Source organism: Mycobacterium paraffinicum, assembly GCF_025822865.1.
Taxonomy (GTDB): domain Bacteria; phylum Actinomycetota; class Actinomycetes; order Mycobacteriales; family Mycobacteriaceae; genus Mycobacterium; species Mycobacterium paraffinicum.
Genome location: NZ_JACKUR010000030.1, coordinates 1 through 96,767 on the forward strand (window position 1 = coordinate 1; position 96,767 = coordinate 96,767).

At 69.0% G+C, this 96,767-nt stretch carries 91 protein-coding genes, 1 tRNA gene, 1 other RNA gene and 1 pseudogene; 44 read left to right on the plus strand and 50 right to left on the minus strand.

The features are described 5' to 3' along the window. Nucleotides 1-120 precede the first annotated feature (120 nt). The 3 genes from H7J89_RS20780 to H7J89_RS20790 are packed head-to-tail and all read right to left on the minus strand — an operon-like array spanning nt 121 to nt 2,980. A complete protein-coding gene (locus H7J89_RS20780) occupies nt 121-1,509 on the minus strand; it encodes a class II 3-deoxy-7-phosphoheptulonate synthase (RefSeq protein WP_264046194.1) in 1,389 nt (462 codons plus the stop codon). A 60-nt stretch (nt 1,510-1,569) separates the two neighbouring features. After that, nucleotides 1,570-2,103: a polyadenylate-specific 3'-exoribonuclease AS gene (locus H7J89_RS20785; protein WP_264046196.1), complete on the minus strand. Its 534-nt coding sequence runs from the start codon at nt 2,101-2,103 to the stop codon at nt 1,570-1,572. A gap of 10 nt (nt 2,104-2,113) precedes the next feature. Next, a complete protein-coding gene (locus H7J89_RS20790) occupies nt 2,114-2,980 on the minus strand; it encodes a hypothetical protein (RefSeq protein WP_264046336.1) in 867 nt (288 codons plus the stop codon). 109 nt (nt 2,981-3,089) lie between these two features. On the opposite strand from H7J89_RS20790, the gene H7J89_RS20795 reads away from it, so the two are divergent. Beyond that, on the plus strand, nt 3,090-4,385 hold the full coding sequence (locus tag H7J89_RS20795; protein ID WP_264046199.1) for a glycosyltransferase 87 family protein: 1,296 nt from the start codon (nt 3,090-3,092) through the stop codon (nt 4,383-4,385). Between the two features lie 13 nt (nt 4,386-4,398). Here the strand turns inward: H7J89_RS20795 and H7J89_RS20800 are convergent, their stop codons facing one another. The 5 genes from H7J89_RS20800 to H7J89_RS20820 all read right to left on the minus strand — a co-directional run bounded on the left by H7J89_RS20800 (nt 4,399) and on the right by H7J89_RS20820 (nt 7,794). Further along, complete coding sequence (locus H7J89_RS20800; protein ID WP_264046337.1) at nt 4,399-5,127, minus strand: lysophospholipid acyltransferase family protein; 729 nt, start codon at nt 5,125-5,127, stop codon at nt 4,399-4,401. An 84-nt stretch (nt 5,128-5,211) separates the two neighbouring features. Beyond that, nucleotides 5,212-5,592 (minus strand): hypothetical protein, encoded by a 381-nt coding sequence (locus H7J89_RS20805; protein WP_264046201.1) that lies wholly within the window; start codon nt 5,590-5,592, stop codon nt 5,212-5,214. Continuing rightward, nucleotides 5,589-6,857 (minus strand): ArsA family ATPase, encoded by a 1,269-nt coding sequence (locus tag H7J89_RS20810; protein ID WP_264046339.1) that lies wholly within the window; start codon nt 6,855-6,857, stop codon nt 5,589-5,591. Before H7J89_RS20810 ends, H7J89_RS20805 begins: the two co-directional genes overlap by 4 nt. Beyond that, the gene (locus H7J89_RS20815) at nt 6,854-7,288 is read right to left on the minus strand and encodes an SRPBCC family protein (protein WP_264046341.1); all 435 of its coding nucleotides are present in this window, start codon (nt 7,286-7,288) and stop codon (nt 6,854-6,856) included. The genes H7J89_RS20810 and H7J89_RS20815 overlap by 4 nt, the downstream gene beginning before the upstream one ends. Nucleotides 7,289-7,404: 116 nt before the next feature. Then, the gene (locus H7J89_RS20820) at nt 7,405-7,794 is read right to left on the minus strand and encodes a polyketide cyclase / dehydrase and lipid transport (RefSeq protein ID WP_264046203.1); all 390 of its coding nucleotides are present in this window, start codon (nt 7,792-7,794) and stop codon (nt 7,405-7,407) included. Between the two features lie 132 nt (nt 7,795-7,926). Here H7J89_RS20820 and H7J89_RS20825 point away from each other — a divergent pair, with 132 nt between their 5' ends. Then, entirely contained in the window at nt 7,927-9,729 is a 1,803-nt protein-coding gene (locus tag H7J89_RS20825) for an AMP-dependent synthetase/ligase (RefSeq protein WP_264046205.1), read from the plus strand. A gap of 98 nt (nt 9,730-9,827) precedes the next feature. Here the strand turns inward: H7J89_RS20825 and pimB are convergent, their stop codons facing one another. The 4 genes from pimB to H7J89_RS20845 form a co-directional block, all read right to left on the minus strand. Then, on the minus strand, nt 9,828-10,979 hold the full coding sequence (pimB, locus tag H7J89_RS20830; RefSeq protein ID WP_264046207.1) for a GDP-mannose-dependent alpha-(1-6)-phosphatidylinositol monomannoside mannosyltransferase: 1,152 nt from the start codon (nt 10,977-10,979) through the stop codon (nt 9,828-9,830). 46 nt (nt 10,980-11,025) lie between these two features. Continuing rightward, nucleotides 11,026-11,865: a hypothetical protein gene (locus H7J89_RS20835; protein ID WP_264046343.1), complete on the minus strand. Its 840-nt coding sequence runs from the start codon at nt 11,863-11,865 to the stop codon at nt 11,026-11,028. 43 nt (nt 11,866-11,908) lie between these two features. Then, a complete protein-coding gene (ripC, locus tag H7J89_RS20840; protein WP_264046209.1) occupies nt 11,909-13,060 on the minus strand; it encodes a peptidoglycan hydrolase RipC in 1,152 nt (383 codons plus the stop codon). A gap of 183 nt (nt 13,061-13,243) precedes the next feature. Continuing rightward, a complete protein-coding gene (locus tag H7J89_RS20845; RefSeq protein WP_082939197.1) occupies nt 13,244-13,498 on the minus strand; it encodes a hypothetical protein in 255 nt (84 codons plus the stop codon). Between the two features lie 166 nt (nt 13,499-13,664). Between H7J89_RS20845 and H7J89_RS20850 the strand changes: the two are divergent. Continuing rightward, nucleotides 13,665-15,506: pseudogene (locus tag H7J89_RS20850) on the plus strand (DEDD exonuclease domain-containing protein); the annotation flags it as partial. Here H7J89_RS20850 and trpD read toward each other — a convergent pair. Next, nucleotides 15,444-16,538: an anthranilate phosphoribosyltransferase gene (gene trpD, locus H7J89_RS20855; RefSeq protein WP_372513816.1), complete on the minus strand. Its 1,095-nt coding sequence runs from the start codon at nt 16,536-16,538 to the stop codon at nt 15,444-15,446. The pseudogene H7J89_RS20850 and the gene trpD sit on opposite strands and share 63 nt — an antisense overlap. A gap of 138 nt (nt 16,539-16,676) precedes the next feature. Here trpD and ctaE point away from each other — a divergent pair, with 138 nt between their 5' ends. The 4 genes from ctaE to qcrB are packed head-to-tail and all read left to right on the plus strand — an operon-like array spanning nt 16,677 to nt 21,103. Then, nucleotides 16,677-17,288 carry an aa3-type cytochrome oxidase subunit III gene (ctaE, locus tag H7J89_RS20860; RefSeq protein ID WP_055401014.1) on the plus strand — a complete coding sequence of 204 codons (612 nt, stop codon included), beginning with the start codon at nt 16,677-16,679 and terminating at the stop codon, nt 17,286-17,288. 40 nt (nt 17,289-17,328) lie between these two features. Continuing rightward, a complete protein-coding gene (gene qcrC, locus H7J89_RS20865) occupies nt 17,329-18,183 on the plus strand; it encodes a cytochrome bc1 complex diheme cytochrome c subunit (RefSeq protein ID WP_372513817.1) in 855 nt (284 codons plus the stop codon). Next, on the plus strand, nt 18,180-19,391 hold the full coding sequence (gene qcrA, locus H7J89_RS20870; RefSeq protein WP_264046217.1) for a cytochrome bc1 complex Rieske iron-sulfur subunit: 1,212 nt from the start codon (nt 18,180-18,182) through the stop codon (nt 19,389-19,391). The genes qcrC and qcrA overlap by 4 nt, the downstream gene beginning before the upstream one ends. Continuing rightward, a complete protein-coding gene (gene qcrB, locus H7J89_RS20875; protein WP_264046219.1) occupies nt 19,388-21,103 on the plus strand; it encodes a cytochrome bc1 complex cytochrome b subunit in 1,716 nt (571 codons plus the stop codon). The genes qcrA and qcrB overlap by 4 nt, the downstream gene beginning before the upstream one ends. Here qcrB and H7J89_RS20880 read toward each other — a convergent pair. Then, nucleotides 21,100-21,561 carry a DUF5994 family protein gene (locus tag H7J89_RS20880; RefSeq protein ID WP_264046221.1) on the minus strand — a complete coding sequence of 154 codons (462 nt, stop codon included), beginning with the start codon at nt 21,559-21,561 and terminating at the stop codon, nt 21,100-21,102. The genes qcrB and H7J89_RS20880 overlap by 4 nt on opposite strands. A 369-nt stretch (nt 21,562-21,930) precedes the next feature. On the opposite strand from H7J89_RS20880, the gene H7J89_RS20885 reads away from it, so the two are divergent. Beyond that, entirely contained in the window at nt 21,931-22,164 is a 234-nt protein-coding gene (locus tag H7J89_RS20885) for a hypothetical protein (RefSeq protein WP_067200893.1), read from the plus strand. Nucleotides 22,165-22,167: 3 nt separating this feature from the next. Here H7J89_RS20885 and H7J89_RS20890 read toward each other — a convergent pair whose 3' ends face one another. From H7J89_RS20890 to ctaC, 4 genes are all read right to left on the minus strand, one after another. Next, the gene (locus H7J89_RS20890) at nt 22,168-22,815 is read right to left on the minus strand and encodes a DUF2561 family protein (RefSeq protein WP_264046224.1); all 648 of its coding nucleotides are present in this window, start codon (nt 22,813-22,815) and stop codon (nt 22,168-22,170) included. Further along, nucleotides 22,815-23,762: an MmpS family transport accessory protein gene (locus tag H7J89_RS20895; protein WP_264046226.1), complete on the minus strand. Its 948-nt coding sequence runs from the start codon at nt 23,760-23,762 to the stop codon at nt 22,815-22,817. The genes H7J89_RS20890 and H7J89_RS20895 overlap by 1 nt, the downstream gene beginning before the upstream one ends. Nucleotides 23,763-23,943: 181 nt before the next feature. Beyond that, nucleotides 23,944-24,363: a cytochrome c oxidase subunit 4 gene (locus H7J89_RS20900; protein ID WP_264046228.1), complete on the minus strand. Its 420-nt coding sequence runs from the start codon at nt 24,361-24,363 to the stop codon at nt 23,944-23,946. Between the two features lie 13 nt (nt 24,364-24,376). Further along, on the minus strand, nt 24,377-25,453 hold the full coding sequence (gene ctaC, locus H7J89_RS20905; protein ID WP_264046230.1) for an aa3-type cytochrome oxidase subunit II: 1,077 nt from the start codon (nt 25,451-25,453) through the stop codon (nt 24,377-24,379). A gap of 156 nt (nt 25,454-25,609) precedes the next feature. Between ctaC and asnB the strand changes: the two genes are divergently transcribed. Next, nucleotides 25,610-27,553, plus strand: coding sequence for an asparagine synthase (glutamine-hydrolyzing) (gene asnB / locus H7J89_RS20910; RefSeq protein ID WP_264046232.1), 1,944 nt, complete (start codon nt 25,610-25,612; stop codon nt 27,551-27,553). 79 nt (nt 27,554-27,632) lie between these two features. Here asnB and H7J89_RS20915 read toward each other — a convergent pair whose 3' ends face one another. After that, a complete protein-coding gene (locus tag H7J89_RS20915; RefSeq protein WP_067745301.1) occupies nt 27,633-28,607 on the minus strand; it encodes a carbohydrate kinase family protein in 975 nt (324 codons plus the stop codon). 185 nt (nt 28,608-28,792) lie between these two features. Between H7J89_RS20915 and H7J89_RS20920 the strand changes: the two genes are divergently transcribed. Continuing rightward, the gene (locus H7J89_RS20920) at nt 28,793-29,452 is read left to right on the plus strand and encodes an Rv0361 family membrane protein (protein WP_264046236.1); all 660 of its coding nucleotides are present in this window, start codon (nt 28,793-28,795) and stop codon (nt 29,450-29,452) included. 16 nt (nt 29,453-29,468) lie between these two features. Here the strand turns inward: H7J89_RS20920 and H7J89_RS20925 are convergent, their stop codons facing one another. After that, entirely contained in the window at nt 29,469-29,825 is a 357-nt protein-coding gene (locus H7J89_RS20925; RefSeq protein WP_066951784.1) for a HesB/IscA family protein, read from the minus strand. Nucleotides 29,826-29,925: 100 nt separating this feature from the next. Next, a complete protein-coding gene (locus tag H7J89_RS20930) occupies nt 29,926-31,002 on the minus strand; it encodes a glycerate kinase family protein (RefSeq protein ID WP_066951824.1) in 1,077 nt (358 codons plus the stop codon). Nucleotides 31,003-31,193: 191 nt separating this feature from the next. On the opposite strand from H7J89_RS20930, the gene H7J89_RS20935 reads away from it, so the two are divergent. The 4 genes from H7J89_RS20935 to H7J89_RS20950 are packed head-to-tail and all read left to right on the plus strand — an operon-like array spanning nt 31,194 to nt 34,236. After that, nucleotides 31,194-31,868: a DUF3043 domain-containing protein gene (locus tag H7J89_RS20935; RefSeq protein ID WP_264046239.1), complete on the plus strand. Its 675-nt coding sequence runs from the start codon at nt 31,194-31,196 to the stop codon at nt 31,866-31,868. A gap of 24 nt (nt 31,869-31,892) precedes the next feature. Then, nucleotides 31,893-32,429, plus strand: coding sequence for a bifunctional adenosylcobinamide kinase/adenosylcobinamide-phosphate guanylyltransferase (locus H7J89_RS20940; protein ID WP_264046241.1), 537 nt, complete (start codon nt 31,893-31,895; stop codon nt 32,427-32,429). Continuing rightward, a complete protein-coding gene (cobT, locus tag H7J89_RS20945; RefSeq protein WP_264046347.1) occupies nt 32,426-33,481 on the plus strand; it encodes a nicotinate-nucleotide--dimethylbenzimidazole phosphoribosyltransferase in 1,056 nt (351 codons plus the stop codon). Before H7J89_RS20940 ends, cobT begins: the two co-directional genes overlap by 4 nt. Further along, nucleotides 33,478-34,236, plus strand: a complete 759-nt coding sequence (locus tag H7J89_RS20950) for an adenosylcobinamide-GDP ribazoletransferase (RefSeq protein ID WP_264046243.1) — start codon at nt 33,478-33,480, stop codon at nt 34,234-34,236. The genes cobT and H7J89_RS20950 overlap by 4 nt, the downstream gene beginning before the upstream one ends. A 120-nt stretch (nt 34,237-34,356) precedes the next feature. Here H7J89_RS20950 and H7J89_RS20955 read toward each other — a convergent pair whose 3' ends face one another. Continuing rightward, complete coding sequence (locus H7J89_RS20955) at nt 34,357-35,463, minus strand: branched-chain amino acid aminotransferase (RefSeq protein WP_264046246.1); 1,107 nt, start codon at nt 35,461-35,463, stop codon at nt 34,357-34,359. Between the two features lie 53 nt (nt 35,464-35,516). Continuing rightward, nucleotides 35,517-36,626 (minus strand): glycine cleavage system aminomethyltransferase GcvT, encoded by a 1,110-nt coding sequence (gcvT, locus tag H7J89_RS20960; RefSeq protein ID WP_264046248.1) that lies wholly within the window; start codon nt 36,624-36,626, stop codon nt 35,517-35,519. 41 nt (nt 36,627-36,667) lie between these two features. Between gcvT and H7J89_RS20965 the strand changes: the two genes are divergently transcribed. Continuing rightward, on the plus strand, nt 36,668-37,792 hold the full coding sequence (locus H7J89_RS20965) for an adenylate/guanylate cyclase domain-containing protein (RefSeq protein ID WP_264046250.1): 1,125 nt from the start codon (nt 36,668-36,670) through the stop codon (nt 37,790-37,792). An 11-nt stretch (nt 37,793-37,803) separates the two neighbouring features. After that, nucleotides 37,804-39,351 (plus strand): leucyl aminopeptidase, encoded by a 1,548-nt coding sequence (locus H7J89_RS20970; protein WP_264046252.1) that lies wholly within the window; start codon nt 37,804-37,806, stop codon nt 39,349-39,351. 45 nt (nt 39,352-39,396) lie between these two features. On the opposite strand, the gene H7J89_RS20975 is transcribed toward H7J89_RS20970, so the two are convergent. Beyond that, nucleotides 39,397-40,998, minus strand: a complete 1,602-nt coding sequence (locus tag H7J89_RS20975; RefSeq protein WP_264046254.1) for a phytoene desaturase family protein — start codon at nt 40,996-40,998, stop codon at nt 39,397-39,399. After that, nucleotides 40,995-41,444, minus strand: a complete 450-nt coding sequence (locus tag H7J89_RS20980; protein WP_264046349.1) for an SRPBCC family protein — start codon at nt 41,442-41,444, stop codon at nt 40,995-40,997. The genes H7J89_RS20975 and H7J89_RS20980 overlap by 4 nt, the downstream gene beginning before the upstream one ends. Before the next feature lie 136 nt (nt 41,445-41,580). On the opposite strand from H7J89_RS20980, the gene H7J89_RS20985 reads away from it, so the two are divergent. Further along, nucleotides 41,581-41,925 (plus strand): aminopeptidase, encoded by a 345-nt coding sequence (locus tag H7J89_RS20985; RefSeq protein ID WP_264046256.1) that lies wholly within the window; start codon nt 41,581-41,583, stop codon nt 41,923-41,925. 7 nt (nt 41,926-41,932) lie between these two features. Here H7J89_RS20985 and H7J89_RS20990 read toward each other — a convergent pair whose 3' ends face one another. Continuing rightward, nucleotides 41,933-43,708 (minus strand): SDR family oxidoreductase, encoded by a 1,776-nt coding sequence (locus H7J89_RS20990; protein ID WP_264046257.1) that lies wholly within the window; start codon nt 43,706-43,708, stop codon nt 41,933-41,935. 194 nt (nt 43,709-43,902) lie between these two features. Between H7J89_RS20990 and sucB the strand changes: the two genes are divergently transcribed. From sucB to H7J89_RS21015, 5 genes are all read left to right on the plus strand, one after another. Further along, a complete protein-coding gene (gene sucB, locus H7J89_RS20995) occupies nt 43,903-45,720 on the plus strand; it encodes a 2-oxoglutarate dehydrogenase, E2 component, dihydrolipoamide succinyltransferase (protein ID WP_264046259.1) in 1,818 nt (605 codons plus the stop codon). A gap of 14 nt (nt 45,721-45,734) precedes the next feature. Further along, nucleotides 45,735-46,646 (plus strand): TIGR01777 family oxidoreductase, encoded by a 912-nt coding sequence (locus H7J89_RS21000; protein ID WP_264046261.1) that lies wholly within the window; start codon nt 45,735-45,737, stop codon nt 46,644-46,646. 218 nt (nt 46,647-46,864) lie between these two features. Beyond that, on the plus strand, nt 46,865-47,563 hold the full coding sequence (gene lipB, locus H7J89_RS21005; RefSeq protein ID WP_264046263.1) for a lipoyl(octanoyl) transferase LipB: 699 nt from the start codon (nt 46,865-46,867) through the stop codon (nt 47,561-47,563). Further along, entirely contained in the window at nt 47,560-48,483 is a 924-nt protein-coding gene (lipA, locus tag H7J89_RS21010) for a lipoyl synthase (RefSeq protein WP_264046265.1), read from the plus strand. The genes lipB and lipA overlap by 4 nt, the downstream gene beginning before the upstream one ends. A gap of 48 nt (nt 48,484-48,531) precedes the next feature. Further along, nucleotides 48,532-49,284 carry a DUF4191 domain-containing protein gene (locus H7J89_RS21015; RefSeq protein WP_067200957.1) on the plus strand — a complete coding sequence of 251 codons (753 nt, stop codon included), beginning with the start codon at nt 48,532-48,534 and terminating at the stop codon, nt 49,282-49,284. On the opposite strand, the gene H7J89_RS21020 is transcribed toward H7J89_RS21015, so the two are convergent. Beyond that, nucleotides 49,285-49,707, minus strand: coding sequence for an RDD family protein (locus H7J89_RS21020; protein ID WP_264046267.1), 423 nt, complete (start codon nt 49,705-49,707; stop codon nt 49,285-49,287). Between the two features lie 245 nt (nt 49,708-49,952). Here H7J89_RS21020 and glnA point away from each other — a divergent pair, with 245 nt between their 5' ends. Next, nucleotides 49,953-51,389 (plus strand): type I glutamate--ammonia ligase, encoded by a 1,437-nt coding sequence (gene glnA, locus H7J89_RS21025; RefSeq protein WP_264046269.1) that lies wholly within the window; start codon nt 49,953-49,955, stop codon nt 51,387-51,389. Nucleotides 51,390-51,538: 149 nt separating this feature from the next. Then, complete coding sequence (locus H7J89_RS21030; RefSeq protein ID WP_264046271.1) at nt 51,539-51,751, plus strand: hypothetical protein; 213 nt, start codon at nt 51,539-51,541, stop codon at nt 51,749-51,751. A gap of 4 nt (nt 51,752-51,755) precedes the next feature. On the opposite strand, the gene H7J89_RS21035 is transcribed toward H7J89_RS21030, so the two are convergent. From H7J89_RS21035 to H7J89_RS21070, 8 genes are all read right to left on the minus strand, one after another. Beyond that, complete coding sequence (locus H7J89_RS21035) at nt 51,756-52,289, minus strand: GNAT family N-acetyltransferase (RefSeq protein ID WP_264046274.1); 534 nt, start codon at nt 52,287-52,289, stop codon at nt 51,756-51,758. 194 nt (nt 52,290-52,483) lie between these two features. Next, entirely contained in the window at nt 52,484-53,344 is an 861-nt protein-coding gene (locus H7J89_RS21040; RefSeq protein ID WP_264046276.1) for a TIGR03619 family F420-dependent LLM class oxidoreductase, read from the minus strand. Continuing rightward, complete coding sequence (locus tag H7J89_RS21045; protein WP_264046278.1) at nt 53,341-53,985, minus strand: PaaI family thioesterase; 645 nt, start codon at nt 53,983-53,985, stop codon at nt 53,341-53,343. Before H7J89_RS21045 ends, H7J89_RS21040 begins: the two co-directional genes overlap by 4 nt. Beyond that, nucleotides 53,982-56,966: a bifunctional [glutamine synthetase] adenylyltransferase/[glutamine synthetase]-adenylyl-L-tyrosine phosphorylase gene (locus H7J89_RS21050; RefSeq protein WP_264046280.1), complete on the minus strand. Its 2,985-nt coding sequence runs from the start codon at nt 56,964-56,966 to the stop codon at nt 53,982-53,984. Before H7J89_RS21050 ends, H7J89_RS21045 begins: the two co-directional genes overlap by 4 nt. Nucleotides 56,967-57,029: 63 nt before the next feature. Beyond that, nucleotides 57,030-58,367 carry a glutamine synthetase family protein gene (locus tag H7J89_RS21055; RefSeq protein WP_066951717.1) on the minus strand — a complete coding sequence of 446 codons (1,338 nt, stop codon included), beginning with the start codon at nt 58,365-58,367 and terminating at the stop codon, nt 57,030-57,032. A gap of 91 nt (nt 58,368-58,458) precedes the next feature. Then, nucleotides 58,459-60,021 carry an alpha/beta hydrolase gene (locus tag H7J89_RS21060; RefSeq protein ID WP_264046283.1) on the minus strand — a complete coding sequence of 521 codons (1,563 nt, stop codon included), beginning with the start codon at nt 60,019-60,021 and terminating at the stop codon, nt 58,459-58,461. A gap of 101 nt (nt 60,022-60,122) precedes the next feature. After that, complete coding sequence (locus H7J89_RS21065) at nt 60,123-61,679, minus strand: alpha/beta hydrolase (protein ID WP_264046285.1); 1,557 nt, start codon at nt 61,677-61,679, stop codon at nt 60,123-60,125. Between the two features lie 56 nt (nt 61,680-61,735). Beyond that, nucleotides 61,736-63,130, minus strand: a complete 1,395-nt coding sequence (locus H7J89_RS21070) for a WS/DGAT/MGAT family O-acyltransferase (RefSeq protein ID WP_264046286.1) — start codon at nt 63,128-63,130, stop codon at nt 61,736-61,738. 131 nt (nt 63,131-63,261) lie between these two features. Here H7J89_RS21070 and panB point away from each other — a divergent pair, with 131 nt between their 5' ends. From panB to H7J89_RS21085, 3 genes are all read left to right on the plus strand, one after another. After that, complete coding sequence (gene panB / locus H7J89_RS21075) at nt 63,262-64,107, plus strand: 3-methyl-2-oxobutanoate hydroxymethyltransferase (protein ID WP_264046288.1); 846 nt, start codon at nt 63,262-63,264, stop codon at nt 64,105-64,107. A 153-nt stretch (nt 64,108-64,260) separates the two neighbouring features. Then, nucleotides 64,261-65,448 carry a glycoside hydrolase 5 family protein gene (locus H7J89_RS21080; protein ID WP_264046290.1) on the plus strand — a complete coding sequence of 396 codons (1,188 nt, stop codon included), beginning with the start codon at nt 64,261-64,263 and terminating at the stop codon, nt 65,446-65,448. Nucleotides 65,449-65,578: 130 nt separating this feature from the next. Continuing rightward, nucleotides 65,579-67,111, plus strand: coding sequence for a CYTH and CHAD domain-containing protein (locus H7J89_RS21085; RefSeq protein ID WP_264046292.1), 1,533 nt, complete (start codon nt 65,579-65,581; stop codon nt 67,109-67,111). Between the two features lie 6 nt (nt 67,112-67,117). Here H7J89_RS21085 and rnpB read toward each other — a convergent pair. Continuing rightward, nucleotides 67,118-67,518: RNase P RNA component class A (rnpB, locus tag H7J89_RS21090), an RNA gene on the minus strand. A 108-nt stretch (nt 67,519-67,626) separates the two neighbouring features. Between rnpB and H7J89_RS21095 the strand changes: the two genes are divergently transcribed. The 4 genes from H7J89_RS21095 to H7J89_RS21110 all read left to right on the plus strand — a co-directional run bounded on the left by H7J89_RS21095 (nt 67,627) and on the right by H7J89_RS21110 (nt 71,338). Next, nucleotides 67,627-68,337: a 2OG-Fe(II) oxygenase gene (locus H7J89_RS21095; RefSeq protein WP_264046294.1), complete on the plus strand. Its 711-nt coding sequence runs from the start codon at nt 67,627-67,629 to the stop codon at nt 68,335-68,337. A gap of 84 nt (nt 68,338-68,421) precedes the next feature. Further along, the gene (locus H7J89_RS21100) at nt 68,422-69,591 is read left to right on the plus strand and encodes a cytochrome P450 (protein ID WP_264046296.1); all 1,170 of its coding nucleotides are present in this window, start codon (nt 68,422-68,424) and stop codon (nt 69,589-69,591) included. Then, the gene (locus H7J89_RS21105; protein WP_264046298.1) at nt 69,588-69,782 is read left to right on the plus strand and encodes a ferredoxin; all 195 of its coding nucleotides are present in this window, start codon (nt 69,588-69,590) and stop codon (nt 69,780-69,782) included. Before H7J89_RS21100 ends, H7J89_RS21105 begins: the two co-directional genes overlap by 4 nt. Nucleotides 69,783-69,826: 44 nt before the next feature. Next, nucleotides 69,827-71,338 (plus strand): molybdopterin-dependent oxidoreductase, encoded by a 1,512-nt coding sequence (locus H7J89_RS21110; RefSeq protein WP_264046350.1) that lies wholly within the window; start codon nt 69,827-69,829, stop codon nt 71,336-71,338. A gap of 4 nt (nt 71,339-71,342) precedes the next feature. Here the strand turns inward: H7J89_RS21110 and H7J89_RS21115 are convergent, their stop codons facing one another. The 6 genes from H7J89_RS21115 to cobC are packed head-to-tail and all read right to left on the minus strand — an operon-like array spanning nt 71,343 to nt 76,176. Next, the gene (locus tag H7J89_RS21115; protein ID WP_264046300.1) at nt 71,343-71,543 is read right to left on the minus strand and encodes a hypothetical protein; all 201 of its coding nucleotides are present in this window, start codon (nt 71,541-71,543) and stop codon (nt 71,343-71,345) included. 21 nt (nt 71,544-71,564) lie between these two features. Continuing rightward, nucleotides 71,565-72,146, minus strand: a complete 582-nt coding sequence (locus H7J89_RS21120) for a TetR-like C-terminal domain-containing protein (protein ID WP_264046302.1) — start codon at nt 72,144-72,146, stop codon at nt 71,565-71,567. A gap of 16 nt (nt 72,147-72,162) precedes the next feature. Beyond that, nucleotides 72,163-73,284: a bifunctional RNase H/acid phosphatase gene (locus H7J89_RS21125; RefSeq protein WP_264046305.1), complete on the minus strand. Its 1,122-nt coding sequence runs from the start codon at nt 73,282-73,284 to the stop codon at nt 72,163-72,165. Then, nucleotides 73,281-74,018, minus strand: coding sequence for a zinc ribbon domain-containing protein (locus tag H7J89_RS21130; protein ID WP_264046307.1), 738 nt, complete (start codon nt 74,016-74,018; stop codon nt 73,281-73,283). Before H7J89_RS21130 ends, H7J89_RS21125 begins: the two co-directional genes overlap by 4 nt. Then, on the minus strand, nt 74,018-75,151 hold the full coding sequence (locus H7J89_RS21135; protein WP_264046309.1) for a Nif3-like dinuclear metal center hexameric protein: 1,134 nt from the start codon (nt 75,149-75,151) through the stop codon (nt 74,018-74,020). Before H7J89_RS21135 ends, H7J89_RS21130 begins: the two co-directional genes overlap by 1 nt. Beyond that, the gene (gene cobC / locus H7J89_RS21140) at nt 75,148-76,176 is read right to left on the minus strand and encodes an Rv2231c family histidinol phosphate aminotransferase CobC (protein WP_264046311.1); all 1,029 of its coding nucleotides are present in this window, start codon (nt 76,174-76,176) and stop codon (nt 75,148-75,150) included. Before cobC ends, H7J89_RS21135 begins: the two co-directional genes overlap by 4 nt. Nucleotides 76,177-76,257: 81 nt before the next feature. On the opposite strand from cobC, the gene H7J89_RS21145 reads away from it, so the two are divergent. The 3 genes from H7J89_RS21145 to H7J89_RS21155 are packed head-to-tail and all read left to right on the plus strand — an operon-like array spanning nt 76,258 to nt 78,270. Beyond that, on the plus strand, nt 76,258-76,941 hold the full coding sequence (locus H7J89_RS21145; protein WP_264046313.1) for an HAD-IA family hydrolase: 684 nt from the start codon (nt 76,258-76,260) through the stop codon (nt 76,939-76,941). Next, on the plus strand, nt 76,934-77,425 hold the full coding sequence (locus H7J89_RS21150; RefSeq protein WP_264046316.1) for a low molecular weight protein-tyrosine-phosphatase: 492 nt from the start codon (nt 76,934-76,936) through the stop codon (nt 77,423-77,425). Before H7J89_RS21145 ends, H7J89_RS21150 begins: the two co-directional genes overlap by 8 nt. An 11-nt stretch (nt 77,426-77,436) precedes the next feature. Further along, the gene (locus tag H7J89_RS21155; RefSeq protein WP_264046351.1) at nt 77,437-78,270 is read left to right on the plus strand and encodes an SURF1 family cytochrome oxidase biogenesis protein; all 834 of its coding nucleotides are present in this window, start codon (nt 77,437-77,439) and stop codon (nt 78,268-78,270) included. Here H7J89_RS21155 and H7J89_RS21160 read toward each other — a convergent pair. Continuing rightward, complete coding sequence (locus H7J89_RS21160) at nt 78,252-79,196, minus strand: cobalamin biosynthesis protein (RefSeq protein WP_264046318.1); 945 nt, start codon at nt 79,194-79,196, stop codon at nt 78,252-78,254. The genes H7J89_RS21155 and H7J89_RS21160 overlap by 19 nt on opposite strands. 46 nt (nt 79,197-79,242) lie before the next feature. Next, nucleotides 79,243-79,395, minus strand: coding sequence for a hypothetical protein (locus tag H7J89_RS21165; protein ID WP_264046321.1), 153 nt, complete (start codon nt 79,393-79,395; stop codon nt 79,243-79,245). Nucleotides 79,396-79,478: 83 nt separating this feature from the next. On the opposite strand from H7J89_RS21165, the gene H7J89_RS21170 reads away from it, so the two are divergent. Then, nucleotides 79,479-80,303 carry an oxygenase MpaB family protein gene (locus tag H7J89_RS21170; protein WP_264046353.1) on the plus strand — a complete coding sequence of 275 codons (825 nt, stop codon included), beginning with the start codon at nt 79,479-79,481 and terminating at the stop codon, nt 80,301-80,303. On the opposite strand, the gene H7J89_RS21175 is transcribed toward H7J89_RS21170, so the two are convergent. After that, complete coding sequence (locus H7J89_RS21175) at nt 80,300-81,421, minus strand: epoxide hydrolase family protein (protein WP_264046355.1); 1,122 nt, start codon at nt 81,419-81,421, stop codon at nt 80,300-80,302. The genes H7J89_RS21170 and H7J89_RS21175 overlap by 4 nt on opposite strands. 86 nt (nt 81,422-81,507) lie before the next feature. Between H7J89_RS21175 and H7J89_RS21180 the strand changes: the two genes are divergently transcribed. Next, on the plus strand, nt 81,508-82,788 hold the full coding sequence (locus H7J89_RS21180; protein WP_264046323.1) for an NRAMP family divalent metal transporter: 1,281 nt from the start codon (nt 81,508-81,510) through the stop codon (nt 82,786-82,788). A 24-nt stretch (nt 82,789-82,812) separates the two neighbouring features. Here the strand turns inward: H7J89_RS21180 and H7J89_RS21185 are convergent. The 4 genes from H7J89_RS21185 to H7J89_RS21200 form a co-directional block, all read right to left on the minus strand. Then, nucleotides 82,813-82,887 (minus strand) — tRNA-Val (locus H7J89_RS21185). A 46-nt stretch (nt 82,888-82,933) separates the two neighbouring features. Next, a complete protein-coding gene (locus H7J89_RS21190) occupies nt 82,934-83,395 on the minus strand; it encodes a peroxiredoxin (protein ID WP_264046326.1) in 462 nt (153 codons plus the stop codon). Then, the gene (locus tag H7J89_RS21195) at nt 83,395-83,817 is read right to left on the minus strand and encodes a DUF3052 domain-containing protein (protein WP_066951594.1); all 423 of its coding nucleotides are present in this window, start codon (nt 83,815-83,817) and stop codon (nt 83,395-83,397) included. The genes H7J89_RS21190 and H7J89_RS21195 overlap by 1 nt, the downstream gene beginning before the upstream one ends. Nucleotides 83,818-83,908: 91 nt before the next feature. Next, nucleotides 83,909-84,490, minus strand: coding sequence for an Rv2240c family protein (locus tag H7J89_RS21200; protein ID WP_264046328.1), 582 nt, complete (start codon nt 84,488-84,490; stop codon nt 83,909-83,911). 185 nt (nt 84,491-84,675) lie between these two features. On the opposite strand from H7J89_RS21200, the gene aceE reads away from it, so the two are divergent. The 7 genes from aceE to H7J89_RS21235 all read left to right on the plus strand — a co-directional run bounded on the left by aceE (nt 84,676) and on the right by H7J89_RS21235 (nt 94,485). Next, nucleotides 84,676-87,465, plus strand: coding sequence for a pyruvate dehydrogenase (acetyl-transferring), homodimeric type (gene aceE, locus H7J89_RS21205; protein WP_264046329.1), 2,790 nt, complete (start codon nt 84,676-84,678; stop codon nt 87,463-87,465). A gap of 171 nt (nt 87,466-87,636) precedes the next feature. Continuing rightward, nucleotides 87,637-88,962, plus strand: a complete 1,326-nt coding sequence (locus H7J89_RS21210; RefSeq protein ID WP_264046330.1) for a PucR family transcriptional regulator — start codon at nt 87,637-87,639, stop codon at nt 88,960-88,962. A 140-nt stretch (nt 88,963-89,102) separates the two neighbouring features. Then, nucleotides 89,103-90,011 carry an ACP S-malonyltransferase gene (locus H7J89_RS21215; protein ID WP_264046331.1) on the plus strand — a complete coding sequence of 303 codons (909 nt, stop codon included), beginning with the start codon at nt 89,103-89,105 and terminating at the stop codon, nt 90,009-90,011. 81 nt (nt 90,012-90,092) lie between these two features. Further along, nucleotides 90,093-90,437: a meromycolate extension acyl carrier protein AcpM gene (gene acpM / locus H7J89_RS21220; RefSeq protein WP_066949723.1), complete on the plus strand. Its 345-nt coding sequence runs from the start codon at nt 90,093-90,095 to the stop codon at nt 90,435-90,437. Continuing rightward, complete coding sequence (kasA, locus tag H7J89_RS21225; RefSeq protein ID WP_264046332.1) at nt 90,434-91,684, plus strand: 3-oxoacyl-ACP synthase KasA; 1,251 nt, start codon at nt 90,434-90,436, stop codon at nt 91,682-91,684. Before acpM ends, kasA begins: the two co-directional genes overlap by 4 nt. Before the next feature lie 81 nt (nt 91,685-91,765). Further along, nucleotides 91,766-93,019, plus strand: coding sequence for a 3-oxoacyl-ACP synthase KasB (gene kasB, locus H7J89_RS21230; RefSeq protein WP_264046333.1), 1,254 nt, complete (start codon nt 91,766-91,768; stop codon nt 93,017-93,019). 44 nt (nt 93,020-93,063) lie between these two features. Then, complete coding sequence (locus H7J89_RS21235; protein WP_264046334.1) at nt 93,064-94,485, plus strand: acyl-CoA carboxylase subunit beta; 1,422 nt, start codon at nt 93,064-93,066, stop codon at nt 94,483-94,485. A gap of 88 nt (nt 94,486-94,573) precedes the next feature. Here the strand turns inward: H7J89_RS21235 and H7J89_RS21240 are convergent, their stop codons facing one another. After that, the gene (locus H7J89_RS21240; protein ID WP_443677613.1) at nt 94,574-96,121 is read right to left on the minus strand and encodes an FAD-dependent monooxygenase; all 1,548 of its coding nucleotides are present in this window, start codon (nt 96,119-96,121) and stop codon (nt 94,574-94,576) included. Between the two features lie 95 nt (nt 96,122-96,216). Here H7J89_RS21240 and H7J89_RS21245 point away from each other — a divergent pair, with 95 nt between their 5' ends. Next, on the plus strand, nt 96,217-96,648 hold the full coding sequence (locus tag H7J89_RS21245; RefSeq protein WP_264046357.1) for a nucleoside deaminase: 432 nt from the start codon (nt 96,217-96,219) through the stop codon (nt 96,646-96,648). Nucleotides 96,649-96,767 lie beyond the last annotated feature (119 nt).

A 96,767-nucleotide genomic window follows, 5' to 3' on the forward strand; every position in this document is an offset into this window, starting at 1 on the left:
CGGCCACCGACTCGGCATCCAACAACTCACGCTGATCATCAGAACGACCCTGCACCCACTGATCATCCCGAAAACCCCAGCACAACCCACCCCGCCACGCGGGATTAATTCAGCAGGCTCCTAGTCGCGCAGCATCTCGGCGACCAGGAAGGCCAACTCCAGCGACTGCTGGGTGTTCAGCCGCGGGTCGCAGGCCGTCTCGTAGCGCCCCGCCAAGTCCAGATCCGAAATGTCTTGCGCCCCACCGAGGCATTCCGTGACGTCCTCGCCGGTGATCTCGACGTGGATGCCACCCGGGTGCGTGCCCAGCGCGCGGTGCACCTCGAAGAAACCCTGCACCTCGTCGACGACGCGGTCGAAATGCCGGGTCTTGTATCCGTTCGACGACTCGTGGGTGTTGCCGTGCATGGGGTCGCACTGCCAGATCACCTGGTGACCGGTCGCCTGGACCTTCTCGACGATGGGCGGCAGCAGATCGCGCACCTTGTTGTTGCCCATCCGGCTCACCAACGTCAACCGGCCCGGCTTGTTGTGCGGGTCAAGCCGTTCCACGTATTCGACGGCCAGTTCCGCGGTCATCGTCGGACCGATCTTCACGCCGATCGGGTTGGCGATCACCTCCGCGAACGCGATGTGCGCGCCGTCGAGCTGGCGCGTCCGCTCGCCGATCCAGACGGTGTGCGCCGACAGGTCGAACAGCTGCGGCTCCCCGTCCTCGCTCTCCGACAACCGCAGCATGGCCCGTTCGTAGTCCAGCACCAAAGCCTCATGGCTGGCGTAGATTTCGGCGGTCTGCAGGTTGCGGTCGGCCACGCCGCAGGCGCTCATGAACCGCAGGCCCCGGTCGATCTCGGTGGCCAGCGCCTCGTAGCGGGCGCCGGCCGGCGACGTCCGGACGAACTCCCGGTTCCAGTCGTGGACCAGGTGCAGCGACGCCAGACCCGACGACGTCAGCGCCCGCACCAGGTTCATCGCCGCGCTGGCGTTGGCGTACGCGCGCACCAGCCGCGACGGGTCGTGCTCGCGCGCGGCCGCATCCGGGGCGAATCCGTTGATCATGTCCCCGCGGTAGGACCTCAACCCCAGGGCGTCGATGTCGGCCGAGCGCGGCTTGGCGTACTGGCCGGCGATGCGGGCCACCTTGACCACCGGCATGCTGGCGCCGTAGGTCAGCACCACGGCCATCTGCAGCAGGGCGCGGATGTTGCCCCGGATGTGGGGCTCGGTGTTGTCGGTGAACGTCTCCGCGCAGTCCCCGCCCTGCAGCAGGAACGCCTCGCCCTTGGCGACCTGGGCCAGCTGCTCCTGCAGCCGGAGGATCTCCGAGGGCACCGTCACCGGCGGCACGCTCTCGAGGACCGTGCGCATCGCCGCCGCCTGTTCGGCCGGCCAGCTGGGTTGCTGGGCGGCCGGCTTGGCCAGTGCGGCGTCCAGCCGCGCCCGCAGGTCGTTCGGCAGCGGGGGCAGCGACGGCAGCTGGTCGATCGGGATGTCGACGGTCCAGTTCATCGGTCCATGGTAACCGGGGCGCGAGGGTGACTGATCAGCGCGAACGTCGTCCGGGCGGGCTCAGGCCGATGCTGCGCCGTTCGGATCGCTCCCGCGGCCGTCCGCCGCCGCCGCGGTGATCAACCGGAATCGCCGCATCTGGTCTCGGGCGTCGACCAGCGCGTCGTGGGCATCGCGCGACCGCGGCGGCATGGGCGGGCAGCCCCGGTCCTCCCACAATTGCCGCAAGTCCCGGGTGAACCGGGGCAGCGCCCGTGGCAGCTCGGGCATCGTGCCCCACAGCTGGCACAGGGCCACGTGGTCATAGGCGCCGATCCAGGCCCACAGTTCGATGGGGTCGGTGGCGTCGACGCTTGAGACGCCGAAGAAATCCTCGAGGTCCGAGCGGATCTGCCTGCGCGAGCGCCACAGCTGCGACGACGGCGGTGGCAGCTTGGGCAGGACGTTGGCGCGCACCCAGCCGCCGGCGCGCTCGGGATCGAACTCCGTGGACACGGCGTAGTACTCGCGGCCGTCCTCGGCGACCACACCGATGGAGATCAACTCGATGGTGCGGCCGTCCTCGATGAATTCGGTGTCGTAGAAGTACCGCACCGGCGAAAGCCTATCTGCTGATCAGGATGGGCCCCGTCGGCGGCGGTGCCGCGTGTACGTCGTGGTCGAGCTGGGCGTCGACCGCGCGTTCGTCGGGCAGGCGCGGCGTGCCCGCGATCGCGCACTGCAGGTACAGCTTGGCCCGCACCACCGGGCGGCGCAGCGTCCGTTCGCGTTGCAGCGCGCGGCGCATCTTCTCGGGTCGGTAGGTGTATCGCCAGCGAGCCCAGGGCGCGTGCGGGCGGGACAGCCGGACCGCGCCGATGACCAGCAGCACGACGATGAACATGCCGAGCAGCCCGGTCCATACCTTGCCCTTGAGCACGACGATCACCGCCAGCGGCAGCGTCAACACCAGTCCGCCGGCCACCGCGGCGCGCAGCGGCCAGGAATCGGTGCCTTCCCAGATCGGCAGGAAAAACATCAGCGGATGCAGGCCCATGATCAACAGCCCGGCCACCCCCACCGCGGCGAACACGGCGTCCACCGAAGTGCGCCCGTCCTCCGACCAGTAGACGTCGGACAGGTGCAGGATCAGCGCGTACTCGTCGAGCACCAGGGCCGCCCCGACGCCGAAAAATATTGCGGACAAGGTGAATTCGGGCTCGTGTCCGTCAATGGACAGGGTGACCAAGGTCAGGCCGGAGAGCAGCACCAGGACGACGCCGAACGTCACGTGGTGGATGTGGACCCCGCTGACATGGACATTGCGCGGGTGCCACCACCTGGCCGGGCGGCCGGTCTCGGCGCGGTGGCGGATGAAGCGCACGAACGTCCGCGTGACGAAAAACGTCAGGATGAACGCCACCAGGCAGCACAGCAGGGGCAACCGGCCGCCCTCGAGGATGTCGTGCGCGAACCAGCGCGTCACCCGCAGCACGAACCAGTGAAGCACTCTTGAAACGTACGCCTGTGGTCGTCGACGCCGCCGGAAGCCGCGCGGAGGGACGTACCACGTTCGCGCACCGATTACGCTGTTGTGCGACATGAGTAGATGGCGGGCGCCCGACGTGGGCCACCCAAGCAAACGTGGCCCCGGGCAGGTCCTGTTGTGGTGCGGTCTTTGGCTGCTGGCGGCGGCGGGGCTGGGCTATGTGGCCTGGCAACTGTTCGGCCACATCCCCTATCGCATCGATATCGACGTGTATCAGATGGGCGCGCAGGCGTGGATGCAGGGCCGTTCGCTGTACCACGGTGATGTGCTTTTCCACACACCGATCGGGCTCAACCTGCCGTTCACCTATCCCCCGCTGGCGGCGATCGTGTTCTGCCCGTTCGCCTGGCTGCACATGCCGGCCGCCAGCGTCGCGATCACGGCGCTGACGTTGGTGCTGCTGGTGGTGTCCACCGTGATCGTGCTGACCCGCCTCGACGTCTGGGCCGCCTCGACGGCGCTGCCCGGCCCGGCCTGGCTGCGCCGCTGGTGGCTGGCCGTCGTCATCACGCTGGCGGCGACGCTCTGGCTGGAACCCATCACCTCGAACTTCGCCTTCGGCCAGATCAACGTCGTGTTGATGACCCTGGTGATCGCCGACTGCCTGCCGCGCCGCACACCGTGGCCACGCGGGCTGCTGCTGGGACTGGGCATAGCGCTCAAACTCACGCCGGCGGTGTTTCTGCTCTACTTCTTGCTTCGTCGCGACAACCGGGCGGCACTGACGGCCGTGGCGTCCTTGGTGGTGACGACGGCGGTGGGTTTCGTTCTGGCATGGCGTGATTCGTGGGAGTACTGGACGCACACCCTGCCGCACACCGATCGGATCGGCGAGGCGGCGCTGAACACCGATCAAAACATCGCCGGGGCCCTGGCCCGGCTCGGGCTCGGCGAGCAACAGCGCTTCCTGCTGTGGGTGGTCGCCTCGCTGCTCGTGCTCGCGCTCACGGTGTGGGCGATGCGCAGGGTGCTGCGGGCCGACGAGCCCGTGCTCGCGGTCATCTGCGTCGCGTTGTTCGGGTTGATGGTCTCCCCGGTCTCGTGGTCACACCACTGGGTGTGGGGGTTGCCGACGGTGGTGGTGCTCGCCGTGCTGGCCTGGCGGCGCCGCAACGTGACGCTGGCCGTGGTCGGTGCCGCGGGGGTGGCGCTGATGAGGTGGTCGCCGATCGACCTGCTGCCCAAGCATCACGAGGCGTCGGCGGTCTGGTGGCGTCAGCTCGCCGGGATGTCCTACGTGTGGTGGGCCCTGGCGGTCATCGTCGCGGCCGGGCTGACGGTGACCACTCGCAAGCCGTCGCCGGATTCGGCGCCGCAAGAATTGACGCCGGTGACAGCAGCCGGCTAGTCGAGCCCGCGGATCAACCGGCGGCGGTTTCCGGGATCCGGTCGGCCTCGCTGGTCGATCCCTCGCCGTTGCGGCTTTCCTTGACGCTGGCGGCGTAGATGTCGACGTACTCCTGGCCGGAGAGCCCCATCAGCTCGTAGATCACCTCGTCGATGACGGCGCGCTCGATGAAGCGGTTGCCGGCCAACCCCTCGAATCGGGAGAAGTCCATCGGCTTGCCGAAGCGAACGGTGACCCGGCCGAAGCGCAGCATGTTCGTCCCCGGCGGGTTGACGACGTTGGTGCCGATCATCGCCACCGGGATCACCGGGACGCCGGTGTGCAGGGCCAGCCGCGCCAGACCGGTCTTGCCCTTGTACAGCCGGCCGTCCGGCGATCGGGTGCCTTCGGGGTACATCCCCAGCAGCTTGCCGGTCGAGAGCAGCCGCTCGGCGGTGGTCAGTGCGGCCTGCGCGCTGTCGGCGTCGGTCCGGTCGATCGGCACCTGGCCCACGGCGGTGAAAAACCAGCGCTGGAACCAGCCCTTCAAGCCGGTCCCCGTGAAGTATTCGGCCTTCGCCAGGAAGGTGATCCGGCGGCGCACCACCAGCGGCAGGTAGAAGCTGTCCATCACGGCCAGGTGATTACTGGCCAGTATCGCCGGGCCGGAACTCGGAATGTGTTCCAGCCCTTCAACTTTTGGCCGACCGAGCAAGGCCAGCAACGGGCCGAGCAGTACGTACTTGAATAGCCAGTACCACATGGCCCTCCCTCTCGCCCGCCCGCCGGTGTTCTGCGCCAACTGTACCCACCGCATGCGCAAGGGACCACCTTCGACGCAGCGGGGTCACTCCTCGACGGTGACGGGGATGGGCTGATACCGGGTCCTGGTCGCGGAGTCTGGAGACTCCGCCTCGGTGGCGCCGTCGCCGGGTGGCCCGTCGGGCGGTGGTTTCGCCGCCCCGTTGATGTCGTCGAGCATGGCCCGGATCACCTCGAGCAGGGCGATGCTGTGGTCGGCGATCACGGTGATCAGCGGGTGCTGCTCACCGGTCGCCAGCGCGGCCAGCGCGCACACCGGGCACCACACCTGTTGGCACTTGCCGGTCCCGGCTCCCCGGCCCGCCGTCAGCGCGGCGGCCGTCCGCACCGCCGGGTCGATCCCGTCCAGGATCGTCTGGGCGAGCCTGCGCAGCTCCGGACCGATATCCGAATGACCCCCACTCACTTAGGCCACACCTCCGGATCTGGACGAAATCGCACCGTCAGCTCGCTACCCCGCAATTGTGCGTCCAGCACCGTGCAGCGGCGGAGCACGGACGCCAACCTAACCCTGCGCCGCAACCCGCCGGCGCTGATGATCAGATCGTCGTCAACGCGCCCCAGCGTGAGCGTCGACGGATCGAGTTGCGGCAACGCTAACCGCATTCGATAAATGGAACCAAGTCCCGTTCCCGATTCCAGGTCCACCGTCGGCCGCAACGGGCCCGGCGGCGGCGCCCCGCCGCGACGGCGCGCGGAGTCGAGCAACTCGCCCAGGGCCTTGGGGCCGATCGGCTCCCCGGACAGGTGCGGAGTCAACACCAGGGCCACCTCACCAATGGTGGCGTCGAGCTCGTCGAGAACACCACGTTGTTCGGAAATGCGTTCGGCGTACCAGTAAAACGCGGGGTGCTCCGGAAGGTTGCGGTATTCGTAAGATGCGTCTTCGGTCAGAACCTGGTTGACAATCAGTTCCTCGACGCGCACCCCCATCAATGCCAGCGAACCCAGCGTCCGGGCCGCCTCCGCAGCGACCACCCGCTCCGGCGTCAATACCAAGTGCGCGCCGACCAATTCGCCGTCGGTCAGCAGGGTACTGAGCGCCTCGACGCTGGCGCTGATGCGCTCCAGCAGCTCCACCACCGCCGCCGAGCGGGAGTCGTCGGCGCCGACGGACAGCCGCCGATGGCGCGGCCACGCGCGCTCGACGTAGAGCCCGAAGGTGGCGGGCAGGGTCAACATCCGCAGCGCGTCGGCGGTCGAGGCGCAGTCGACGACGATGCGATCCCAGCGCCCGGAGACGGCCAGCTCGCCGACGGCGTGCAGCCCGAGCACTTCCTGAACACCCGGAAGCGCCGAAAGTTCTTCGGGGGCAATGGTACTCAGTTCGGTATCGGGGAAACGCAGGTCCAGCGTATCGACCACGTCGCGCCAGCGAACCTCGAGCAGGGCCAAGGTGTCCAACGCGAGCGCGTCGAGAAAGCCACCGCCGGCCTGCTCGTCATCGGCGAGGACCCGAACCAGTTCGCCCTGGCTGGGTGGGACGGGGACACCGAGCACGTCGCCGAGTGAGTGCGCCTGATCGGTGGACACCACCAGCACCCGCTGCCCCGCGCTTGCGGCACCGACCGCCGTCGCACAGGCCAGCGTGGACTTTCCTACCCCGCCCTTGCCAACGAAGAGGCTGATTCGGGCCGGGGTGGACGCCCGCGATTCGCTGGACTCACTCAGCCCTCGACTCGTTTCTTCAGATCCTTCAACGCGGTGTCGGTCAACCGCCGCTCGGCCTTGCGCTTGAGCAGACCGATCATGGGAACGGCGAGGTCAACCGAGAGCTCGTAGGTGACCTCGGTGCCAGATCCCTTGGGCGCCAATCGATATGTGCCCTCCAGCGAACGCAGCAGCGAGCTGGAGACCAGGGTCCAACTGACCGACTGCCGGTCCTTGGGCCACTGGTAGGAAATGACCATCGTGTCCTTGAGCACGGCGGCGTCCAGCACCACCCGCGCGACTTTGGGATAGCCGTCGGCGTCCTTCTCCTGGACCTCGGCTTCCCGGTATTCCGAGATCCACTGCGGGTAGGAATCGATATCCGCGATGACGCCCATCACCGTGCTCGGGTCGGCGTCGATGTAAATGGTCTGCGACGTCTTCTCCGCCACCTGGTGCTGCCCTCTCTCCCGCGAGCGGTCGACGCCGCCGGCGGGGAAACTTTCCTGCGGGTCCAACCCCCGGGCCTTCGGTCCGAAACGGTACTCTCCCCGCAAACCTGACCCGGCTAAACTACCGGAGAAACCCCGACCGGACGCGACCGTTCCAGCGTCGTCTTGACCTCGAAGGCCATTTTCTTTCCCGCCACCCGACGGCGGTGCGTCATTTTCGCCAGATTCAGCTTGGCCAACTGCCAGGCCGCCACCCCGGTGGGTTCGGCGTGCAGGAAGTAATGCAGCACCACCCCGTCCAGCGACGGCTCCAGCCAGATCTCCATGGTTCCGGTCAGCGCGCCGGTGACCGTCCAGCGGATCCCCTTGTCGCCGCGCTCCTCGACCACCTGCAGCCGCAGGTCCGGCCACCACCGGCGCCAGCTGGACGGGTCGGCGACCGCGGCGCCGACCCGCGCACCATCGGCGGCGACGAACGTCTCGTCGGCGATCTGGATGCTGTTCACCACCCCAGCTTCACACACCCGGGCCCGCGCCCGGCAGACTGCCACCGTTCCTGCGCGAACGCGCGGATTAGGCTGGACGGCAACAAGCCGGCCCCCGGAACGTCACCCAAGCCAAAATCGAGGTCAGTAAGAGTGCGTGAGTACAGTGTCCCCGCCCGCTTCTCCGTCGGCGAGCACGACAACATCGCGGCCATGGTCTTCGAGCACGAGCGATCAGACCCCGGCTTCATCATCTTCCGGCGTCAGGTCGACGGCGAATGGACCGACGTCACCTGCGCGCAGGTGGCCAACCAGGTTCGCTCCGCGGCGCTGGGTCTGATCGCGCTCGGGGTCCAGGCCGGCGACCGGGTCTCCATCTTCTCGGCCACCCGCTACGAGTGGGCGATCATCGACCTGGCGATCCTGTCCGTCGGCGCGGTCACCGTGCCGATCTACGAGACGTCGTCGGCCGAGCAGGTGCGCTGGGTGCTGCAGGACTCCGAGGCGGTGGTCGCCTTCGCCGAGACCGACGCGCACGCCGCGATGGTCACCGAACTCACCGCCGACCTGCCCGCCCTGCGCCGCGTGCTGCACATCGACGGCTCCGGACCCAAGGCGCTCGATCAGCTCGCGGAGGCCGGCGCGTCGGTCGAACCCGCCGAGCTCACCGCCCGCCAGGAGGCGCTGCGCGCCGACGACCCGGCGACGCTCATCTACACCTCGGGCACTACCGGACGGCCCAAGGGCTGCCAGCTCACCCATTCCAACCTGCTGTACGAGACCCGCGGCGCCAAGGAGTGCCTGCCGACGCTGCTGGACGAGGGGCAGCGGCTGCTGATCTTCCTGCCGCTGGCCCACGTGCTGGCGCGCTCGCTGACCCTCTCGGCATTCGCCAACAAAGTGACGGTCGGGTTCACCAGCGACATCAAGAACCTGCTGCCGATGTTCGCCGTGTTCAAGCCGACGGTGGTGGTGTCGGTGCCCCGGGTGTTCGAGAAGGTCTACAACACCGCCGAGCAGAACGCGGTCAACGACGGCAAGGGCCGGATCTTCGCGGCCGCAGTGCAAACCGCGGTCGACTGGAGCCAGGCGCAGGACAGCGGGCGGCCGGGGCTGGTGCTGCGCGCCAAGCATGCGTTGTTCGACCGGCTGGTCTATCACAAGCTTCGTGCCGCGCTGGGCGGTGAATGCCACGCGTCCGTCTCGGGTGGCGCCCCGCTGGGCGCGCGGCTAGGCCACTTCTACCGGGGGGTGGGCCTGACCATCCACGAGGGCTACGGCCTGACGGAGACCAGCTCGGCCATCACGGTCAACCAGGTCGGCAACGTCCGGATAGGGACGGTCGGAACGCTGTTGCCGGGCAACAGCATGCGCATCGCCGAAGACGGCGAGCTTCTGGTCCGGGGCGGCGTGGTGTTCAGCGGCTACTGGCGCAACGAGCAGGCCACCAACGACGCGTTCACCGACGGCTGGTTCAAGACCGGCGATCTCGGCGCGCTCGACGAGGACGGCTTCCTGAGGATCACCGGCCGCAAGAAGGAGATCATCGTCACCGCCGGCGGTAAGAACGTCGCCCCGGCCGTGCTGGAGGACCAGCTGCGGGCGCACGCGCTGATCAGCCAGGCCATGGTGGTGGGCGACGCCAAGCCGTTCATCGGCGCGCTGATCACCATCGACCCCGAGGCGTTCGACGCGTGGAAGGAGCGCAACCACAAGGCGGCCGGCGCGTCGGTGGCCGATCTGGCCGGCGACCCGGACCTGGTCGCCGAGGTGGACGCCGCCGTCAAGCACGCCAACCAGGCGGTGTCGCACGCCGAGTCCATTCGCAAGTTCCGCATCCTGCCGGTCGACTTCACCGAGGACACCGGCGAGCTGACACCGACGATGAAGGTCAAGCGCAACGTGGTCGCCGAGAAGTTCGCCTCCGACATCGACTGGATCTACGAAAAGGACTAGCGGCCCGCATTCGCCGAGCCCGGGCCCCGCCGCGTTGCGAGCGTCACGCCGGCGTGACGCGGGGCGTCGATAGTCACGCTGGCGTGACGCTCGAGCCGTCAGGCGCCGTCAGCGCAGAGGATTTCGGCCAGCCGCGCGGCGAGGGTGTCCCAGCGCCAGTGGGCCGTCACCCACTCCCGCCCGGCCGCCCCCATGGCGGCGGCCCGATCCCGGTCGCCGAGCAACTCGGTGACGGCGTCGGCGACGGCGCTCAGCGAGCGCCCATCGACCACCAATCCAGTCTTGTTGTGCTGCACGGCTTCTGGAGCCCCACCGGAGTCGCCGGCGATCACCGGCTTGCCGGTCGCCGAGGCCTCGAGGAAGACGATGCCCAAGCCCTCGACGTCCATGCCGGCGCCGCGGGTGCGGCACGGCATCGCGAAAACGTCGGCCAGCGCGTGGTGTGCGGGCAGCTCGGCGGCCGGTACGCCGCCGGTGAACGTCACATGCTCGCCCACCCCGCAGTCGCGGGCGAGCTTGCGCAGCGATTCCAGGTAGGGACCGCCGCCGACGATGACCAGGGCGGCGCCCTCGACGCGCTGCCGTATCGACGGCAGCGCCTTGATCAGCATGTCCTGACCCTTGCGCGGGACCAGCCGGGACACGCACACGACCGTGGGCCGCTCCCCCAGCCGATACCGGTCGCGCAGCGCGGCGCCGGCCGCCGGGTCGGGCCGGAACCGGTCGGTGTTGACGCCGGGCGGCAGGTATTCCAGCGCGGCGTTGGGCCCGAAGGCCGGGGCGAACCGGGCGCGGGTGTAGCGGCTGACGAACGTGACGACGTCGGTGCTGTCGCCGATGCGCCGCAGCACCGACCGCGCGACGGGGAGCATCGACCAGCCCACTTCGTGCCCGTGCGTGCTGGCCACCACCCGGGTCGCCCCCGCCTGCCGGGCGCGCTGCGCCAGCAGCGCCAGCGGCGCGGCCGCACCGAACCAGACGGTGTCGATGCCGTTGTCGGCGATCAGCCGGCGCATCCGGGCGTCCACCGCCGGGCCGGGCAGCATCAACGTGCCGGGATGACGGACCACCCGGTAACCCGCCGCCTCGGCCGCATGGTCGAAGGCGTCGGCGCCCTTCCATTGCGGCGCGTACACCGTCATCGAATGCAACCCGGCGCCGACCAGCTGCCCGACGAAGTCACTCAGGTAGGACTGGATGCCGCCCGGCCGGGGCGGAAAGTCGTTGGTTACCAGCAGGACCCGACTCACTGCGTCAGGCTAGCCTGACGCGCGCAGGGTCCGTGCGGGGCATCGGTCAGCCGGCGTGGGTCAGCCACTCGTGCCAGCGCGCGAGCAGGCCGGGCGAGTCGGTGGCCAGCACGTCGTGGGCGGCGGAGGCCACGTCGGCGTGCCGGGCACCACAGACGGCCAGATACAGGTCGTGCAGCTTGGCCGTCCCGAAGGTGTCCGCGACGAAACGCGCGAACCACCACGCGCGGTCGTACGCCAGCGAACGCTGCGGCCCCGGCGCGTCGAGGTCGGCATCCGAGGGCAGCGTCAACGGGACCGGGAGCGCGTCGATGGGCACCGGAGCCCGGGGCCGGCCGACGAAATCGGCCACGCCCTCGGTCAGCCACCGGGGCGCATCCGCGGCGGTGTCCGCGCGGGCGGCATAGTGAAAAAGCTCGTGCGTCAACACGATTCGCAGCGCACCCTCGGTCATGTTGGCCGCGGCGGGCGCGAAGACGATCCGCTGACCGATAACCACCCGGTGCGCGGGATCGACACGTTCGGCGACCGTCACGGCAGCGATGTCCGCCCACTGCGCCGCCGGACCGCCGCCGGCGGCGGCGCGGAACTCCTCGTCGGTGTGGGCGGCGACCACCGATATGTCGCGTGACCAGTCGACCCCCCAGAACGCCTCGACCGCGTTGATCGCGGCGCCGATGCCGGACGCCACCCGGGACAGCAGCCGGTCGCCGGCCGGACCGCCGAGGCCGAGCAGCCGAACGTTGCGATCACCGACGACCAGTGACTTCGTACCGGCGCTGACCTGGCTGCGTGCGGGCGTGATCAGTTGCGGGGGTCGTGTGCCGCCGCCGCGTCCCGCATCCAGCGGGACGGCCGCCGCAACGATGAGCTCGACCAGGAACACCCAGGCCAGCAGCAGCGTCAGCCGGCGCCGCCGGCCGGGACCTCTAGTACCGGCGGGCGTCGTGGATCGGGCCTGCCGCATTCATCGGCACCACGCGCACCGGTTGGCCGTAGGTGGAGGAATGGATCACCATGCCGTCACCGACGTAGAGGCCGCTGTGTGACGCGTCGTTATAGAAGGTGATCACGTCGCCGGGCTGCAGGTCCGACAGGGAGACCGGTTGGCCGCCTTGGGCCTGCGCCTGGCTGGAGTGCGGGAGCGAGATGCCGGCCTGCTGGAACGCCCACATCACCAGGCCGGAGCAGTCGAACCCGCCGGGCGCGGCACCGCCCCAGACGTATGGCGAACCGACCTGCGTCAGCGCCGCCTGCACGACGGTCCCGCGGTCACCGCCGCCGACACCGCCACCGAACGGTCCGGGCATTCCGCCGGGAGGCGGAACCTCACCGGGGGCCTGCCCGGGTGCCTGCGGCGCGCCGGGCGGGGCGGCCTCCGGCGCGGGGGCGCCGGGCGCCGGGAGACCCGCCGGGACGGGACCGGGATCGGCGAGCGCGGTGCGCTGCTCGGGCGACAGGGAAACGTACTGCGACTTGACGACCGCGATCTGTACCTGCAGCTGACTCTGCTTGGACTGCAGGCTCGCTCGCACCGCGGCGGCCTGCTCGGCGGCGCTCTTCGCGTCGGCGGCGGACTTGGCGGCCTCCCGCTCGGCCTTGGCGGCCTGCTCGCCGGCGGCCCGGAAACTCGTCATCTGGTCGGCCATCTGCGTCGCCATCAGCCGCTGCATGGCCAGCTTGTCGATCAGCCCTTGCGGCGATCCCGCGGTCAGCATCGCCGTCATGCCGTCGACGCGGCCGCCCATGTAGGTCGCGGCAGCGAGCTTGTTCACGGCACCCTGGAACGACGCCAGGCGAGCCTTGGCCGCATCGACGGCGGCCTGAGCGTCGTCGTGCTTCTTGTCCGCCGCACGCTGGGCCACCAACTTGTTGTTCAGGTCGAGCTGCGCGCTGTGCATCGCCTCGGTGGTCTGCTCGGCCTGGCGGGACAACTCGTTGAGTTTGGCCAGCGCATCTTCGGCCGGGTCGGCCGAGACGTTCGCGGCGAGGGCACCCGCTAAGACTGTGAAGCCCGCTAGCGTCCCGATGGCAAATCGTGTGAGGACACGCGCTATCGGATATCTAGAGTCAAGCCTCAAGATTTTGCTTCCTTAAACGGACCATCGACGACCAGGCGCCGTCGAGCTGGTTTAGGTCTCAAACAGGTTACGAAACGATATCGACGTTTGTCCAAAGCGGGGGGTTAAGAAATTGGAAAGATTTCTGTCATTATCATGTGGACGACGCTGACCCCCTCGTAAACCTTTGGCACACAAAGCATCTTAGGCTACGCCCGAATCCCGTTCGCGGCGGATGGGCACCAACCGTAATCGCGGTGCCAGGCCGACATCGGCCAGCACCGCCAATGCAGCGCATTCGTCCTCCAACAAAGTTCCCGGGACCCCGAGTAACACGCTGACTACGCAATCGCGGCATCCCGGTCCGCGCACCGCGCAGTCGTCGCAGTCGATCACCACCGGCGCCCCCGAGTCCGGCACCGTCGCGCCGTCGCTGTCGGGCCCATTGCTTCGTGCCATCGGGATCGGTCCTCTCGGTCAGGCTTGGCGAACGTCAGGTCGACTCTCCGAACGGTAACCACACCCACCGACAACCCCCGGCGGCGCGTTTCGGCTGGCAAGCGGGCTCGGCTCGCTCGGCGTGGGAACAGCGCGGGTGTCGGTGGACCCGCTTAACGTCGCGGTCATGGGTGCCGGTGGTGCGACTCAGCTCAGTTTCACCGACTTGGGGCCATCCTTCGCCACCGCCGACGTCACGTTGCTCGACACGACCTTCGTGGTGGTGGACCTGGAGACCACGGGCGGACGCACGAAAAGCACCGACGGAAACGCGCCCGACGCCATCACCGAGATCGGGGCGGTCAAGGTGCGCGGCGGCGCCGTGCTTGGCGAGTTCGCCACGCTCGTCGACCCGGAGCGCAGCATCCCGCCCCAGATCGTGCGGCTGACCGGCATCACCACCGCGATGGTGTCCGACGCCCCGACAATCGATGCGGTGTTGCCGATGTTCCTCGAATTCGCGGGTTTGGACCACGGGACGGTGCTGGTGGCCCACAACGCCGGGTTCGACGTCGGATTTCTGCGGGCCGCCGCGGCGCGGTGCGATATCCCCTGGCCCCGGCCGCAGGTGCTCTGCACCGTGCGGCTGGCCCGCCGGGTGCTCAGCCGCGAGGAAGCCCCCACCGTGCGGCTGGCCGCGCTGGCGCGGCTGTTTGCCGTCGCCACCCAGCCCACCCACCGTGCGCTGGACGACGCCCGCGCCACCGTCGACGTGCTGCACGCGCTCATCGAGCGGGTGGGCAATCAGGGGGTGCACACCTACGCCGACCTGCGCTCCTACCTGCCGGACGTGACGCCGGCCCAGCGGCGCAAGCGGGTCCTCGCCGAGGGCCTGCCCCGCCGCCCGGGGGTCTACCTGTTTCGCGGGCCGTCCGGCGAGGTGCTCTACGTCGGCACCGCCGTCGACCTGCGCCGCCGCGTCGGGCAGTACTTCACCGGCGCCGACCCGCGCGGCCGGATGAAGGAGATGGTCAATCTGGCCACCGCGGTCGACCACGTCGAGTGTGCGCACGCGCTGGAGGCCGGCGTCCGCGAGCTGCGCCTGCTCGCGGCGCACGCCCCGCCCTACAACCGCCGTTCCCGGTTCCCGCACCGGTGGTGGTGGGTGGCGCTCACCGACGAGGCGTTCCCGCGGCTCGCGATGGTCCGGGCACCGCGCCACGACCGCGCCGTCGGCCCGTTCCGGTCGCGCGCCGACGCCTCCGACACGGCCGCGCTGCTGGCGCGCTTCACCGGCCTCCGGACCTGCACGGCCCGGCTGGGCCGCTCGGTCCTGCACGGGCCGGCCTGCCCCGAGGCCGAGGTCTCACCGTGTCCCGCGGCGCGCGGCATCACGGCCACGCAATACGCGGCGGCCGTGGCGCGCGCCGCCGCGTTGATCGACGGGACGGAGAACGCCGCGCTGTCGGCAGCCGTCGATCAGGTCACGGCGCTGGCCGAGCGCCGCAATTTCGAAAGCGCCGCGCGCCTGCGCGACCGCACCGCCACCGCCGCCGAAATCCTGTGGCGCGGCCAGCGGTTGCGCGCCCTGGCCACGCTGCCCGAGCTGATCGCCGCCGCGCCCGACGGGGACGGTGGTTACCACCTCGCCGTCGTCCGGCACGGCCAGCTCGCCGCGGCCGGCACCGCCAGGCGCGGGGTGCCCCCGATGCCGGTGGTCGACGCCATTGTGGCTGGGGCACAGGCGATTTTGCCCGTTGCGGCCCCGCTGGGCGGTGCGCTGGTGGAGGAATCCGCGCTCATCGCGCGCTGGCTGGCCGGTCCCGGGGTGCGCATCGTTCGGGTCGACGACTCCCCCGACGCCGCCGGCTGGGCTTCACCACTGCGCTCGGCCGGCGCTTGGGCGTCCTGGGCGGCCTCGGCGCGCTCGGCGCGGCTGGCCTATGAGCAAGCGGCCCAACACGACTCAGACCTGCTGGCTGAACCGCACCCATCGCGCGAGCAGCTGTTCGGCCGCGCCGGAATCGATCGCCGCGACGGCGCGCTGCAGCCCGTCCTCCCACGCCGGCAACCATTCAGCGCGGCTGGATAGGCCGGCGTGGGCGACGATCGCCCCCGCGGCGTTGAGCACGACGGCGTCCCGGACCGGGCCTTTGTCACCGGCCAGCACCGCGCGCACCTCCGCCGCGTTGGCTTGCGCGTCGCCGCCCAGCAGATCGGCGAGATCGGCTCGGGCAAAACCGAATCCGGCCGGGTCGAACGTCAGCTTGTCCACCGTCCCGGCCTGCACCCGCCAAATCGTGCTGGTGGTGGTCGTCGTCAACTCGTCAAGCCCGTCGTCGCCATGGACCACCAGCACGCTGGACCGGCGCGCGGCGAAGACCCCCGCCATCACCTCGGCCAGATCGGCGAACGCGCAGCCGATCAGGCCGGCCCGCGGCCTCGCCGGATTGGTAAGGGGCCCAAGGAGATTGAACACCGTCGGCACGCCGATCTCGCGGCGCACCACCGACGCGTGCCGGTACGAAGGGTGGAACAGCGGCGCAAAGCAGAACCCGATGCCCACCTCGGTCAGGCTCTGTGCCACCTGCTCGGGTTCGAGGTCGATACGCACCCCGAGCGCCTCCAGCGTGTCGGCGCCGCCGGACAACGACGATGCCGCGCGGTTGCCGTGCTTGACCACCGGCACACCGGCGGCCGCGACCACGATCGCCGCCATGGTGGAGAGGTTGACGGTGTTGACGCCGTCACCACCGGTCCCGACGATGTCCACGCTGTCGTCGCGGATGGCGGGCATCGGGCGCGCGTGGCCCAGCATGACGTCGGCCAGCTCGCTGACCTCGGCCGAGGTCGGGACCTTCATCTGCATCGCCACCGCAAACGATGCGACCTGCGCCGGGCTCGCGTCGCCGGCCATGATCTGATCCATGGCCCAGGCGGCCTGGCCGCGCGCGAGATCCTGACCGCCCATCAACCGGGCCAGAACCCCCGGCCACGAGGGTGCCGCCCCGGCCGGTCGCCCGGCGGACCCGCCGGTGGAAGCCCCAGATGACACAGCCACGCGCCGATGGTCCCACGCGGACCCGACCTGCCCCAACCGGCGCGGAAAGCCGCCCGCTCCGGACGGCCTCGCGACGCGAAAACATCAAATGCCGCCCCGGGTGGAGTTAATCAACTACAAAGCGTCATACTTGCGGATGTGACCAGCGCTGTAGGGACCTCAGGTACTGCAATCACGTCGCGCGTTCATTCGTTGAATCGACCGAATATGGTCAGTGTCGGCACCATCGTTTGGCTCTCCAGCGAGCTGATGTTCTTTGCTGGCCTGTTCGCGATGTACTTCACCGCGCGTGCGCAGTCCGGCGGCAAGTGGCCGCCACCGCCGACCGAACTGAACCTCTATCAGGCCGTCCCGGTGACGCTCGTGCTGATCGCGTCGTCGTTCACCTGCCAGATGGGTGTGTTCGCGGCCGAACGCGGCGACGTCTTCGGGTTGCGCCGCTGGTATGTGATCACCTTTCTGATGGGCCTGTTCTTCGTTTGCGGGCAGGGCTACGAGTACTTCCACCTGGCCACGCACGGCACCACGATTCCCGGCAGCGCCTACGGCAGCGTGTTCTACCTGGCGACCGGGTTCCACGGCCTGCACGTCACCGGCGGTCTGATCGCCTTCATCTTCTTGCTGGCCCGCACCGCGATGAGCAAGTTCACTCCGGCGCAGGCCACCGCGAGCATCGTCGTTTCTTACTACTGGCATTTCGTCGACATCGTGTGGATCGCGCTGTTCACCGTGATCTATTTCATCCGATGAGCCGGCGGCTCCGAATACAGGAATGAACAGGAGTTCTCGGTTGAAGAAGCTGGGGTCCATGCGAAACCGAAAGCCGCGTCAAGGGCAGAGCGACCGCTCGAGGCGGCGGCTGCGCCGCCGCTTGTCGGGCGGGCTGTTGCTGCTGATCGCGCTGACCATCGCCGGCGGCCTGGCCGCCGTGCTGACGCCGCGCCCGCAGGTGGCCGTCGCCGACGAGTCGTCCTCGGCGCTGCTGCGGACCGGCAAGCAGCTGTTCGACACGTCGTGCGTGTCCTGTCACGGCGCCAACCTGCAGGGTGTGCCTGACCGCGGGCCCAGCCTGATCGGCGTCGGCGAGGAGGCCGTCTACTTCCAGGTCTCCACCGGCCGGATGCCCGCGATGACCGGCGAGGCGCAGGCGCCGCGCAAGGAGCCGATCTTCGATGAGGCGCAGGTCGACGCGCTTGGCGCTTACGTGCAGGCCAACGGCGGCGGTCCGACGACGGTGCGCAACCCGGACGGCAGCCTGGCGATGAAGTCGCTGCGCGGTGACGATCTGGGCCGCGGCGGCGACCTGTTCCGGCTGAACTGCTCCTCCTGCCACAACTTCACCGGCAAGGGCGGGGCGCTGTCGTCGGGCAAGTACGCGCCGGCCCTCGAGGCGCCCAACGAGCAGCAGATTCTGGCGGCCATGCGGACCGGCCCGCAGAACATGCCGAAGTTCTCCGACCGTCAGCTGTCCTTTGAAGCCAAGAAGGACATCATCGGCTACATCAAGTCGGTCACCGAAGAGCGCCAGCCCGGCGGCTACGGCCTCGGTGGATTCGGGCCCGCGCCCGAGGGCATGGCCGCGTGGATCATCGGGATGGTCGCCGCCATCGCGTTGGCACTGTGGATTGGGGCACGAGCATCATGAGCGAAGAGGACGTTCGCGGCTCCGACACCGGCGGGACCGCCCAGGGTGTCGGCGAGCGGGAACCCGACGACGCGGCGCTGGCCGCGATGTCGCAGCAGGAGCTGGTGGCGCTCGGCGGCAAGCTGGACGGCGTCGAGACGATCGTCAAGGAGCCCCGCTGGCCGGTCGAGGGCACCAAAGCCGAGAAACGCGCCGAGCGCGGAGTCGCCCTGTGGCTCTTGCTCGGCGGTGGTTTCGGGCTGGCGCTGCTGCTGGTCTTCCTGTTCTGGCCGTGGGAGTACAAGCCGAAGGATGCCCCCGGCAGCCTGCTGTACGACCTGGCCACCCCGCTATACGGGCTGACCTTCGGGATGTCGATCCTGTCGATCGCCATCGGCACCATCCTGTACCAGAAACGGTTTATCCCGGAAGAGATCTCGATCCAGGAGCGGCATGACGGGGCCTCCCGGGACGTCGACCGCAAGACGGTCGTGGCGAACCTGACCGACGCCCTCGACGGCTCAACCGTCCGGCGGCGCAAGGTGATCGGGCTTTCACTGGGACTGGGCCTGGGCGCGTTCGGCCTGTCGACGCTGGTGGCGTTTGCCGGCGGTCTGATCAAGAACCCGTGGAAACCGGTGGTGCCCACCGCCAATGGGAAGAAGGCCGTGCTGTGGACGTCCGGTTGGACACCGCGGTATGCGGGCGAGACCATCTTCCTTGCGCGGGCAACCGGCTCCGCCGGCGCGTCACCGTTCGTCAAGATGCGCCCCGAAGACCTCGACGCCGGCGGCATGGAGACCGTCTTCCCGTGGCGCGAATCCGACGGCGACGGCACCACGCCGGAATCACAGGAAAAGCTCCGCGCCATCAACCAGGGCGTGCGCAACCCCGTGATGCTCATCCGGGTCCGGCCGTCGGACATGCCCCGGGTGGTCAAGCGCCAGGGCCAGGAGAGCTTCAACTATGGCGAGTTGTTCGCCTACACCAAGGTCTGCTCGCATCTGGGTTGCCCCGCATCGCTTTTCGAGGAGCAGTCCTACCGAATCCTGTGCCCATGTCACCAGTCGCAGTTCGACGCCCTGCACTTCGCCAAGCCGATCTTCGGTCCGGCCGCCCGCGCGCTGGCGCAACTGCCCATCACGATCGACACCAACGGGTATCTAGTCGCCAACGGTGACTTCGTCGAGCCCGTCGGACCGGCATTCTGGGAGAGGACGACAACATGAGTCCGAAACTGAGTCCCCCGAAACCGCCCAAGATCGGCGACGTCTTGGCCCGTCAGGGTGAAGACATCGACACGCGCTATCACCCCTCGGCGGCGGTACGCCGGCAGCTCAACAAGGTCTTCCCGACGCACTGGTCGTTCCTGCTGGGCGAGATCGCGATGTACAGCTTCATCGTGCTGTTGCTCACCGGCGTGTACCTGACGCTGTTCTTCGACCCGTCCATGGCCGAGATCACCTACAACGGCGCCTACCAGCCGCTGCGTGGCGTCGACATGTCCAAGGCCTTCGCGTCGACTCTTGACATCTCGTTCGAGGTGCGCGGCGGCCTGTTCGTCCGGCAGGTACACCACTGGGCCGCACTGATTTTCGCGGCGTCGATCATGGTGCACCTGGCACGAATCTTCTTCACCGGCGCGTTCCGCCGGCCCCGCGAGGCCAACTGGGTCATCGGTTCGCTGCTGCTGATCCTGGCGATGTTCGAGGGGTATTTCGGCTACTCGCTGCCCGACGACCTGCTGTCGGGTATCGGGCTGCGCGCCGCGCTCTCCTCGATCACGTTGGGGATGCCGGTGATCGGCACCTGGCTGCACTGGGCCCTGTTCGGTGGCGACTTCCCCTGCGGCGGTGTGGGTAACGAGTGCGCGACCGCGGGCTACATCATCCCCCGCATGTACGCCCTGCACATCCTGCTGATTCCGGGGATCATCCTGGCGCTGATCGGGCTGCACCTGGCGATGGTCTGGTTCCAGAAGCACACCCAGTTCCCCGGCCCGGGCCGCACCGAGCAGAACGTCGTCGGTGTGCGCGTCATGCCGATCTTCGCGGTCAAGTCCGGCGCGTTCTTCGCCGCGATCGTCGGCGTGCTCGGCCTGATGGGTGGGCTGCTGCAGATCAACCCGATCTGGAATTTGGGACCCTACAAGCCATCTCACGTCTCGGCCGGCTCGCAGCCCGACTTCTACATGATGTGGACCGAGGGCCTGGCGCGTATCTGGCCGCCGTGGGAGTTCTACTTCTGGCACCACACCGTTCCCGCCGCCGTGTGGGTGGCCCTCCTGATGGGATTGATCTTCGTCCTGCTGATCATCTATCCCTTCTTGGAGAAGCGATTCAGCGGCGACCGCGCCCACCACAACCTGTTGCAACGGCCACGTGACGCCCCGGTACGCACGGCCATCGGTGCCATGGCGATCTCGTTCTACATGTTGCTGACGCTGGCGGCGATGAACGACATCATCGCCTTGAAGTTCCAGATCTCGCTGAACGCGACGACCTGGATCGGCCGCATCGGGATGGTCGTCCTGCCCCCGGTGGTCTACTTCATCGCCTACCGGTGGTGCGTTGCGCTGCAGCGCAGCGACCGGGAGGTGCTCGCACACGGCATCGAGACGGGCATCATCAAGCGGTTGCCGCACGGCGCATACATCGAGCTGCATCAGCCGCTCGGACCGGTCGACGACCACGGCCACCCGCTCCCGCTCGAGTACCAGGGTTCGGCGCTGCCCAAGCGGATGAACAAGCTGGGCTCGGCCGGTTCACCGGGTAGCGGCAGCTTCTTGTTCGCCGACCCCGCGGCGGAGGATGCGGCGCTGCGCGAGGCGGCACACAGCTCCGAGCAACGTGCGCTCACCGCCCTGCGCGAGCACCAGGAAAGCACCGTCGGTTCGAACGGCAAGAACGGTTCAAACGGCAAGAACGGCGAGCACCACTAGCTTCGTGCTGGTTCGGTGCAGGCCGTGGCGCACTGCTGCTGGGCGGCCCGCAGGATGGAGCCGGCGGCCAGGAACGCCGGCTTCGTCTGGTCGTGCGCTTCGACGGGTAGGCCGGCCGCGCAACGCAGCACCATGAGGGCGAGTGCGCTGTAGGTCGCGTAGGGAATGACGAGCAGGTTGACGCGTGCGTCGCCCCCGACGAGGGTCATCACGTGCTGGCGCTTTCGTTCCCATCCCGACCAGTTCAAGTCGGGTGGTCGCTGCAGTGGTGGCCAGTTGACGTTGATGGCGTTGATGCCACCCAGCAACGGGGTCAGGAGGGCGACCAGCTCGGGCAATTCGTTGGTGATGCGGTCCGCGCGCGGCCACCACGCGCCGTCGATGGGGCGTCCGAGTTCACGACAAACCGACAGCCGGACGGGGTTGGCCCGGCGTCGGCGTTCGATCAATCCGGTCATCCACGGACCTGGCCGGCACGGCCAGGAAGTTCTGCGGCATCCACGGGCGGTTCCCTTCACGTCGGCGTCGTTCGCCCCGACGAGCGCGGGACGGACGGAGGAATCGCATTGCCCGTAGGTGGCGCCGCACCGATCGCGGCGCACCACCGTTGACAACGAAACGGCTCGCAGTTGACGCTACGCCCCCAGTGACCCTCGGGAGCGGCCAGGGGTGCCGGACGGCCGTCAGGATGCCGCAGGAACGCGATGTGGCCGGGTGCATCCGCGGCCGGGCGGACGGGCCGGTGCCGTCCGTGCACTAAAGTGGCGAGGGCCTGACCGTGGCGCTGTCCGGGTGAGCGGGGGGCTTAAACGATGAGGATGGGCGCAATGGCGATACAGGACTGGGGCGACGCCCCAGAGATCCATCCTTCGAAGATCAGGGTCGGTGACATCATCGGCACGCTGAGTCCCACGAAGCTGCGTTACACCGTCAAGATGATCAGCGGGCCGCAGACGACGCCCCGGCGCTGGACGTTCTTCGGCCGCGACGACAACGGCACGCAGCACACGAGCACTTTCGGCGAGGACGAACTGGTTCGCAGGTACGCCAAGGCGTCTTAGGGCCTACTGCGCGGCGACGGCGCGGCGCAGCTGACGAACGTGCAGCCACTCGATCGCCGGCATCCCCGCGGTGACGACGCCGGCGACCACGTATGCGACCCAGGAGGGGCCGTCGTGGCCCACGGCCATCAAATAGGTTGCCGTGGCCACCGCGACCAGGGCCGCGCCGATCGCGGCGACCAATAGCACTGTGCCGCGCAACCACACCCGATCGACCGCCTCACCCGACCATTCGGAGTCGGCAGCCTGAACCGGCGCCTGCACCCGGGGCTGCCTCGCCCGTTCGGCCGCGGTGCGCGGCGCCTGGGACATCAGTCGCACCGGGGGCCGGTTGGGCGCGGTCATTCCCCGGGCGGCAGGCTCGGTCTGGGCCATGCGGCGGGCCCGCAACAGCATCGGGATCGCCCCGGCGATGATCAGGGCGGACACGATGATCACGGCGTACAACACCCAGGAGGTGCTGTGCGTGCCGCTGGCCGCTTTGTGAAAGCCCCGCCCGAGGTCCGCCAGCGCGACGGCCGCGGCCACGCTCACGCCGAGCAATACCAGCCAGATGGCGGCGCACGCCCCGATCAGTATGCGGTCGATGACGTCGGGCGAGATGGTGTCGTCCCCCACCCCGCGGCGGTACGCCGAATACCTGCTGACCATCAGCAGCTCGTCTGCGGTGAGTCGTTGGTGTTCGACGAAAGGACCGTTCCGTCGCTTGTCGTGATCGAGCAGTTCAGCCGGCTGACGCGGAAGAGGCTGGACGCCTCGACGGAGCCCACGTCGGACTGCGAGATCGGCGTGACGGTCATCGACCACGGGATGTACACGTTGTGCTGGGTGCGCCGCCGGCCGGACGCATCGACGTAGGTCACGGAGATGATGTCGCCGGGCGCCTTGGTGCCGGTCACCGAATAGGTCACCTGTCGCGGCCCGGCCGGGGTCGTCGGCGGCGGGGGTGGCGCCGCCGCCGTGGAGGTGGCCGGAGGCGGCGCCGGAGCGGGCGCCGGCGGTGGCGGTGGCGGTGCAGGTGTGACCGTCACGGTCTGTGTCTCCGTTGGTGGCGGGGGCGGCGGTTCGGTCGTGGGCGGCGGTGGCGGCGGTGGTGGGGGCGGCGGTTTGGTGGTCGTTATCTCGTCTTGCATCGGCGGCGTCGACGGGACGGTGGTGGTATTGGGGTTGGCCAGCTTGGTGGTGTCGGTGCGCGCGAACAGCAGCGACACCGACACCACGAGCGCGATGGCGGCCACGATGGCGGCGACCCCGACCACCCATGGCCAGCGCGGAGCGCCGTGTTCGTCCTCGGCGTCGGCCGACTCGTCGAAGGTGTCGTAGTCGTAGAGCCGCAGGTCGGCCGGCAGGTACGGGCCGCTCATGAAATGCTCGGACTCCGGCGCCGAATAGGCCCGCGAATAGGCGTCGGTCTGGCCCGTCTGGTCGGCCGCGGGCTCGGCGCCGTCGTCGAAGGGTTGGATCTCTTCGACGTGCCCGGGTTCGGCCCCGGGTTCGGGGACGTCCGCGGGCTCGATGTCGGAATCCGGTTGGTGGGGAGCCTCGTTCACGGAATCGGGTTCCTCAGGATCCCATTCCGGTGGTTTCGGCCCACTCATCTTTGCCTGCCCTGTCCGACTGCCTCACCAGCGCGCGGGGCCCCGGGGCCATATCGTTGCGCGCGCGCTTGAGAAATTGTCATTTGCCTGGGCAAAACACTACCGAACCGAGAGGGGCAAAGAAGTCTTGGCGAACCGGCCACAGATCACGTGATCGGATTGTGACCTTAACGGCTGCGGATCAGTGCTTCTCGGGCCCGATGTAGTACTCGAAGACCAGTCCCCCGACCGACGCAAGGACGAACATAACCCCCGCGGCGATCAGCCACGGCAGCCACAGCGCAATACCCACCGCGCTCACCGACGCCGACAGCGCGATCAGGATCGGCCACCAGCTGTGCGGGCTGAAGAAGCCCAATTCACCTGCTCCGTCGCTGATCTCGGCGCCCTCGTAGTCTTCGGGCCGAGTATCGATGCGGCGCGCCACGAACCGGAAGAAGGTGGCCACGATCAACGCCAGTCCGCCCGTCAGCGCCAGCGCGGTCGTCCCGGCCCACTCCTCACCGCCGGTGGCGAAAAGCGCGGTCAGCACGGCATAAAGCACCGCAACCACAAGGAAGAACCCGGCGATGAATTCGAAAAGCCTGGCTTCGATATGCATTTGGTGTCCTAACCTACTGGCTTCCGGCCAACTGACCGCGCTTGGTGTCGAACGGGTGAGTGGTCACCGCGAGCGGCGTCTGGCCGATCGCCTGCAATGCCTGGGCGTTGCTCTTGCCGTCGATCCGCTGCTGCAGGTAAGCCTTGAAGTCGTTGGGCGGCACCACCCGAACCTCGAAGTTCATCATCGAGTGATACGTGCCACAGAACTCCGCGCAGTGCCCGACGAACGCCCCGGGCTTGCTGATGTCGTCGACCTGGAAGACGTTCACCGAGTTGTTCGCCTCGGCATTGGGGATCACGTCGCGCTTGAACAGGAACTCGGGCACCCAGAACGTGTGGACGACGTCCGCGGACGCCAACCGGAACTGGATGCGCTTGCCGGTGGGCAGCACCAGCACCGGGATTTCGTCGCTGGTGCCCAGGATTTCGACCTTGTCGAAGTTCAGGTAGGTGCGGTCCGCGGTGTTGAGCCCGCGGACCGGCCCGACGAGCTCCTCGCCGTGGGCGTCCTTGCCCTCGGGCCGGGAGACCATGGCTTTCTTGCGCGCCTGGTCGACACCGTCGTAGGTCAGCGTGCCGTCCTTGAAGTCAACGCGCTGGTAGCCGAACTTCCAGTTCCACTGGAAGGCGGTGACGTCGACCACCACCTCGGGGTCCTTGTCGACGTGCAGCATCTTCTCCTGCACCACCACGGTGAAGTAGAACAACACCGAGATGATCAGGAACGGCGTCACGGTGAGCACCAGCTCCAGCGGCATGTTGTAGCCGAACTGGCGCGGCAGCTCGGTGTCGGTGGCCTTCTTGCGGTGGAAGGCCGACGCCCAGAAGATCAGACCCCACACGATGACCCCGACCACCAGCGAGGCGATCGTCGCTCCGACCCACAGCTCGCGGTTGAGCTGGGCCTGCGGGGTGATGCCCTTGGGCCAGCCGAGACCCAGTACGTCCGACCAGCCGCATCCGCTCAGGGTGAGCGCCAACACGCCGAACGTCGCGGCCAGCGCCAGCGGCCGCAGACGACGGGACAGACCCTGCCGAAACCTGCCCTGCGACATACGTTGCGAACGGACCTGCTCGCGAGGTGTCACGTTGGCGCCTCCTGCTCGGATATCGAATACTACGCAGCGTAGACCACGCCGCCGACCCGAGCGACGAAACCCCGGCCCGCTGGGCCGCCCGGCCATTTGCGCGCGTGCCGGGTGGGACCGCAACGGCGTGCCCAACGTGCGGCATACTGGGGCGCCGTGTGTGGTCTGCTGGCGTTCGTCGCTGCCCCGGACAGTGCCGACCCCGCCCGGGCCGACGATGCCATCGCCCGCGCGTCGCACTTGATGCGCCACCGCGGCCCCGACGAGCCCGGCACGTGGACCGACCCGGGTGCCGACGGATCGGTTGTGTTCGGTTTCAACCGGCTGTCGATCATCGACATCGCGCACTCGCATCAGCCGCTGCGGTGGGGGCCGCCGGAGGCTCCCGACCGCTACGTGCTGGTCTTCAACGGGGAGATCTACAACTACCTCGAGCTGCGCGACGAGCTGGCCACCGCGCACGGCGCGGTGTTCGCCACCGACGGCGACGGCGAGGCCATCGTCGCCGGCTACCACTACTGGGGCGCCGACGTGCTCACCCGGCTGCGCGGCATGTTCGCCTTCGCCCTGTGGGACACCGCCACCCTCGAATTGTTCTGCGCCCGCGACCCTTTCGGAATCAAGCCGCTCTTCCTGGCGACCGGCGCCGGCGGCACGGCGGTGGCCAGCGAAAAGAAGTGCCTGCTGGACCTGGCGGAGCTGGGCGGATTCGACACCGGGATCGATGACCGCGCCGTGCAGCACTACACCGTGCTGCAGTACGTGCCCGAGCCCGAGACGCTGCACCGCGGGGTGCGCCGGCTCGAATCGGGCTGCTACGCGCGGATCCGGCCCGGGCGGCAGCCGGAGGTCACCCGCTATTTCGTGCCACGCTTCGCCGCCACACCCATCACCCGCGACACCGAACAGGCCCGCTACGACGAGATCACCGCGGTGCTCGAGGACTCGGTGGCCAAGCACATGCGCGCCGACGTCACCGTCGGGGCGTTTCTGTCCGGGGGCATCGACTCGACCGCGATCGCCGCGCTGGCCATCCGGCACAACCCCAAGCTGATCACGTTCACCACCGGTTTCGAGCGCGAGGGGTTCTCCGAGATCGACGTCGCGGTCGCCTCGGCCGAGGCGATCGGCGCCCGCCACATCGCCAAGGTGGTCCACCCGGACGAGTTCGTCGCCGCCCTGCCCGAAATCGTGTGGTACCTGGACGAACCGGTGGCCGATCCCGCGCTGGTGCCGCTGTTCTTCGTTGCCCGGGAGGCCCGCAAGCACGTCAAGGTGGTGCTGTCCGGGGAAGGCGCCGACGAGCTCTTCGGCGGCTACACGATCTATCGGGAGCCGTTGTCGCTCAAGCCCTTCGACTACCTGCCGCGGCCGCTGCGGCGGTCGATGGGCAAGGTGTCCAAGCCGCTGCCGGAGGGCATGCGGGGCAAGAGCCTGCTGCACCGCGGCTCGCTGACGCTCGAGGAGCGCTACTACGGCAACGCCCGCAGCTTCTCCGACGCGCAACTGCGCGACGTGCTGCCGGGCTTCCGCGAGGATTGGACCCACACCGACGTCACCGCCTCGGTGTACGCCCAGTCGGCGGGCTGGGACCCGGTGGCCCGCATGCAGCACATCGACCTGTTCACCTGGCTGCGCGGCGACATCCTGGTCAAGGCGGACAAGATGACGATGGCCAACTCGCTGGAGCTGCGGGTGCCGTTCCTGGATCCCGAGGTGTTCGCCGTCGCCTCGCGGCTGCCCGTCGAGGCCAAGATCACCCGCACCACCACCAAGTACGCGCTGCGGCGGGCCCTCGAGCCGATCGTGCCGGCGCACGTGCTGCACCGGCCCAAGCTCGGGTTTCCCGTGCCCATCCGGCATTGGTTGCGGGCGGGCGAATTGCTGGACTGGGCCTACGGGCTGGTGGCGGCCTCACAGGCCGGTCACCTCGTCGACCTGGCCGCCGTCCGGCGGATGCTCGACGAGCATCGCAACGGCGCCGGCGATCACAGCCGCCGGCTGTGGACGCTGCTGATCTTCATGCTCTGGCACGCGATCTTCGTCGAGCACACCGTGGTGCCGCAGATCAGCGAGCCGCACTACCCCGTCCAGCTGTAGGCCGGGTCGCGAGCTTCGAGTGTGAACCCTGGGCGGAGATTCCCGGCGTGTCGCCGCCCTCAGCTCACGCTCGACGCCGTCAGGCCAGCACCGCGGCGATCTCGTTGGCCGCGTCGTCGCCGTAGGCGCCGGCCAACCGGCTCACCGCGGTCTCGCGGTCCCACTCCCAGTTCTGGGTCCCGGTCGATTCCAGCACCAGCACGGCCACCAGCGAGCCCAGCTGCGCGGAGCGCTCCAGGTTCAGGCCGGCGCTGCGCCCGGTGAGGAAACCGGCCCGGAACGCGTCGCCGACGCCGGTGGGGTCGGTCTGGCTGGTCTCGGGCACGACGCCCACGTGGGTCGTCGTGCCGTCGGGCTCGACGATGTCCACGCCCTTGGGGCCCAGCGTGGTCACCCGCAGGCCGACCTTGCCCTGCACGTCGGACTCCGACCAGCCGGTCTTGTTGAGCAGCAGCTCCCACTCGTAGTCGTTTGTGAACAAATAGGCGGCGCCGTCGACGAGCTTGTCGATCTCCTCGCCGGACAGGCGGGGCAGCTGTTGGGACGGGTCTGCGGCGAAGGGCAGGCCCAGCTTGCGGCACTCCTCGGTGTGCACCACCATCGCGTCCGGGTCGTTGGCCCCGACGATCACCAGCTCCGGCTCGCCGATGGACGACACCACGTCGGCGAGCTTGATGTTGCGGGCCTCGGACATGGCGCCGGGGTAGAACGACGCGATCTGGGCCATGTCGACGTCGGTGGTGCAGGTGAATCGCGCCGTGTGCGCCGTCTTCGAGATCAGCACGTTGTCGCAGTTGACACCGTGCGACTGCAGCCACTGCCGGTAGTCGTCGAAGTCGTCGCCGGCCGCACCCACCAGCGCGACGTCGCCGCCGAGCACGCCGATCGCGAAGGCGATGTTGCCCGCCACGCCGCCGCGGTGGATCACCAGGTCGTCGACCAGAAAACTGAGCGATACCTTCTGCAAGTGCTCAGCCAGCAGGTGCTCGGAAAACTTGCCCGGGAACCGCATCAGATTGTCGGTCGCAATCGAACCTGTCACCGCGATCGTCACGAATGTCTCCGCCCTTCGTTAGTAAGGTTATCTAGCTTACGCACGCCATCGGACCGTCGCTGTGTCCACGGTCGGCGCGAAGCGGTGCGCTAGCCTCCCTAGGGAACTCGCTCAAGTCGCCGGGACACGATGCTCGGCCGGGGAATCCCGCACGTACTCCCGTCTACCACCGTAGGAGAACCAGGATGGCAGGTCCGCACTCGCCGAACCACACCGTCGGCGGCAGCGGACCCAGCGGACCTGAGCCCCCGGCCGGATCTCAGCCGCTCGAATTCCCCGACGACCCGCGCGCCGGCGGTCCGGCTCCGGCCAATTATGCCGGGCAGCCGCCCCCGCCGATGCCCTACCCGTCGCCGCCCCGATCCAAGCGGCGGCTGGTCGTCGGCGTCCTGTTGGCCTTCGCGCTGGTGGCCGCGCTGACCGTGGCGATCGTCTACGGCGTCCGCACCAACGGGGCCAACACCGGGGCCACGTTCTCGGAGGGCGCCGCCAAGACCGCCATCCAGGGGTACCTGGACGCGCTCGACCACCGCGACACCGAAGAGATCGAACGCAACGCGCTGTGCGGCATGTACGACGGCGTCCGCGACAAGCGGTCGGACCAGGCGCTGGCCAAGCTGAGCAGCGATGCGTTCCGTAAGCAGTTCTCCGAGGTCGAGGTGACCTCGATCGACAAGATCGTCTACCTGTCGCAGTACCAGGCCCAGGCCCTGTTCAGCATGAAGGCGTCACCCGCGGCCGGGGGCCCGATGCGCGGTGAACTGCAGGGCATTGCCCAGCTGCTGTTCCAGCGGGGCCAGATTATGGTCTGCTCGTACGTGCTGCGCACCGGGGGCTCGTACTGAGCCCGGGGCTACCCGGTCAGTTGAACGAGTCGCCGCAGGCGCACGAGCCGGTGGCGTTGGGGTTGTCGATCGTGAAGCCCTGCTTCTCGATGGTGTCGACGAAATCGATGGACGCGCCTTCCACGTAGGGCGCGCTCATCCGGTCCACCGTCAGCGTCACACCGCCGAAGTCCGCGGTCAGGTCGCCGTCCAGCGTCCGGTCGTCGAAGAAAAGGTTGTAGCGCAGGCCCGCGCACCCGCCCGGCTGGACCGCGATACGCAGCGCCAGGTCATCCCGGCCCTCCTGGTCGAGCAGGGACTTTGCCTTGGTGGCGGCGGCCTCGGTCAGGATCACGCCGTGCGTCTTGGCGGTCGACTCGTTTTGCACCGTCATTGCTTCTCCTACATGCCTCATCGTTGGGTGGGTCCGTTCAGGTTCGAGCCCGCTGGCCTCGCGTTAAGCGGCCAGATCCGCCCGGAAAAAGCCCACTGCATCAACGGTACCTTGCGGGACCGCTATTCCCGAGCCGCGCGGCCACCACGGATGCCAGACCCATCAGCTGATTGGCCGCGTCGGCCTGCGCCAGCCGCGCCGATCCGGCGTGCTCGGCGATGGACAGGGCGGACATGATGCCCGCCGAGCGGACGGTGGCGTTGTCCAGGTCGACCTGGCCGGCCAGCACGATCACCGGCACCCCTCGCGGCCGGGCGGCGTCCGCGAGGTAGCCCACCACCTTGCCGTGCAGCGACTGCTCGTCGAAGCGACCTTCACCGGTAACGATGAGCTCCGCCATGTCCAGATCGTCGGCCAGGCGGGTGTGATGGGCGATGATCGCCGCGCCCGACTCGCACCGCCCGCCGAGCGCCAGCAGCCCGGCGCCGATACCTCCGGCGGCGGCCGCCCCCGGTTCGGCGCTGACGTCGCGTCCGGCCACGGCTTCCAGGATCAGCGCCCACGCCTGCAGGCGGACTTCCAGGGCCGCGACGGTGACCGTGTCCGCGCCCTTCTGCGGCCCGAACACCCTGGCCGCTCCCCACGGCCCGAGCAGGGGATATTCGGTGTCGGAGGCGGCGATGAGCTCCACATTGCCCAGCTGGCGGCGGGCGGAGTCCAGGCCGCCGAGCTCGGCGATCATCCCCTGCCCGCCGTCGGTGCACGCGCTGCCGCCGAGGCCCACGACGATCCGCGTCGCCCCGGCCCGCATCGCCTCGGCGATCAGCTGCCCCACTCCCCTGCTGTGGGCCGCCATCGCGGTCTCGGGGGTCGGCGGTCCGCCCAGCAGGGCCAGGCCGCACGCCTGCGCGCACTCCAGGTAAGCGGTCGTCGTGGTGGGGTCGAACACCCATTTGGCCTCGACCATGGTCGACAATGGCCCGGACACCCGCAGGCGCCGCGTCTTGCCCAGCCGGCTGGCGAGCACCTCGACGAAGCCGGGGCCGCCGTCGGACTGCGGGGCGACGATGAACCGGTCGCCGGGGCGGCACCGGGTCCACCCGGTCGCGATGGCCGCGGCCGCCTCCACGGCCGTCATGCTGTCGCCGTAGCAATCCGGAGCCACCAGGACGAGCATGGCGGGCAGTTGCAGACGGCCGGGAGCGAGGCCAGAGGCAGCATCGTCCGAGGCCATCGACCCGTCGTCCATCACAGGCAGCCGTCCATCACTGGTAAGAGTAGGGCCAAGTGAGGGGCTGACGCAGGTCTAATAGCAAGGCATTCCAAGCCAATTCCGGGACGAGCCATTCGCGAAGTAACCTGGCCTCTGTGAAGTTGATGGGCCGTAAGAAAGGCCAGGACGAGGAGCTCGACGAGGGCGCGGCCGCAGCGGATGCCGCCGGCGCCCCCGAGACAACCGCCAGCGGGTCGCGTGGGACCAGCCCCAAGGGCCGGCCGACGCCCAAGCGCAGTCAAGCGCGGCGCAAGGGGCCGGTGGCGCCCGCGCCGATGACCGCGTCGGAGGCGCGCGCCCGGCGCAAAACGCTGGCCGGCCCCAAGCTCAGCCGCGAGGAGCGCAAGGCCGACCGGACCGCCAGCCGCGCCCGGATGACGGATCGCCGGCAGCGCATGATGGCCGGCGAAGAGGCTTACCTGTTGCCGCGTGACCAGGGCCCGATACGGCGCTACGCGCGCGACGTGGTGGACTCCCGGCGCAACCTGCTCGGCCTGTTCATGCCGGCGACGCTGTTTCTGATGTTCGTCATGTTCACCACCCCGCAGCTGCAGCTCTGGGTTTCCCCGGCGATGCTGGTGCTGATGGCCGTGATGGGTGTCGACGGGGTCCTGTTGGGCCGCAGGGTGAGCAAGCTGGTGGACGCCAAGTTCCCCGACAACACCGAAAGCCGCTGGAAGCTGGGCCTGTACGCCGCAGGCCGGGCCTCGCAGATGCGACGGATGCGCACACCGCGGCCTCAGGTCAAGCGCGGCAGCGATGTCGGTTAGACGCGGGAAAGCCGCCTGAGCACGGTGCGCACTCTGGTGCTCGGCGGTATCCGGTCGGGCAAATCCCGGTGGGCGGAAGGCGCCATCGCCCAGGCGGTGCCGGCCGGCCGGCCGGTCTGCTACCTGGCCCCCGGCCCCACCGGTACGGGCGACGCGGACTGGGCGCACCGGGTCGCCGAGCACCGTAACCGTCGGCCGGCGCATTGGTCGACGGTCGAATCCGACGACGTCGCAACGCAATTGCGGAATTCGCCGGACACTCCGACGCTCGTCGACGATCTGGGCAGCTGGCTGACCGGCACGCTGGATCGCCACGACGGATGGGACGGCGGATCGGTGGCGGCTCCAGTCGAGGAGATGCTCGCCGCGGTCAGCGACTTCGGTTCCACGCTGGTACTGGTCAGCCCGGAGGTGGGGTTGGCCGTCGTCCCGGCCACCGCGTCCGGGCGCCGGTTCGCCGACGAACTGGGCAGCCTCAACCAGCGGGTCGCCGAGCTGTGCGACCGGGTGGTGCTGGTGGTGGCCGGACAAGCGGTGCCGATCAAGCCGCCGGAGACCTGATGGAATTCGCCCCGGTATCGCCGCCCGATGCGGGCGTCGCCGCGGCCGCCCGCGCCCGCCAGGACACCCTGACCAAACCGCGGGGCGCCCTGGGCCGCCTCGAGGACCTTTCGGTGTGGGTCGCGTCGTGCCAAGGGCATTGCCCGCCAAGTCAATTCGAGCGCGCCCGGGTGGTGGTGTTCGCCGGCGACCACGGCGTCGCCCGCTCCGGGGTGTCGGCCTATCCGCCGGAGGTGACCGCTCAGATGGTCGCCAACTTCGATGCCGGCGGGGCGGCGATCAATGTGCTGGCCGACATCGCCGGCGCGACGGTCCGGGTCGCCGACCTGGCGGTGGCGGGCGACGCGCTGACCGACCGGATCGGCGCCCACAAGGTGCGGCGCGGCAGCGGCGACATCGCCGTCGAGGACGCGCTGACCGACGACGAGACCGCCGCCGCGATCGCCGCGGGCCGGGCCATCGCCGACGAGGAGGTCGACGCCGGCGCCGACCTGCTGATCGCCGGGGACATGGGGATCGGGAACACTACCCCGGCCGCGGTGTTGGTCGCGGCGCTGACCAACGCCGAACCGGTTGCGGTGGTGGGCTTCGGCACCGGGATCGACGATGCCGGATGGGCGCGCAAGACGGCCGCGGTGCGCGATGCCCTGTTCCGGGCGCGCCGCGTGCTGCCCGACCCGGTGGCGTTGCTGCGCTGCGGCGGCGGCGCGGATTTGGCCGCGATGGCGGGCTTTTGCGCGCAGGCCGCGGTGCGACGCACCCCGCTGCTGCTGGACGGGATGGCGGTGACGGCCGCCGCGCTGGTCGCCGAGCGGCTGGCTCCGGGCGCCCGGCTGTGGTGGCAGGCCGGTCATCGGTCCACCGAAGCCGGTCATGCCCTGGCGCTTACCGAGCTGGGCCTGGAGCCGATTCTGGATCTGCGGATGCGGCTGGGTGAGGGAAGCGGCGCGGCGCTGGCGCTGCCGGTGCTGCGCGCCGCGGTGGCCACGCTGTCCTCGATGGCCACGTTCACGCAGGCCGGTGTGTCCAACCAGGCTCCTCCCCCGCTGTGATGCGCTCGCTGGCAACGGCTTTCGCCTTCGGTACGGTGCTTCCCGTCCCGCGTTCACGGCACGCGCCGATGGGCCGCGGCGCCATGACGGCGCTGCCGGTGGTGGGCGCCGTCCTGGGTGCGCTGGCCGCGGCGGTGACGTGGGGCGGTGTGTGGGCCTTCGGCCCGTCCAGTCCGCTGTCCGGCCTGCTCGCCGTGGCGGCGCTGCTGCTGGCCACCCGCGGCCTGCACCTCGATGGTGTCGCCGACACGGCCGACGGGCTGGGCTGTTACGGGCCACCGCAGCGCGCGCTGGCGGTGATGCGCGACGGGTCGACCGGACCGTTCGGCGTGGCGGTCGTCGTCTTGGTGATCGCGCTGCAAGGGCTGGCCTTCGCGGCGCTGGGGGCCGCGGACAGGCCGGGGATCGTCGGCATCGCCGTGGCGGTCTTCGCGGGCCGGGTCGCCGCGGTGCTGGCGAGCCGGCGGTCGGTGCCGGCGGCCGCGGGCAGCGCGCTGGGCGTGCGGGTCGCCGGCAGTCAGCCGGTGGTCGTGGCGGCGGCCTGGGTCGCGGCGCTGCTCGTCGTTGCCCTGGCGGCGGGACCGCGGCCGTGGCAGGGGCCGGTCGCGGTGCTGGCGGCGCTGTGCTGCGGTGCGGTGTTGGTGCGGCACTGCGTGCGCCGATTCGGGGGCATCACCGGCGACGTGCTGGGTGCCGCCATCGAGCTGACCACCACGGTGAGCGCCGTCGCGCTCGCCGCACTGGTGCGGTTCTAGGGCCGAGCGCCCGGGCGGCCGGGCGCTCGCGTCCCGGGCGCCTATCCGAGCCGCGAGTGTGAAGTTATCTTCACGCTCGCGCCCGAACGTGAAACCAACTTCACGTTCGGGCGTGCGCGGCTAGCCGAGCCGGGCCATCCAGCCGTGGGTGTCGGCGAAGGTGCCGCGCTGGATTCCGGTCAGCGTGTCGCGCAGCGCCATCGTCACCTCGCCGGGCTGGCCGTCGGCGACGGTGAACTGGGTGTCGCCGTACTTCACCTGCGAGACCGGGGTGATGACGGCGGCGGTGCCGCAGGCGAACACCTCGGTGATCTCACCGACGGCGGCCTTCTTCTGCCACTCGTCGATGTCGATCTTGCGCTCCTCGACGGAGAATCCGGCGTCAATTGCTAACTGCAGCAACGAATCCCGGGTGATCCCGGGCAGCAGCGATCCGGACAGCTCCGGGGTGACCAACCGCGCCGAGCCGCCGCTGCCGAACACGAAGAAGATGTTCATGCCGCCCATCTCCTCGACGAAGCGCCGTTCGACGGCGTCCAGCCACACCACCTGGTCGCAGTCGTGGGCGGCGGCCTCGGCCTGGGCCAGCAGGGAGGCTGCGTAGTTGCCGCCGAACTTGGCCGCGCCGGTGCCGCCCGGGCTGGCCCGCACGTAATCCGTCGACACCCACACGGTGACGGGGTTGATGCCGCCCTTGAAGTACGCGCCCGCCGGTGAGGCGATCAGCAGGTAGCGGTACCGCTTGGACGGCCGTACGCCCAATCCCGGCTCGGTGGCGATCATGAACGGGCGCAGATACAACGCATCTTCCCCGCCGGCCGCGGGCACCCAGGGCTTGTCGACCGCGATGAGCTGACACAGCGAGCCCATGAACAGTTCGTCGGGCAGCTCGGGCATCGCGAGCCGCCGCGCCGACGACCGCAACCGCGCGGCGTTGGCCTCGGCGCGAAACGACACGATGGAATCGTCGGCCCAGCGGTACGCCTTGAGCCCTTCGAAGATCTCCTGCGCGTAGTGCAGCACGATCGCCGACGGGTCCAGCTCGATCGGGCCGTACGGAATGACCCGCGCGTTGTGCCAGCCCCGTTCGTCGTCGTAGTCGATCGACACCATGTGGTCGGTGAAGTATTTGCCGAAACCGGGCTCGGCCAGGATGGATCCACGTTCGGCGTCGGTCGCGGGGTTGGCCGAACGCGAAACCGTGAACTCGAGCGAGCCGCTGGTCATGCGGCTGATTGTATATCCGCCTGCGAACGGGCTTTTCACCTGAACCGGCAGCACTAACGGGTTTTCGCTTCGACGAAGGGCGGCCGCACGACCTCGCACTCGGCGGCGCGCCCGCGAATGTCGACGGTGATGCGCTGCCCGTCCTCGACGCCGGCGTCGGCGTCGATCAGCGCCAGCCCGATGCCGACTTGCAGCGTCGGCGAGAACGTCCCCGACGTGGTGACCCCCACCGGCGTCTCACCGGCGAGCACCGTCAGTCCGGGCCGGAGCACACCGCGGCCGACCAACCGCAGGCCGCGCAGCAGCCGCCGCGGCCCCGCCGCCTTCTCCGCCAGCAGCGCGTCGCGGCCGAAGAACGCGTCCTTCTTCCAGCCGATCGCCCAGCCGCATCGGGCCTGCAGCGGCGAAATGTCCAGCGCCAGTTCGTGCCCGTGCAGCGGGTAGCCCATCTCGGTGCGCAGCGTGTCGCGGGCGCCCAGCCCGGCGGGCTCGCCGCCGGCGGCGGCGACCGCCGCGGCCAGCGCGTCGAACACCACGCCCGAGGATTCCCATGGCGGCAGCAGCTCGTAGCCGTGCTCTCCGGTGTATCCGGTCCGGCACACCCGCACCGGCACCCCCGCGTAGGAGGCGTCGGCGTAGCCCATGTAATCCATGCCGGTCGGCAGGCCCAGCTCGCCGAGCACGTCCGCCGAGCGCGGGCCCTGCACCGCCAGCACCGCGTAGGAGCGATGCTCGTTGGTGATCGTCAGGCCGGCCCCCAAACCGGCCTCAGCAGCCGCCCGCAGCGCCTCGACCACCGCGGCGGTGTTGGCCGCGTTGGGCACCAGAAAGATTTCGTCGTCGTCGACGTAGTAGGCGATCAAGTCATCGATGACGCCGCCGGATTCGGTGCAGCACAACGTGTATTGCGCCTTGCCGGGCCCGATGCGGCCCAGGTCGTTGGTGAGCGTCGAGTTGACGAATTCAGCGGCGCCCGGCCCGCGGATCAACGCCTTGCCCAGGTGGCTGACGTCGAACAGACCGACGGCGTTGCGGGTGGCGTTGTGTTCGCTGACGGTGCCGGCGTACGAGACCGGCATCAGCCACCCGCCGAACTCAGCGAAGCTGGCCCCCAGGGCGCGGTGGCGGTCTTCCAGCGGGCCATGCTGTAAGTCATCGGTCACGACGGTTCACCCTAATCGCGGCTGCTGGCACACTTGGGTGGGTGGTCGATTCCCCGGACTTCGAAGCGCTTGAGGCTGCCGGAATCGCTCGCCCGCGCGAACGGGCCGACCTGATCAAATATCTCGACGAACTCGGCTTCAGCCTCGACGAAATGGTGGAGGCCGAGCAGCGCGGGCGGCTGTTCGGGCTCGCCGGCGACGTCCTGCAATGGTCGGGGCGCCCGATCCACACGATGGCGACCGCCGCCGAGCAGCTCGGCTTGTCGCCCGCGGAAGTCACCCACGCGTGGGGCTTGCTCGGCCTGACGGTCGCCGGCCCCGACATTCCGGCGCTGAGCCAGGCCGACGTCGATGCGCTGGCGACCTGGGTCGCCTTGAAGACGGTGGTGGGCGAAGACGGCGCGTTCGGGCTGCTGCGGGTGCTCGGTGCAGCGATGGCCCGGCTTGCGGAGGCCGAGTCGACCGCGATCCGGGCCGGGACGCCGGACATCCAGATGACCTACACCAACGACGAGCTCGCCACGGCGCAGGCGTACCGCGCGGTCGCGGAGTTCATCCCCCGGATTTCGGCGCTGATCGACGTCGTCCATCGCCACCATCTGACCGGCGCGCGGACCCACTTCGAAGGCGTCCTTCGCGACACCTCGGCAAGCGTGGTGTGCGGCATCGGTTTTGCGGACCTGTCCGGTTTCACCGTGCTCACCCGCGCGCTGACCCCTGCGCAGCTTTCGGATCTGCTCAACGAGTTCGCCGGGACCGTCGCGGATGTGGTGCATCGCGATGGCGGCCGGGTGGTGAAGTTCATCGGTGACGAGGTGATGTGGGTGAGCGCGTCGCCCGAACGCCTGGCCAGGGCGGCGGTCGACCTCGTCGACCATCCCCGGGCGCGCGAGGAGGGTTTGCAGGTGCGCGCCGGCCTTGCGTACGGCAGCGTCCTGGCGATCAACGGGGACTACTTCGGCAGTCCGGTCAACCTGGCGGCGCGCCTGGTCGGGGCCGCCGCCCCGTGCCAGATCCTGGCCGATTCGGCCCTGCGCGAGCAACTGCCGGATTGGCCGGCGACGGCCCGCGGCCCCTTTGACCTCAAGGGTTTTGACGCCCCCGTCGTCGCCTTCGAGCTGCGGGGCGCGGGCGCCCCCGACCTCGGCGCGGGCGCCGCCGATTAGGGTAAATGGCCGTGACCACCGAATTGAGCTATGCAAGCCCATCCGTCAACGTCGCCACGTCGCTGCCGAAACGCGGGGCGGGTTCTTCGGTATTGATCGTGCCGGTCGTCTCGACCGGCGACGAGGACCGGCCCGGGGCGGCGGTTGCGGCCGGCGAGTCGCTGCTGGCGGCCGACGCCGTCGCCGAGATCGAATCCGGCCTGCGGGCACTCGACGCCACCGGCGGTAGTGAGCAGGTCCACCGCCTGGTGGTGCCGTCGCTGCCGGTGTCGAGCGTGCTGACGATCGGCCTGGGTAAACCGCGTCCCGAGTGGCCGGCCGACACGGTCCGGCGCGCCGCGGGTGTGGCGGCCCGGTCGGTGGGCACCGCCGAGGCGGCGATCCTCACGCTGCCCGGTGACTTCGACGCCGACGTCTGCTCGGCGGCCGTCGAGGGACTCATCCTGGGCAGCTACCGGTTCACCGAATTCCGCAGCGGCAAGACCGCGCCGAAAGACAAAGGGCTGCGCAAGATCACCGTGCTGTCCGCCTCGAAGGACGCCAAAGCGGCCAGCGCGCACGGCGCGGCCGTGGCGACGGCAGTGGCCACCGCTCGCGACTTCGTCAACACGCCGCCAAGCCACCTCTTTCCGGCCGAATTCGCAAGGCGTGCAAGGGCTTTGGGCGAATCCGTGGGCCTCGAGGTGGAGGTGCTCGACGACAAGGCGCTGCAGAAGGCCGGATACGGCGGCGTGATCGGCGTCGGCCAGGGCTCGTCGCGGCCGCCCCGGCTGGTGCGGCTGACCCACCGGGGGTCGAAGCTGGCCAAGAAGTCCAAGCAGGCCAAGCGAGTCGCCCTGGTCGGCAAGGGCATCACGTTCGACACGGGCGGCATCTCGATCAAACCGGCGGCGTCGATGCACCACATGACCTCCGACATGGGCGGCGCGGCCGCGGTCATCGCCACGGTGGCACTGGCCGCGCAGCTGCGGTTGCCGATCGACGTGATCGCCACCGTGCCGATGGCCGAGAACATGCCGTCGGGCACCGCGCAGCGCCCGGGCGACGTGCTGACCCAATACGGCGGCATCACCGTCGAGGTGCAGAACACCGATGCCGAGGGCCGGCTGATCCTGGCCGACGCCATCGTGCGGGCCTGCGAGGACAACCCCGACTACCTCATCGAGACATCCACGCTCACCGGCGCGCAGACGGTGGCGTTGGGCGCCCGGATTCCCGGGGTGATGGGCAGCGACGAGTTCCGCGACCGGGTCGCGGCGATCTCGCAGCGGGTGGGCGAAAACGGTTGGCCGATGCCGCTGCCCGACGAACTCAAGGAAGACCTGAAGTCCACGGTGGCCGACCTGTCCAACATCAGCGGCCAGCGTTTTGCCGGCATGCTGGTGGCCGGGGTGTTCCTGCGCGAATTCGTCGCCGACGGTGTGGGCTGGGCCCACATCGACGTGGCCGGCCCGGCGTACAACACCGGCGGCCCGTGGGGCTACACCCCCAAGGGCGGCACCGGTGTGCCGACCCGCACCATGTTCGCGGTGCTCGAGGACATCGCCGAAAACGGCTAGCGCCTGGCCGCCGCACCGAGCGTCACGCCGGCGTGACGCTGGACGCTAACGTTTACCCGTCAGCAACGAGAAGACGGCCCGCTGGACGGTGCGGCGCGGCCATCCGGTGGCGCCGTCGGCGGCCAGCGCGGCGTTGGCCGCGTTGCGCCCGCAGGCGCCGTGCACGGATCCGCCCGGGGTCGCCGACGCGCTGCCCAGATACAACCCCTGCACCGGGGTTTCGGCCCGGCCCATGCCGGGTGCCGGGCGAAAGATCAGCATCTGCTGCAATTGGGCGGTGCCACCGTTGAGCGCGCCCATGTGCAGGTTGGCGTCGCTGGCCTCGAGGTCCGACGGCCGCTGCACGAACCGGTCGATGACCGCCGAACCGAAGCCCGGCGCGTGTTCCTCGATCACCCGGTCCATCCCCGCGGCAAGCCGGTCGGCCGACGCGTCGTCGGCGACGTTGCGCGGCAAATGCGTATAGGCCCAAACACTTTCGGTGCCCACGGGAGATCTGCTCGGATCCGCGGTGGTGGTCTGCCCGAACAACATGAACGGATGCTCGGGCACCACCCGGGTGTTCAGGTCGGCCATCCAGCGGACCAGCCCGTCGCCGTCGGCCCCCAGGTGGACGGTGCCGACGCCGTGCAGGTTCTGGGCGCGCCAGGGAACAGGCCCGCCCAGCGCGTAGTTGACCTTCACCACCGGCGGATCCCAGATGAAGTGCTCGAGGTCGCGTAACAGCTTGGGCGGCAGCGCATCCGGGGGAAGCATGTCGCGGAACAGGCGCGGCGCCGTCACGTCGGCGACGATCGCCCGCCGGGCCGCGACGGTGCGCCCCTCGGCCGTCGTCACGCCGACCGCCCGGCCGCCCCGCACCTGGATGCGGGAAACGTTCTGGTTGCACTCGATTCGCGCGCCCGCGGAGCGGGCACGGTTGACCAGGGCGGCCGTCAGCTGACCGGAACCTCCCACCGGCACGGGCCAGCCGCCGTCCTGGGCCAGCATCGTCATCAGGAACCCCATAGCGCCGCTGATCGGCGCATCCGGCGGGACGTCGGCGTGCATCGCGTTGCCCAACAACAACACTCGGGGCGCCTCGCCGGCGAACAGCTCACTGGCCATGGTGTTGGCAGGCTGCACCAGCAGGCGCGCCACCCGAATCGCCTCGGCCGTGCCGAGTTTGGCGAGCAGTCGCATCAGCGGGCGCACGGGTGGGAAGGGTGCCAGCATGGCGTCGAGCAGCGGGGCCTTGATCTGCTGCCACAAGTCCACCAGCCGCCACCAGTTATCGCCATCGGCGGGTTCCCGCCGCGCGAATTCCGTTGCCGTGCGGGCAGGGTCGTGATAGACGACGGGCGGGTCGGCATCGGCCGCGCTGCGCGGATGCCCGACCACCGCCGGCGCGTGCGACCACCGCAGCCCGTGGTCTTCGAGCTGCAGCGCCGCCATCGCCGGTGAGGCCACCGTCATCGGGTAGTAGGAGCTGAACAGGTCGGTGATGTAGCCGGGCGTCAGCTCCGCGCTGCGGACCGCGCCGCCCGGTTCCGGCTGCGCTTCGAGCACCAGCACGTCCCATCCGGCGTCCGCCAGCATCGCGGCGGCAACCAGCCCGTGGTGTCCGGCCCCGATGACGACGGCGTCCGCGGTATCCCCCACGGTCACTTCACCTGGCTCGGCTCCTTGCGCTCCGCCAGCGACCCCAGTCGCCACAGGCATTCCTTGTTGCGCGGGTAAGCCGCGGCCAGCGCAAGGGAATTGGGCACGGCCCCCATCGGCCCCTCGACGGGCACTTCGATCATCTCCACCCGGCAGCCCGTCGGGATCTCGTGCAGCAGCATCGTTATCCGCGCGGCGCCGAGCGGCCCCAGGCGGGCGCACAGCACCAGCTTGTGCGGCGGTTCGCACTCTTCGACCACCGTCGCGTCGTTGATGACCAGCGGCCAGATCCCGATCGAGTGCCTGATCGATGAGCCGGGCTCCGGCCAGTTCGGATCGACGGCCCGCATGCGGCTGTTGCCCACCACCCACTGGGTGTAGGTCCACCCCTCGGCCAGCACTTCCCACACCCGCTCGCAAGGCGCGGCCACGTCCCGCGTCGCACTCAGCACCACAACCATTCCCCTTTCGGCTACCGCGGCGGAATACCCACGTAGCGGCCGTCGTACCGGCGAAATTCGGGTTTACCGGGCCCCGACAGTGGTTAATCTCCTAGCGGTCAAAATCCGGACGGCGAAAGGCGAGATCGTGACGGTGCGACGGTTGATTCTCGGTGTGGGCGCGGTACTTTTGCTGGCCGGTGTGATCGGGCTATTGGCGCCGGTGTCGATTTCCGACGGCAACGGTCATTCGATCGGGTGCGGGAACGCGGTCGCGACGGACCTGTCCGCGGCCAGAAGCGCGAACAACAACAGCGTGGCGAACATCCCGATCCTCAATCAGGTTGTTCCGCACACCGACTATGTGGCGCAGTGCCAGTCGTCGGTGGGCAGCCGGCGCATGTGGTCGATTCCGCTGGCGGTCATCGGGCTGCTCGCGATCGGCGGTGTGTTGCTGACGGGCCGTCAGGGCGCGGCGCGGGCGGGCACCTAAACCGCGGTCAGATCACCCGCATCCGCGCGAAGTTACGCAAGCCCTGCGGCGCCACGCGCGAAAGACCGTACAGCGCATAGGCTTCCGGAGCCACGGGGCGAATCGGCTTCTTCTTCTTGACCGACGACAGGATCGCGTTGGCGACCTTGTCGGGGCCGTAATGCCGCAGCGCGAACATCTTGCCGAGCTGGCCGCGGCGGCCGTCGACCTGTTCGCCCTTTCCGGCGGGCGCGTCGAACCGGGTGGTGTTGATGATGTTGGTGTCGATGACGCCGGGGCAGATGGTGGTCAGCCCCACCCCCGCGGCGTCGAGTTCGGCGCGCAGGCAATCGGAGAACATGTAGGTCGCCGCCTTCGAGGTGCAGTAGGCGTTCAGCGACTGCAACGGCGCGTAGGCGGCCATCGATGACACGTTGACGATGTACCCGCCGGTGCCACGCTCGACCAGCCGCCGCGCGAAGGACCGGCACCCGTTGACCACGCCGCCCAGGTTGACGTCGAGCACCCGGTCGAACTGCTCGGCCGGGGTGTCCAGGAATCCCCCGGCCTGTCCGATGCCGGCGTTGTTGACCACGATGTCGGGCACGCCGTGTTCGGCGCTCACCCGGTCGGCGAACGCCTCCACGGCCGCGGCATCGGACACGTCCAGCACGTAGGCGTGCGCGACGCCACCGCGGGTGGCGATCTCGGCGGCCGTGGCCTTGACGGCCGCCTCGTCGATGTCGCTGATGACCAGCTCGGCGCCCTCCCGCGCGAACGCGAACGCCGTCTCGCGGCCGATGCCGCTGCCGGCGCCGGTGACCGACACCAGCGTGTCGCCGAAGGACCCGCGCGGGCGCCCGACCTGCGCGCGCAGCAGCGCGCGGCTGGGCGGTTTGCCCTCGGCCAGATCGGCGAACTCGTGCACCGCCGCGGCCATCACCTGCGGGTGGGACATCGGCGAGAAATGGCCGGCCCTGATGTCGCGCCGCCACAGCCGCGGAACGAAGCGGGGCGTGTGGTCGTAGCCGTACGGCCGCACGTACTTGTCCTTGGTGTTGACGATCAGCTGCACCGGCACGTCGACGACTTCGACGCCCTGCCCGCGGCCGGAGAACGAGCGAAAGTAGTTGGCGGGATAGGTCTTTACCGAACGGGCGGCGTCGCGGGCCAGGTTGGGCGAGTGGTGGATCTGCTCGACCGGGATGTTGTCCACCGCGTTGCGCCGAAGCGCCGGGATCGACAGCGTCAGCCGGAGGAACAGCGGCGCGAGCACCGGGATCGAGAAGAAGATCATGTAGGTCAGCCGCAGTGCCTGGCTGATCGCCCGGGCGAAGGTGCGCGGGCGCCAGGGCCGCCGCAGCCCGCTGAAGATGTAGTCGACCAGTTGGTCCTGGCTGGGCCCGGACACCGACGTGAACGTGGCGACCCGGTCACCGGCACCGGCCCGCTTGAGGTAGTGCCACACGCCCACCGAGCCCCAGTCGTGGGCGAGCACGTGCACGGGCCGGCCGGGGCTGAGCTCGCCGGTCACCGCGGCGAAGTCGTCGGCGAACCGGTCCATGCGGTATGCCGACACCGGCTTGGGCGCCGAGGACTCACCGACGCCACGGTTGTCGTACCGCAGGATGCGGAACCGGTCGGCCAGCAGCGGCACGACACCGTCCCAGAGCACATGCGAGTCGGGGAAGCCGTGAACCAGCACGACGGTGGGCCCCTCGGGATTGCCCTCTTCGTAGACAGCGATTCGCGCGCCGTCGGCGCTGTCGACGAAATGCTGGGCTAGCTGTTGTGTTGCCGGCATCTGCGACCTCCCGCTTGAACTGCAGTGGCCACACCGTAGCAAGGGCGTTCGCGGCGTCCCGGCATCCGCGCGCGGTCCGCCCTGGATGTGTGCCGGTGCGGACGCAGTGACAGGATAGTTTGGGTAGTTACTTCGAACGGCTAGCGACATGTTCGACCCACCCCGACCCACGAGCGATCGAGGAGTCAAAAACGATGGCCTTCTCCGTCCAGATGCCGGCACTCGGTGAGAGCGTCACCGAAGGGACGGTCACCCGCTGGCTCAAGCAGGAAGGCGACACGGTCGAGCTCGACGAACCCCTCGTCGAGGTGTCCACCGACAAGGTCGACACCGAAATCCCGTCGCCCGCCGCCGGTGTGCTGACCAAGATCGTCGCCCAGGAGGACGACACCGTCGAGGTGGGCGGCGAGCTGGCCGTGATCGGCGACTCGGCGGAGGGCGGCTCCCAGGGCGGCGGTTCCCAGGCGGCCCCGCAGGCGCCCAGCCAGCCGGAGCCGCAGGCCGAAGCAGCCCAGCCGGAACCGCAGGCCGAAGCCGCCCCGCCGGCCCAATCCGAGCCCGAACCCGAGGCCCCGGTCCAGCCGGAGCCTCAGCCGGCCGCGCAGAGCTCCGGCGGCGGCGACGCGACCCCGGTGTTGATGCCGGAGCTCGGCGAGTCGGTGGCCGAGGGCACGGTGACCCGCTGGCTGAAGAAGGTCGGCGACTCGGTCCAGGTCGACGATGCGCTGGTGGAGGTGTCGACCGACAAGGTGGACACCGAGATCCCCTCCCCGGTGGGCGGCGTCCTGATCAGCATCACCGCCGAAGAGGACGCCACCGTGCCGGTCGGCGGCGAGCTGGCGCGCATCGGCAGCGGTTCGGAAGCCGCCTCCGCTCCGACGCCGCCGCCCGCCCCCAAACCGGAACCCAAGCCCGAGCCGGCACCCGAACCACCCAAGGCCGAGTCGAAGCCCGCACCGCAGCCGGTTTCGCAGCCCGCGCCGGCGCCGAAAGCCCAACCGGCGCAGGCGCAACCGGCGGCCCAGCCCAGTGGCTCGAGTCCGAACGGCGCGCCGTACGTGACCCCGCTGGTGCGAAAACTGGCCACCGAGCACAACATCGACCTCGCCGAGATCACCGGCACCGGCGTCGGCGGCCGCATCCGCAAGCAAGACGTGCTCGCCGCGGCGGAAAAGAAACAACAGGCCCAGAAGGCGCCCGCGCCAGCGCAGGCACCCGCCGCCGCACCGGCCGGGGAGGGCAAGGCGGCCGCGGCGGCCGCCCCCACCACGGCGCCGGCCCTGGCGCACCTGCGTGGCACCACGCAGAAGGCCAGCCGGATCCGCCAGCTCACCGCGAACAAAACGCGGGAATCCCTGCAGGCGACGGCCCAGCTCACCCAGACCCACGAGGTCGACATGACCAGGATCGTCGGGTTGCGGGCGAGGGCGAAGTCCGCGTTCGCCGAGCGCGAGGGGGTGAACCTGACCTTCCTGCCGTTCATCGCCAGGGCGGTGATCGACGCGTTGAAGATCCACCCCAACATCAACGCGAGCTACAACGAGCAGAGCAAGGAAATCACCTACTACGACGCCGAGCATCTCGGCTTCGCCGTCGATACCGAACAGGGGCTGCTCTCCCCCGTCATCCACAACGCCGGCGACCTCTCGCTGGCCGGACTGGCCCGGGCCATCGCCGACATCGCCGCGCGCGCTCGCTCGGGTGACCTCAAACCCGACGAACTGTCCGGCGGGACCTTCACCATCACCAACATCGGCAGCCAGGGCGCGTTGTTCGACACCCCCATCCTGGTTCCGCCGCAGGCCGCCATGCTGGGCACCGGGGCCATCGTGAAGCGGCCCCGGGTGATTGTCGACGAATTCGGCAACGAGTCCATCGGCGTCCGCTCCATCTGTTATCTCCCGCTCACCTATGACCATCGGCTCATCGACGGCGCTGATGCCGGACGCTTCCTCACCACGATCAAGAACCGCCTCGAAGAGGGAGCGTTCGAGGCCGACTTGGGTCTTTAGGGGGCGGGCGAACGGTGGTCAAGCTCGTCATCGCCATAGCGGGTTCGTCCGGACTGATCGGATCCGCTTTGACCGCGGCGCTGCGTGCGGCCGACCACCGGGTGTTGCGCATCGTGCGGCGGGCGCCGTCGAATTCCGACGAATTGCACTGGAACCCCGAGAGCGGCGAATTCGACGTCGACATGATCAGCGACGTCGACGCCGTCGTCAACCTGTGCGGTGTCAACGTCGGCCAGCGTCGCTGGTCGGGCGCCTTCAAGCAAGGTCTGCGGGACAGCCGCATCACTCCCACCGAAGTCCTGGCGCATGCCGTCGCCGAGGCCGGGGTGGGGACTCTGGTCAACGCCAGCGCGGTGGGCTACTACGGGAACACCAAGGACCGTGTGGTCGACGAAAACGACCGGGCGGGAAAGGGTTTCCTGGCCCAGCTGTGCGAAGACTGGGAGGCCGCCACACTGCCGGCGCAATACGGTGGCGCCCGGGTGGTGCTCGCCCGCACCGGGCTGGTGTTCGCCCCCTCCGGTGGCGCGTTGGGGCAGTTGCGGCCGTTGTTCCGGACGGGCCTCGGGGCCCGGCTGGGCAGCGGCCGTCAATACATGTCCTGGATCACCCTGGAGGACGAGGTGCGGGCGCTGCTTTTCGCGATCTCCGACACCGCGCTCTCCGGCCCGGTCAACATGACCGGGCCCGCGCCCGTCACCAACGCCGAATTCACCACCGCGTTCGGCCGCGCGGTCAACCGGCCGACGCCGCTGATGATGCCCGGCTTCGCAGTGCGCGCCGCGCTCGGTGAGTTCGCCGACGAGGGCGTGCTCATCGGCCAGCGTGCCATCCCGTCCGCGCTGGAGCGGGCCGGTTTCCAGTTCCACCACAACACGATTGGCGAGGCGCTCGGTTACGCCACCGCGCGGCGCGACCACGACTAGCGGGGATCGCGAGGGCGGCGGAGCCGGTCGAAGCGGGTCGCCGCCATCGGGACTAGCGGCGATCGCGAGGGCGGCGGAGCCGGGCGAAGCGGGTCGCCGCCATCGGGACTAGCCACCACGGCCGGCGAGTGTCACGCCAGCGTGGCTGACTCCGCCCAACGTCACGCCAGCGTGGCGCAGCGTCGCGGGGTGGTTGTACGACGAGTACCGTCGCGAACGTGATCGATTCCATCCGGTCCAGCCTGGCCGCGATCGACGTTCGCCAGCTCGGAACAGTCGACTACAGCACCGCCTGGCAGCTGCAGCGCGAGCTGGCCGACGCCAGGGTCGCCGGCGGCACCGACACGCTGCTGTTGCTGGAGCATCCGCCCGTCTACACCGCGGGGCGGCGCACCGAGCCGCACGAACGGCCGGTGAACGGCACCCCCGTCGTCGACACCGACCGCGGCGGCAAGATCACCTGGCACGGCCCGGGGCAACTGGTCGGGTATCCGATCATCGGCCTGGCTGAACCGCTCGACGTTCTGAATTACGTGCGGCGCCTGGAGGAGGCGTTGATCAAGGTGTGCGGCGACCTCGGCTTGGCGACCGGTCGGGTGCACGGCCGCTCCGGGGTGTGGGTGCCGGGCGGCGGCGGCCGGCCCGACCGCAAGGTGGCAGCCATCGGCGTCCGGGTGTCGCGCGCGACCACCCTGCACGGGTTCGCGCTCAACTGCGACTGCGACCTCGGCGCGTTCGGCACGATCGTGCCCTGTGGCATCAGCGACGCCGGCGTGACGTCGCTGTCCGCCGAACTGGGACGTCCGGTGGTGGTCGACGACGTCCGCGCGGCCGTCGCCGCCGCCGTCTGCGACGCCCTCGACGGCGCCCTGCCGGTCCAGGAACACCCGGGTACGCGCGTAGCATCGGGCATGTGACTGTCGCACCCGAAGGCCGCAAATTGCTGCGCCTCGAGGTCCGCAACGCGCAAACGCCGATCGAACGCAAGCCGCCGTGGATCAAGGTCCGGGCCCGGATGGGTCCCGAATACACCCAGTTGAAGGGCCTGGTCCGCCGCGAGGGGCTGCACACGGTCTGCGAAGAGGCCGGCTGCCCCAACATCTTCGAGTGCTGGGAGGACCGGGAAGCCACCTTCCTGATCGGTGGTGACCAGTGCACCCGGCGCTGCGACTTCTGCCAGATCGACACCGGAAAGCCCGCCGCCCTGGACCGCGACGAGCCGCGGCGCGTCGCGGACAGCGTGCGCACCATGGGACTGCGTTACGCCACCATCACCGGGGTGGCTCGCGATGACCTGCCCGACGGCGGGGCCTGGCTCTACGCCGAGACGGTGCGCGCCATCAAGGAACTCAACCCGTCGACCGGCGTCGAACTGTTGATCCCCGACTTCAACGGCGAGCCCACCCGGCTTGCCGAGGTGTTCGAATCACTCCCGGACGTGTTGGCGCACAACGTCGAAACCGTGCCCCGCATCTTCAAGCGGATCCGGCCCGCCTTCACCTACCAGCGCAGCCTCGACGTGATCACCGCGGCGCGCGACGCCGGGCTGGTCACCAAGAGCAATCTCATCCTCGGGCTGGGCGAAACCGCCGACGAGGTGCGCACCGCCCTGGCCGACCTGCGGGGCGCCGGCTGCGACGTCGTCACCATCACCCAGTACCTGCGCCCGTCGACGCGGCACCATCCGGTCGAACGCTGGGTGCATCCCGACGAGTTCGTCGAGTTCGCCCGGCACGCCGAGCGGCTGGGCTTCGCCGGGGTGCTGGCCGGGCCGCTGGTGCGGTCGTCCTACCGGGCGGGCCGGCTCTACGAGCAAGCCGCGCGCACCCGCACCTGAAGTTGTAGCGCCGCGCTAGTCGGCGCGGGCGGTACGTATTCTTTGACTATGGCTAAACCCCGCACCGCCGCTGAGAACAAGGCCGCCCGAGCGCAGGCGCAAGCCGCGCGCAAGGCCGCCGCGAAGGAGCGGCGCGCCCAGCTGTGGCAGGCGTTCAACATGCAGCGCCGCGAGGACAAGCGACTGCTGCCCTACATGATCGGCGCCTTCGTGCTGATCGTGGCAATCTCCGTGGCGGTCGGTGTGTGGGCCGGCGGGCTGACGATGATCACCTTGATTCCCCTGGGCGTGGTGCTGGGCGGGCTGGTCGCCTTCATCATCTTCGGCCGCCGGGCGCAGAAGAGCGTCTACAGCAAGGCCGAGGGCCAAACCGGCGCGGCCGCATGGGCTTTGGACAATTTGCGCGGCAAGTGGCGGGTGACGCCGGGGGTGGCCGCGACCGGCCACCTCGACGCGGTGCACCGGGTCATCGGCCGGCCCGGCGTCATCTTGGTCGGGGAAGGGTCGTCCGCCCGGGTCCGGCCGCTGCTCGCCCAGGAGAAGAAGCGCACCGCGCGGCTCATCGGCGACGTGCCGATCTACGACATCATCGTCGGCAACGGCGACGACGAGGTTCCGCTGTCCAAGCTGGAGCGCCACCTCAACCGCCTGCCGGCCAACATCACCGCCAAACAGATGGACACGCTGGAGTCCCGGTTGGCCGCGCTGGGGACGCGCGCCGGCGCCGCCGTCCTGCCAAAGGGGCCGCTCCCCAACGCCGGCAAGATGCGCGGCGTGCAGCGCACCGTGCGCCGCAAATAATCAGCGCCGCACGACCGCCGTTGCGGTCAGCCGGTCCTGCAATCCCCGGCCGTCCCAGTCGGTGAACAACGCCGGGACGACGGTTCCCACCAGTACGCCCCGTACCACCGCGCGGACAATGCCGACCGCCGCCTGCCCGTCGACCGTCACCACCCGCAGTCCCAGCACCAACTGCCCGGGCGTGAAGCCGAACAGCCGCACCGCGACCACGCCCAGCACGAACCAGATGGCCAGCACCGCCGTCGCCAACGTTTGTTCGGAGAAAACACCGAAGCGCAGGGCCAGCGCGGCCAGGCCGTAGGAGATCAGCCAGTCGACCATCAACGCGCCCAGCCGACGACCCATCGGGGCCAGGGACCCCGGTCCGGTTTCCGGCAGGCCCAGCTTCTCACCGGGGTAAGCGGATCGCGATTCCGGCGTCATCGGCCGAAACCCGGGTTCGGCTCCCCGACCTGCACGGCCCGCGCCCGAAAGGGAACGCTGCGCTCGGGCGCCGGACCAGATACGATCTTGCGATCCATGGCCCCACAATAGAACCCGCCGCCAATGCCGCCTCTTTTGTGGATGACATGGGTCGCGTAACGTGCGCGCAACACGGGGTTGACTGGCGGGCAACATCTGCTCCATAGCGTCAGGCCGCGGATCTCACCAAGTAAAGGAGCATTTCTGTGACGGAAACGACGCCCGACGACGTCTTCAAACTCGTCAAGGACGAGAACGTCGAGTTTGTCGACGTCCGGTTCTGTGACTTGCCAGGCATCATGCAGCACTTCACGATTCCGGTTTCGTTTTTCGATGAGAGCGTCTTCGAGGACGGCCTGGCCTTCGACGGTTCGTCGATTCGCGGATTCCAATCCATCCATGAATCCGACATGCTCCTCCTGCCCGACCCCGCGACGGCGCAGATCGACCTGTTCACCGAGCACAAGACGCTGAACCTGAACTTCTTCGTGCACGACCCGTTCACCCTCGAGCCCTACTCGCGCGACCCGCGCAACATCGCCCGCAAGGCGGAAAACTACCTGATCAGCACCGGCGTCGCGGACACCGCGTACTTCGGCGCCGAGGCCGAGTTCTACATCTTCGACTCGGTGAGCTTCGACTCGCGCACCAACGGGTCCTTCTACGAGGTCGACGCGATCTCGGGGTGGTGGAACACCGGCGAGCCGACCGAGAACGACGGCACCCCCAACCGCGGCTACAAGGTCCGCCCCAAGGGTGGGTACTTCCCGGTCGCCCCCGTCGACCACTACGTCGACCTGCGCGCCGACATGCTGTCGAACCTCATCAAGGCCGGCTTCAGCCTGGAGAAGGGCCACCACGAGGTGGGCACCGGCGGGCAGGCCGAGATCAACTACAAGTTCAACACGCTGCTGCACGCCGCCGACGACATGCAGTTGTACAAGTACATCGTCAAGAACACGGCGTGGCAGAACGGCAAGACCGTCACGTTCATGCCCAAGCCGCTGTTCGGCGACAACGGCTCCGGCATGCACACCCACCAGTCGCTGTGGAAGGACGGCAACCCGCTGATGTACGACGAGACCGGTTACGCCGGCCTGTCGGACACCGCGCGGCACTACATCGGCGGCCTGTTGCACCACGCCCCGTCGCTGCTGGCCTTCACCAACCCGACCGTCAACTCCTACAAGCGCCTGGTCCCGGGTTACGAGGCGCCGATCAACCTGGTCTACAGCCAGCGCAACCGCTCGGCTTGTGTCCGCATCCCGATCACCGGCAGCAACCCGAAGGCCAAGCGGCTCGAGTTCCGTTGCCCCGACTCGTCGGGCAACCCGTACCTGGCGTTCTCGGCGATGCTGATGGCCGGGCTCGATGGCATCAAGAACAAGATCGAGCCGCAGGCCCCGGTGGACAAGGACCTGTACGAATTGCCGCCGGAGGAGGCCGCCAACATCCCGCAGGCGCCCACCCAGCTGTCCGCGGTGATCGACCGACTGGAAGAGGACCACGAATACCTCACTGAGGGCGGCGTTTTCACACCCGACCTGATCGAGACGTGGATCAGCTTCAAGCGCGAGAACGAGATCCTGCCGGTGCAGATCCGGCCGCACCCGTACGAGTTCGCGCTCTACTACGACGTCTAAGTCGGCGTCCGTCCGCAGTAGCTCCTAGAAGAGTCCACCCGCTCGTCCAACGAGCGGGTGGACTCTTCGCTTTCCGTGCCGAGCATGTGGCGGAAAGTTCAGATTCGAAGTCTTGCGGCGGCAACCGATACGGCGTTAGCTTCTGGGCCATGACTATCAGCACCGCACAGGTAATGGTTGGGGGCGGCAGGGGCCGCATCGGCGGAGGCGCCGGCGGAGGCCGCCACGGTGGCGGTGCCGGCGGGGGCCGCTTCGGCGGCGGTGCCGGCGAGGGCCGCTTCGGCGGCGGTGCCGGCGGGGGCCGCTACGGTGGCGGGGCCGGCGGAGGCCGCCACGGCGGCGGTGCCGGCGGAGGCCGTTAACGAATCACCCGATCGGGGCAGGCGGCTCGTCTGGGTCGGCTGTCCCGCCGAGGTCGAGTTGCATCCACGCGACGTCGTGCCAGCGGCCGTGCTTCCATCCGACGCGCCGATATAGGCCGGCGTCCTGGAAACCGAACGATCGGTGAAAGCCGTTGCTGGCCTCGTTCGGTTGGGTGATGCCGGCGAAGGCCCTCCGGTAGCCGCGCTCCGTGAGCCGGCGCAGCAATTGCGTGTAGAGCCGGCGACCGCCGCGCGCGCGGTGATGGTCGGGGTCGACGTAGATTCCGGTCTCCACCGACCATTGGAAGCTGGGCAGGCGCCGCAGCGCGTGGCCGTAGGCGAAACCGATGGCCCGAGCGTCGCGTTCGAGGACGAGCCATTCGTGGGCGTCGCGGATGCGGTTGGCCATCTCCCCGACGCTCGGGACTTCGATCTCCCAGCTGATCGCCGTTTCCTCGACGTACGGGCGGTAGATCGCAAGGCACGCCGCGGCATCCTCCGCGGACGCCGGACGCACCCGGTCGATGTTCGCTGGCATGCCCGGCATTCTTTCAGGCTTGCATGGGGTTGCGGCCGGCCGCCCAAACGCGGGCGAACTCGCGAGACATAAACCACGGCGAACTTTTACGGCGTGTCGTCGCCATAGGTTATGTGTCGTGGCGGAAGGCGCCGGGTGGAGGAAGGCCCCAGGAGGCGAAGGCGGGAGGAGCCGAAAAGGCGCGAAAGTCGCGACTAGCCGTCGAGCGCGAGGTCCTTGCGGAACCGCTGCATTCCGTCGATCTTGTCGTCCAGCGACGCATCCGGTCCCGCGTAGAACATCCACGGCATGGTGATGATGCCCGTGATGCCGGCGTCGGCGGCGCGTTGGTAGTCGGCCGTGGTGAAGGCGTCGGTCAGCGGTGTCAGGATGGTGAAATCGTCCATCGACAAACCGTTTTCGGCCCGCAACTCCCGCAGCCGGCCCACGGCCTCGATGGCGCGTTCGGTCTTGATGAGATCGCCGATCCAGCCGTCGTTGCGGGCGGCGCGGCGCAGCGCGATGTCGCTGAGCCCGCCGACGTACACCGGGATCGGCGGCGGCGTCGGCTCCATTTCCAGCCGCGGTGTGCGATAGAACGTGCCCTCGAATTCCGTCCAGCCCGGTCGCCACAGCGCGCGCATCAGGTCGATGATCTCGTCGGTCCGTTTCCCGCGGGCCTCGAACCGCTCGCCCATCAACGCGAATTCCTCGCGGCACCAGCCGACGCCGATGCCGAGCTCCACCCGGCCCGACGCCAGAACCGCCGCGGTGCCAATGGCTTTGGCCGCGGAGTAGGGGTTGCGCATCGCGGGGATGTAGACGGTGTTGACGAACCGCAACCGCGTGGTGACCTGGGCCAGAGCGCCGATGAGGACCCACGGGTCGGGCCAGTCGGTGAACGGCTGCCAGCGCCGTTGCCCGTCCTTGGTGTACGGGTACGGGGTGTCCAGCGTCTCCAAGTTGACGACGTGATCGGGAATCCCGACGCCGTCGTAGCCGAGTTCGTCGGCGGCCTTGGCGAGCTCGATGATCTCCCGGGTGTTCAGGAAGGCGCTGCTGACGTAGAACTTCATTCGGCTTCCCGGGCCCACGCCGGCTCGATGAAGACGCCCTCGGCCTCGACGGTGACGCCCGCGGCGTCCGAAATCGTGCCGCGCGCAAAGACTTTGCGGCCCTCCTTGCCGTCGACCCACGCCTCGCAACGCAGCGGCCCGAGCGGGGTGCCGCGCAGGTACTTCACGGTGATGGTTCCGGTGAAGCGCGCCTTGGACAGCCCCTCGCTGGCCGCCTCGCCGAGCATGTGGTCGAGCACCAGGGCGCTGACACCGCCGTGCACCAGTTTCGGTGGCCCCTCGTAGGCCGAACCGAGGACGAACTCGCTCCAGCAGCGCCCGCCGCCGTCGTGGTGGACGACGATCGGCGGCGCGATCGGGTTGCACACCCCGATCGCGGCGTTGCCCAGCGGCAGCGGACGGCCGTCGACGCGGTAGGTCACTCCGACCGGCCGGGTCCGTTGCCGCAACGACTCGGTGACGGCCTCGATCGCGGAACGGGCCCGGGCGACGACGTCGTCGTCGACCTCGGTCCGGATGGTGGCGTCGACGAGCTCGCGCACGGCGTCGGCCAACGGGGCGTAGAGCGCTGTCACTCGCTGCGCCTCCGCCGCGTCGAGCACCTCGAATATGGCGTCCAACGCGCCGGCCTCCTGACTCAACTGCCAAACACCTTCCGTACCACCGCTTTCGCCCGCCGCGTCACCCGAAGATAGTTGTCCAGGAACTCCCCGCCGTCATCGGTCGGCCAGCCCGCGGCCACCGCGACGGCGTTGAGCTGGCGTCCCGGCCCGGGCAGCTGATCGGTCGGCTTCCCGCGGACCAGCACCAGCGCGTTGCGGGCGCGCGTGGCGGTCAGCCACGCCTGCCGCAGCAGATCCACCTCCTCGGCCGGCACCAGGTCGGCCGCGGCGATCGCGTCCAGGCACTCCAGCGTCGAGGTGTTGTGCAGGGCGGGAATCTCGTGCGCATGCCGCAGCTGCATCAGCTGCACGGTCCACTCGATGTCGGCCAGTCCCCCGCGACCCAGCTTGGTGTGCGTGTTGGGGTCGGCGCCGCGCGGCAGCCGTTCGGACTCGACGCGGGCCTTGATGCGGCGGATCTCCCGCACCGCCTCGGCGGACATCCCGGCGGGCGGGTAGCGCGTCTCGTCGGCCATCAACAAGAACCGCTCGCCCAGGTCCGCGTCGCCGGCGACCGCGTGCGCCCGCAGCAGGGCCTGAATCTCCCACGGCTGCGCCCACTGCTGGTAGTAGGCGGCATAGGAACCCAGCGTGCGCACCAACGGACCCTGGCGGCCCTCGGGCCGCAGGTTGGCGTCGACCTCCAGCGGCGGATCAACGCTGGGCGTGCCCAGCAGGGTGCGAACCTGCTCGGCCACCGTCGTCGACCACCGGATCGCCACCGAGTCCTCGACGCCGGCCGCCGCCTCGCACACGAACATCACGTCGGCATCGGACCCGTAGCCCAGCTCCATGCCGCCGAGCCTGCCCATACCGATCACCGCGATAACCGCCGGCGCCTTACCGTCCTTGGGGAGGTTGGCACGGATGATCGCGTCCAGCGCGGCCTGCAGCACGGCCACCCACACCGAGGTGAGGCCCCGGCACACGTCGGTGACCTCGAGAAAACCGAGCAGATCGGCCGAGCCGATGCGGGCCAGTTCGCGGCGGCGCAGGGTGCGGGCGGCCGCGATCGCGCGCACCGCGTCGGGGTGGCGGCTGGCCGAGGCGACCAGCGCCCTGGCCACCGCGGCGGGATCCGTTTCGAGCAGCTTGGGACCGGCCGCGCCGTCGCTGTAGTCCTGAATCACCCGGGGCGCGCGCATCAGCAGGTCCGGCACGTAGGCGGACGTGCCCAGCACGTGCATGAGCCGCTTGGCCACCGCGGACTTGTCGCGCAGCGTGGACAGGTACCAGTTCTCCGCGGCCAGGGCCTCGCTCAGGCGGCGATAGGCCAGCAGCCCACCGTCGGGATCAGGGGCGTACGACATCCAGTGCAGCAGCCTGGGCAGCAGCACCGACTGCACGCGCCCGCGCCGGCCGCTCTGGTTGACCAGCGCCGACATGTGTTTCAGCGCGGTCTGCGGCCCCTCATAGCCGAGCGCGGCGAGCTGCCGCTCGGCGGCCTCCGACGTCATGCCGTGCCGGATATCCAAACCGGCCGGGCCGATCGATTCCAGCAGGGGCTGGTAGAAGAGCTTGGCGTGCAGCTGGGAAACCCGCAGGTTCTGGTGCCGCAGCTCCTCGCGGAGCACGCCCGCGGCGTCGTGCCGTCCGTCGGGCCGGATGTGCGCGGCGCGGGCCAGCCAGCGCACCGCCTCCTCGTCCTCGGCCTCCGGCAGCAGGTGGGTGCGTTTGAGCCGCTGCAGTTGCAGCCGGTGCTCGAGGAGCCGGAGGAATTCGTAGGAAGCGGTCAGGTTCGCCGCGTCCTCGCGGCCGATGTAGCCGCCCTGACCCAACGCGTCCAGCGCGTCGACCGTGGACGCGACGTGCAGCGAATCGTCGCCGCGGCCGTGCACCAGCTGCAGCAGCTGCACCGCGAACTCCACGTCCCGCAGCCCGCCGCTGCCGAGTTTGATCTCGCGGCCGCGCACGTCGGCGGGCACCAGCTGCTCGACCCGGCGGCGCATGGCCTGCACCTCGCTGACGAAGTCCTCGCGCTCGCAGGCGACCCACACCATCGGCATCAACGCGGTCAGGTAGCGCTCGGCGAGCTCCTGATCACCCACGGCCGCGCGGGCTTTCAGCAACGCCTGGAATTCCCAGGTTTTCGCCCAGCGCTGGTAGTAGGCGATGTGCGATTCGACGGTGCGGACCAGCTCGCCGCTGCGGCCCTCCGGCCGCAGCCCGGCATCGACCTGGAAGAAGGCCTCCGATGCGATCCGCATCATCTCGCCGGCCAGCCGGGTGGTGAGCGCGTCGGCGCGCTCACCGACGAAAATGACGTCGACGTCGCTGACGTAGTTCAGTTCGCGGGCACCGCATTTACCCATCGCGATGACGGCCAGCCGTGGTGGCGTGCGGTCTCCGCACACGCTGGCCTCGGCCGCCCGCAGCGCGGCGGCCAGCGCGGCGTCCGCCAGATCCGACAGCTGGGCGCCCACCAACGTGAACGGCAGCACCGGCTCGTCTTCCACCGTCGCGGCCAGGTCGAGCGCGGCCAGCACCAGCAGCTGGTCGCGGTACAGGGTCTGCAGGCGCGTCGCAGCCGAACCCGGCGCGTCCGACGTCTCGTCGACACACTGGGTGAACACCGCGCGCAGCTCGTCGCGCGTGGGCAGTTTGGCCTTGCCCCGCAACAGTTTCCACGACCTCGGGTGGACGGCCAGGTGATCTCCGAGGGCCAACGAGGCGCCGAGCACCGCGAACAGCCGCCCGCGCAAGGGCCGTTCGGTGAGCAGCGCGGCGTTGAGCTCGTCCCAGTCGGTGTCGGGGTTCTCCGCCAACCGGATCAGGGCGCGCAGCGCGGCGTCGGGGTCCGGTGCGCGCGACAGCGACCACAGCAGGTCGACGTGCGCTTGGTCGTCGTGGTCGTACCAACCCAGCTGCGCCAGGCGATCGCCCGCGGGAGGATCGACCAGGCCAAGCCGGCCCACGCTGGGCAGCCGGGGGCGCTGCGTCGCGGGTTTGGTCACGCCCACGACGGTATCGCAACCCCCTGCGTTGCACGGCCAAGGCGGCCGCCCTGTTAACGGCGACGCGGGCTACAGCGACAGGTAGGTGCTCAGCTCGTACTGCGTGACGTGGCTGCGGTAGTTCGCCCACTCCGTGCGCTTGTTGCGCAGGAAGAAGTCAAAAACGTGCTCCCCCAAGGTTTCCGCGACGAGCTCGGAGGACTCCATGGCGCGCAGCGCGCTGTCCAGGCTGGTCGGCAGCTCGCGGTAGCCCATCGCGATGCGCTCCTCGGGCGTCAGGTCCCACACGTTGTCCTCGGCCTGCGGCCCCAGCACGTAACCCTTCTCCACCCCGCGCAGCCCGGCGGCCAGCAACACGGCGAACGTCAGGTAGGGGTTGCAGGCCGAGTCGGGGCTGCGCACCTCGATGCGCCGCGACGACGTCTTGTGCGGGGTGTACATCGGCACCCGCACCAGCGCCGACCGGTTGGCCGCACCCCACGACGCCGCCGTGGGCGCCTCACCGCCCTGCACCAGCCGCTTGTAGGAGTTCACCCACTGATTAGTGACCGCGCTGATCTCGGAGGCGTGCTCGAGGATGCCGGCGATGAACGACTTGCCCACATCGGACAGCTGCAGCGGGTCGTCGGGACTGTGGAACGCGTTGACGTCACCCTCGAACAGGCTCATGTGGGTGTGCATCGCCGAGCCGGGGTGCTGCCCGAACGGCTTGGGCATGAACGACGCCCGGGCCCCGTTCTCGATCGCGACCTCCTTGATGACGTAGCGGAACGTCATCACGTTGTCGGCCATCGACAGTGCGTCGGCGAACCGCAGGTCGATCTCCTGCTGGCCGGGCGCGCCTTCGTGGTGGCTGAACTCCACCGAGATGCCCATGAATTCCAGAGACTCGATCGCGTGCCGGCGGAAGTTCGAGGCGGAGTCGTGCACCGCCTGGTCGAAATAGCCCGCGTTGTCGACCGGCACGGGCACCGACCCGTCGTCCGGGCCAGGCTTGAGCAGGAAGAACTCGATCTCGGGGTGGACGTAGCAGGAGAACCCGAGGTCGTTGGCCTTCTGTAGCTGGCGGCGCAGCACGTGCCGCGGGTCCGCCCAGGACGGCGAGCCGTCCGGCATGGTGATGTCGCAGAACATCCGCGCCGAGTGGTGGTGACCGCCGGAAGCCCACGGCAGCACCTGGAAGGTCGACGGGTCCGGGTTGGCCACGGTGTCGGATTCCGAGACGCGCGAGAAGCCCTCGATCGAGGATCCGTCGAAGCCGATGCCCTCTTCGAAGGCGCCTTCGAGTTCGGCCGGGGCGATGGCGACCGACTTGAGGAAACCGAGCACATCGGTGAACCACAGCCGAACAAAGCGGATATCCCGTTCCTCCAGGGTGCGGAGGACGAATTCCTTCTGGCGATCCATAACCGAAACAGTAGGCAACAGCTGTTAATTCTGTGTTACCGACGCGCGATCACAACAATTGCGAACATTGCAAACAGGCTGCTCAGTGCGGTCACGACTTGCAGCGGTAGGACGGGGGCGGCAACGTGCCCGCCACGAGATACCGCATGACGGCGGCATCCACGCACTGGTCGCCGTTGAACACCGCGGTGTGCTGGGTCCCGTCGTAGGTGATCAACGGGCCACCCAGCTGGCGCGCCAGGTTCACCCCGGCCTGATACGGCGTGGCCGGGTCGTGCGTGGTGGAGACCACGACCACCTTGCCCGGCGCCGCGGGCGACGCGGCGTGCGGCGTCGATGTCGCCGGGGCCGGCCACAGCGCACACAGATCGCGGGGCGCGTTCCCGGTGAACTGCCCGTAGCTGAGGAAGGGCGCGGCCTGGCGGATGCGCTGATCGGCGGAAACCCAGCTCGCCGAATCCCGCGGCGTGGGCGCGTCAACGCACCGGATCGCGTTGAAGGCGTCCTGATCGTTGGTGTAGTGCCCGCTGCGGTCCCGGCCCTCGTAGTCGTCGGCGAGCAGCAACAGGTCGCCCGCGTCGGTGCCGCGCTGCAGCCCGAGCAGGCCACTGGTCAGGTACTTCCAGTGCGCCGGGGTGTACAGCGCGTTGATGGTGCCGGTGGTGGCGTCGGCGTAGCTCAGGCCGCGCGGGTCCGACGTGCGGCCCGGCTTGGCGACCAACGGGTCGACCAGCGCGTGGTAACGGTTGATGAACTGGGTCGGGTCGGTGCCGAGGGGGCAGCCCGGCGAGCGGGCGCAGTCGGCGGCGTAGTCGTTGAAAGCGGTTTGGAATCCCGCCATCTGCTGGACGTTCTCGTCGACCGGGCCGACGGTCGGGTCGATCGCGCCGTCGAGCACCATCGTTCGCACGTGGGCACCGAACTTCTCCAGGTAGGCCGTGCCCAGCTCGGTGCCGTAGCTGTAGCCGAGGTAGTTGATCTGATCGTCGCCCAGCGTCTGGCGGACCATGTCCATGTCGCGCGCCACGGACGCGGTGCCGACGTTGGCCAGAAACCCGCTGCCCATCCGGGAAACACACTGCTGGGCCAGCTGCTGATAAAGCTGTTCGATGTGTGCCACGCCGGCCGGGCTGTAGTCGACCATCGGCTCGCGCCGGTAGGCGTCGAACTCGGCGTCCGAACGGCAGCGCAGCGCCGGGGTCGAGTGGCCCACCCCCCGCGGGTCGAAGCCGACCAGGTCGAAGTGCTGCCTGATCGGCGTGCCGTCCAGATCCGGGGCCATTGCGGTCACCATGTCCACCGCGGACCCGCCGGGACCGCCCGGATTGACCAGCAGCGCGCCGATCCGTTGGCCGGTCGCCGGCACGCGGATCACCGCCAGCTTCGCTTGGCCGGCTCCCGGGTTGTCGTAGTCGATCGGGACGGAGACGGTGGTGCATTGTGCGGTGGGGACTTCGCTTGTGTCCGTGGCGAATTGACCGCAGCTCCCCCACACCTGCGGCGTCGCGACGGACGGCTTCGGGGCGGGGGTCTGCCCCGCACCGGGTTCCGGGGTGGCCCCCGCCGCCGGCAGTCCCACCGCCGATTGCCCGACCAACAGCCCGAATGACAGCAGCGCCGAGCTCAATGATCTCAGGCGCGACATGGCTGTCATCGTGTCAGCCCCGGGTACCCGAAGTGGCGCGAAACGGTTACGCCTTGGTCTCGTCTGACGGCCATACCAAGGGTGTGGCCGGCGTCAGACCTCCACGCGCACTAGCATTTCGCACCGCTCGGGGGCGTGGCGCCGCCGACCAGATACGCCGTGACGTAGTTGTCGATGCAACCGTCGCCCTGGAACACCACCGTGTGCTGGGTTCCGTCGTAGGTGAGCAGCGAACTGCGCAGCTGGTTGGCCAGATCGACCCCGGCCTTGTAGGGCGTCGCCGGGTCGTGGGTGGTCGACACCACCACGGTCGGCGCCAGGCCGGGCGCGGAGATGGTGTGCGGCTTGCTCGTCGGTGGCACCGGCCAGAACGCGCAGGTGCCCAAAGGGGCGTCACCGGTGAACGTGCCATAACTCATGAACGGCGCGATCTCCCGCGAGCGACGGTCCTCGTCAATCACCTTGGCGCGGTCGGTGATTGGCGGCTGGTCGACGCAGTTGATCGCCACCCGCGCGTCGGTGGCGTTGGTGTAGTGGCCGTGCGCGTCACGGCGCATGTACATGTCGGCTAGGGCGAGCAGGGTGTCGCCTCGGTGGTTGACCAGTTCGCCGAGTCCGTCGGTCAGGTGGTGCCACAACGTCGGCGAGTACAGCGCCATGATCGTGCCGACGATGGCGTCGCTATAGCTCAGTCCGCGTGGGTCGTTCGTGGGAGCGGGCCTGCCGACCATCGGGTTGTTGGGGTCGACGAGCGGGTCGATCAGGCTGTGGTAGACGTCGACGGCCTTGGCCGGGTCGGTGCCCAGCGGGCAGCTCGACTGCTTGGCGCAATCGGTGGCGAAGTCGTTGAACGCGTCCTGAAAACCCTTGGCCTGGCGCAGGTCTGCCTCGATGGGGTCGGCGTTGGGGTCGACGGCTCCGTCGAGGATCATCGCCCGCACCTTGTCTGGGTAGGCCTCGGCATAGGCGGAGCCGATCCGGGTGCCGTAGGAGTAGCCGAGGTAGGTCAGCTTGTCGTCGCCCAGCGCCGCCCGGATCGCGTCCAGGTCCCTGGCGACGTTGACCGTGCCGATGTTGGCCAGGAAATTCTTGCCCATCTTGTCGACGCAGCGGCCCACGAATTCCTTGGTCTCGTCCTCGATGTGGGCCACGCCGGCCGGGCTGTAGTCGACGTTCGGCTCCGTGCGCAGCCGATCGTTGTCGGCGTCCGAGTTGCACCAGACGGACGGCCGCGACGACCCCACCCCGCGGGGGTCGAAGCCGACCAGGTCGAACCGTTCGCGGACCCGTTTCGGCAGCGATTGGACGACACCCAGGGCGGCCTCCATACCGGACTCGCCGGGACCGCCGGGGTTGATCACCAACGAACCGATCTTGTCCCCGGTGGCGGGGAAGCGAATCATCGCCAGCGTCGCCACGTCACCGTCGAGGTGGTCGTAGTCGACCGGCACCGCCAGCTTGCCGCACATTGCTCCGGCGGGAATCTTGACCTTCGGGTTCGCCGTCCGACACGGTGTCCACTCCACCGCCTGTCCGAGCTTGGGTTCCGCCAGCAGGGCGCGGCCGCCGACGACGCGCACGCAGCCCGCGAGAAGAAGCGCCACGGCAGCGACCGTTGTCCAAACCAGCAGCGTGCGCGCGACCTTGTCGCGGCGAGACAGACCCATGCCAACATATGCTGCCAGAGGAAACCTGAGATCCTGATGAGCGGCACCACGGCCGGCTATCGGGTGGCCGCGAGCAACTCCTCCATCGCCACCGCGAACTCGTCGGCCATCTCCCACAAGTCCGGCAACAGATCGGGGCACGAGAGCAGCCCGACGTCCAACTTGCCCCGCAGCGACATCGCGGTGATGTTGAGTCCTGACCCGTGGAAGATCGGCCCCAGCGGATACATCGCCTTGACCTCACAGCCCAGCATGTACAGCGGCACCTGCGGGACCGGCACGTTGGACACCACCAGGTTGTGCACCGGCATGCTGTCGGTGAACCGCGTCCTGGCATAGAGCCGCATCGCGATACCGAAAACCGCCGGCGCGGCGAACTGCGTCCAATCCTGTAACAGCGACGCGCCGATGGCGGAACTGTGTTCCTTGGCAACCGAATTCGCATGGGCGATGACCTTCAGGCGCTTCACCGGATCCGCGATTTCGGTATGCAGGCTGGAGAACATCGCCGACACCTGGTTGCGGCCGGGCCGGTCGGATTTTCCGTGCACGGAAACCGGCACCGAGGCCACCAACGGCGCGTCCGGCAAAGCGTTTCGGTCGGCCAGGTATTGGCGCAGCACAGCGGACACCAACGCCATCACCACGTCGTTGACTTTGACGCCGTCGAATCGATTTTTCACCGTTTTGATGTCGTCGAGATTCAATTCGGCGTAGGCGATGTTTCGGCGGTCGGTGATCCGGGCGTTGAACGCGGTGGCGGGCGCGGCGAACGGCCGCGCCATCGCTTGGCCCTCGCGCGCCCGCCGCAGCGTGGCGACCACCGAGGAGACGGTGTCGGGCACCACATTGGCCAGCTGCAGCGGCCGGGCGGCGAATCGGACGAGCCCGCCCGCGGCGATCTGCCACCCACTGGCGCCGCCCACCCCGCGGGCCGGGTCCGGCGGCGGGGCGTCCGGTTCAGTGCCGCAAAGCTGTGACATCAGGTTGGCGCCGGTCACGCCGTCGACGCCGGCGTGATGCACCTTGGTCATCACCGCCAGCCTTCCGTCACGATGGCAATCGGTGCCCGCCACGCCCTCGACGACCCACATCTCCCACAGCGGCCGACGCCGGTCCAACGGCGACTCCGCGATATGCCCGCAGATCTCGGCGAGCTCGGCGCGGCCACCCGGCGCGGGCAGCGCGATCCGGTGCAGATGGCGGTCGAGATCGAAGTTCGCGTCGTCCACCCAGACCGGATGATCGAGATTCAGCAGGTTGTCGGCCAGCTTCTCGCGGAACTCCGGGATCGCTTTGATGCGCAGTGCCAACGCGTCGCGCAGCCGGTCGAAGGTGTAGCCGCCGGGCATCGTCGAGGTGTCCAACTCCATGATCGAGCACACGTGCATGGGCTGCGACGCGGTCTCCAGGTAGAGGAAGCTGGCGTCGAGTCCGCTGAGCCGCTGCATCCGAGCATGGTATGTCTCACATCACACGACCGGTGCAACCGCGCAGAAGAAATGGCAGAATGGCACCGTCAGACGAACCCGGGGACCTTATCCGGCCACGAGGATCGAACCGACCACCCATAGGGACAATGATGTCTGAGCAAAACGTTTACGGTGCAGGCACGTCCGAGCACGCGCAGCCGCTCACCAAAATTCGCACACACCACCTGCAGAAGATGAAGGCCGAAGGGCACAAGTGGGCCATGCTCACGGCCTACGACTATTCGACCGCCCGCATTTTCGACGAGGCGGGCATTCCGGTCCTGCTGGTCGGCGACTCGGCCGCCAACGTCGTGTACGGCTACGACACCACGGTGCCCGTGTCGATCGACGAGATGATCCCGCTGGTGCGCGGCGTCGTGCGGGGCGCCCGCCACGCCCTGGTCGTCGCGGACCTGCCGTTCGGCAGCTACGAGGCGGGGCCGGCCGCGGCCCTGGCGTCGGCTACCCGCTTCATGAAGGAGGGCGGCGCACACGCCGTCAAACTCGAGGGTGGTGAGCGGGTCGCCGAGCAGATCGCCTGCCTGACCGCGGCGGGCATCCCCGTGATGGCGCACATCGGGTTCACGCCGCAGAGCGTGAACAGCTTGGGCGGCTTCCGTGTCCAGGGCCGCGGTGACGCCGCGGAACAGACCGTCGCCGACGCGATCGCCGTCGCCGAAGCCGGGGCCTTCTCCGTCGTCATGGAGATGGTGCCGGCCGACCTGGCCACCCAGATCACCGGCAAGCTGACCATCCCGACCATCGGCATCGGAGCCGGCCCGAACTGCGACGGCCAGGTCCTGGTGTGGCAAGACATGGCCGGCGTCAGCAGCGGCAAGGCCGCCCGCTTCGTCAAGCGGTTCGGCGACATCGGCGGGGAATTGCGCCGGGCCGCAATGCAATATGCGCAAGAAGTGGCCGAGGGCGTCTTCCCGGCCGACGAGCACTGCTTCTGACGGAAGCCACCCGAGGTTTCCGCCCACCGCAACCCCCGATCCTGTCGATTTCCGAAAATCCTTGTGTGGCAGGCGGGTACGATTGCTCTTGGATAAATTCTCTACTCCGAGAGCAAGGGTGAATACATCGACCGGGGAATTTGCGGGGACTTCGTGCACCGTCGAACGGTGCTCAAGCTTCCCCTGCTACTGGCAGGAGGCGCTGCACTGAGCCGAGCACCTCGCGCGGCCGCGGAACCCGCGCCCGGCACCTCGCCGCAGGCAGGCCGCTGGTCGCCCGAGCGCGCCAACCGGTGGTATCAGGCGCAGCCCTGGCCGGTTGGGGTGAACTACATCACCTCGAACGCCATCAACCAGCTGGAGATGTTTCAGGCCGATACGTTCGATCCCCGGCGAATCGACACCGAACTGGACTGGGCCCACGCCAGCGGGTTCAACGCGGTGCGCGTCTTCCTGCACGATCTGCTGTGGGAGCAGGGCCCACGCGAGTTCCAAGTCCGCCTCGCCCAGTTCGTCGACATCGCGGCGCGCCACGACATCAAGCCGCTGTTCGTCTTGTTCGACTCCTGTTGGGATCCGCACCCCCAATCGGGTCCGCAGCGCGCGCCGACGCCCGGCGTGCACAACTCGGGCTGGGTGCAGAGCCCGGGTGCGCAACGCCTCGGTGAACACAGCTACATCCCGACCCTGCGCGACTACGTCACCGGGGTGCTGGCTCAGTTCCGCACCGACGACCGCGTTTTGGGCTGGGACCTGTGGAACGAACCCGACAATCCCTCGAAGTACTACCGCTCGGTCGAGCGGGCCGACAAGCTGGACCTGGTCGCCGACCTGTTGCCGCAGGTGTTCGGCTGGGCCCGTTCGGTCGACCCGAGCCAGCCGCTGACGAGCGCCGTCTGGGACGGCGAGTGGGCGGACCCCGGCCGCCGCAGCGCGATCAGCGGCATTCAGCTGGACAACTCCGACGTGATCACGTTCCACTCCTATGACCCGCCCGCGAAGTTCGAGAGCCGGATCGCCGAGCTCACACCCCTGGGTCGACCGATCCTGTGCACCGAATACATGGCCCGGCCGTTGGGCAGCACGGTCCAGGGTGTGCTGCCCATCGCGAAGCGCTACAACGTCGGCGCGTTCAACTGGGGCCTGGTCGCCGGGAAAACGCAGACCTTCTTCCCCTGGGACTCATGGGAACATCCCAACCCCGCTATGCCGGCTGAATGGTTCCACGATCTGCTCGCGCCCGACGGGCGGCCGTTCCGCGATCCCGAGATTCAGACGATCCGCGAGGTGGGCGGCCTGGCGATGCATCTCCGCGAAGGTCCCCCGCCGCCACCGCCATAGCGCCCGGGCGGGCAGCAACCCGCGGGCCATCGCCGCCATCTGCGTCACCGCGGTATGGCAGGCTATGAGAGCCCATCACCACCGTCCACGACGTTCAAGGCCGCGGCGACGCGCCGCAACGGAGCCGAACATGCCTGCAAAAGCGCCGCAAGCCTCGCGCCATCGAGAGGTGGAGCGCAAGTTCGACGTTGGCGAATCCACCGTGTCACCTTCGTTCGAAGGCATCGCCGCCGTGGCGCACGTCGACAAGTCGCCGACTCAGACTTTGGACGCGACGTACTTCGACACCCCGGCACAGGACCTAGCCCGCAACAAGATCACCCTGCGCCGCCGCACCGGTGGCTCCGATGCGGGGTGGCACCTGAAGCTGCCGACCGGTCCCGAGGCCCGCACCGAGGTCCGGGTGCCGCTGGACGCGTCCGGCACCGACACCGTCCCGGAGGAGTTGGTGGACGTCGTGCTGGCGATCGTCCGCGACCGCCCCCTAGTACCGGTGGCGCGGATCACCACCCAACGCGAAAACCACGTGCTCTACGCCGCCGACGGCGCGCCGCTGGCGGAGTTCAGCAATGACCACGTCACCGCGTGGTCGGCCCGTACGTCCGAGGACGCCGACCTGGAACCCACCCAGCAGGAGTGGCGCGAATGGGAGCTCGAGCTTGCCGAGAAGAACGGGGCCCCGGACACGGAGCTGTTGAACCGGCTGGGTAACCGGCTGCTCGACGCCGGCGCCGCACCCGCCGGACATGCCTCCAAGTTGGCACGCGTGCTCGGCACCACGCCACAGCCCGACAGCGCGCAGTCCGCCGAGCACCCCTTGCAGCGCGCGGTGGCCGAGCAGATTCGCGAACTGCTGGTGTGGGATCGCGCCGTGCGGGCCGACGCCTTCGATTCCATTCACCAGATGCGGGTCACCACCCGCAAGCTGCGCAGCCTGCTGCGCGACTACCAGGAATCGTTCGGATTGCCCGACGACGGCTGGGTTCTCGACGAGCTGCGCGAGCTGGCCGCCATCCTCGGCATCGCGCGCGACGCCGAGGTCCTGGCGGAACGTTACGAGCGCCAATTGGACGGGCTGACACCGGATTTGGTGCGCGGGCCGGTGCACGAGCGGCTGGTCGGGGGCGCCCAGCGCCGTTACCAGACGGGGCTGCGCCGGTCGCTGATGGCCATGCGTTCGCAGCGCTATTTCCGGCTGCTCGACGCACTCGACGCGATCGCGGCGCAAACCCCCGGCAGCGCCTCGGATGAAGAACACGCGCCGGTCACCATCGACGCCGCCTACAAGAAGGTCCGCAAGGCCGCCAGGGCCGCCGCGCAGGTTTACCGGGACCACCCGGACGACCAGCACCAGCGCGACGAGGCAGTGCACCGGATCCGCAAGCGGGTCAAGCGACTTCGCTACACCGCGGCGGCCACCGGCGAGGACAAGGTCTCCGAGCAGTCGAAGGCCGTCCAGTCGCTGCTCGGTGACCACCAGGACAGCGTGGTCAGCCGCGAACACCTGCGTCACGAATCCGAAGCCGCGCACACCGCCGGCGAGGACACCTTCACCTACGGCCTGCTGTACCAGCAGGAGGCCGACTTGGCCGAGCGGTGCGAACAGCAGCTCGACGACGCGTTGCGCCAACTCGCCAAGGCGGTGCGCAAGGCCCGGCACTGAGCAGGGCGGACGAGTTGGCCTGTAAGCCGGATTCTGTTCTGCACACCTCCGGCAGCCGGAGATGCACAGTGGCGACCATCCATCTGGGCACACCGTCGCCGGGTGCCTCGAGCGGCCTACCCGCAGGCTCGGGCGAGCAACCCTCGGACGCCTGCGCGGCCGCACCCTTCGGTGCGGCCTTCTTGGCCTTGCTTCGGGTGGGGTTTGCCTAGCCACCCCGGTCACCCGGGATGCTGGTGCGCTCTTACCGCACCGTTTCACCCTTACCACCGCGAGGGTGGCGGTCTGTTTTCTGTGGCACTGTCCCGCGAGTCACCTCGGATTGCCGTTAGCAATCACCCTGCTCTGTGAAGTCCGGACTTTCCTCGAACCGCCTTGCGACGGTCCGCGGCCGCCCGGCCAACTCGTCCGCGACGATCCACGGTACTACCTGCGCGATGCCGGGGCCAGCAACTATCGGAGGATCGGCGCGGCTCTATGGTGGACCTCGCAGGCAGGCACACGAAAGGACGCGGATGTCCCGGTGGACGAAGCGCGTCGACTCCGGCGACTGGGACGCCATCGCCGCCGCGGTCGACGAGTACGGCGGGGCGCTGCTGCCGCGGCTGGTCACCGCAGGCGAGGCGGCCCGGCTCCGCAAGCTCTACGGCGACGACGCCCTGTTCCGCTCGACCATCGACATGGCGCCCAAGCGGTACGGCGCCGGGCAGTACCGCTACTTCCACGCGCCCTATCCCGACCCGATCGAGGAGCTCAAACAGGCGCTGTACCCCCGCCTGTTGCCGATCGCCCGCGACTGGTGGGCAAAGCTGGGCCGCGATGCGCCCTGGCCGGACAGGCTCGACGATTGGCTGGCCACCTGCCACGCGGCCGGCCAGACCCGGTCCACGGCGCTGATGCTCAGGTACGGCCCGGGCGACTGGAACGCCTTGCACCGAGACCTCTACGGCGACTTGGTTTTTCCGCTACAGGTGGTGATCAACCTGAGCGAACCCGACACCGACTACACCGGTGGCGAATTCCTGCTCGTCGAACAGCGGCCGCGCGCGCAGTCCCGTGGCACCGCAACGCAATTGCCGCAGGGCCATGGTTTCGTGTTCACCACGCGGGAGCGGCCGGTGCCCTCGAGCCGCGGCTGGTCCGCGGCTCCGGTGCGGCACGGGGTGTCGGTGGTGCGCTCCGGTGAGCGTTACGCCATCGGGCTGATCTTTCACGACGCGGCCTGAGGTTTCCGGACCGCCGCACACCGATTGTGCGACCGCTTAGCATTGACCATTGCCCAGCGGGGATGTTGGTGCCAGTCTGACCAGATGACAGATACCGAAGGGTTCGTCGACCAGACCGTGACGGGTCTCGCGGAGCCGCAGCCGATGTACAAGGCGCTGCGCGAAACGAGCCCGGTGTTCCGGTCGCCGCAGGCGGTGGTTCTCAGCCGGCTGGCCGACATCGAGATGGCGCTCAAACACACCGAGCTGTTCTCGTCGAACATGGACGCCGTCGACCTGGGCAACGTGCGGCCGCTGATCCCCCTGCAAATCGACCCACCCGAACACGCGAAGTACCGCCGCATCCTCGACCCGCTGTTCACCCCGCGGGAGATGGCCCGGCGCGAACCGCGCGTCACCGAACTGGTGAACGAGATGATCGACCGCTTCGCCGACCGGGGCGAATGCGACTTCCACGCCGAGTTCGCGGTGCCCTTGCCGTGCACCGTCTTCCTGCAGCTGCTCGGGTTGCCGCTGGAGGACCTCGACAAGTTCCTGGAATGGAAGGACGGCGTGATCCGCCCGGAGGGGGATTCCGGCTTCGACCGCCGCCACGACAGCTCCGCGACAGTCGCGCAACAGATTTACGACTACTTCGACCGTGCCATCGACGACCACATCGCCAGCCCCCGCGACGACGTGCTGTCGGCGATGATCGCCGCCGACATCGCTGGGCAGCCGCTGTCGCGCGAAGAACTCCTGGACATCTGCTTTTTGTTCCTGATCGCCGGCCTGGACACGGTCACCGATTCGCTCGACTGCTTTTTCGTGTACCTCGCGCGCCACCCCGACCACCGTCGTCAGCTGGCCGAGCAGCCCGACGTGTTGCCGGGCGCGATCGAGGAGTTGCTGCGCTGGGAGACGCCGGTGCCCGGCGTCGCCCGCGTCGCAATCCAGGACGTCGAGGTCGGCGGGTGTCCCATCAGCAAGGGCGAACGGGTCAGCCCGCTACTGGGCGCCGCCAACACCGACCCCGCCGAGTTCGCCGACCCGGAGCTGGTGGACTTCACCCGCAACCCGAACCGGCACCGCGCATTCGGCGGCGGCCCACACCGCTGCCTCGGCTCCCACCTCGCCCGTATGGAGCTGCGGGTGGCGTTACGCGAATTCCACCGGCGCATACCGGATTACGAGATCAAGCCCGGCACCCAGCTGACCTACACCGCCGCGCTGCGTTCGGTGGAGTCGCTGCCGCTGGTGTTTCCGGCGCCATGACCCGGATAGTCGTCGACGCCGACCGCTGCACGGGGCACGGGCGCTGCTACACCCTGGCGCCCGACGTCTTCGACGCCGACGAGGTCGGCCACTCCGTCGTGCTCGTCGATGAGGTGTCCGGCGAGCTCGAGGCGCAGGCCGTCACGGCGGAGCAAAACTGCCCCGAAGGCGCCATCTCCCTAACCCGTTGAAGCAGAACGTGACTCCGGTGGCCGCCGCGCCGTCGAACGAGCGGATGATCGCCGGGGTCGCCGCCGCGGCAACCGCGCTCGGGGTGGCCCAGCTGGTGGGCATCCCCTTCGGTGCGCGGGCCGACGCACGGGCCGCGATCGGCGCGGCCGTCGTCGACCTGACACCGGGCCCGGTCAAAGAGTGGGCGATTCAGACCCTGGGCTCGTTGGACAAACTCTTCCTGGCCGCGGCCGTGCTGGTGGTGATCGCCGCAATCGCCGCCATTGCCGGGACGTTCGAGACTCGGCGCCGCCCGATCGGTAGCGCGGTGATCGCCGCGGCGGGCGTGCTCGGATGCGTCGCGGTGCTGTCGCGTCCGGGCGCGACGGCGCTCGACACGATCCCGACCATCGCGGGCGCTGCCTGCGGCGTCGCGGCGCTGCGCCTGCTCACCCGTCATTTTCGGCCGGTCCCCGAAGACACCGGCGACCACGACGAGCCCGATGCCGGCAGGCGCAGGTTGGTCGTGCTCGGCGTGCTCGGATTCGGAGTCGTGAGCGGCGTGGCGGGTGCGGTGATCACTCGGTTGGTGCATTCGGTGGCCGCGGATCGCACCAGCTTCACGCCGCCCAGGCCACGCACCTCGGCGCCCCCGATACCCGCTGACGTGCAGCCGAAAGGCGTTGCGCTGCCGAGCTTCGTCACCCCCGGCGCCGACTTCTACCGGGTGGACACCGCTCTCACCGTTCCCCAACTCAGCCACTCCGACTGGCGGCTGCGCATTCACGGCATGGTGAACCGGGAAGCCACCTACACCTTCGCCGACCTCGCCGGCTTTGCCGTGGTAGAAAAGGTGGCGACGCTCACGTGCGTGTCCAATCCCGTTGGCGGCGAACTTATTTCGACCGGCGTCTGGACGGGCTATCGAGTGGCCGATCTGTTGGCCGCGGCCGGTGTGCGTCCGGAAGCCGACATGGTGCTGTCGACGTCGATCGACGGGTTCACCGCCGGCACGCCGGTGGAGGCGCTCACCGATGGCCGCGACGCGCTGCTGGCGGTCGCCCTCAACGGCGAGCCCCTGCCGATCGAACACGGCTATCCGGCCCGGCTGGTCGTGCCCGGACTCTACGGGTACGTGTCTGCGACCAAGTGGGTCGTCGACATGGAGCTGACCCGCTTTGACAAGGCGGAGGCCTACTGGACGCGGCAGGGCTGGGCACCGCGCGCACCCGTCAAGACGGAGTCGCGGATCGACGTGCCGAAAAGCGGTCAGCGGGTGCCGGTGGGTCCGGTGGTTTTCGGCGGTGTCGCGTGGGCGCAGAATCGGGGCGTGCGGCTCGTGGAGGTCCGCATCGACGACGGCGCGTGGCAGGCCGCCGAACAGGGCGCGAGCTACTCCAACGAGACGTGGCGGCTGTGGAGCTTTCCCTGGCAGGCGAAGAGCCCTGGGCGGCACACCATCACGGTGCGCGCCACCGACAACACCGGTGCCACCCAGACCGCGGACAGGGCCGCTACGGTCCCCGACGGCGCCACCGGCTGGCACACGGTGGACTTCACCGTGACGGGGACGTGAACCCCTATTTCGACGAGAGTTTGCGCCAGCTGACTACCGCGATCACGATGCCGATCACCGCCGTGATCGGACCGATGACTGACCAGGTCGTGGTGTTGCTCATCGGGCTACCACCGAGCACCCCGAATCCCTGAAGCGCCCAGATCAAACCGAACAAGGCGACGATCGAACCCAAGGCTAGTGTCGCGACGAATGTCCTTCTCATAGGCGGATGGTACGACCAGGCTCACCGCCGGGCGAGGGCGTGCCATGCCATGTCGACGATGGCGGCGCAATAGTCGTCGTCGACGGGAACGTCGGAGTACAGGGCCCGAATGTTGAGCGGCGCCAGCAAGATCTGAACCGCAGCCAGGGTGTTGACGTCGTCGCGCAATTCGCCGCGCTCCCTGGCCCGGTCCACGACCGCGCGCATCGCACCGAAATGTGCCCGCCAGAACCTCAAGCGAGTGAGTTCATCGTGCCCACCGCGGCGGTCCATCACCAGCGCGCGCAATAGTGTGCAGCCGATTTCAGTGTTGATCCGGTTGGTCACATTGCGGGCCAAGGCCTCTAAGTCCCCCCGCAATGAGCCGGTGTCGGTTCCCGAACTGACCTTCTCGACATCGGAGAGAACCGCGTCGACGATGAGTTGGCGCCGATCTGCCCAGTACCGGTACACCATCGCGGGATCCAAGTGATGCCGCTCGGCCAACGCCTCGATGCTGAACCGCTCGACGCCCCATCGGGTCAACTCGTCGAGCACGGCCGGCATCACCAGCGCCCGAACTTCCGCAGGAATCGAATCTCCTGATGGTTCAGACGGCCGCATGAGTTCTCCTTAACGCCTACAGGTAGCCCGTCTGGTTCACCAAACGCACAGAAGACGCACCGTCAGAATAGAACTCCGCAATGCTCAGAGACGCCAGGTCGAGGTGCAACCGGTACAGGATTCCCGGCCCGGCCTCCAGCGCGAGCCGCAGCAGCATCTTGATCGGCGTCACGTGGGACACCACCAGCACCGTCGTGCCCTGGTGCGCGGCGATGATGCGTTCGCGGGCGTTCAGGACCCGGTCGAGCACGTCGTCGAAGCTTTCACCGCCCGGCGGGGTGGTGCCGGTGTCCCGCAGCCAGCGCCCGTGCAGCTCCGGGTCGTGCTCGGCGGCCTCGGCGAACGTCAATCCCTCCCAGGCGCCGAAGTCGGTCTCGATCAAGTCGTCGTCGACGGTCACGTCCAGGCCGAGCGCCTTGGCGGCCCTGGCCGCGGTGTCGTAGGCCCGCTGCAGCGGCGAGGCGAACACCGCCGAGATTCCGCCGCGCTGAGCCAGATAACGCGCCGCGGCGTCCGCCTGCCGGCGCCCCACCTCGGTCAGGGCCGGGTTGCCACGGCCCGAGTAGCGGCGCTGCGCCGACAGCTCGGTCTGGCCGTGTCGTAACAACAGCAGCCTGGTCGGCGTCCCCCGCGCACCGGTCCATCCCGGCGCCTGCGGGGATGGCGGGGACTGTGCCGCAGCGACTTTCGCGGGCTCGGCCGCGGCCTGCCCGGGATCCTCCCCGGGGTCGCTGGCGGCGGCCGCATCCATCGCCTCGTTGGCCAGCCGATCGGCGTAGGAGTTGCGGTCCCGCGGAATCCACGTGTAGCCGATCCGCTCGAATCGCGCCGCCAGCTTTCGGGCCTGGCCGTGCAGCTCGACCAGGTCGGGATGCTTGACCTTCCACCGCCCCGACATCTGCTCCACCAGCAGCTTGGAATCCAGGAAGACCGCGGCCTCGACCGCACCAACCCGCAGGGCGTCTTCCAAACCGGCCAGCAGGCCACGATATTCGGCCACGTTGTTCGTGGCCCGGCCGATGGCCTGCTTACTCTCCGCGAGCACCGTGGAGCGGTCCTCCGTCCACACCACGGCGCCGTATCCGGCCGGGCCGGGATTGCCGCGCGACCCCCCGTCGGCCTCGATCACCACCTTCACTGGTCGAACCCCTTGACCCGCAACAGGATCGCGCCACACTCCGGGCACCGCACCACGTCGTCTTCGGCGGCGGCGGAGATCCGCGACATTTCGCCGCGGTCGATCTCGAGGCGGCAGGCACCGCACCGGCGGCCGAGCAACGGTCCGGCGCCCGGGCCTCCCCCGGCGCGCTGGCGTTCGTACAACGCGGACAGGGCGGGGTCCAGCGCCGCGCTCAGCGTTTCGCGCCGCGACGAATGAGCCTGCCGGGTCTCGCTGATTTCGGCGAGCGCGGCATCGAGAGCCCGCTGGGCTTCGGCCAATTCGGCCTCCAGCGCTTCGACCTTGCCCTGTCCGTCATCCAGCTGGGACTGCAGCTCCTCGCGGCGCTCCATCACATCGAGCAGCGAATCTTCCAGGCTGGCCTGGCGGCGCGTCAGGGTCTCGAGCTCGTGCTGTAGATCCGACAGTTGCTTCGCGTCGGTGGCACCGGACTGCAGCAACGACCTGTCGCGGTCCTCGCGCTGCCGGACCGCCTCGATTTCGGACTCGAACCGCGACACCTGAACGTCGATGTCCTCCAACGCGATCCGGATGGCGCCCACCCGGTCAGCGGCGGCGCTGAGTTCCTCCTGCAGCCGCTCGCAGGCCTGTTGCTCCGCCAGATGGCTTGCCCGGTGCGTGATGCGGGACAGCTCGGCATCCAGCTTCGACAGCTCGAGCAGCGAACGCTGCTGAGCGACTTCGGCCTTCATCACTGGTCACCCTCCATTTGCCCCATATTCCATGGGTCGGTGCGGATCGTGCATACCCGCACCGGCAGCGCGGCACCGAAACGGGACCGCAGCAGGTCGGCGGCCTGGTCGCACCAGGGGAATTCACTCGCCCAGTGCGCCACGTCGATCAGCGCCACGCCCGAGGCCCGGCGATGCTCGTCGGCCGGATGGTGCCGCAGGTCGGCCGTCACGTAGGCCTGCACCCCCGCGCCGGCCACGGCCGCGAGCAGGGAGTCCCCGGCGCCGCCGCAAACGGCGACCCGGGATACCGGCAAGTCGGGATCGCCGGCCGCGCGCACGCCCCACGCCGTGCGCGGCAGGGCGGCTTCGACGCGGGCCACGAAATCGCGCAGCGGTTCGGGCCGGGGCAGGGCGCCGATGCGGCCCAACCCGGCGTCACCGGGTGGGGGCAGCAACGCGAAGACGTCGAACGCGGGCTCCTCGTAGGGATGGGCGGCGCGCATGGCCGCCAGCACGCCGGCCCGGATCCGAGCGGGCGCGACGACCTCGAACCGGTCCTCGGCCACCCTCTCGACGGCTCCGACGCTGCCCACCGCGGGCGACGCCCCCTCGTGCGGCAGGAACTGCCCGATGCCACTGACGCTCCAGCTGCAGTGCGAGTAGTCGCCGATGTGCCCGGCGCCCGCCTCGAACACGGCCGCCTGCACCGCTTCCGCGTTGTCACGCGGCACATAGATGACCCACTTGTCCAGATCGGGAGCGGCCGTTCGCGGCTCCAGGGCCGCTTCGACGGTGAGGCCGAGGGCCTGAGCGAGCGCATCGGACACGCCCGGTGAGGCCGAGTCGGCGTTGGTGTGCGCGGTGAACAGCGAACGCCCCGTCCGGATCAGGCGGTGCACCAGCGCGCCCTTGGGCGTGCTGGCCGCCACGGTGTCGACCCCGCGCAGCAGCAAGGGGTGATGGGCCAGCAGCAGGTCACCCTCGGGAACTTCGTCGACGACCGCGGCCGTCGCGTCCACCGCGACGGTCACCGACTCGATCGCATCGTCGGGGTCGCCGCACACCAGGCCCACAGAGTCCCACGATTCGGCGAGCCGCGGCGGGTAGGCCTCGTCCAGCACGTCGACGACGTCGGCCAGCCGCACGCTCACCCGCACACCTCCGCGATGGCCGCGACCAGCAGCGGCCACTCCCGGCGCACCGTGGCCCGCAGGTAACGCCCGTCCAAGCCGACGAACGTGTCACAGCGACGAATGGCAATCCCCCTGTCCTGCAGAGTTTTTCGAATCTCAACGGCGTCCGCCCTGCGGAACAGCACGAACGGGGCCCGGCCGTCGACCACCTCGGCGCCCACCGACGTCAGGCCGGCCACCATCTCGGCGCGCAACTCCGCCAGGCGCATGGTGCCGGCCGCCGCCTCGGCGACGGCCTGCCGGCCGCAACACGCCGCGATGGCCGCCAGCTGCAGCGTCCCCACCGGCCAGTGGGCACGCTGAGAGGTCAACCGGGCCAGCAGTTCCGGGGATCCCAGGGCGTAGCCAACCCGCAATCCCGCCAGCGCCCACGTCTTGGTCAGGCTCCGCAGCACCAGCACGTCGGGCAGCGAGTCAGCGGCCAGCGACTCCGGTTCGCCGGGGATCGAATCGGCGAACGCCTCGTCGACCACCAGGATCCGGCCGGGCCGGCGCAACGCGAGGAGCTGCTCGCGGGTGTGCAGCACCGAGGTGGGATTGGTGGGGTTGCCCACCACCACCAGGTCGGCGTCGTCGGGAACGGTCACCGCGTCCAGGACGAACGGCGGCTCGAGCACCACGTGGTGCACGGGCACCCCGGCCGCGCTGAGCGCGTCCGCCGGCTCGGTGAACGAGGGCGCGACGATCGCCGCCCGCGCCGGACGCAGGTTGCTCAGCAACGCGAACCCCTCCGCGGCCCCGGCCAGCGGCAGCACCTCGTCGCGTCGTCGGCCGTGCCGCTCCGCGACCGCGTCCTGCGCCGAGCGCACGTCCTGGGCGCTCGGGTAGCGCCCAAGATCGGGCAGCCGCGCGGCCAGCCGCCGCACCAGCCACTCGGGCGGTTGCGCGTGACGGACGTTGACGGCGAAATCCAGCATCCCGGGTGCGACGGCCTGATCACCGTGATAGCGCGTCGCAGGCGGGCTCAGGTTCAGACTCGCCATCCGAGAAACACTAGTGGGCCGCTTGGGCGCGTGGCAGCGACACCGTCACACCCGAACGCGACCATCGAGGACAATGGTGAGGTGACAGGCACAACGTCCACCGATCGCCCTTCGCCGGGCCGCACCACCGAGCTGGTGATCTTCGACCTCGACGGCACCCTCACCGACTCCGCGGAGGGCATCGTGGCCAGCTTTCTGCATGCGCTCGAGCACGTCGGTGTCGCGGTGCCCGACGGCGACCTGGTGGCGCAGATCGTGGGCCCGCCGATGGACGACACCTTCCGGTCCATGCTGGGCGAGGACGCCGAGCAGGCGATTACCGCCTTCCGCGCCGAATACGGCAGCCGGGGGTGGGCGATGAACACGCTGTTCGACGGCGTCGAGCCGCTGCTGGCCGATCTGAGCGCCGCCGGCGTCCGGCTCGCCGTGGCCACCTCGAAGCTGGAACCGACGGCCCGGCGCATCCTGGCCCATTTCGGGCTCGACCGGCATTTCGAGGTGATCGCCGGGGCCAGCCCCGACGGCTCCCGCAAGACCAAGGTCGACGTGCTGGCGCACGCGTTGGAGCAGCTGCAGCCGCTGCCCGAGCGGGTGCTCATGGTCGGCGACCGCAGCCACGACGTGCACGGCGCGGCCGCGCACGGCATCGACACGGTGGTGGTGGGCTGGGGCTACGGGCGGGACGATTTCGCCGACGGGTTCGGCGTCACCGGCGTGACGCACGCCGCGACCATCGACGAGCTGCGGGCGGCGCTCGGTGTCTGAGCCGCTGCACGTCACCTTCGTCTGCACGGGGAACATCTGCCGGTCGGTAATGGCCGAGAAGATGTTCGCCGACCAGCTGCGCCGTCGCGGCCTGGCCGACGCCGTTCGGGTGACCAGCGCGGGCACCGGCAACTGGCACGTCGGCCAATGCGCCGACGACCGCGCGACCGACGTGCTGCGCGCCCACGGCTACTCCACCGACCACCGCGCCGCTCAGGTCGACGCCGACCATCTGGCGGCCGACCTGGTGGTGGCGCTGGGCCGCAACCATCTCCGGATGCTGCGCGAGCTGGGTGTCGACGACGAGCGGGTGCGAATGTTGCGGTCCTTCGACCCCCGTTCGAGCGCCCACGCCCCCGACGTCGAGGACCCCTACTACGGCGACGCGCAGGACTTCGAGGATGTCTTCGCCGTCATCGAGGCCGCGCTGCCCGGCCTGCACGCGTGGGTGGACGACCGGCTCGGCGGGAACGGATCGCACTGATGCCCCGGGTGATGCGTCGGCTGACGTTCCTGCTGCGACCCGGCTGGATCGCGCTGGCGCTGGTGGTCATCGCCTTCACTTACCTGTGCTTCACGGTGCTGGCGCCCTGGCAGCTGGGCAAGCACAACCGGACCTCGCGGGAGAACCGTCAGATCGAGTATTCCCTCAACACCGATCCAGTTCCTCTTAAAACTCTTCTGCCGCAACATGATTCGTCGGCCGCGAACGCGCAGTGGCGCCGCGTGACGGCCACCGGGCACTACCTGCCCGACGTCCAGGTGCTCGCCCGGTTGCGGGTGATCGAGGGCAAGCCGGCGTTCGAGGTGCTGGCGCCGTTCGTCGTCGACGCCGGACCCACCGTGCTGGTGGACCGGGGCTACGTGCGGCCCGAGCAGGGATCCCATGTCCCGCCGATCCCCCGCCCGCCCCAGGACACGGTCACCATCACCGCGCGGCTGCGCGATTCCGAGGCCGTCGCGCCGGGCAAAGACCCCTTCACCCAAGACGGTGTGCAGCAGGTGTACTCGATCAGCACCGCCCAGGTCGCGTCGCTGACCAGGGTCCCGTTGGCGGGCTCGTATCTTCAGTTGACCGAAGACCAGCCCGGCGGGCTCGGCGTGATCGGCGTGCCCCACCTGGACGCCGGGCCCTTCCTGTCCTACGGCATCCAGTGGATTTCCTTCGGCATCGTCGCGCCACTCGGGTTGGGCTATTTCGTGTATTCCGAGATCCGCGCGCGCCGCCGGGAAAAGCAACAGCAACCCGCGGCCGAGGCGACGCCGGCTCCGGAGGCCCCGAAGACGGTGGAGGCGAAACTCGCCGACCGCTACGGCCGCCGCAGGTAACACAGCAGCACCGCCAGCAGCGCGGCACCCACTTGCACGGTCCGCGAGAGCGCCACCGCACGGCGCAGGTCGGCCACCGTCGGCTCGCGGCCGTCGCCCAGGGTCGGCCGGATCTGCAATTCGTGGCGGTACTGGGTGGGGCCGCCGACTCGCACCCCCAGCGCCCCGGCGAAGGCCGCCTCGACGACACCGGCGTTGGGGCTGGGGTGACGGCCGGCATCACGGCGCCAGGCCCGCACCGCACCCCAGGGCGATCCGCCGACGAAAGGCGCCAACATCACCACCAACGCCGCCGTCGCCCGCGCGCCCACGTAGTTGGCCGCATCATCCAATCTCGCTGCGGCCCAACCGAATCGGACGTAGCGCGCCGATCGGTAACCGATCATCGAGTCCAGCGTGTTGACGGCGCGGTACGCCAGCACCGCGGGCGCCCCGCCCATCGCCGCGCACAGCAGCGGTGCCACCTGGGCGTCCGACGTGTTCTCCGCGACCGATTCCAGCGACGCACGCGTCAGGCCGGCGCCGTCCAGCCAGGCCGGGTCGCGCCCACACAGCGACGGCAGCAGCCGGCGCGCGGCCTCGATGTCCCCCGGCTCCAGCAGTTCCGACATCGCCAAGCCGGTGCGCGCCAACGATGTTCCGCCCACCGACACCCAGGTGGCCGCCGCGGTGGCGGCGATCGACCAGGGCGGGCCACCGCGGTCGGCGGTCCGTTGCAGCGCCGCGCCGAGCACGCTGACGGCCCCGACCAGCACGCCGACGTGCACCACCCCCGCGAGCCTGCTGTCGCGGTAGGTCACCTTCTCCAACTCGGCGGCGGCCCGCCCGAAGGCCGCGACCGGATGCCCCCGCGCCGGGTCGCCCAGCGCGACATCGGCAAGGTAGCCGGCCAGCACGCCGGCCAGCCGGGTCCGCGTCGCCCACACCCCGGCAGCGTCTCACACGGGGCGCCGGGCAGACGATCAGCGCGGTCTACGCCATTGCGAAGATGGCCGCGACGATCACCGCGGCGATCAGCACGACGATCACCCACCACATCAGCAGGGATGACTCGAACGCGCCCGTCGACAGGGCAGACCGGGGGCGCGGCGACCCGGAAGCCGGGACGCCGAATTGGGTACTCATCTGCCCAGGCGTGCCCGTTTTCGGCCGGTTCTAACGTCTCGGCCGCGGTACGTGGTTCACTCGACGATATGGCGTCGTCCGCGATGAAGCGGCCCGCGACCCGGGTCGCCGACCTGCTGAACCCGGCGGCACTGTTGCTCCCGGCCGCGAACGTGATCATGCAGTTGTCCCTGCCCGGCGTCGGGTACGGCGTGCTGGAAAGCCCGGTGGACAGCGGCAACGTCTACAAGCATCCGTTCAAGCGGGCGCGCACCACCGGCACCTACCTCGCGGTCGCCACCATCGGGACCGAGTCCGACCGCGCGTTGATCCGCGGTGCCGTGGACATCGCGCACCGGCAGGTCCGCTCCACGCCGTCAAGCCCGGTGTCCTACAACGCTTTCGACCCCAAGTTGCAGCTGTGGGTGGCCTCGTGCCTTTACCGCTATTTCGTCGACCAGCACGAGTTCCTGCACGGCCCGCTCGACCTGGATGACCCGGCCACCGCCGACGCGGTCTACCTCGACGCCAAGCGGCTGGCCACCACGCTGCAGGTGCCCGATCGCATGTGGCCGCCGGACCGGGCGGCGTTCGACGAGTACTGGAAGCGCACGCTCGACGAGCTGCGCATCGACCCGCCGGTGCGGGAGCATCTGCGCGGCGTGGCGTCGCTGGCGTTCCTGCCGTGGCCGTTGCGCGTCTTGGCCGGGCCGTTCAACCTGTTCGCGACGACGGGGTTTCTGGCTCCGGAGTTTCGCGCGCTGATGCGGCTGGACTGGTCGCGGGGCCAGCAGCGCCGGTTCGAGTGGCTGCTGTCCGCGCTGCGGCTGGCGGACCTGTTCCTACCGCATGGGGTCTGGATCCTCGGTTACCAGATCTACTTGTGGGACATGCGGTTTCGGGCTCGACGGGGTTGGCGGATCGTCTAGGCCCGCACCGTCGCGAAGAAGGCGCGCACATCTTCCACAAACAGCTCGGGTTGCTCGAACGCGGCGAAGTGCCCGCCGCGGTCCATCGTCGTCCAGTGCGTGATGTTGTAGACCGGCTCGCACCAGCTTCTGGGCACCTTCAGCAGCTCGCCCGGGAAAGCCGCCACGCCCGTGGGCAATTCGACGCGATCCAGCTGCCCGAACACCCGGAAGCTCTCCCAGTACAAGCGGGCCGACGACGCGCCGGTATCGGTCACCCAATAGAGCATCACGTTGTCTAGCAGCTCGTCTCGGGTGAACACATTCTCCGGATGACCGTCGCAATCGGCCCACGCCCAGAACTTCTCGACGATCCACGCCAACTGCCCCACCGGCGAATCGGCCAGCCCGTAACCCAGCGTCTGCGGGCGGGTGGACTGCTGCTTGGAATAGCCGGTGCCCCACTTCCGGTGCTCGGCCATCGCGGCCAGTGCCCGTTGCTCCTCCTCCGTCGGGTTCTTCATGGACTCCGGCGTGGGCCGCCCGATCGGCATGTTGAGGTGAATGCCCGCGCAGTGGCCGCCGTTTCGGCCGATCTGTGCGGTCACGGCGGCGCCCCAGTCGCCACCCTGGGCGCCGTAGCGGTCGTAGCCCAGGCGCAGCATCAGCGTCTCCCAGGCCTCGGCGATCTTCTCCACGCCCCAGCCCGTGCGCGTCGGCTTGCCGGAGAACCCATAGCCCGGCAACGACGGGCAGACCACGTGGAAGGCGTCCTCGGCGCGCCCGGACGCCGGGTTCGTCAGCGGCTCGATCACCTTGTGGAACTCCACGATCGAGCCGGGCCAGCCATGGGTGATCAACAACGGGAACGCGTCGTCGTGCGGCGAACGCTGGTGGATGAAATGGATGTCGAGCCCGTCGACCTCGGTGATGAACTGGTCGAAGCGGTTCAGCGCCGCCTCGCGTGACCGCCAGTCGTATTCGTCGGCCCAATAGCCGGCCAGGTCGCGGGTGTAGGCCAGCGGCATGCCCTGGCTCCAGTCGTCCACGCATTCGGCTTCCGGCCAGCGGGTGCGGGCCAGCCGCGATTGCAGGTCTTCCAGGACGTCGTCGGGGACGTCGATGCGAAACGGTTCCACGGGTTCACCATTCACCCCCTGAGGCTGCCACACCGGCGCGGGCCACAGAAGTCCGTCTCTGCCGAGCCATGTGCCATCATTCGGGCGTGTCCCTTCGTGCCCGCGCCGCGGCCGCCTGGCACATCCTCGGGCCGGGGTTCGTCACCGGATCGTCTGACGATGACCCCTCGGGCATTCAGACCTACAGCCAAACCGGTGCCCAGTTCGGCTATGCGCAGCTGTGGGTCGCCGCATGGACCTACCCGTTCATGGGTGCGATCCAGGAGATTTGCGGACGGATCGGCATGGTCACCGGCCGCGGCCTGGCGGCGGTGCTGCGCGAGCACTATTCGCGCCGCGTGCTCTACGTGGCCGTATCGCTGCTGCTGGTCGCCAACACCGTCAATGTCGGGGCCGACCTCGGCGCGATGGCGGCGACCGCTCAGTTGCTCGTTCACGCCCCGCTGTTGGCGTGGTTGGCGGTGATCGTCGGGATTTCGCTGGCGCTGCAGATCTCGGTGCCCTACCCGGCCTACGCGCGGTTCCTGAAGTATGCGTGCCTGAGCCTGCTGGCCTACGTGGTGGCAGCGGTCGTCGTCCACCATCCGTGGTGGCCCACGGTGGCGGTCAGCGCGTTCACCCCGCATATCGAATGGTCGCGCGACTACGCGCTCAACATCGTGGCGGTGCTGGGGACCACGATCACGCCCTACTGCTTTTTCTGGGAGGCCGACCAGGAGGCCGAGGAGGATTTCGTCCGCGGGCGGATGCAGTTCTACGGCAAGGGCGTGCCGGTCGTGCTCGGAAGCGACATCCGCGAAATGCGCGCCGACACCGCCGTCGGGATGGGCTTCTCGAACATCGTGCAGTTCTTCATCATCCTGACGTGCGCGTCCGTACTGCACCCGGCGGGCGTGCTATCGGTCGACACCCCCGAGCAGGCGGCACTGGCTCTGCGGCCGCTGGCCGGCGATCTGACCTATCTGCTGTTCGCGGCCGGGATCATCGGCGTCGGCTTCCTGGCCGTGCCCACGCTGAGCGGCTCGGCCTCCTACGCGCTATCGGAAGCGCTGGGCTGGAAAGCGGGCCTGGGCTACACATTCCGCGAGGCGCGCGCCTTTTACTTGGTGATCGCCGTGGCGACGCTCGTGGGAGTGGCACTGAACTTCATCGGGATTCCCCCGTTCCGGATGCTCTACTACGCCGCCGCGGTCAATGGCGTGCTTGCCCCACCCTTGATGGCGATGATCACGCTGGTCGGCAACAACCGGGCAATCATGGGCCGGCACACCAACAACTGGTTCGCCAACGTCATGGGATGGGCGATCGTCGCGATCATGGGCGTGTGCGCCCTGGCCCTGATCGCGTCGCTGATCGTCGGGCCGTGACCAACTAGAAAGCCGACGAGTTGATGGTGGGCGCGGACGGTATCGAACCGCCGACCGCTGGTGTGTAAAACCAGAGCTCTACCACTGAGCTACGCGCCCGTGCCCGAGGCAGGCTACACGCACAACGCCGGAGTACCCAAAACTTTCAGCCCCGCAAAGCCGCCAGCGCATCGGTCCAGAGCCGCTGGTTGCGGGATTCGCCGGGTTGTTTCATCTCCGCGAACCGGATCACGCCGGAGCGGTCGATGACGAAGGTGCCGCGGTTGGGGTAGCCGGCCTCGTCGTTGAACACGCCATAGGCCTGACTGACCTCGCCGTGCGGCCAGAAGTCGGACAGCACCGGGAACGTGAATCCGCTCTCCAGCGACCAGATCCGGTGCGTGGGCGGCGGTCCCACCGAGATGGCCAGTGCCGCGCTGTCGTCGTTCTCGAAGTCGGGCAGGTGATCGCGCAGCTGATCCAGCTCACCCTGGCAGATGCCGGTGAAGGCCAGCGGGAAGAACACCAACAGGACGTTCTTGGCGCCGCGGTAGCCGCTCAGGCTGACACGCTGTTGGTTCTGGTCGCGCAGTGTGAAGTCCGGGGCGGCGGCGCCAACGGGCAGCATCAACGCTTCCCGGCTCGGGACTTCGGCTGCACCAGTCGGCTGGCGCTCCAGTCGCCCAGGTTGACCGAGGAGGTGGGCATCAGGCCTGCGGTGGGAGCGGCCTCGGCGATCTCGGCGGGCAGCACATGGCCGGGCTTGCCGGTCTTGGGGGTGAGCACCCAGATCACGCCGTCCTCGGCCAGCGGGCCGATCGCGTCCATCAGGGTGTCCACTAGGTCGCCGTCCCCGTCGCGCCACCACAGCAGCACGACGTCGACCACCTCGTCGGTGTCCTCGTCGAGCAACTCGGCGCCGCACGCTTCCTCGACGTCAGCGCGGATTTCGTCGTCGGCGTCCTCGTCCCAGCCCCATTCCTGGACAACTTGGTCTCGTTGGATGCCCAGTTTGCGAGCGTAGCTCGAGGCGTTATCCGCCGCGACCACCGTAAAGCCTCCTTAAACCGTCCAGCGCCGTGCGATGGGCATTATCGTCGCACAGCCGCAACCGCGTCGACACCGCGCCTCACGAGGCGCCTCAGAAGGACGCCAGGCAAAGTTTCAGTGCCTTCGTCTTGGCGTCGTTGAGCCGGTCCACCCGCCTGTTGAACTCCCCCGTCGCCGCGTGGGTGCCGATCGCGTTGGCCACCCCGCGGGCCGCGTCGATATACGAGTTGAACGCGTCCTTCAGCTGCTGGGACAGCGCATCGTTGAAGCTGTTGCTCACCGTGTCGGCGCTGTTGTTCAGCGCGTCGATGGCGGGGCCCTCCGTGGGACCGGTGCCGCGGCCCGCGTTGAACGCGCCGACGAAGATGTTCACCTTGTCGATCGCGTCCTTGCTCGTGGTGGCCAGCGTGTCGCACGAGGTGCGCACCGCCCGGGTGGTCAGCGACTGCTGGCGCTGGGACTCGCGGACTCGCGACGTCGCCGACGACGCGGACACCGACGCGGAAACCGACTGCCGATAGGCCGGGGCCACCTGGGTGTCGGGTGCCGCCGTGCCGTTGGTGACGGTGGTACACCCCACGATCCCCATCAGCGTCGCCGCAATACACCCGAGCGCCAGAGCGCCTCGCCTGGGAGAGCTCCCCGCAAGAACGGCACGCCATCCGATGAGCACGGCTCCTGACGTTACCGGTTGGCTTTGCCGATCGTCCCGCTACGCACGAGTTCGTGTCCGCCGGGTGAACCCGCGCCGGCTACCCGACGTCGGCTAGCCCCGCCAAACGCTGGTGCGGCACGATAGAGGGAGACGGTGCACAGCACCCCGAGGGCACAAGCCCCGACAACTACAGGAGCAGTGCGTTGACAACCGAGTTCGCACGCCACGATCTGGCCAAAACCCCTAGCAGCGCAAGCGAACCCGACCGCGTTCGGGTGATTCGCGAAGGCGTCGCGTCGTACCTGCCCGACATCGACCCCGAAGAGACCTCGGAGTGGCTGGAGTCGTTCGACGAACTGCTGGAGCGCTCCGGGCCGGCGCGGGCGCGGTACCTGATGCTGCGGCTGCTGGAACGGGCCGGCGAGCAGCGCGTCGCCATCCCGTCGCTCACGTCAACCGATTACGTCAACACGATCCCGACGGAACTGGAACCGTGGTTCCCCGGCGACGAGGACGTCGAACGGCGCTTCCGGGCGTGGATCAGGTGGAACGCCGCCATCATGGTGCACCGCGCCCAGCGCCCGGGAGTCGGCGTGGGCGGCCACATTTCGACCTACGCCTCGTCGGCCGCGCTGTACGAGGTCGGCTTCAACCACTTCTTCCGGGGCAAATCGCATCCCGGCGGCGGCGACCAGATTTTCATCCAGGGCCACGCGTCCCCGGGGATCTATGCGCGCGCCTTCCTCGAAGGCCGGCTCAGCGAGGATCGGCTCGACGGCTTCCGCCAGGAACACAGCCATGCCGGCGGCGGGCTGCCGTCCTACCCGCACCCGCGGCTGATGCCCGACTTCTGGGAGTTCCCCACCGTGTCCATGGGCCTGGGCCCGCTCAACGCCATCTACCAGGCGCGGTTCAACCACTACCTGCATGACCGGGGCATCAAGGACACCTCCGACCAGCACGTGTGGTGCTTCCTGGGCGACGGCGAGATGGACGAGCCGGAGAGCCGCGGGCTGGCGCACGTCGGGGCGCTCGAGGGCCTGGACAACCTGACGTTCGTCATCAACTGCAACCTGCAGCGCCTCGACGGCCCGGTGCGCGGGAACGGCAAGATCATCCAGGAACTGGAGTCGTTCTTCCGCGGGGCGGGATGGAACGTCATCAAGGTGGTCTGGGGACGCGAGTGGGACGCCCTGCTGCACGCCGACCGCGACGGCGCGCTGGTGAACCTGATGAACACCACCTGCGACGGCGACTATCAGACATATAAGGCCAACGACGGCGCCTACGTGCGCGACCACTTCTTCGGCCGCGACCCGCGCACCAAGGCGCTCGTCGAGAACATGACCGATTCGGAGATCTGGAATCTCAAGCGCGGCGGCCACGACTACCGCAAGGTGTACGCGGCCTACCGCGCCGCCGTCGACCACAAGGGCCAGCCGACGGTGATCCTCGCCAAGACCATCAAGGGCTATTCGCTGGGCGCGCACTTCCAGGGCCGCAACGCCACGCACCAGATGAAAAAGCTTGCGCTGGAAGACCTTAAGTGGTTCCGGGACTCCATGCGGATCCCGATCAGCGACGCGCAGCTGGACGAGGACCCCTACCTGCCGCCCTACTACCACCCCGGCCCGGACGCCCCGGAGATCCGCTACATGCTCGACCGTCGCCGGACCCTGGGCGGCTTTCTGCCCGAGCGCCGCACCAAGGCCAAGGCGCTCAAGCTGCCCGGCCGCGACACCTACTCCGCGCTGAAGAAGGGATCGGGCACCCAGGAGGTCGCCACCACCATGGCGACGGTGCGCACCTTCAAGGAAGTGTTGCGGGACAAGGAGGTTGGCCCGCGAATCGTCCCGATCATTCCCGACGAGGCGCGCACGTTCGGCATGGACTCGTGGTTCCCGTCGCTGAAGATCTACAACCGCCTCGGCCAGCTGTACACCGCCGTCGACGCCGAGCTGATGTTGGCTTACAAGGAAAGCGAAGCCGGGCACATCCTGCACGAGGGCATCAACGAGGCGGGCTCGGTGGGCTCGTTCATCGCGGCAGGCACGTCGTATGCGACGCACAACGAGCCGATGATCCCGATCTACATCTTCTATTCGATGTTCGGCTTCCAGCGCACCGGGGACGGGCTGTGGGCCGCCGCCGACCAGATGGCCCGCGGCTTCCTGCTCGGGGCCACCGCGGGGCGCACCACGCTGACCGGCGAGGGCCTGCAGCACGCCGACGGCCACTCGCTGCTGCTGGCCAGCACCAACCCGGCTGTGGTCGCCTACGACCCGGCGTTCGCCTACGAGATCGCCCACATCGTGGAAAGCGGGCTGGCGCGGATGTTCGGGGACAACCCCGAGAATGTGTTCTTCTACATCACCATCTACAACGAGCCGTACGTACAGCCGCCCGAGCCGGAGAACTTCGACCCCGATGGCGTGCTGCGGGGCATCTACCGCTACCGCGCCGCCACCGAACAGCGCGCGAACACCGCCCAGATCCTGGCCTCGGGGGTGGCGATGCCGTCGGCGCTGCAGGCGGCCGAGATGCTGGCCGCGGAGTGGGACGTCGCCGCCGACGTCTGGTCGGTGACCAGCTGGGGCGAACTCAACCGCGACGGCGTGGCCGTCGAAAAGGCGAAGCTGCGCCACCCGGACCGGCCGGCCGGGACCGCCTACGTGACCCAGGCACTGTCGGGCGCCGGCGGGCCGGTGATCGCCGTGTCGGACTGGATGCGTGCCGTACCCGAGCAGATCCGGCCGTGGGTGCCCGGCACCTTCGTCACCCTGGGCACCGACGGCTTCGGTTTCTCGGACACCCGGCCCGCCGCGCGGCGCTACTTCAACACCGACGCCGAGTCGCAGGTGGTCGCCGTGCTGGAGGCGTTGGCGCGCAACGGCGAAATCGACCCCTCGGTGCCGGTCGCGGCCGCCCGCCAGTACAAGATCGACGACGTCCAGGCCGCGCCCGAGCAGACCTCCGACCCCGGCGTGGCCTAGCGCGTGCCCAAGGCTCTTCGAGCGCCCGGCCAGCCGCCCCCTCGCCGAACGTGAAGTTAACTTCACGGTGGGCGTCGAGCGTGAAGCTAACTTCACGCTCGCAGCCCAGCCAACGCGCGAAACCGCCATCTCTTTGGCGGATAGGTCCAAAATATGGCGTAGGTTTTAGGGGTGAATGACAACCCGTTCGCCGGCCCCTTCGCCAAGCAGCCCCGGTCGCCGCTCGAACTGCTGGACACCGTGCCGGATTCCGTCATGCGCCGGTTGAAGCAGCACTCCGGCCGGCTGGCCACCGAGGCGGTTTCGGTCATGCAGGACCGGTTGCCGTTCTTCGCCGACCTGGAAGCCTCCCAGCGGGCCAGCGTCGCACTGGTGGTGCAGACCGCCATCAACAACTTCGTCGAGTGGATGCAGGACCCCCACAGCAACGTCAGCTACACCGCACAGGCTTTCGAGCTGGTGCCCCAGGACCTGGCCCGCCGGATCGCGTTGCGGCACAGCGTGGACATGGTGCGCGTCACCATGGAGTTCTTCGAAGAGGTGCTGCCGCTGGTGGCCCGCTCCGAGGAGCAGTTGACCGCCCTGACCGTGGGGGTGCTGAAGTACAGCCGCGACCTTGCCTTCACCTCCGCCTCGGCCTACGCGAACGCGGCCGAGGCGCGCGGCTCCTGGGACAGCCGGATGGAGGCCAGCGTCGTCGACGCGGTGGTCCGCGGCGACACCGGCCCCGAGCTGTTGTCCCGGGCCGCGGCGCTCAACTGGGACACCACCGCCCCCGCGACGGTCGTGGTCGGGGTCCCCGCGCCGGGCCCCGGCGGATCGACCGGGCCGGGCGACGACCAGCGGGCCAGTCAGCACGTCCGCGACATCGCCGCGCGGCACGGCCGCGCCGCCCTCACCGATGTGCACGGCACCTGGCTGGTCGCTGTCGTGTCGGGCCAACTGTCGCCCACCGACAAGTTTCTCGGCGACCTGCTGGACGCGTTCTCCGACGGCCCGGTGGTCGTCGGGCCGACGGCGCCCATGCTGACCGCTGCGTACCACAGCGCCTCCGAGGCGATCTCCGGGATGAACGCCGTCGGCGGCTGGCGGGGGGCGCCCCGGCCCGTCCCGGCGCGGGAACTCCTGCCCGAACGCGCCCTGATGGGGGACGCCTCGGCGATCGTGGCGCTGCACACCGACGTCATGGGACCGTTGGCCGCGGCGGGGCCCACGCTCATCGAGACGCTTGACGCTTACTTAGATTGTGGCGGCGCGATTGAAGCTTGTGCCAGAAAGTTGTTCGTTCATCCAAACACGGTCCGCTACCGGCTCAAGCGGATCACCGACTTCACCGGACGCGATCCCACGCAGCCTCGCGACGCATATGTGCTGCGAGTGGCGGCGACGGTCGGCCAGCTCAACTACCCCACGGCTCCCGCCAGCGTCGGCACCAACGCGATGCCTCCGGTTCCGCTGCCGGTCAGGGCGGCTATCGGGGGTCAATCCGAGGCGTAGTGACCCAGGCCACAGGTCGCGGCGCGGTATCGAACATGTAGCTTACGGAGCTATTTTGTGGGGACTACACAAAAACCTAAGACGAGGTTCATAATCTGTTACACCCGCCAAAACCGTTTCCACAGTGTTCTCTTAAACACGTGATTGCATTGCTTGCGCCCGGACAGGGTTCACAGACCGAGGGGATGCTCTCGCCGTGGCTCGACCTGCCGGGTGCCGCGGACCAGCTCGACTTGTGGTCGAAGGCCAGCGGCCTCGACCTGGTCCGGCTGGGCACCACCGCGTCGACCGAGGAGATCACCGACACCGCGGTCACCCAGCCCCTGGTCGTCGCCGCCACCCTGCTGGCCCACCAGGAGCTCACCAAGCGCGGACTGCTCGCCGACGCGGAACTCATCGTGGCGGGCCACTCCGTCGGCGAGATCGCGGCCTACGCGATCGCCGGTGTGATGGCCGCCGATGACGCCGTCGCGCTGGCCGCCACCCGCGGCGCCGAAATGGCCAAGGCCTGCGCCATCGAGCCAACCGGCATGTCCGCGGTGCTCGGCGGTGACGAGGCCGAGGTACTGGCCCGTCTCGAGCAGCTCGACCTGTTCCCCGCCAACCGCAACGCCGCCGGCCAGATCGTCGCCGCCGGCCCGCTCACGGCGCTGGAGAAGCTGGCCGAGGACCCGCCGGCCAAGGCCCGGATCCGCGCCCTAGGCGTGGCCGGGGCGTTTCACACCAAGTACATGGCTCCGGCCCTCGACCGCTACGCGGCCGCGGCGGCCGCGGTCGCGACCGCCGAGCCCACCGCCACGCTGCTGTCCAACCGCGACGGGCAGCCCGTCGCGTCGGCGGCGGCGGCGATGGACGCGCTGGTCGCCCAGCTGACCCAGCCGGTGCGCTGGGACCTGTGCACGGCAACCATGCGTGACCGGGAAATCACGGCGACCGTGGAGTTCCCCCCTGCGGGCACTCTCACCGGCATCGCCAAACGCGAACTTCGGGGGGTTACGACCCGCGCCGTCAAAGCACCCGCAGACCTGGACGCACTGGCCGAACTCTGAAAGCCGCTTCCAGTACAACCACATAACGCTCTAAAGAACATTCTGTTCGATCAACACAACACATTACGAAGGGAAGACGCTGTGGCCGTCACTCAAGAAGAAATCATTGCCGGTATCGCGGAGATCATCGAAGAGGTCACCGGTATCGAGCCGTCCGAGGTCACCCCGGAGAAGTCGTTCGTCGACGACCTGGACATCGACTCGCTGTCGATGGTCGAGATCGCGGTGCAGACCGAGGACAAGTACGGCGTGAAGATCCCGGACGAGGACCTCGCCGGTCTGCGCACCGTCGGTGACGTCGTCGCCTACATCCAGAAGCTCGAGGAAGAAGACCCCGAGGCCGCCGCAGCGCTGCGCGCCAAGCTGGAGTCGGAGAACCCTGACGCCGTTGCCAACGTCAAGGCGAGGCTGGAAGCGGACAAGTGAGCAAGCCTTCCACTGCTAATGGCGGTTACCCCAGCGTTGTGGTGACCGCCGTCACGGCGACGACATCGATCGCGCCGGACATCGAGAGCACGTGGAAGGGTTTGTTGGCCGGCGAAAGCGGCATCCACGTCCTCGAAGACGAGTTCGTTGGCAAGTGGGACCTGCCCGTGAAGATCGGTGGTCACCTCAAGGAGCCCATCGACGAGCACATGAGCAGGCTCGACTTGCGGCGTATGTCCTACGTCCAACGGTTGGCCAAGTTGCTCGGCACTCAGCTGTGGGAGTCCGCCGGCAGTCCGGAGGTCGACCCCGACCGGTTCTCGGTCGTGGTCGGCACCGGGCTCGGTGGCGCCGAAAGGATCGTGGAGACCTACGACCTGATGAACGAGGGCGGCCCCCGCAAGGTGTCGCCGCTCGCCGTTCAGATGATCATGCCCAACGGCGCCGCGGCGGTGGTGGGCCTGCAGCTCGGTGCCCGCGCCGGGGTGATCACCCCGGTGTCGGCCTGTTCGTCGGGCTCGGAAGCGATCGCCCACGCCTGGCGCCAGATCGTCATGGGTGACGCCGACTTCGCCGTCTGCGGCGGTGTCGAGGGTCCCATCGAGGCGCTGCCCATCGCGGCGTTCTCCATGATGCGGGCCATGTCCACTCGTAACGACGAGCCCGAACGTGCGTCGAGGCCCTTCGATAAGGACCGCGACGGCTTCGTGTTCGGCGAGGCCGGGGCCATGATGATCATCGAGACCGAGGAGCACGCCAAGGCCCGTGGTGCCAAGCCGCTGGCCCGGTTGATGGGTGCCGGCATCACGTCGGACGCGTTCCACATGGTCGCGCCGGCGGCGGACGGCGTGCGCGCCGGCCGGGCCATGCAACGGTCGCTCGAGTTGGCGGGGTTGTCCCCCAAGGACATCGACCACGTCAACGCCCACGGGACGGCAACGCCGATCGGCGACACGGCCGAGGCAAACGCCATCCGGGTCGCCGCCTGCGAGGGTGCAGCGGTGTACGCGCCGAAGTCGGCGCTGGGCCACTCCATCGGCGCGGTCGGCGCGCTGGAATCTGTTCTCACGGTATTGAGCCTTCGGGACGGCGTGATACCGCCAACATTGAATTACGAAACGCCAGATCCCGAGATCGACCTTGATGTGGTCGCGGGCGAACCTCGCTACGGCGATTTCCGTTACGCGATCAACAACTCGTTCGGATTCGGTGGCCACAACGTGGCGCTCGCCTTCGGGCGGTACTGAGCACGACGTCCGGTGACGATGCGGGCCGCAGGCGGCCCGAGGAGGAGCCGGACAAGTACGAAAGGAACGTTCGCAAGAACCATGACAGAGCTGGTTACCGGGAAAGCGCTCCCGAACGTGGTCGTCACCGGCGTCGCCATGACGACCGCAGTCGCACCCGATGCGGAGAACACGTGGAAGTTGTTGCTTGACGGCCAAAGTGGAATCCGCACGCTGGAGGACCCCTTCATCGAGGAGTTCGACCTGCCGGTCCGCATCGGCGGGCATCTCGTCGAGGAGTTCGACAGCCACCTGACGCGCATTGAGTTGCGTCGTCTGTCATATCTGCAAAAGATGTCCACCGTGCTGGGCCGGCGGGTGTGGGAGAACGCCGGGTCGCCCGAGGTGGACACCAACCGGTTGATGGTGTGCATCGGCACCGGGATGGGCTCGACCGAGGAGCTCATCTGGGGTTATGACTCGCTGCGCGAGCGCGGTACCAAGGCGTTCAACCCGCTGGGCGTGCAGAAATACATGCCCAACGGGGCGGCCGCGACGGTCGGCCTGGAGCGCCATGCCAAAGCCGGGGTCTGCGCCCCGGTTTCGGCGTGTGCCTCGGGCGCCGAAGGTATCGCCCAGGCCTGGCGGCACATCGTGTTCGGCGAGGCCGACATCGCGATCTGCGGTGGTGTGGAGACCAAGATCGAGGCGGTGCCCATCGCGGCGTTCGCCGCCATGCGGATCGTGTTGTCCACCACGAACGACGACCCGGCCGGTGCCTGCCGCCCGTTCGACCGGGACCGCAACGGATTCGTGTTCGGCGAGGCCGGCGCACTGATGGTGATCGAGACCGAGGAACATGCGAAGGCCCGTGGCGCCAACATCCTGGCTCGGGTGATGGGGGCCAGCATCACTTCGGACGGCTTCCACATGGTGGCGCCGGATCCCGATGGCTTACGCGCCGGCCACGCGATCTCGCGGGCGGTCCAGCTCGCGGGCATCACTCCGAGCGATGTCGACCACGTCAACGCCCACGCCACCGGTACCCAGGTCGGCGACGTGGCTGAGGCCAAGGCCATCAACAACGCCCTGGGCAGCCACAAGCCGGCGGTGTATGCGCCCAAGTCCGCTCTCGGTCACTCGGTCGGCGCGGTGGGTGCGGTCGAGTCGATCCTGACGGTGCTTGCCCTGCGGGACCAGGTGGTTCCGCCGACACTGAACCTGGAAAACCTCGACCCCGAGGTCGACCTGGACGTGGTGGCGGGTAAGCCTCGGCCGGGCAACTACGAGTACGCCATCAACAACTCGTTCGGATTCGGCGGGCACAACGTCGCTATCGCCTTCGGGCGGTACTGATCACCGCTTCACCAGAGAGCACACCCGGAACAAGGAGACCTGCGATGACAATCATGGCCCCCGCGTCGGTCGGCGAGTCGCTCGACCCCAGGGACCCGTTGCTGCGTCTGAGCAACTTCTTCGACGAGGGCAGCGTCGAGCTGCTGCACGAGCGTGACCGCTCGGGTGTGCTTGCCGCGTCGGGCGACGTCAACGGTGTGCGCACCATCGCCTTCTGTACCGACGGAACCGTGATGGGCGGTGCCATGGGCGTCGAGGGGTGTGCCCACATCGTCAACGCCTATGACACCGCCATCGAGGAGCAGAGCCCGATCGTGGGCATCTGGCACTCCGGCGGCGCGCGCCTGGCCGAGGGCGTGAAGGCGCTGCACGCGGTCGGGACGGTGTTCGAGGCGATGATTCGCGCGTCCGGATACGTCCCGCAGATCTCGGTGGTCGTCGGTTTCGCCGCCGGGGGCGCCGCCTACGGGCCCGCGCTGACCGACGTCATCGTGATGGCGCCGGAAAGCCGGGTGTTCGTCACCGGGCCCGACGTGGTGCGCAGCGTCACCGGCGAGGACGTGGACATGGCGTCCCTCGGCGGCCCGGAGACCCACCACAAGAAGTCCGGTGTGTGCCACATCGTCGCCGACGACGAGCTCGACGCCTACGAGCGTGGCCGCCGACTGGTCGGATTGTTCTGCCAGCAGGGCCATTTCGACCGCAGCAGGGCCGAGGCCGGCGACACCGACATCCACGCGCTGCTGCCCGAATCGGCTCGGCGGGCCTACGACGTGCGTCCGATCGTGACCGCGATCCTGGACGACGAGACGCCGTTCGACGAGTTCCAGGCCAACTGGGCGCCGTCGATGGTGATCGGGCTGGGCCGGCTGTCCGGCCGCACGGTGGGCGTCCTGGCGAACAACCCGTTGCGACTGGGTGGCTGCCTGAACTCCGAAAGCGCCGAGAAGGCAGCACGATTCGTGCGTCTCTGCGACGCGTTCGGCATCCCGCTGATCGTCGTCGTCGACGTGCCCGGCTACCTGCCCGGCGTCGACCAGGAGTGGGGCGGCGTGGTGCGCCGCGGCGCGAAGCTGCTGCACGCGTTCGGTGAATGCACGGTTCCGCGCGTAACGCTGGTCACCCGAAAGACCTACGGCGGGGCCTACATTGCGATGAACTCCCGGTCGCTCAACGCGACGAAGGTGTACGCCTGGCCCGACGCCGAGGTGGCCGTGATGGGCGCCAAGGCCGCCGTCGGCATCCTGCACAAGAAGAAACTGGCCGCCGCGGCCGATCACGAGCGCGAAGCGCTGCACGACCAGCTGGCCGCCGAGCACGAGAAGATCGCCGGTGGTGTGGACAGCGCCATCGAGATCGGTGTGGTCGACGAGAAGATCGACCCCTCGCACACCCGCAGCAAGCTCACCGAGGCACTGGCCCAGGCGCCGGCGCGCCGCGGTCGGCACAAGAACATTCCGCTGTAAGCACCGCGCCGCGGCCCTCTTCGGCGCGAGCGTAAACGCACCGCGAAAAATCACGCTCGAAATCGCAGTGTGGTTGCGCTCGCGGAAGCTAGCGGCCCAGGATGGTCGATAGTGCCTGGCGCAGTTCGCCTTCGGGGTTCTCGGGCAGGGCATCGGCACGCCAGCCGACGAAATCGTCCGGACGGATCAACAGCGCACCTTCGGGAGTGAGTCCGGTGACCGCCGACCACTCGTCGTTATCGATGCGATGGGCGGCTACCGATACCGAAGCCGCAGCGGCACACCAGCGTTCGTCGCCGGTGAGCACGGTGAATCCGGGCCCGAGCAGGTCGAGCGTCGACACGCCGTCGCGCACCCACACGTGGGGAACCCGGGTGCCGGGCTGAGCGCGCAACTCCGAGACCAGTCGCAGGGTGTCCGGCTTCGCCGGTCCGTTCACCACCGCCGCCGAGCGGTATTGGTATCCGATGAGCAGTTCGAACATCGAGCACTCCTCGTCGGCCGGCAATCGCGGTCCGTCCTCGCTCATGGGCAGCACGGCGAGCGTCGGGCCGGTCAGCGACTGCCGGGCGGCGAACCGCCCGACCGGGTACCGCTCGGCCTGGTAGGTGTCCAGCAGCGCCGGTTCGGCGGTCCCGTCCAAAACGGCGGCCAGCTTCCAAGCCAGGTTGTGCGCACTCTGGATCGCGGTGTTGGCTCCCCCGGCCTTGAACGGCGGCATGGTGTGCGCCGAATCGCCGATGAGAAAGGCTCGGCCACATCGGAATTGGTCGGCCACCTGCTCATAGGGCTGCCAGGCCGCGACTTCGATGACGTCGATCTCGATGGGCTCGCCGATCGCCTCAACGAGCACATCCCGGCAGCGTTGCGGCGTGAACTGGTCCGCCGACTCACCCTTGCGGGGGAAGTACATGGTGACGAACATCCCCAGGTCGCCGTCGACCAGCAGAAAGATGCCGTCCACGTCAGCGTTCTTGACCTGCACGGCATCCCCGTCGGCCAAGTTCGAGACGAACTTCGTCCAGGGCGCCCGGAAGTAGATGAACACGACGAAGATCGGTAACGCACCATAGCCAGACGTGTTGATGCCCAACCAGTTCCGGACCGGGCTGTGCACACCGTCGGCGCCGACGAGGTAGTCGGCGCGAACGGTCTCGGACCTCCCGGTGTCCCGGTCGCGGACCACCGCGGTGACGGCGGCCCCGTCCTGCTCGAGCGACACGACTTCCGTCCCGTACCGCACCTCGCTTCCCCGCCGCCGCGTTTCGCCGAGCAGAATCGGCTCCAGCCTGCTCTGCGGGCAATACTGCGCGGCGGGCTCCGGGCTGAGCGCGTCGACTCCCGCGAAGATCGCGTTGACGTCGATGGCCAGTCGTTGCTCGGCGCTGTTGAGCGTGGGCCTGACCGTCAGGGCCGAAACATGGTCCGCGACCGCATGCACCTCGTCGCCGAGCCCCAGGCCGCGCAGGATTTCCAGGCTCCGGAAGCTCAGATTGCGGGCCTTCGGATAGATGAAGGTCTCGCGCCGCTTCTCCACCAGCAGCGAATGGATTCCGTGTTTGGCCAGCAGCGCGGAGGTGGCCAGACCGGCTGCGCCGGCACCGACGATGAGCACGGGAACGCGGATGGTCGTCACCCACAAAATGATAGTCGCTGTCATTAGAAATTTACAGTCAGAATAGTTCGCCCCGGCGTGTCGTGGAAAATGAGGTCGTGATTCTCCCGGCGGCGATGATGGACCTCGCATTCGACGAGGCGCGGGCCGGGCTGGCGGAGGGCGGCATCCCGATCGGTGCCGCGCTGTTCACCATCGACGGCGTCCTGCTGGGGAGCGGCCGCAATCGCCGTGTGCAGCAAGGCGATCCGTCGCTGCACGCCGAGGTCGACGCGTTTCGCGCGGCCGGCCGGCAGCGCGACTATCGCTCCACGGTCATGGTGACGACACTCTCGCCCTGCTGGTACTGCAGTGGGCTGGTGCGCCAGTTCAACATCGGATCGCTGCTGGTCGGCGAATGCCGGACGTTCAGCGGCGGACACGACTGGCTGGCCGACAACGGGGTCGAGGTCACGGTGCTCGACGACGACCGCTGCGTGGCGATGATGTCGGCGTTCATCGCCGAGCACCCCGACGTGTGGCACGAGGACATCGGCCTCGCGCCCTAGTACTGCAGCCGTAGTTTGAGGCCAGTGGTCTTGGGCGTGTCTGCGCTGGTCAGAGCGGTGACCGCGGCATCGTTCAGAGTTTGTGAAGACAACCGAATTGGCCGCGGTCGCCGCGGTTC

Excerpts from the sequence above, each read along its gene's own strand:
- H7J89_RS20780 (WP_264046194.1), bottom strand. The coding sequence starts at position 1,509 with ATGAACTGGACCGTCGACATCCCGATCGACCAGCTGCCGTCGCTGCCC.
- H7J89_RS20795 (WP_264046199.1), top strand. The coding sequence starts at position 3,090 with ATGAGTAGATGGCGGGCGCCCGACGTGGGCCACCCAAGCAAACGTGGC.
- H7J89_RS20800 (WP_264046337.1), bottom strand. The coding sequence starts at position 5,127 with ATGTGGTACTGGCTATTCAAGTACGTACTGCTCGGCCCGTTGCTGGCC.
- H7J89_RS20845 (WP_082939197.1), bottom strand. The coding sequence starts at position 13,498 with ATGGCACGAAGCAATGGGCCCGACAGCGACGGCGCGACGGTGCCGGAC.
- qcrA (WP_264046217.1), top strand. The coding sequence starts at position 18,180 with ATGAGCGAAGAGGACGTTCGCGGCTCCGACACCGGCGGGACCGCCCAG.
- qcrB (WP_264046219.1), top strand. The coding sequence starts at position 19,388 with ATGAGTCCGAAACTGAGTCCCCCGAAACCGCCCAAGATCGGCGACGTC.
- H7J89_RS20880 (WP_264046221.1), bottom strand. The coding sequence starts at position 21,561 with ATGACCGGATTGATCGAACGCCGACGCCGGGCCAACCCCGTCCGGCTG.
- H7J89_RS20885 (WP_067200893.1), top strand. The coding sequence starts at position 21,931 with ATGGCGATACAGGACTGGGGCGACGCCCCAGAGATCCATCCTTCGAAG.
- H7J89_RS20890 (WP_264046224.1), bottom strand. The coding sequence starts at position 22,815 with ATGGTCAGCAGGTATTCGGCGTACCGCCGCGGGGTGGGGGACGACACC.
- H7J89_RS20895 (WP_264046226.1), bottom strand. The coding sequence starts at position 23,762 with ATGAGTGGGCCGAAACCACCGGAATGGGATCCTGAGGAACCCGATTCC.
- H7J89_RS20900 (WP_264046228.1), bottom strand. The coding sequence starts at position 24,363 with ATGCATATCGAAGCCAGGCTTTTCGAATTCATCGCCGGGTTCTTCCTT.
- H7J89_RS20920 (WP_264046236.1), top strand. The coding sequence starts at position 28,793 with ATGGCAGGTCCGCACTCGCCGAACCACACCGTCGGCGGCAGCGGACCC.
- H7J89_RS20925 (WP_066951784.1), bottom strand. The coding sequence starts at position 29,825 with ATGACGGTGCAAAACGAGTCGACCGCCAAGACGCACGGCGTGATCCTG.
- H7J89_RS20930 (WP_066951824.1), bottom strand. The coding sequence starts at position 31,002 with ATGCTCGTCCTGGTGGCTCCGGATTGCTACGGCGACAGCATGACGGCC.
- H7J89_RS20955 (WP_264046246.1), bottom strand. The coding sequence starts at position 35,463 with ATGACCAGCGGCTCGCTCGAGTTCACGGTTTCGCGTTCGGCCAACCCC.
- H7J89_RS20990 (WP_264046257.1), bottom strand. The coding sequence starts at position 43,708 with ATGCCGGCAACACAACAGCTAGCCCAGCATTTCGTCGACAGCGCCGAC.
- sucB (WP_264046259.1), top strand. The coding sequence starts at position 43,903 with ATGGCCTTCTCCGTCCAGATGCCGGCACTCGGTGAGAGCGTCACCGAA.
- H7J89_RS21015 (WP_067200957.1), top strand. The coding sequence starts at position 48,532 with ATGGCTAAACCCCGCACCGCCGCTGAGAACAAGGCCGCCCGAGCGCAG.
- H7J89_RS21020 (WP_264046267.1), bottom strand. The coding sequence starts at position 49,707 with ATGACGCCGGAATCGCGATCCGCTTACCCCGGTGAGAAGCTGGGCCTG.
- H7J89_RS21030 (WP_264046271.1), top strand. The coding sequence starts at position 51,539 with ATGACTATCAGCACCGCACAGGTAATGGTTGGGGGCGGCAGGGGCCGC.
- H7J89_RS21035 (WP_264046274.1), bottom strand. The coding sequence starts at position 52,289 with ATGCCAGCGAACATCGACCGGGTGCGTCCGGCGTCCGCGGAGGATGCC.
- H7J89_RS21040 (WP_264046276.1), bottom strand. The coding sequence starts at position 53,344 with ATGAAGTTCTACGTCAGCAGCGCCTTCCTGAACACCCGGGAGATCATC.
- H7J89_RS21055 (WP_066951717.1), bottom strand. The coding sequence starts at position 58,367 with ATGGATCGCCAGAAGGAATTCGTCCTCCGCACCCTGGAGGAACGGGAT.
- H7J89_RS21060 (WP_264046283.1), bottom strand. The coding sequence starts at position 60,021 with ATGACAGCCATGTCGCGCCTGAGATCATTGAGCTCGGCGCTGCTGTCA.
- H7J89_RS21065 (WP_264046285.1), bottom strand. The coding sequence starts at position 61,679 with ATGGGTCTGTCTCGCCGCGACAAGGTCGCGCGCACGCTGCTGGTTTGG.
- H7J89_RS21070 (WP_264046286.1), bottom strand. The coding sequence starts at position 63,130 with ATGCAGCGGCTCAGCGGACTCGACGCCAGCTTCCTCTACCTGGAGACC.
- panB (WP_264046288.1), top strand. The coding sequence starts at position 63,262 with ATGTCTGAGCAAAACGTTTACGGTGCAGGCACGTCCGAGCACGCGCAG.
- H7J89_RS21085 (WP_264046292.1), top strand. The coding sequence starts at position 65,579 with ATGCCTGCAAAAGCGCCGCAAGCCTCGCGCCATCGAGAGGTGGAGCGC.
- H7J89_RS21095 (WP_264046294.1), top strand. The coding sequence starts at position 67,627 with ATGTCCCGGTGGACGAAGCGCGTCGACTCCGGCGACTGGGACGCCATC.
- H7J89_RS21100 (WP_264046296.1), top strand. The coding sequence starts at position 68,422 with ATGACAGATACCGAAGGGTTCGTCGACCAGACCGTGACGGGTCTCGCG.
- H7J89_RS21105 (WP_264046298.1), top strand. The coding sequence starts at position 69,588 with ATGACCCGGATAGTCGTCGACGCCGACCGCTGCACGGGGCACGGGCGC.
- H7J89_RS21110 (WP_264046350.1), top strand. The coding sequence starts at position 69,827 with ATGATCGCCGGGGTCGCCGCCGCGGCAACCGCGCTCGGGGTGGCCCAG.
- H7J89_RS21115 (WP_264046300.1), bottom strand. The coding sequence starts at position 71,543 with ATGAGAAGGACATTCGTCGCGACACTAGCCTTGGGTTCGATCGTCGCC.
- H7J89_RS21120 (WP_264046302.1), bottom strand. The coding sequence starts at position 72,146 with ATGCGGCCGTCTGAACCATCAGGAGATTCGATTCCTGCGGAAGTTCGG.
- H7J89_RS21130 (WP_264046307.1), bottom strand. The coding sequence starts at position 74,018 with ATGAAGGCCGAAGTCGCTCAGCAGCGTTCGCTGCTCGAGCTGTCGAAG.
- cobC (WP_264046311.1), bottom strand. The coding sequence starts at position 76,176 with ATGGCGAGTCTGAACCTGAGCCCGCCTGCGACGCGCTATCACGGTGAT.
- H7J89_RS21155 (WP_264046351.1), top strand. The coding sequence starts at position 77,437 with ATGCGTCGGCTGACGTTCCTGCTGCGACCCGGCTGGATCGCGCTGGCG.
- H7J89_RS21165 (WP_264046321.1), bottom strand. The coding sequence starts at position 79,395 with ATGAGTACCCAATTCGGCGTCCCGGCTTCCGGGTCGCCGCGCCCCCGG.
- H7J89_RS21170 (WP_264046353.1), top strand. The coding sequence starts at position 79,479 with ATGAAGCGGCCCGCGACCCGGGTCGCCGACCTGCTGAACCCGGCGGCA.
- H7J89_RS21190 (WP_264046326.1), bottom strand. The coding sequence starts at position 83,395 with ATGCTGCCCGTTGGCGCCGCCGCCCCGGACTTCACACTGCGCGACCAG.
- kasB (WP_264046333.1), top strand. The coding sequence starts at position 91,766 with ATGACAGAGCTGGTTACCGGGAAAGCGCTCCCGAACGTGGTCGTCACC.
- H7J89_RS21235 (WP_264046334.1), top strand. The coding sequence starts at position 93,064 with ATGACAATCATGGCCCCCGCGTCGGTCGGCGAGTCGCTCGACCCCAGG.
- H7J89_RS21245 (WP_264046357.1), top strand. The coding sequence starts at position 96,217 with ATGATGGACCTCGCATTCGACGAGGCGCGGGCCGGGCTGGCGGAGGGC.